This window comes from Streptomyces sp. NPDC015130 (genome assembly GCF_043080005.1).
In the GTDB taxonomy this organism is placed as follows: Bacteria; Actinomycetota; Actinomycetes; order Streptomycetales; family Streptomycetaceae; genus Streptomyces.
Genome location: NZ_JBIBVC010000012.1, coordinates 1 through 113,798 on the forward strand (window position 1 = coordinate 1; position 113,798 = coordinate 113,798).

Annotated in this window: 94 protein-coding genes and 2 pseudogenes (1 of these 96 running past the window's edge); 58 read left to right on the top strand and 38 right to left on the bottom strand. The window is 73.1% G+C overall.

Annotated elements, in window-relative coordinates:
• Positions 1-254 precede the first annotated feature (254 nt).
• Positions 255-821: a hypothetical protein gene (locus ACF08F_RS24195; protein WP_392300630.1), complete on the bottom strand. Its 567-nt coding sequence runs from the start codon at positions 819-821 to the stop codon at positions 255-257.
• A 126-nt stretch (positions 822-947) separates the two neighbouring features.
• On the opposite strand from ACF08F_RS24195, the gene tsaB reads away from it, so the two are divergent.
• The 7 genes from tsaB to ACF08F_RS24230 all read left to right on the top strand — a co-directional run bounded on the left by tsaB (position 948) and on the right by ACF08F_RS24230 (position 6,136).
• A complete protein-coding gene (gene tsaB / locus ACF08F_RS24200; RefSeq protein WP_392300631.1) occupies positions 948-1,604 on the top strand; it encodes a tRNA (adenosine(37)-N6)-threonylcarbamoyltransferase complex dimerization subunit type 1 TsaB in 657 nt (218 codons plus the stop codon).
• A gap of 23 nt (positions 1,605-1,627) precedes the next feature.
• Complete coding sequence (gene rimI / locus ACF08F_RS24205) at positions 1,628-2,098, top strand: ribosomal protein S18-alanine N-acetyltransferase (RefSeq protein WP_392300817.1); 471 nt, start codon at positions 1,628-1,630, stop codon at positions 2,096-2,098.
• Positions 2,088-3,215, top strand: coding sequence for a tRNA (adenosine(37)-N6)-threonylcarbamoyltransferase complex transferase subunit TsaD (gene tsaD, locus ACF08F_RS24210; protein WP_392300632.1), 1,128 nt, complete (start codon positions 2,088-2,090; stop codon positions 3,213-3,215). Before rimI ends, tsaD begins: the two co-directional genes overlap by 11 nt.
• Entirely contained in the window at positions 3,212-3,466 is a 255-nt protein-coding gene (locus ACF08F_RS24215; RefSeq protein ID WP_392300633.1) for a hypothetical protein, read from the top strand. The genes tsaD and ACF08F_RS24215 overlap by 4 nt, the downstream gene beginning before the upstream one ends.
• Positions 3,467-3,535: 69 nt before the next feature.
• On the top strand, positions 3,536-4,375 hold the full coding sequence (locus ACF08F_RS24220; protein WP_392300634.1) for a polysaccharide deacetylase family protein: 840 nt from the start codon (positions 3,536-3,538) through the stop codon (positions 4,373-4,375).
• Between the two features lie 116 nt (positions 4,376-4,491).
• Positions 4,492-4,857 carry a YciI family protein gene (locus ACF08F_RS24225; RefSeq protein ID WP_392300635.1) on the top strand — a complete coding sequence of 122 codons (366 nt, stop codon included), beginning with the start codon at positions 4,492-4,494 and terminating at the stop codon, positions 4,855-4,857.
• Positions 4,858-4,930: 73 nt separating this feature from the next.
• On the top strand, positions 4,931-6,136 hold the full coding sequence (locus tag ACF08F_RS24230) for an RNA polymerase sigma factor (RefSeq protein ID WP_392300818.1): 1,206 nt from the start codon (positions 4,931-4,933) through the stop codon (positions 6,134-6,136).
• On the opposite strand, the gene ACF08F_RS24235 is transcribed toward ACF08F_RS24230, so the two are convergent.
• Genes ACF08F_RS24235 through ACF08F_RS24245 form a run of 3 tightly spaced genes read right to left on the bottom strand, consistent with a single transcriptional unit; the run spans position 6,130 to position 9,516 of the window.
• Positions 6,130-7,638: a hypothetical protein gene (locus ACF08F_RS24235; protein WP_392300636.1), complete on the bottom strand. Its 1,509-nt coding sequence runs from the start codon at positions 7,636-7,638 to the stop codon at positions 6,130-6,132. The two genes, ACF08F_RS24230 and ACF08F_RS24235, sit on opposite strands and share 7 nt — an antisense overlap.
• Positions 7,631-8,290, bottom strand: a complete 660-nt coding sequence (locus ACF08F_RS24240; RefSeq protein WP_392300637.1) for a hypothetical protein — start codon at positions 8,288-8,290, stop codon at positions 7,631-7,633. Before ACF08F_RS24240 ends, ACF08F_RS24235 begins: the two co-directional genes overlap by 8 nt.
• Positions 8,291-8,328: 38 nt before the next feature.
• Positions 8,329-9,516 (bottom strand): methyltransferase domain-containing protein, encoded by a 1,188-nt coding sequence (locus tag ACF08F_RS24245; RefSeq protein WP_392300638.1) that lies wholly within the window; start codon positions 9,514-9,516, stop codon positions 8,329-8,331.
• Positions 9,517-9,646: 130 nt separating this feature from the next.
• Between ACF08F_RS24245 and ACF08F_RS24250 the strand changes: the two genes are divergently transcribed.
• From ACF08F_RS24250 to groL, 4 genes are all read left to right on the top strand, one after another.
• Positions 9,647-10,591 (top strand): polysaccharide deacetylase family protein, encoded by a 945-nt coding sequence (locus tag ACF08F_RS24250; protein ID WP_392300639.1) that lies wholly within the window; start codon positions 9,647-9,649, stop codon positions 10,589-10,591.
• Positions 10,588-10,824: a hypothetical protein gene (locus tag ACF08F_RS24255; RefSeq protein WP_392300640.1), complete on the top strand. Its 237-nt coding sequence runs from the start codon at positions 10,588-10,590 to the stop codon at positions 10,822-10,824. Before ACF08F_RS24250 ends, ACF08F_RS24255 begins: the two co-directional genes overlap by 4 nt.
• Positions 10,825-11,023: 199 nt before the next feature.
• A complete protein-coding gene (gene groES, locus ACF08F_RS24260; protein WP_024756677.1) occupies positions 11,024-11,332 on the top strand; it encodes a co-chaperone GroES in 309 nt (102 codons plus the stop codon).
• Positions 11,333-11,443: 111 nt separating this feature from the next.
• A complete protein-coding gene (gene groL / locus ACF08F_RS24265) occupies positions 11,444-13,072 on the top strand; it encodes a chaperonin GroEL (RefSeq protein ID WP_392300641.1) in 1,629 nt (542 codons plus the stop codon).
• Positions 13,073-13,156: 84 nt separating this feature from the next.
• Here the strand turns inward: groL and ACF08F_RS24270 are convergent, their stop codons facing one another.
• Positions 13,157-13,855, bottom strand: a complete 699-nt coding sequence (locus ACF08F_RS24270; protein WP_392300642.1) for an ester cyclase — start codon at positions 13,853-13,855, stop codon at positions 13,157-13,159.
• Between the two features lie 46 nt (positions 13,856-13,901).
• Between ACF08F_RS24270 and ACF08F_RS24275 the strand changes: the two genes are divergently transcribed.
• Positions 13,902-17,375, top strand: a complete 3,474-nt coding sequence (locus tag ACF08F_RS24275) for a hypothetical protein (RefSeq protein WP_392300643.1) — start codon at positions 13,902-13,904, stop codon at positions 17,373-17,375.
• On the opposite strand, the gene ACF08F_RS24280 is transcribed toward ACF08F_RS24275, so the two are convergent.
• The 5 genes from ACF08F_RS24280 to ACF08F_RS24300 all read right to left on the bottom strand — a co-directional run bounded on the left by ACF08F_RS24280 (position 17,352) and on the right by ACF08F_RS24300 (position 22,725).
• A complete protein-coding gene (locus ACF08F_RS24280; RefSeq protein WP_392300644.1) occupies positions 17,352-18,371 on the bottom strand; it encodes a hydroxyacid dehydrogenase in 1,020 nt (339 codons plus the stop codon). The two genes, ACF08F_RS24275 and ACF08F_RS24280, sit on opposite strands and share 24 nt — an antisense overlap.
• A 17-nt stretch (positions 18,372-18,388) precedes the next feature.
• Positions 18,389-19,243, bottom strand: a complete 855-nt coding sequence (locus ACF08F_RS24285; RefSeq protein ID WP_392300645.1) for a carbohydrate ABC transporter permease — start codon at positions 19,241-19,243, stop codon at positions 18,389-18,391.
• Positions 19,240-20,127 carry a carbohydrate ABC transporter permease gene (locus ACF08F_RS24290; protein ID WP_392300646.1) on the bottom strand — a complete coding sequence of 296 codons (888 nt, stop codon included), beginning with the start codon at positions 20,125-20,127 and terminating at the stop codon, positions 19,240-19,242. Before ACF08F_RS24290 ends, ACF08F_RS24285 begins: the two co-directional genes overlap by 4 nt.
• Positions 20,128-20,131: 4 nt before the next feature.
• Positions 20,132-21,448, bottom strand: a complete 1,317-nt coding sequence (locus ACF08F_RS24295) for an ABC transporter substrate-binding protein (RefSeq protein ID WP_392300647.1) — start codon at positions 21,446-21,448, stop codon at positions 20,132-20,134.
• 134 nt (positions 21,449-21,582) lie between these two features.
• Positions 21,583-22,725: a substrate-binding domain-containing protein gene (locus ACF08F_RS24300; RefSeq protein WP_392300648.1), complete on the bottom strand. Its 1,143-nt coding sequence runs from the start codon at positions 22,723-22,725 to the stop codon at positions 21,583-21,585.
• A gap of 178 nt (positions 22,726-22,903) precedes the next feature.
• Here ACF08F_RS24300 and ACF08F_RS24305 point away from each other — a divergent pair, with 178 nt between their 5' ends.
• Positions 22,904-24,781 carry a DUF2264 domain-containing protein gene (locus tag ACF08F_RS24305; RefSeq protein WP_392300649.1) on the top strand — a complete coding sequence of 626 codons (1,878 nt, stop codon included), beginning with the start codon at positions 22,904-22,906 and terminating at the stop codon, positions 24,779-24,781.
• Positions 24,782-24,833: 52 nt separating this feature from the next.
• On the opposite strand, the gene ACF08F_RS24310 is transcribed toward ACF08F_RS24305, so the two are convergent.
• Both ACF08F_RS24310 and ACF08F_RS24315 read right to left on the bottom strand, forming a co-directional pair.
• Positions 24,834-25,607, bottom strand: a complete 774-nt coding sequence (locus ACF08F_RS24310; protein WP_392300650.1) for an SDR family NAD(P)-dependent oxidoreductase — start codon at positions 25,605-25,607, stop codon at positions 24,834-24,836.
• A 9-nt stretch (positions 25,608-25,616) separates the two neighbouring features.
• Positions 25,617-26,297 (bottom strand): MOSC domain-containing protein, encoded by a 681-nt coding sequence (locus ACF08F_RS24315; RefSeq protein ID WP_392300651.1) that lies wholly within the window; start codon positions 26,295-26,297, stop codon positions 25,617-25,619.
• Between the two features lie 81 nt (positions 26,298-26,378).
• Here ACF08F_RS24315 and ACF08F_RS24320 point away from each other — a divergent pair, with 81 nt between their 5' ends.
• Positions 26,379-27,272: a LysR family transcriptional regulator gene (locus ACF08F_RS24320; RefSeq protein ID WP_392300652.1), complete on the top strand. Its 894-nt coding sequence runs from the start codon at positions 26,379-26,381 to the stop codon at positions 27,270-27,272.
• Between the two features lie 64 nt (positions 27,273-27,336).
• Here the strand turns inward: ACF08F_RS24320 and ACF08F_RS24325 are convergent, their stop codons facing one another.
• Positions 27,337-27,720: a WhiB family transcriptional regulator gene (locus ACF08F_RS24325; protein WP_392300653.1), complete on the bottom strand. Its 384-nt coding sequence runs from the start codon at positions 27,718-27,720 to the stop codon at positions 27,337-27,339.
• A 434-nt stretch (positions 27,721-28,154) separates the two neighbouring features.
• Here ACF08F_RS24325 and ACF08F_RS24330 point away from each other — a divergent pair, with 434 nt between their 5' ends.
• The 4 genes from ACF08F_RS24330 to ACF08F_RS24345 all read left to right on the top strand — a co-directional run bounded on the left by ACF08F_RS24330 (position 28,155) and on the right by ACF08F_RS24345 (position 32,486).
• Complete coding sequence (locus ACF08F_RS24330; protein ID WP_003948568.1) at positions 28,155-28,766, top strand: response regulator transcription factor; 612 nt, start codon at positions 28,155-28,157, stop codon at positions 28,764-28,766.
• Positions 28,767-29,009: 243 nt separating this feature from the next.
• A complete protein-coding gene (locus tag ACF08F_RS24335; protein ID WP_024756693.1) occupies positions 29,010-29,612 on the top strand; it encodes a sigma-70 family RNA polymerase sigma factor in 603 nt (200 codons plus the stop codon).
• 140 nt (positions 29,613-29,752) lie between these two features.
• Complete coding sequence (gene guaB, locus ACF08F_RS24340) at positions 29,753-31,255, top strand: IMP dehydrogenase (protein ID WP_392300654.1); 1,503 nt, start codon at positions 29,753-29,755, stop codon at positions 31,253-31,255.
• A gap of 106 nt (positions 31,256-31,361) precedes the next feature.
• Positions 31,362-32,486 (top strand): GuaB3 family IMP dehydrogenase-related protein, encoded by a 1,125-nt coding sequence (locus ACF08F_RS24345; RefSeq protein WP_150266931.1) that lies wholly within the window; start codon positions 31,362-31,364, stop codon positions 32,484-32,486.
• Between the two features lie 80 nt (positions 32,487-32,566).
• Here the strand turns inward: ACF08F_RS24345 and ACF08F_RS24350 are convergent, their stop codons facing one another.
• From ACF08F_RS24350 to ACF08F_RS24360, 3 genes are all read right to left on the bottom strand, one after another.
• Positions 32,567-32,884, bottom strand: coding sequence for a type II toxin-antitoxin system PemK/MazF family toxin (locus ACF08F_RS24350; RefSeq protein ID WP_392300655.1), 318 nt, complete (start codon positions 32,882-32,884; stop codon positions 32,567-32,569).
• Positions 32,881-33,081, bottom strand: coding sequence for a hypothetical protein (locus ACF08F_RS24355; protein ID WP_392300656.1), 201 nt, complete (start codon positions 33,079-33,081; stop codon positions 32,881-32,883). Before ACF08F_RS24355 ends, ACF08F_RS24350 begins: the two co-directional genes overlap by 4 nt.
• Before the next feature lie 67 nt (positions 33,082-33,148).
• On the bottom strand, positions 33,149-34,390 hold the full coding sequence (locus ACF08F_RS24360) for a nucleotide sugar dehydrogenase (protein ID WP_392300657.1): 1,242 nt from the start codon (positions 34,388-34,390) through the stop codon (positions 33,149-33,151).
• Positions 34,391-34,623: 233 nt separating this feature from the next.
• On the opposite strand from ACF08F_RS24360, the gene ACF08F_RS24365 reads away from it, so the two are divergent.
• From ACF08F_RS24365 to ACF08F_RS24390, 6 genes are all read left to right on the top strand, one after another.
• Positions 34,624-36,330, top strand: coding sequence for a glycerol-3-phosphate dehydrogenase/oxidase (locus tag ACF08F_RS24365; RefSeq protein ID WP_392300658.1), 1,707 nt, complete (start codon positions 34,624-34,626; stop codon positions 36,328-36,330).
• Positions 36,331-36,535: 205 nt separating this feature from the next.
• Positions 36,536-39,103, top strand: coding sequence for a serine/threonine-protein kinase (locus tag ACF08F_RS24370; RefSeq protein WP_392300659.1), 2,568 nt, complete (start codon positions 36,536-36,538; stop codon positions 39,101-39,103).
• 148 nt (positions 39,104-39,251) lie between these two features.
• Positions 39,252-42,509, top strand: a complete 3,258-nt coding sequence (locus tag ACF08F_RS24375; RefSeq protein WP_392300660.1) for a protein kinase — start codon at positions 39,252-39,254, stop codon at positions 42,507-42,509.
• Positions 42,510-42,680: 171 nt separating this feature from the next.
• Positions 42,681-44,429, top strand: a complete 1,749-nt coding sequence (locus ACF08F_RS24380) for a protein kinase (RefSeq protein WP_392300661.1) — start codon at positions 42,681-42,683, stop codon at positions 44,427-44,429.
• A 150-nt stretch (positions 44,430-44,579) separates the two neighbouring features.
• Positions 44,580-46,244 carry a succinic semialdehyde dehydrogenase gene (locus ACF08F_RS24385; RefSeq protein WP_392300662.1) on the top strand — a complete coding sequence of 555 codons (1,665 nt, stop codon included), beginning with the start codon at positions 44,580-44,582 and terminating at the stop codon, positions 46,242-46,244.
• A gap of 64 nt (positions 46,245-46,308) precedes the next feature.
• Positions 46,309-48,135 carry a GMC oxidoreductase gene (locus ACF08F_RS24390; protein WP_392300663.1) on the top strand — a complete coding sequence of 609 codons (1,827 nt, stop codon included), beginning with the start codon at positions 46,309-46,311 and terminating at the stop codon, positions 48,133-48,135.
• Between the two features lie 695 nt (positions 48,136-48,830).
• Here the strand turns inward: ACF08F_RS24390 and ACF08F_RS24395 are convergent.
• Positions 48,831-49,121: a chorismate mutase gene (locus tag ACF08F_RS24395; protein ID WP_366304678.1), complete on the bottom strand. Its 291-nt coding sequence runs from the start codon at positions 49,119-49,121 to the stop codon at positions 48,831-48,833.
• A gap of 326 nt (positions 49,122-49,447) precedes the next feature.
• Here ACF08F_RS24395 and guaA point away from each other — a divergent pair, with 326 nt between their 5' ends.
• From guaA to ACF08F_RS24415, 4 genes are all read left to right on the top strand, one after another.
• Positions 49,448-51,040 carry a glutamine-hydrolyzing GMP synthase gene (gene guaA, locus ACF08F_RS24400; protein WP_392300664.1) on the top strand — a complete coding sequence of 531 codons (1,593 nt, stop codon included), beginning with the start codon at positions 49,448-49,450 and terminating at the stop codon, positions 51,038-51,040.
• 112 nt (positions 51,041-51,152) lie between these two features.
• Positions 51,153-51,941 carry a class II aldolase/adducin family protein gene (locus ACF08F_RS24405; RefSeq protein WP_392300665.1) on the top strand — a complete coding sequence of 263 codons (789 nt, stop codon included), beginning with the start codon at positions 51,153-51,155 and terminating at the stop codon, positions 51,939-51,941.
• Between the two features lie 197 nt (positions 51,942-52,138).
• The gene (locus ACF08F_RS24410; protein ID WP_392300666.1) at positions 52,139-53,371 is read left to right on the top strand and encodes a hypothetical protein; all 1,233 of its coding nucleotides are present in this window, start codon (positions 52,139-52,141) and stop codon (positions 53,369-53,371) included.
• A 297-nt stretch (positions 53,372-53,668) separates the two neighbouring features.
• Positions 53,669-54,211, top strand: a complete 543-nt coding sequence (locus tag ACF08F_RS24415; protein WP_392300667.1) for a DoxX family protein — start codon at positions 53,669-53,671, stop codon at positions 54,209-54,211.
• 156 nt (positions 54,212-54,367) lie between these two features.
• Here ACF08F_RS24415 and ACF08F_RS24420 read toward each other — a convergent pair whose 3' ends face one another.
• Positions 54,368-55,699, bottom strand: a complete 1,332-nt coding sequence (locus ACF08F_RS24420) for a PspC domain-containing protein (RefSeq protein WP_392300668.1) — start codon at positions 55,697-55,699, stop codon at positions 54,368-54,370.
• A gap of 156 nt (positions 55,700-55,855) precedes the next feature.
• On the opposite strand from ACF08F_RS24420, the gene ACF08F_RS24425 reads away from it, so the two are divergent.
• Together ACF08F_RS24425 and ACF08F_RS24430 are read left to right on the top strand one after the other, a co-directional pair.
• On the top strand, positions 55,856-57,121 hold the full coding sequence (locus ACF08F_RS24425) for a PspC domain-containing protein (protein ID WP_392300669.1): 1,266 nt from the start codon (positions 55,856-55,858) through the stop codon (positions 57,119-57,121).
• Positions 57,118-57,834, top strand: coding sequence for a LuxR C-terminal-related transcriptional regulator (locus tag ACF08F_RS24430; protein ID WP_392300670.1), 717 nt, complete (start codon positions 57,118-57,120; stop codon positions 57,832-57,834). The genes ACF08F_RS24425 and ACF08F_RS24430 overlap by 4 nt, the downstream gene beginning before the upstream one ends.
• Positions 57,835-57,881: 47 nt before the next feature.
• Here ACF08F_RS24430 and ACF08F_RS24435 read toward each other — a convergent pair whose 3' ends face one another.
• Positions 57,882-59,027: an NlpC/P60 family protein gene (locus ACF08F_RS24435; RefSeq protein WP_392300671.1), complete on the bottom strand. Its 1,146-nt coding sequence runs from the start codon at positions 59,025-59,027 to the stop codon at positions 57,882-57,884.
• Positions 59,028-59,372: 345 nt separating this feature from the next.
• Between ACF08F_RS24435 and ACF08F_RS24440 the strand changes: the two genes are divergently transcribed.
• Together ACF08F_RS24440 and pcrA are read left to right on the top strand one after the other, a co-directional pair.
• A complete protein-coding gene (locus tag ACF08F_RS24440; RefSeq protein WP_358474865.1) occupies positions 59,373-59,726 on the top strand; it encodes a hypothetical protein in 354 nt (117 codons plus the stop codon).
• Between the two features lie 189 nt (positions 59,727-59,915).
• On the top strand, positions 59,916-62,363 hold the full coding sequence (gene pcrA / locus ACF08F_RS24445) for a DNA helicase PcrA (protein WP_392300672.1): 2,448 nt from the start codon (positions 59,916-59,918) through the stop codon (positions 62,361-62,363).
• Between the two features lie 82 nt (positions 62,364-62,445).
• On the opposite strand, the gene ACF08F_RS24450 is transcribed toward pcrA, so the two are convergent.
• On the bottom strand, positions 62,446-64,086 hold the full coding sequence (locus ACF08F_RS24450; RefSeq protein ID WP_392300673.1) for a M23 family metallopeptidase: 1,641 nt from the start codon (positions 64,084-64,086) through the stop codon (positions 62,446-62,448).
• Between the two features lie 227 nt (positions 64,087-64,313).
• Entirely contained in the window at positions 64,314-65,120 is an 807-nt protein-coding gene (locus tag ACF08F_RS24455; RefSeq protein WP_392300674.1) for an esterase/lipase family protein, read from the bottom strand.
• Between the two features lie 301 nt (positions 65,121-65,421).
• On the opposite strand from ACF08F_RS24455, the gene ACF08F_RS24460 reads away from it, so the two are divergent.
• On the top strand, positions 65,422-65,829 hold the full coding sequence (locus ACF08F_RS24460) for a cobalamin B12-binding domain-containing protein (RefSeq protein ID WP_141295510.1): 408 nt from the start codon (positions 65,422-65,424) through the stop codon (positions 65,827-65,829).
• A 150-nt stretch (positions 65,830-65,979) separates the two neighbouring features.
• Here ACF08F_RS24460 and ACF08F_RS24465 read toward each other — a convergent pair whose 3' ends face one another.
• Together ACF08F_RS24465 and ACF08F_RS24470 are read right to left on the bottom strand one after the other, a co-directional pair.
• A complete protein-coding gene (locus tag ACF08F_RS24465; RefSeq protein WP_392300675.1) occupies positions 65,980-67,749 on the bottom strand; it encodes a DUF5691 domain-containing protein in 1,770 nt (589 codons plus the stop codon).
• A gap of 37 nt (positions 67,750-67,786) precedes the next feature.
• Positions 67,787-69,265 (bottom strand): SWIM zinc finger family protein, encoded by a 1,479-nt coding sequence (locus ACF08F_RS24470; protein ID WP_392300676.1) that lies wholly within the window; start codon positions 69,263-69,265, stop codon positions 67,787-67,789.
• Positions 69,266-69,401: 136 nt separating this feature from the next.
• Here ACF08F_RS24470 and ACF08F_RS24475 point away from each other — a divergent pair, with 136 nt between their 5' ends.
• The 6 genes from ACF08F_RS24475 (at position 69,402) to sucD (ending at position 77,756) form a co-directional block, all read left to right on the top strand.
• Positions 69,402-69,815: an MmpS family transport accessory protein gene (locus ACF08F_RS24475; protein WP_392300677.1), complete on the top strand. Its 414-nt coding sequence runs from the start codon at positions 69,402-69,404 to the stop codon at positions 69,813-69,815.
• 114 nt (positions 69,816-69,929) lie between these two features.
• The gene (locus ACF08F_RS24480) at positions 69,930-71,132 is read left to right on the top strand and encodes an AAA family ATPase (protein ID WP_392300678.1); all 1,203 of its coding nucleotides are present in this window, start codon (positions 69,930-69,932) and stop codon (positions 71,130-71,132) included.
• Positions 71,129-73,612: a DUF5682 family protein gene (locus tag ACF08F_RS24485; protein ID WP_392300679.1), complete on the top strand. Its 2,484-nt coding sequence runs from the start codon at positions 71,129-71,131 to the stop codon at positions 73,610-73,612. The genes ACF08F_RS24480 and ACF08F_RS24485 overlap by 4 nt, the downstream gene beginning before the upstream one ends.
• Positions 73,609-75,030, top strand: a complete 1,422-nt coding sequence (locus ACF08F_RS24490; protein ID WP_392300680.1) for a VWA domain-containing protein — start codon at positions 73,609-73,611, stop codon at positions 75,028-75,030. The genes ACF08F_RS24485 and ACF08F_RS24490 overlap by 4 nt, the downstream gene beginning before the upstream one ends.
• A 642-nt stretch (positions 75,031-75,672) precedes the next feature.
• A complete protein-coding gene (gene sucC / locus ACF08F_RS24495) occupies positions 75,673-76,851 on the top strand; it encodes an ADP-forming succinate--CoA ligase subunit beta (protein WP_392300681.1) in 1,179 nt (392 codons plus the stop codon).
• 20 nt (positions 76,852-76,871) lie between these two features.
• Entirely contained in the window at positions 76,872-77,756 is an 885-nt protein-coding gene (sucD, locus tag ACF08F_RS24500; RefSeq protein WP_392300682.1) for a succinate--CoA ligase subunit alpha, read from the top strand.
• Positions 77,757-77,867: 111 nt separating this feature from the next.
• Here the strand turns inward: sucD and ACF08F_RS24505 are convergent, their stop codons facing one another.
• Positions 77,868-79,337, bottom strand: coding sequence for a helix-turn-helix domain-containing protein (locus tag ACF08F_RS24505; RefSeq protein ID WP_392300683.1), 1,470 nt, complete (start codon positions 79,335-79,337; stop codon positions 77,868-77,870).
• A gap of 119 nt (positions 79,338-79,456) precedes the next feature.
• On the opposite strand from ACF08F_RS24505, the gene ACF08F_RS24510 reads away from it, so the two are divergent.
• On the top strand, positions 79,457-81,034 hold the full coding sequence (locus ACF08F_RS24510) for a DUF6350 family protein (RefSeq protein WP_392300684.1): 1,578 nt from the start codon (positions 79,457-79,459) through the stop codon (positions 81,032-81,034).
• 1 nt (position 81,035) lies between these two features.
• Here ACF08F_RS24510 and ACF08F_RS24515 read toward each other — a convergent pair whose 3' ends face one another.
• Complete coding sequence (locus ACF08F_RS24515) at positions 81,036-81,815, bottom strand: hypothetical protein (RefSeq protein WP_392300685.1); 780 nt, start codon at positions 81,813-81,815, stop codon at positions 81,036-81,038.
• 280 nt (positions 81,816-82,095) lie between these two features.
• Between ACF08F_RS24515 and purN the strand changes: the two genes are divergently transcribed.
• Both purN and purH read left to right on the top strand, forming a co-directional pair.
• Positions 82,096-82,710: a phosphoribosylglycinamide formyltransferase gene (purN, locus tag ACF08F_RS24520; RefSeq protein ID WP_392300686.1), complete on the top strand. Its 615-nt coding sequence runs from the start codon at positions 82,096-82,098 to the stop codon at positions 82,708-82,710.
• Positions 82,707-84,269, top strand: coding sequence for a bifunctional phosphoribosylaminoimidazolecarboxamide formyltransferase/IMP cyclohydrolase (gene purH / locus ACF08F_RS24525; RefSeq protein ID WP_392300687.1), 1,563 nt, complete (start codon positions 82,707-82,709; stop codon positions 84,267-84,269). The genes purN and purH overlap by 4 nt, the downstream gene beginning before the upstream one ends.
• 129 nt (positions 84,270-84,398) lie before the next feature.
• Here purH and ACF08F_RS24530 read toward each other — a convergent pair whose 3' ends face one another.
• The 3 genes from ACF08F_RS24530 to ACF08F_RS24540 all read right to left on the bottom strand — a co-directional run bounded on the left by ACF08F_RS24530 (position 84,399) and on the right by ACF08F_RS24540 (position 87,379).
• The gene (locus ACF08F_RS24530; RefSeq protein ID WP_392300688.1) at positions 84,399-85,001 is read right to left on the bottom strand and encodes a M23 family metallopeptidase; all 603 of its coding nucleotides are present in this window, start codon (positions 84,999-85,001) and stop codon (positions 84,399-84,401) included.
• Positions 85,002-85,115: 114 nt separating this feature from the next.
• The gene (locus ACF08F_RS24535) at positions 85,116-86,612 is read right to left on the bottom strand and encodes a protein kinase (protein ID WP_392300689.1); all 1,497 of its coding nucleotides are present in this window, start codon (positions 86,610-86,612) and stop codon (positions 85,116-85,118) included.
• Positions 86,609-87,379: an FHA domain-containing protein gene (locus tag ACF08F_RS24540; protein ID WP_392300690.1), complete on the bottom strand. Its 771-nt coding sequence runs from the start codon at positions 87,377-87,379 to the stop codon at positions 86,609-86,611. Before ACF08F_RS24540 ends, ACF08F_RS24535 begins: the two co-directional genes overlap by 4 nt.
• 196 nt (positions 87,380-87,575) lie before the next feature.
• Here ACF08F_RS24540 and ACF08F_RS24545 point away from each other — a divergent pair, with 196 nt between their 5' ends.
• The gene (locus tag ACF08F_RS24545) at positions 87,576-89,009 is read left to right on the top strand and encodes a DUF2079 domain-containing protein (RefSeq protein WP_392300691.1); all 1,434 of its coding nucleotides are present in this window, start codon (positions 87,576-87,578) and stop codon (positions 89,007-89,009) included.
• 59 nt (positions 89,010-89,068) lie between these two features.
• Here the strand turns inward: ACF08F_RS24545 and ACF08F_RS24550 are convergent, their stop codons facing one another.
• Complete coding sequence (locus tag ACF08F_RS24550) at positions 89,069-89,665, bottom strand: hypothetical protein (protein ID WP_392300692.1); 597 nt, start codon at positions 89,663-89,665, stop codon at positions 89,069-89,071.
• A gap of 249 nt (positions 89,666-89,914) precedes the next feature.
• Here ACF08F_RS24550 and ACF08F_RS24555 point away from each other — a divergent pair, with 249 nt between their 5' ends.
• The 7 genes from ACF08F_RS24555 to ACF08F_RS24585 all read left to right on the top strand — a co-directional run bounded on the left by ACF08F_RS24555 (position 89,915) and on the right by ACF08F_RS24585 (position 97,298).
• On the top strand, positions 89,915-90,775 hold the full coding sequence (locus ACF08F_RS24555) for a bifunctional methylenetetrahydrofolate dehydrogenase/methenyltetrahydrofolate cyclohydrolase (RefSeq protein WP_392300693.1): 861 nt from the start codon (positions 89,915-89,917) through the stop codon (positions 90,773-90,775).
• A 2-nt stretch (positions 90,776-90,777) separates the two neighbouring features.
• Positions 90,778-91,314, top strand: coding sequence for a DUF3017 domain-containing protein (locus tag ACF08F_RS24560; RefSeq protein WP_392300694.1), 537 nt, complete (start codon positions 90,778-90,780; stop codon positions 91,312-91,314).
• A 230-nt stretch (positions 91,315-91,544) separates the two neighbouring features.
• Positions 91,545-92,711, top strand: a complete 1,167-nt coding sequence (locus ACF08F_RS24565; RefSeq protein WP_392300695.1) for a DUF2690 domain-containing protein — start codon at positions 91,545-91,547, stop codon at positions 92,709-92,711.
• 226 nt (positions 92,712-92,937) lie between these two features.
• Positions 92,938-93,927, top strand: a complete 990-nt coding sequence (locus ACF08F_RS24570) for a malate dehydrogenase (RefSeq protein ID WP_392300696.1) — start codon at positions 92,938-92,940, stop codon at positions 93,925-93,927.
• A 198-nt stretch (positions 93,928-94,125) separates the two neighbouring features.
• Positions 94,126-95,907 (top strand): hypothetical protein, encoded by a 1,782-nt coding sequence (locus tag ACF08F_RS24575; RefSeq protein ID WP_392300697.1) that lies wholly within the window; start codon positions 94,126-94,128, stop codon positions 95,905-95,907.
• Positions 95,900-96,280, top strand: a complete 381-nt coding sequence (locus ACF08F_RS24580) for a hypothetical protein (protein ID WP_392300698.1) — start codon at positions 95,900-95,902, stop codon at positions 96,278-96,280. The genes ACF08F_RS24575 and ACF08F_RS24580 overlap by 8 nt, the downstream gene beginning before the upstream one ends.
• Before the next feature lie 208 nt (positions 96,281-96,488).
• Positions 96,489-97,298, top strand: a complete 810-nt coding sequence (locus ACF08F_RS24585) for a hypothetical protein (protein ID WP_392300699.1) — start codon at positions 96,489-96,491, stop codon at positions 97,296-97,298.
• Between the two features lie 19 nt (positions 97,299-97,317).
• On the opposite strand, the gene ACF08F_RS24590 is transcribed toward ACF08F_RS24585, so the two are convergent.
• Entirely contained in the window at positions 97,318-97,842 is a 525-nt protein-coding gene (locus ACF08F_RS24590; protein ID WP_392300700.1) for a carboxymuconolactone decarboxylase family protein, read from the bottom strand.
• Between the two features lie 47 nt (positions 97,843-97,889).
• Between ACF08F_RS24590 and ACF08F_RS24595 the strand changes: the two genes are divergently transcribed.
• A complete protein-coding gene (locus ACF08F_RS24595) occupies positions 97,890-99,302 on the top strand; it encodes a PLP-dependent aminotransferase family protein (protein ID WP_392300701.1) in 1,413 nt (470 codons plus the stop codon).
• A gap of 131 nt (positions 99,303-99,433) precedes the next feature.
• Here the strand turns inward: ACF08F_RS24595 and ACF08F_RS24600 are convergent, their stop codons facing one another.
• Positions 99,434-100,294 (bottom strand): hypothetical protein, encoded by an 861-nt coding sequence (locus ACF08F_RS24600; protein ID WP_392300702.1) that lies wholly within the window; start codon positions 100,292-100,294, stop codon positions 99,434-99,436.
• A gap of 114 nt (positions 100,295-100,408) precedes the next feature.
• On the opposite strand from ACF08F_RS24600, the gene ACF08F_RS24605 reads away from it, so the two are divergent.
• Both ACF08F_RS24605 and ACF08F_RS24610 read left to right on the top strand, forming a co-directional pair.
• On the top strand, positions 100,409-100,711 hold the full coding sequence (locus ACF08F_RS24605; protein ID WP_392300703.1) for a hypothetical protein: 303 nt from the start codon (positions 100,409-100,411) through the stop codon (positions 100,709-100,711).
• A 14-nt stretch (positions 100,712-100,725) separates the two neighbouring features.
• Positions 100,726-101,910: a glutathionylspermidine synthase family protein gene (locus ACF08F_RS24610; protein WP_392300704.1), complete on the top strand. Its 1,185-nt coding sequence runs from the start codon at positions 100,726-100,728 to the stop codon at positions 101,908-101,910.
• A 21-nt stretch (positions 101,911-101,931) separates the two neighbouring features.
• Here ACF08F_RS24610 and ACF08F_RS24615 read toward each other — a convergent pair whose 3' ends face one another.
• The 4 genes from ACF08F_RS24615 to ACF08F_RS24630 form a co-directional block, all read right to left on the bottom strand.
• A complete protein-coding gene (locus ACF08F_RS24615; RefSeq protein ID WP_392300705.1) occupies positions 101,932-102,627 on the bottom strand; it encodes a polysaccharide deacetylase family protein in 696 nt (231 codons plus the stop codon).
• Between the two features lie 252 nt (positions 102,628-102,879).
• Positions 102,880-104,085 (bottom strand): ornithine--oxo-acid transaminase, encoded by a 1,206-nt coding sequence (gene rocD / locus ACF08F_RS24620; RefSeq protein ID WP_392300706.1) that lies wholly within the window; start codon positions 104,083-104,085, stop codon positions 102,880-102,882.
• A 135-nt stretch (positions 104,086-104,220) separates the two neighbouring features.
• Positions 104,221-105,270: a hypothetical protein gene (locus ACF08F_RS24625; protein ID WP_392300707.1), complete on the bottom strand. Its 1,050-nt coding sequence runs from the start codon at positions 105,268-105,270 to the stop codon at positions 104,221-104,223.
• The gene (locus ACF08F_RS24630) at positions 105,263-105,847 is read right to left on the bottom strand and encodes an RNA polymerase sigma factor (RefSeq protein WP_392300708.1); all 585 of its coding nucleotides are present in this window, start codon (positions 105,845-105,847) and stop codon (positions 105,263-105,265) included. Before ACF08F_RS24630 ends, ACF08F_RS24625 begins: the two co-directional genes overlap by 8 nt.
• A gap of 56 nt (positions 105,848-105,903) precedes the next feature.
• On the opposite strand from ACF08F_RS24630, the gene trpS reads away from it, so the two are divergent.
• Together trpS and ACF08F_RS24640 are read left to right on the top strand one after the other, a co-directional pair.
• Positions 105,904-106,917 carry a tryptophan--tRNA ligase gene (gene trpS, locus ACF08F_RS24635; RefSeq protein WP_392300709.1) on the top strand — a complete coding sequence of 338 codons (1,014 nt, stop codon included), beginning with the start codon at positions 105,904-105,906 and terminating at the stop codon, positions 106,915-106,917.
• 116 nt (positions 106,918-107,033) lie between these two features.
• Positions 107,034-107,630: a 2'-5' RNA ligase family protein gene (locus tag ACF08F_RS24640; protein ID WP_392300710.1), complete on the top strand. Its 597-nt coding sequence runs from the start codon at positions 107,034-107,036 to the stop codon at positions 107,628-107,630.
• Positions 107,631-107,739: 109 nt separating this feature from the next.
• Here ACF08F_RS24640 and ACF08F_RS24645 read toward each other — a convergent pair.
• Positions 107,740-107,886: pseudogene (locus ACF08F_RS24645) on the bottom strand (decaprenylphospho-beta-D-erythro-pentofuranosid-2-ulose 2-reductase); the annotation flags it as partial.
• 75 nt (positions 107,887-107,961) lie between these two features.
• A pseudogene (locus ACF08F_RS24650) lies at positions 107,962-108,534 on the bottom strand (SDR family NAD(P)-dependent oxidoreductase); the annotation flags it as partial.
• Positions 108,535-108,777: 243 nt separating this feature from the next.
• On the opposite strand from ACF08F_RS24650, the gene ACF08F_RS24655 reads away from it, so the two are divergent.
• Positions 108,778-109,704, top strand: coding sequence for a YihY/virulence factor BrkB family protein (locus tag ACF08F_RS24655; RefSeq protein ID WP_392300711.1), 927 nt, complete (start codon positions 108,778-108,780; stop codon positions 109,702-109,704).
• Here the strand turns inward: ACF08F_RS24655 and ACF08F_RS24660 are convergent.
• Positions 109,613-110,914 (bottom strand): D-alanyl-D-alanine carboxypeptidase family protein, encoded by a 1,302-nt coding sequence (locus tag ACF08F_RS24660; RefSeq protein ID WP_392300712.1) that lies wholly within the window; start codon positions 110,912-110,914, stop codon positions 109,613-109,615. The two genes, ACF08F_RS24655 and ACF08F_RS24660, sit on opposite strands and share 92 nt — an antisense overlap.
• Before the next feature lie 282 nt (positions 110,915-111,196).
• Between ACF08F_RS24660 and ACF08F_RS24665 the strand changes: the two genes are divergently transcribed.
• Complete coding sequence (locus ACF08F_RS24665) at positions 111,197-112,891, top strand: recombinase family protein (RefSeq protein ID WP_392300713.1); 1,695 nt, start codon at positions 111,197-111,199, stop codon at positions 112,889-112,891.
• 841 nt (positions 112,892-113,732) lie between these two features.
• A protein-coding gene (locus ACF08F_RS24670) for a hypothetical protein (RefSeq protein ID WP_392300714.1) crosses the window boundary here: on the top strand, positions 113,733-113,798 show its beginning. The gene runs 105 nt beyond the window's last position; only the first 66 of its 171 coding nucleotides appear in the window; the start codon lies at positions 113,733-113,735; its stop codon lies off the right edge, out of view.

Sequence of the window (113,798 nt, forward strand, 5' to 3'; positions counted from 1 at the left end):
GCGGTGAGTTCCTAGACAGCTCCCACCACACCGGAGGTCTTCGCCATGTTCAAGACCAGACCAGTGTCAACAACGCTCGTGATCAATACACCTAGGGCGTGTTGCGAAAGTAGCGCCGGCCGCCCGAAGGGCGGGCCCGACGGGGCTTTCGCAACACGCCCTAGGGGGTGTCCGTAAAGTCCCGCCTGGCCCGCGGGCAGACGACGCTGCTTTCCGGACACCCCCGAGGAACCGGTGGATTCCGAGCCGGCGGCTCAGGCGACGACGACGACCTTCGCGCCGATCGACGCGAACGTCCACAGCGCGTCCCCGTCCGCCCTCTTCATGCGGATGCCGCCGGTCTTCTTCGTCGGGTCCGGCTTCGGCGTCGAGCCGTCCACGGCCGCGCTGAAGCCGATCACCACGTCCTCGTTGGTCGCGAACCGCACCACGTGCTCGATCCGCACCCCGTCCGAGCCGGTCACCGCGCCCGAGCGCGACGTCACCGTGTAGGCGCCCGGCACCGGGTGCACCGTGCTCGGCATCACCGAGAACGCGCGGGTCGCCTTGCCCTTGGCGTTCACCAGCCACACCGTGCGGTCGGCCAGCGCGTACACGACCCGCTCGCCCGTGCCGGAGCCCGCCGGGACCGTCAGCGGGTCCTTCGCCGGCTGCTTCGGGCCGCCGCTCGGCGAGACGGACGGGACGGCCGTGCCCGGCGTCGTCGGCTTCGCCGACAGATCGGCGGGGGCGTTGGCCGAGGCCTGGTACGCGAGGACGCCGACCGCGACGACGGCCGCCGCGGTGAGCCCGGCCACGAATCCCGAGCTGCTCCTTGCCACCGTGCCCACCTCTCGTACGAACGTATCGAAGGGTGACGGTAGCAGCCGGTGCCCCCACGGGCGGGGCGCCGTGCCCGCGTACGGCCGCCGGGGCGCCGCCCCTCCCCGGAGCCGTAGGCTGTTCGCGTGCTGCTGCTCGCCTTGGATACCGCCACCCCCGCCGTCACCGTCGCCCTCCACGACGGCGAGACGGTCCTCGCCTCGTCGAGCCAGGTCGACGCCCGCCGCCACGGGGAGCTGCTGCTGCCCGCGGTCGACCGGATCCTCAAGGAGGCCGGGCTGGCCCTCGACGCGCTCACCGGCGTCGTCGTCGGCGTCGGCCCCGGCCCGTACACCGGTCTGCGCGTCGGCCTCGTCACGGCCGCGGCCTTCTCGTCCGCGCTCGGCGTGCCCGTGCACGGCCTGTGCACCCTCGACGGCCTCGCGTACGCCTCCGGGATCGACGAGCCCTTCGCCGTCGCGACGGACGCGCGCCGCAAGGAGGTCTACTGGGCGCGGTACGAGGACTCACGCACCCGGGTGACCGACGCGGCCGTCGACCGACCCGCCGAGATCGCCGAGCGCCTCGCGGGCCTGCCCGTCGTCGGCGCGGGCGCCCGGCTCTACCCCGAGGCCTTCCCCGACGCCCGCGACCCCGAGCACCAGTCGGCGGCGGCGCTCGCCGCGCTCGCGGCGGAGCGGCTCGCGGCCGGCGGCGAGGGCTTCCTCGACCCGCTGCCGATGTACCTGCGCCGGCCCGACGCTCAGGTGCCCAAGAACTACAAGGTGGTCACGCCCAAGTGACCGGCGGCGTGGAACTGCGCGAGATGCGCTGGTGGGACATCGCGCCGGTGCTGGCACTCGAGGACGAGCTGTTCCCCGAGGACGCCTGGTCGGCGGGGATGTTCTGGTCCGAGCTCGCGCACGCGCGCGGCCCCCGGGCCACCCGCCGCTACATCGTGGCGGAGGACGGCGACGGCGGGCTCGTCGGGTACGCGGGGCTCGCCGCGGCCGGCGGGCTCGGGGACGTCCAGACGATCGCCGTCGCCCGCGACCAGTGGGGTACGGGCCTCGGCGCCCGGCTCCTCACCGACCTGCTCCACCACGCCACCGCCTTCGAGTGCGACGAGGTCCTCCTCGAAGTGCGCGTGGACAACACCCGGGCCCAGAAGCTGTACGAGCGCTTCGGCTTCGAGCCCATCGGTTTCCGGCGCGGCTACTACCAGCCCGGAAACGTGGACGCGCTCGTGATGCGACTGACCGTTCAAGGAACTGAGACTGATTCTGATGGCTGCTGACGAACCCCTCGTACTCGGTATCGAGACCTCCTGCGACGAGACCGGCGTCGGCATCGTCCACGGCACCACGCTCCTCGCCGACGCCGTCGCCTCCAGCGTCGACACCCACGCCCGCTTCGGCGGCGTCGTGCCCGAGATCGCCTCCCGCGCGCACCTGGAGGCGATGGTCCCGACGATCGAGCGCGCCCTGAAGACGGCCGGGATCTCCGCGAAGGACCTCGACGGCATCGCCGTCACGGCCGGGCCCGGCCTCGCGGGCGCCCTGCTCGTCGGCGTCTCGGCCGCCAAGGCGTACGCGTACGCGCTCGGCAAGCCGCTGTACGGCGTCAACCACCTCGCCTCGCACATCTGCGTCGACCAGCTGGAGCACGGCAAGCTGCCCGAGCCGACGATGGCCCTGCTGGTCTCCGGCGGGCACTCCTCGCTGCTGCTCTCCTCCGACATCACCTCCGACGTGCGGCCGATGGGCGCCACCATCGACGACGCGGCCGGCGAGGCCTTCGACAAGATCGCCCGCGTCCTGGACCTCGGCTTCCCCGGTGGACCGGTCATCGACCGGCTCGCCAGGGAGGGCGACCCGAAGGCGATCGCGTTCCCGCGCGGGCTCAGCGGCTCCCGGGACCCCGCGTACGACTTCTCCTTCTCCGGCCTCAAGACCGCCGTGGCCCGCTGGATCGAGGCGAAGCGGGCGGCCGGCGAGGACGTGCCCGTGCGGGACGTCGCCGCTTCCTTCCAGGAGGCGGTCGTCGACGTCCTCACCCGCAAGGCCGTCCGGGCCTGCAAGGACGAGGGCGTCGACCACCTGATGATCGGCGGCGGCGTCGCCGCCAACTCGCGGCTGCGGGCGCTCGCCCAGGAGCGCTGCGAGCGGGCCGGCATCCGGCTGCGCGTGCCGCGCCCGGGACTGTGCACGGACAACGGCGCGATGGTCGCGGCGCTCGGCGCCGAGATGGTGGCCCGCAACCGGCCGGCCTCGGACCTGGAGCTGTCGGCGGACTCGTCCCTGCCGGTGACGGACCCGCACGTGCCCGGGGCGCACGGCCACGACCACGGCCACGGGCACTCGCACGACCACGATCACGTGCACGAGGTCAGCAAGGAGAACCTGTACTCGTGAGGCTCACCCTCATGTGGGAGGCGCGGGCCGCCCAGGACCGGGGCGCCGAGCTCCTGGAGTGGGCCAGGGCCCAGGTCCTGGCCCACGAGCCGCTGCGCCGGGAGCTCTTCCGCGCCCCGCAGGACCGGGTCCTGGTCCTCACCTGGTGGGAGGCGGAGAGCTTTGACGCCGAACTGCCCGAGCTCCCCGAGCCGGACGCGGAGCTGATCACCCGTCCGGTCCACCGCTGGCGCTTCGAATCGGTCGAATAGTCGGTCGAAAGAGGGACGCCAGGTCGAAAGTAGAGCAACCTTTCGACCGGATCGGGCATCCCACAGCGCGTGAAGAAGACCATCGCGCTGTGGGCGGCCCTGACCGCCGTCGCCCTCCTCGTGACCGGCTGCTCGGCGGAGGAACCCGCCGCCGCGCCCGCCCCGGCCGGACCGGCAGCGCCCGCCGCCGAGCCGCCCGCCGAGGACAAGGCGCCCGGGGCAGCCGCGGCCGCCGCGTACCGGAAGTGGGGCCTCAAGCCCTTCGCGGCCCCGCCCGCCCCGCCCGCCGTCAAGCCGGTGGTCCGCGCGGCCGGCGGCCCCGTCCCCGTCATCAGCGACATCCCCACCACCGAGAAGATCGTCTTCGTCACGATCGACGACGGGGCCGAGAAGGACCCCGAGTTCGTGCGGATGATGGCGGACCTCAAGGTCCCGGTGACGATGTTCCTCACCGACTCGGCGATCCGCGGGAACTACCGCTACTTCGCCCCGCTCGCCGCCCAGGGCCACGGCGTCGCCAACCACACCCTCACGCACCCGAACCTCCGCACGCTCTCCCGGGAGGCCCAACGGCGCGAGATCTGCGGACAGCAGACGAGGCTGGCGAAGGAGTACGGCACGGCGCCCCGGCTCTTCCGCCCGCCGTACGGCAACTGGAACGAGGACACCCGAGCCGCCGCCGGGACCTGCGGGGTCGACGCGATCGTGCTGTGGCGCGAGTCCATGCAGATCAAGAACATGCAGTACCAGCGCGGGGACCGGAGGCTGCACCCCGGCGACATCATCCTGGCCCACTTCCGCGGCCCGTCCGAGCTCAAGGGCCGGACGATGACCGAGATGACGGCGACCATGCTGCGCAGGATCCAGGAGCAGGGCTTCACCGTGGCCCGCCTGGAGGACTACGTGTAGGACGCGTACACCCCCCGGAAGATTTCTCCGGCGCGGTGTCGATGCGGGGCCGGGCCGTTCGACGTATGTGTGGAAGGCGGGGAACGGCCCCGCCACCGCACCACCGAGGAGTCGTCATGCCCCGCTTCCTGTCCCTCGTCCGCATCGAGGAGAACACGATCGACATGGAGAGCGCCGACCCCGGCTTCGAGCAGCGGATGGGCGCGCTCTTCGAGGAGATCACCAAGGCCGGCGCCATGGTGGACACCGCCGGGCTCCGGCCGACCGCCGAGGCCACCCGGATCACCTGGTCGGACGGGAAGCTGTCGTACACCGACGGACCGTTCACCGAGACCAAGGAGGTCGTCGGCGGCTACGCGATGCTCCAGTGCAAGGACATGGCCGAGGCCGTCGAGTGGGGGCGGCGCTTCCTGGCCGTCCACCCGCCGCAGTGGAAGGTCGGCCTGGAGGTCCGCGAGGTCGAGGAGATGCCGGAGGGCTGACCCGCGCGGGGCCGTCGGCTGTGCTGTCATGTGAACCGTGACGGTGGAGAGCACCCTTGAGACGGTCTTCCGGATGGAGTCGGCGCGGATCATCGCCACGGTGGCGCGGATCGTCAGGGACGTCGGCATCGCCGAGGAGATCGCCCAGGACGCGCTCGTCTCCGCCCTCGAACAGTGGCCGCGGTCAGGCGTCCCGGACCGCCCGGGCGCCTGGCTGACGGCCGCCGCGAAGCACCGCGCCGTCGACCTCGTGCGGCGGCGCGAGACGTACGCGCGCAAGCTCGCCGAGGTCGGCCGGACGCTCGACGAGAAGTCGTACGACCCCGAGCCCTCGGGTCCCGGCGACATCGACGACGACGTCCTCCGGCTCGTCTTCACCGCCTGCCACCCGGTGCTCTCCGCCGACGCCCGCGCGGCGCTCACGCTGCGGCTCGTCGGCGGGCTGCGGACCGACGAGATCGCACGGGCCTTCCTCGTGCCGGAGGCCACGGTCGCGGCCCGGATCACCCGCGCCAAGCGGTCGCTGGCGAAGGCGGGAGTGGAGTTCGAGGTGCCCTACGGGGCGGCGCGGGCCGCCCGGCTCGGCTCCGTCCTGGAGGTCGTCTACCTGATCTTCAACGAGGGGTACGCGGCCACCGCCGGCGACGACCTGCTGCGGCCCGCGCTGTGCGAGGACGCGCTGCGGCTCGCCCGGGTGCTCGAAGGGCTGATGCCCGAGGAGGGCGAGGTGCACGGCCTGGCGGCCCTGCTGGAGCTCCAGGCGTCGCGTTTCGCGACCCGGACCGGGCCCGACGGACGGCCGGTGCTCCTCGCCGAGCAGAACAGGAGCCGCTGGAACCGGCTGCTGATCCGGCGCGGCTTCGCCGCCCTGGAGCGCGCCGGCGACGGGCGCTCCTACGGCCCGTACGCCCTCCAGGCCGCCGTCGCCGCCTGTCACGCGCGGGCGGTTGCGTACGAGGAGACGGACTGGCGGACCATCGCCGCGCTGTACGCGCGGCTCGCGGCCGTCGCGCCCTCCCCGGTGGTCGAGCTGAACCGCGCGGTCGCCGTCTCGATGGCGGAGGGCCCGGAGGCCGGTCTCGTGCTCGTCGACGCCCTCGCCGACGGGCCCGCCCTGGCGGGCTACCACCTGCTGCCGAGCGTGCGCGGCGACCTGCTGGCCCGGCTGGGGCGGACGGCGGAGGCCCGGGCCGAGTTCGAGCGGGCCGCCTCGCTCACCCGGAACGCGCGGGAGCGGGAGCTGCTCCTCGGGCGGGCGCGGGCGGCCGGCTCTCAGTAGCGGAGGATCCGGCCGGCCGTCGTGCCGACGAGGACCGTGCCGTCGGGGGCCGCGTGCACCGAGACCGGGCCGTACGGGGGCAAGAGGCGCCGGTCGAGGAGGGTGCCGTCGGCGGCGTCGACCGAGAGGAGCGTGCCGTCGGTGCAGAGGGCGTGCAGGACGCCGGCGTGCGCGTCGAGGTCGACGACCGTGGTGCTCCCGGCCGGGTCCTCGGCCCCGGAGTCCAGGGGCAGCGTCCAGACGACGTCCCCGGCGGGGAAGGTCCGGCGGACCAGCTGCGTCCAGCCGTGCAGGAGCGCGGGACCGGCGGCGTCGGAGACGTACACCACCCGGCCGAGCGGACGGTCGACCCGGAAGGGCTCCAGCGGGAAGAGCGGGGTCTCGGCTCCGGAGCGGGGGTCGAGCGCGATCACGTCCCGGCGGCGCCGGCCGTACAGCAGCTCGGGGCAGCGGCGGGCGTCGACCGGGACGAGGGCGTACCGGTCGGGCTCGTGGAGCGTGGTGAGCGGGGTGCCGTCGGCGGTGAAGAATCGGGTGTCGGGCTCGGGCCCCTCCTTCTCGCTGCCGCGGTCGTACGTGTCCCGGATCGCCCACACGCCGTCCGTCCGGGCCGTGAGCGCGGCGGAGAAGGGTACCGAGGGGTTGTCGAGGACGGTGCCGTCGGAGGTGTCGACGAGCGGGAAGTCGGTCCGGGTGCGGCCGTCGGGGCCGGGGACGGTGACGCGTGCCGTCCGCTCGTCGGCCGAGACCTCGATCCGGGTGCCGGGGGTCGCGGAGGGTGCGGGGACGCTCCACAGCGGGGTCCCGTCGGGGGCCCAGCACTCAAGGGTGGTGTGCTTCCGGGTGGCGAGCACTCGGCCGTCGCCGAGCCCGGCCACGGCCCGGACCGCGCCCCTGCCGTCGTAGCTCAGGCCGGCCCGCTCGGCGAACGCCCGGAGGACCTGCGGGGCGCGGTCCCGCTCGGGGTACGGGAGCGGTGCGTACGGGTCGAGCGGCTGCCTGTGGAGGGCGGACAGGTCGAGGGCGTCCGGAGTGAGGCCGCGCCACTCCTCGCGGGCCACGACGGCCACGGACCGCTCGAACTCCTCCCCGTCGTGCATGGCGCAGAAGGTGAGTTCGAGGGTGCTCGGGTCCGTCCAGCGGAGCAGCTCGACGCCCCAGCGGGGGTCGGTGAGGTCGACGCGGTGGCCGGTGCCGGGTTCGAGGAGGACGAGGCGGCCCTCGCGCATGTACGCGTCGCCGTTGTCGAAGCCGATGGCGAGGAGCGGGAGCGTGGGGTGGAAGGCCATCGTCTCGGTCTCCATGGCGACCGTCAGGAGGTGCGCGCAGGAGAGGTCGGCGGTGCGGTAGACCGCCACCCTGCTCAGCTCCGACAGCACCGAACTGACCGCGAGCCACTGCCCGTCGCCGCTGACGACCGCCTCGGTGGCGAGCCCGAACAGCTCGGGGAAGGGCTCCTCGTGGAAGACCGCGCGCGGGGTCGCCGTCGGCCGGTCAGACATGCTGCTCCGTCATGTGGGTGAGCGTGGTGCGGGCGAGGACCTCCAGGGTCTCCGGGGTCGCCTGCGGCGCGAGGACCCGGAAGGAGGCGGCGAAGGCCGCCGACTCCGCGCAGAGCATGCGCGCGGCCAGGGCCTGGTGGAGGCGGGGCATCACCTCGTAGGAGCAGTACGGGTGCTCGCCCTCGACGAACGCCCGCAGGCTCTCCTCGTACGAGGCGTACTCGCCGTCGTACGCCCAGTCGTCCAGGGACAGCAGCAGCGGGAACCGGGCCCGTACCTCCCACGCGGCGAGCGGCACGTCCTCGTACGCGGCGTCGCCCTGGCGGTCCGCGAGCCGCAGCAGCGTCGCGAGCCCGGTCATGAACGCGGGTATGCCCTGCGTCCCGGCGGCCGTCCGCCAGGTCCTGCGGTCCGCCTCCGGGCAGGTGTCGAGGAACCCCTCGCCGAACTCGCCGAACACGGTGGACAGGTAGTCCAGCTGGGAGGCGAGGTGCTGCGGGGTGACCCGCCAGGCGGGGTCCCAGTACTCGGTCCGCGTGACGCGGCCGAAGCGCAGGACCTCCCACTCCAGCGGGTCGGTGCCGCCGGCGGCCAGCCCGACGAGGTGGGCGATCGGGCCGGTGGTGAACATGCCCTCCGGATGCAGCGCCATGACTTCCCCCCGGTTCGGATCCTGCCGCCTACGGCACCCTACGGCCTGCCCGCCGGCCGGCCGATGAGCATCGTGGGGGCTCCCGCGACCCGGGTGAGGAGCACCGTCGCGGAGTGAGGGCCCTTGGGCTTCACCTTCCGCCGGATCTCCTCGGGTTCGACCGCCGAGCCGCGCTTCTTCACCGTCAGGGTGCCGACCTCGCGCTCCCGCAGCAGGGCCTTCAACTTCTTGAGGTTGAAGGGGAGTTCGTCGGTGATCTCGTAGGCGGCGGCGTACGGGGTGGGGGTGAGGTCGTCCGCCGTGACGTACGCGATCGTCTCGTCGATGAGGCCGCCGCCCAGCTCCTCCGCGACCTCGGCGACGAGGTGCGCGCGGATGACGGCGCCGTCCGGCTCGTACAGGTAGCGGCCGACCGGGCGGACCGCCGGGTCGGGCAGCCCCCGGCCGGTGAGGCCCGCGCCGGAGGGCAGGAGCGTCGCGCGGCGGGCGCCCGGCTCCGTGCCGAACCAGAGCACGGCCTCCTTCACGTCCCCGCCGTCCGAGATCCACTCGGCCTCGGCCTCCGCCGGGACGGCCTCGTGCGGGATGCCGGGGGCGACCTTCAGGGCGGCGCGGGGGGCCTTGCGGGCCGCCTCGACGGCCCAGGAGAGCGGCGGGGAGTAGGCCTCGGGGTCGAAGATCCTGCCCCGGCCGCCGCGCCGCGCCGGGTCGACGAAGACCGCGTCGTACGGGCTGGTGTCGATCTCGGTGACGTCGGCGCAGCGGACCTCGATCAGCTCCGCGAGGCCGAGCGCCTCGGCGTTGGCGCGGGCCACCTCGGCGGTGAGCGGGTCGCGGTCGACGGCGAGGACGGAGATGCCGGCGCGGGCGAGGGCGATCGCGTCGCCGCCGATCCCGGAGCAGAGGTCCGCGACACTGCCGACGCCGAGGGCCTTGAGGCGGGCGGCCCGGTAGGTTCCGACGGAGGCGCGGGTCGACTGCTCGACGCCGTTGGGCGTGAAGTACATCCGGTACGCGTCCTCGGCGCCGAACTTCGCCACCGCGCGCTGGCGCAGCCTGGCCTGGCCGACCGCCGAGGTGACGAGCTCGGCGGGGTGGTCGCGGCGCAGCCGGGAGACGACCGCCAGCTCATGGGCGGGGTCGTGGTCGCGCAGGGCGGCGAGGAGGGCCTGCCCCTCGGGCGTGCGCAGGGCGGTGAACTGGGCGAGGTCGGTCACCCGTCCCATTGTGGGCCCTGCGGCGCTGTGGGCCGGTCGGGGGACGGCGGGGGCCGTGCGGCGGTGTCGTGGTCCGGAGGGCGCGCGAGCACTGACAGTATGCGGCGCCATACAGCTTGTACGACAAGAGGAAGAATTTATGGTGATCAGCGCGCACCCTTTCCGGCGGACCCTCGGGGCCGCTCTCGTCGTCTCGGCCCTCGCCTCCGCCGCCACGGCCTGCTCGGACTCCGGATCCGGACCCGCCGCCCCCGCGCGCGGCGCCCCCGCGCCCGCCGCCGGCCAGCAGGGCCGGGCCCAGGCCCCGGCCCCGGGCTCGGCCGGCGCGCTCGACGCGTACGTCGAGAGGGTCCGCCAGCAGAAGGCCGCCCGCGCGCTCGCCGCCAGGAAGTGGGGCCTCGCCAAGACCCCGCTCGACGCGCCGGCCCCGCCGAAGGCCAAGCCGAAGATCACCACCCGCAAGGGGTTCGAGACGGACGGCGAGGGCCTGCCGCCCGTCTTCACGACCGTGCCGACCAAGCAGAAGGTCGTCTTCCTGACGATCGACGACGGCGCGGAGAAGGACCCCGAGCTGCTGCGGATGATGAAGGACCTCCGCATCCCCTACAGCGCCTTCCTCAGCGACTACGTCGTCAAGGACGACTACGGCTACTTCGCGCGGATGCAGAAGTCCCTGGACTCCGGCGTCGCCCTGCACAACCACACCCTCAACCACCGCTACCTGCCCGGACTCTCGTACAAGCAGCAGAAGCGCGAGATCTGCGGGATGCAGGACGTCATCGAGAAGCGCTTCGGCAAGCGGCCCCCGCTCTTCCGCCCGCCGTACGGCAACTACAACGAGGACACCCTGCGCGCCGCGAAGTCCTGCGGGGTCAAGGCGGTCCCGCTGTGGTCCGCCGAGGCCTTCCCCGACCGCATGGAGTGGCGCGAGTGGGACCGCGACCTGCACCCCGGCGACATCGTCCTCACCCACTTCCGGGGCAAGGGCGACTGGAAGGGCACGATGCCCGACATGATCCGGCGGGTCATGAACGTGATCACGGCCAAGGGGTACGCCGTCGCGAAGCTCGAGGACTACGTGTGAGGCGAGGACCGGGCGGGAACCGGATGTACCGGGCCGCGGCCGCCGGCGCGCTCGCCGCCACCCTCCTCACCGCCTCCGGCTGCGCCTCCTCGGTCGACCCGATCGAGCGCCTGGGCCGGAAGGCGGCGGAGCGGATGGGGCCGGAGGAAAGGGACCCGGCCGCCGAACGGGATGTGGCCGCGACGACCGTGGCGGAGGGGGCGGCGCGCACCGGAACGGCGGCGTCCCGCTGAGCGCGCCGCGACGCGCGACGGTGGTGAATTGGCACTCCGCTTGACCGAGTGCTAATCGCGGTCATAGTCTCGGCTCTGGCACTCCCCACTGGAGAGTGCCAACACAGCGACGGGCAGGTCCGGCACCCGCGACGACGGATCCACCTGGTCGCCACCTCAGACAGTTGACCCCGTAATCTCCGAAGGGGGAGGTCGGATCGTGACGACCACCAGCTCCAAGGTTGCCATCAAGCCGCTCGAGGACCGCATCGTGGTCCAGCCGCTCGACGCCGAGCAGACCACCGCCTCTGGCCTGGTCATCCCGGACACCGCGAAGGAGAAGCCCCAGGAGGGTGCTGTCCTCGCCGTGGGCCCGGGCCGCTTCGAGAACGGCGAGCGTCTTCCGCTCGACGTTCAGGTCGGCGACGTCGTGCTCTACAGCAAGTACGGCGGCACCGAGGTGAAGTACAACGGCGAGGAGTTCCTCGTCCTCTCGGCTCGCGACGTGCTCGCGATCATCGAGAAGTAATTCACCGAAGTATCTGAAGCAGATGCTTTGAGCTGCGCCCCTTGACCCCGCACAGGGCGTCCGGGGGCGCAGTTCTTTTCCACCCCATTCCGAGAGGGCTGAACCGCTCCCATGGCGAAGATCCTGAAGTTCGACGAGGACGCCCGTCGCGCCCTTGAGCGCGGCGTCAACAAGCTTGCCGACACGGTGAAGGTGACGATCGGCCCCAAGGGCCGCAACGTCGTCATCGACAAGAAGTTCGGCGCCCCCACCATCACCAACGACGGTGTCACGATCGCCCGCGAGGTCGAGATCGACGACCCGTACGAGAACCTCGGCGCCCAGCTGGTGAAGGAGGTGGCGACCAAGACCAACGACATCGCGGGTGACGGCACCACCACCGCCACCGTGCTCGCCCAGGCCCTGGTTCGCGAGGGGCTGCGCAACGTCGCCGCCGGCGCCTCCCCGGCCGCCCTGAAGAAGGGCATCGACGCCGCCGTCAAGGCCGTCTCCGAGGAGCTCCTCGCCACCGCGCGCCCGATCGAGGACAAGTCCGACATCGCCGCCGTCGCCGCGCTCTCCGCGCAGGACCAGCAGGTCGGCGAGCTCATCGCCGAGGCGATGGACAAGGTCGGCAAGGACGGTGTCATCACCGTCGAGGAGTCCAACACCTTCGGCCTGGAGCTCGACTTCACCGAGGGCATGGCCTTCGACAAGGGCTACCTGTCCCCGTACATGGTCACCGACCAGGAGCGTATGGAGGCCGTCCTCGACGACCCGTACATCCTGATCAACCAGGGCAAGATCTCCTCGATCCAGGACCTGCTGCCCATCCTGGAGAAGGTCATCCAGGCCGGCGCCAGCAAGCCGCTGCTGATCATCGCCGAGGACGTCGAGGGCGAGGCGCTCTCCACCCTCGTCGTCAACAAGATCCGTGGCACCTTCAACGCCGTGGCCGTCAAGGCCCCCGGCTTCGGCGACCGCCGCAAGGCGATGCTCGGCGACATGGCCACCCTCACCGGTGCCACCGTCATCGCCGAGGAGGTCGGCCTCAAGCTCGACCAGGCCGGTCTGGACGTGCTGGGCACCGCCCGCCGCGTGACCATCGCCAAGGACTCCACCACCATCGTCGACGGTGGCGGCAACGCCGAGGACATCGCCGGCCGCGTCGGCCAGATCAAGGCCGAGATCGAGTCCACGGACTCCGACTGGGACCGCGAGAAGCTCCAGGAGCGCCTCGCGAAGCTCGCCGGCGGCGTCTGCGTGATCAAGGTCGGCGCCGCGACCGAGGTCGAGCTCAAGGAGAAGAAGCACCGTCTGGAGGACGCCATCTCCGCGACCCGCGCCGCGGTCGAGGAGGGCATCGTCTCCGGTGGTGGCTCCGCGCTCGTCCACGCCGTGAAGGTCCTCGAGGGCAACCTCGACAAGACCGGCGACGAGGCCACGGGTGTCGCGGTCGTCCGCCGCGCCGCCGTCGAGCCGCTGCGCTGGATCGCCGAGAACGCCGGCCTCGAGGGCTACGTCATCACCTCGAAGGTGGCGGAGCTCGACAAGGGCCAGGGCTTCAACGCCGCGACCGGCGAGTACGGCGACCTGGTCAAGGCCGGCGTCATCGACCCGGTGAAGGTGACGCGCTCCGCCCTGGAGAACGCCGCCTCGATCGCCTCCCTCCTCCTCACCACCGAGACCCTCGTGGTGGAGAAGAAGGAAGAGGAGCCGGCGGACGCGGGCCACGGCCACGGCCACGGCCACTCCCACTGAGGCGTGTCCTAGCGCGTAGCTGAACCACCGAGGCCCGGTGCCCCCGTCGCGGGGGCACCGGGCCTCGCTGCCTTCCCGTCCGTCTCACCCCTCCACGGCGCCGAGCTGCCCCATGAGCCCGAGCAGGTCGTACTGCCACCAGCCCTCGACGATCTTCCCGTCGTCCCGGAAGCGGTGGATGACCGTGCCGGTCATGCTCACGTCCATGCCGGTCGGCTGCAGCCCCATGAAGTCGCCGGTGTGGCTGCCCCGCCACGTCCAGCGGGTGCAGACCCGGTCGCCCTCGGCGATCTGGTCGTCGACGGTGAAGGCGAAGTCGAAGCCGCCCCGCCACATCTCCACCTCGCGCCGGACGGCGTCCATGCCGATGACGTCCTGCTCGTTGGTCGGATCGTGGTCGTGGTACCCCTCGGCCAGCACCTCGTCGAGCAGCGCCAGCTCCGGCTGGTCGGCGAACATCTCCATGAGCTTCCGGGCGTTGTTCTTGTACAGCGCCTCGTCCCGGACCACGTCCAGGTCGGTGAAGGTCGGCATCTCGTCACAGAGCGCGACCATCTCCCGGAAGATCCGGTCGGTCTCGGGGAGCTGCGAGTTGCGCATGGCCACGTCGTACGAGGGGAACTCGACGATCTCCACGATGTGCGAGCCGTCGGAGCGGTCCTTGCCGACGATGCTGTGGGTCGCCGTCCGTTTGCCCTCGGTCTGTTCGACCCACTGGTCCATGAGCCGGTTCAAATCGTCCACCCGACTCGTCTTGCAGTCGATTATCTGTACGAAGGTCATGGCGCCTCCCGACCCCGGTAGGACCCTTCCAGTCTAGGTTGGGTGCATGGAGCGGGCAGGGGGAGAGCGGGGGCCGATCACGGTCGACAACCGCTCGGGCATCGTGGTGATCGGCGACGGCAACCGGATCGGGTCACCGGAACCGGCGGTGGTCCGCTCCGGATACCACCAACAGGTCCGCCGGATCGCCCCCGCGGAACTCGTCGGCCGCACTGCCGAGTTGGCGGAACTGGCCGCCTTCTGCCGCGCCGACTCCGGCCCCGCGTACACCTGGTGGCGGGCGGAGGCCTGGGCGGGCAAGACGGCCCTGCTGTCCTGGTTCGCGCTCAACCCGCCGCCCGGGGTGCGGATCGTCCCCTTCTTCGTCACGGCCCGTCTCGGCGCGCAGGACGACGTCGCCGCGTACGTCGACGTCGTCCTGGAGCAGCTGGCGGAACTGGCGGGCGAGGGCCTCCCCACGCTCCTCACCGCCGCCACCCGCGAGGCCCACGTGCTGCGCCTGTACGCCGCGGCCGCCGAGTCCTGCGCCGCCCGCGGCGAGCGGCTGGTCCTCCTCGTCGACGGCCTGGACGAGGACCGGGGCGTGACCACGGGCCCCGAAGCCCGCTCGATCGCGGCGCTCCTCCCGCACGACCTGCCCGTCATCGTCTCGGGCCGCCTCAACCCGCCGCTCCCGGCCGACGTCCCGGAGGACCATCCGCTCAGGGACCCGGCGGCCGTACGGATCCTCGCCCCGTCCCCGAGGGCCCGCGCGATCCGGGCGGAGGCGGAGCGCGAGCTGAAACACCTTCTGGTGTCGGGCGGCCTCCCGTACGAACTCCTCGGCCTGCTCACCGTCGCGGGCGGCGGACTGACGGCGGACGACCTCGCGGAGCTCACCGGCGAGGTCCCGTACCGGGTGCGGGACGTCCTGCGGACGGGCCCGGGGCGGACGTTCGCCGTACGTGGAGAGGCGTACCTCCTCGCGCACGAGGAACTGTCCGGGGGAGCGCGGGAGATGCTGGGGGAGCGGGAAATCGCCCGGTGGCGGCAGGTGCTGTACGCGTGGGCGGACACCTGGCGCGAGCGGGGCTGGCCGGAGGAGACCCCGGACCACCTGCTGCACGGCTACGTGCCGCTGCTGCGAGCGGCGGGGGACGTCGAGCGGCTGGTGGCCTGCGGGGTGGACGAACGGCGGCACGAACGGCTGCTCGCCGTGACGGGGGGTGATGCGGCAGCGCTGGGGGAGATCCGGGCGGCGGAGGACGCGGTCCTGGGCGCGCCCGACCGCGAGGACTCGGTGGCGGCGGCGCTGCGGCTGGCGCTGGGCCGCGCGCTGCTGCTGCGGGACAGCGGAAGCGTGCCGCTCTCGCTGCTGGCGGGCTGGGTGGCCGTCGGGCAGGCGGACCGCGCGGTGGCGCTCGCCCGGAGCATGGAAGCCCCCCGCGTCGTCGAAGGACTGTGCGTGGTGGCGGGAAAGCTGCTGGACGCGGGAGCGCGCGGGCGTGCCGAGGAGCTCGCCGACGAGGCCGAGCCGCTGACGGCGAGCTTTTCGGACATCGTCCCCAGCACCACGGGAGACGCCCTGCCCCTGCTGCTCGTCCGGCTCGGCGCGCACGAGCGGGCGGAACGGCTGGTGGGGGCGCACCACGCCCGCGTGGTGCGCCGCTCCCGCCGGGTGCTCGTGGACCTCCTGCTCGCGGCGGGGAGGTACCGACGGGCCCTGGCCCTCGTGGACGACGAGAGCGATCCGAGCAGGCGGCCCGTCCTGCGGACCGCCGTCGTGGAGGCCCTGGCCAGGGACGGCCGCGTCGACGAGGCGGTACAGGAGGCGTACGGCGGGAAGGAGGAACCGGGCGGACGGGTGGTGGTGCTGCTCCGTGCCTCGGTCGCGCTGCGTGCGTCCGGGCACCGGGACACGGCGGAAAGGCTGCTGCAGGGTGCGGCGGTGCTCCGGGAGCGCATGGACCGCAGACAGGTCGCGAGGTTCGGTGACAAGGTGCTCGACGCCCTCCTCGCCGCCGGGGAGACCGAGGCGGCGCGGGCGGCCGGCGTCGGCAAGGAGGCCTTCTCGTACGCCGCCGCGCTGGTGAAGCACGGCCGGTGGGACGAAGCCCTGGAGGTCGCCGAGACCCTGGCCGACAGGGAAAGGGAATCCCTGCACGGGCGCGTCGCCCGAGAGCTGGCCCGAGCCGGTGCCGTCGAGCGGGCCATGGCCCTGGCCCCGGCGTCGGACGCGCTCTGGTACAAGGACGATCCCTGGCCGGCCGTCGCCGAGGCCCTGCTGGCGCGTGGAGACCTGGACGCCGTCGCCCCGTTGTGCGGGCGGCTCGTGGAGCGCCCGGACGCGTCCTGGAGATCGACCGGGCGGAGCGCCGGTGGCCTCCGGGTGCTCCGGGACTTCCTGACCCGCTTGACGGCCGAGGGAGCGGTGGACAGGGCCCGCGCGACGGTCAGGGGCATCGGGGAGAACGCAGAGGTTCTCGCCGTGTTCGCGGAAGTGCTGTACGGGGCGGGCCACGTCACCGAGGCCCGGCGCCTGCTCGCGGTGGAGGAGCGGAGGGTACGCGTACCCGCGCGCGAGGCCCTCGTCTGGGACCTGGTGGCGTTCGCCCGGGCTCTGGGGGAGGCCGGGCGGCGCGATGACGCGATGGACCTGCTCCGGGCCGTGGAGCACGAGCGGGGTCTGCCGAGGCGCGAGGCCGCCTTCGCGGCGCTCGCGGCGGGGTGTCCGGAGTGGGCGGAGACGTTCGTTCGGGAGGCCGCGTGGATCGAGCACGACCTGGGCTCCCGCCTCGTCAGGGTCCACGCGGCCGAGGGGGAGTTCGACCGCGCCCAGCGGCTGGTCGAGCATCCCGGCACGTGGGGGAGCCTCGTCCAGGAGGCGGCCGTGGCCTTCGTGGGCGTCGGCGCCCTGGAGCGGGCGCGGAACCTGGTGCCGCGCCTGTTCGAGGCGCCGAACGCCGCGGAGGTGTACGCGCGCATGGCGCTGGCATGTGTACAGCTGGGGCTTCGCGAGGACGCCGGGCGCTTCCTGGCCGCCGCCCGCGCGAAGAACCCCGACGGCCCCATGAAGCTGGACCTCCTGCGGGCCGCATGCGCCCTGGAACCGGAGAACGCGGCAGCCTTCGGGGCCGAGTTCCTCGCGCGGGCCCCGTGGCAGAGGCCCGCACCCTCGCCCGTCGTGCTGGCCGTCATCGGTTCCTACGACGAGGCAGTCGGCCGCTTCCGGGACCATCCGCACAGTTTTCCGGGGCGGTGGTCGGCCAACGTGGTGACCGAGCTCGTGCGGGCCGCCCGATACGAACACGCCGCCGCCCTCCTCGACGGCATGCATCACCTCGGCCCGCCCTGCGGCGACGGTTACGCGATCCTCGCCCGCGCCGAACCCGATCCCGTTCTGGCCCGGCGCTGGGCCGTTCTCGCGTTGCGGCTCGGGAAGTGGCGGACCGTGCTGCCGGCCGTGCTGGCCGTGGACCCGGGCTCGCTCCCCATCGTGCTCGCCGAGGCCGACCGCCTACGCCGAGCGCTGGAGGTCTGACGCCCGGACCTCCTCCGCGAACGGTTCGCCGTGGACGTACCGCCGGACCTCCTCCAGCGCCTGGTCCGTCATGCGGTGGAGTTCGTTGCCGAGGGAGCCGGCGACGTGGGGGGTGAGGAGGACGTTGGGGAGCGTCCACAGAGGCGATTCGGTGGGCGGGAGCTCCGGGTCCGTGACGTCCAGGATCGCGTGGAGGCGGCCGGTGAGGAGGTGGGGGAGGAGGGCCGTCTCGTCGATCAGGGAGCCGCGGGACGTGTTGATCAGGGTCGTGCCGTCGGGCATCGCGGCGAGCTGGGCGGGGCCGATCATGCGGTACGTGGAGGGGAGCTGGGGCGCGTGGACCGAGACGACCGTGCTGCGGGCGCAGAGTTCGTCGAGGCCGGTCAGTTCCACGCCGGGCGGCGGGGCGTCGACGTACGGGTCGTAGAGGAGGACCTCGAAGTCGAAGGGGCGGAGGAGCTCGACGACCCGGCGGCCGATGCGGGAGGCGCCGACGATGCCGATCGTGCGGCGGTGGTTGCCCCAGGCGGCGGACTCGGTGAGCCAGGCGTGGCCGGTGCGGAGTTCGGCGTAGCGCTGGGCGGAGCGGAGGACCTGCTTCCCGGCGAAGAGGATCGCGGCGAGGGTGTACTCGGCGACGGGCAGCGCGTTGGCGGCGGCGGCCGTGGTGACGCGGAGGCCGCGGTCCCAGCAGGCCTCGGTGATGTGGTGCTTGACGGAGCCGGCGGCGTGGACGACGGCCCGCAGGCGGGGGGCGCGGTCGAGGATCCCGGCAGTGAGGGGGGTGGCGCCCCAGCCGGTGAGGAGGAGTTCGGCCTCGGCGAGGGCGGCGGCGGTCCGCGCGTCGGGGGCGGCGAGGTCGTGGGCGACGAGGTGCGGGTCGGTGCGGGTGAGCGTCGCGAGACGCTGCCGGTGGGCGTCGGTGAGGAGGCGGTCGGCGGTGTCGGGGCCCATCGCGAGGAGGAGGGCGGGGCGGTTGTCAGTGGCGGGGTGCATCGTGGGACGTGTGCTCCTCACTTGACGCTGCCGGCGGTCAGACCCGCCTTCCAGTGGCGCTGGAGGGAGACGAAGGCGACGACGAGGGGGACGACGGCGAGCAGGGATCCGGTGACGACGAGGGGGTAGAAGTCGGGTTCCGCGTGGGCGTTGCTGTTCCACGCGTACAGGCCGAGGCTCAGGGGGTAGAGCTTCTGGTCGGAGAGCATCACCAGGGGGAGGAAGAAGTTGTTCCAGATGGCGGTGAACTGGAAGAGGAAGACGGTGACGAAGCCGGGCAGGACCATGCGCAGACCGATGGACCAGAAGACGCGCAGCTCGCCGGCGCCGTCGATCCGGGCGGCCTCCAGGGCCTCGTCGGGGATGTAGCCCGCGCAGAAGACCCGGGAGAGGTAGACGCCGAAGGGGTTGACGAGGACGGGGATCAGGACGGCCCAGTAGGTGTTGACGACGCCGACCTCGCTGGCGAGGAGGTACATCGGCAGGGCGAGCGCGGTGGTGGGGACGAGGACGCCCAGGAGGACGATGCCGAAGAGCTGTTCCTTGCCGCGGAAGTCGTAGACGTGGAAGGCGTATCCGGCGGCGACGCTGACGAAGGAGCAGGCGAGGGCGCCGAATCCGGCGTAGAGCAGGCTGTTCGCGTACCAGTGGAAGTAGATGCCGTCGTTGTACTCGGCGAGCCGGGAGAGGTTGCCGCCGAGGTCGAAGCCGTCGAAGGAGAAGGCGTTTCCGGCGAGGAGGCCGCCGGCGTCCTTGGTGGCGGCGGTCAGCAGCCAGACGAGGGGGAAGAGCATGTAGACGACGGCGAGGACGAGGGCGCCGTTGACGGCGGCCTTGGACAGCCAGACGTTGGTGCTGCGGGGCTTGCTCATGCCGTCCTTCCCTTCCGGCCCGTCAGGCGGGTGACCGCGAAGGAGAGCAGTGCGGCCGTCAGGGCGAGGAGGACGGAGGCCGCGGCGGCGAGCCCGTAGTCGTTGCGGTCGAAGGCCGCGGTGTACGCGTACATGTTCGGCGTCCAGGTGGAGGTGACGGCGGAGCCGGTGCCCTTGTTGAGGATCAGCGGTTCGGTGAAGAGCTGGAGGGAGCCGATGACCGTGAAGAGGCCGACCATCGCGAGGGAGGCCTTGACCAGCGGGATCTTGACGGAGAAGGCGATGCGCCAGGCGCCCGCCCCGTCGACGGTGGCGGCTTCGAGGACGGAGCGGTCGATGGCCTGGAGGGCCGCGTAGAAGATGACCATGTTGTAGCCGAGCCACTCCCACAGGGCGATGTTGACGACGGAGGGCAGGGCGCCGCCGGGGGAGAAGAAGTCGAAGCCGACGCCTCCGGCCTCCATCGCCTTGACGACCGGGCTGAGCTGGGGCGTGTAGAGGTAGACCCAGATCAGGGCGGCGATGATGCCGGGGACGGCGTGCGGCAGGAAGAGCGCGAGCTGGAAGAAGCGGCGGGCTCGGGCGAGGGCCGAGTCGAGGAGGAGGGCGAGGCCGAGGGCTCCGGCGAGCAGCAGCGGGATGTAGAGCAGGCAGTAGCCGAGCAGGACGCCGAAGCCCTCGCGGAAGGCCCGGTCACCCAGTGCCGCCGTGTAGTTGTCGAGGCCGGTGAAGACGGTCTCGGTGCCGCCGAAGCCCAGTCCGGACTGCTTCTCGGTGAAGAGGCTGAGCCAGACCGCGTAGCCGATCGGCACCACCATCACCGCGGTGAAGAGGAGGAAGAAGGGCGTCAGCAGGATCGTGGCGGCGCGGGTGCGGGCCTTCATCCGGTCAGCCCTCGACCTTCAGGCCGCGCTTGGTGAGTTCGGCGACGGTGGCCTCGTGTCCGGCCTTGACGGCCTCCGCGATGCCCGGGCCGCCCTCGGTGATCTTGCCGAAGTGGTCCTTGATCGTGGTGTTGGTGGTGCCGGTGGTCGGGCCCCAGGCCCAGTTCGGGCTGATGGAGGCACCCGAGGCCTCGAAGAGGGCGTAGATGTCCTGGCCGCCGTAGTAGCTCGCGTCGAAGGCCTTCTTGGCGACGGGGCGCAGGGCCGCGGCGGCGGGGAAGGCGGAGGAGGTGCCGGAGGCGATGCGGGCCTTCACGCCCTCCTCGGTGGTGGACATCCACTCGGCGAAGGTGACGGCCGCCGCCTTCTGCCTGCTGTCCTTGGTGACGGCGAAGGAGGTGCCGCCGAGCATGCCGCTGGCGGGCTTGCCGTCCCAGCTGGGCATGGGCGCCACGGCCCATTTGCCGCTCTGCTCGGGCAGGGTGCCCTTGAGGACGCCGGCGCCCCAGGAGGCACCGAGGTAGCCGATGGTGGTGCCGTTCTTGAGGGAGCCGGTCCACTCGGGGCTGAAGGAGGCGTTCTTGTGGACGAGGCCGTCGTCGAGGAGGCCCTGCCAGTAGGCGGCGACCTTGGTGGTGGCGGCGTCGGTCGTGTCGATCTTCCAGGTGTCGTTCTCGGCCTTGAACCACTGGGCGCCGGCCTGCCAGGCCATCGCCTCGAAGGTGGTCGGGTCGTCGGGGAAGAAGGTGGCGATACGGGCCTTGGCGTCGGCCTTCCTGACCTGTTCGGCGGCCTTCCTGAACTCGTCCCAGGTGGTGGGGGTCTTGACCCGGTACTTCGCGAAGAGGTCCTTGCGGTAGAAGAAGGCCTGCGGGGCGGCGTCGAAGGGGACGGCCCAGGACTTCTCCCCGAGGGTGGTGAGTTCGACGGTCTGCGGGAGCAGCTTGGCGCGGTCGGCCTCGGTGAACTGGTCGCCGATGTCCTGGAGGGCGCCGGAGCTCACGAACTCGGGGAGCGAGGAGTACTCGATGGACACGAGGTCGGGGGCGTTGCCCGCCTTCACGGCGTTGGAGATCTTGGCGTAGCCGCCGGCGGTGCCGGAGGGGATCTCCTCGAACTTCACCTGGATGTCGGTGTGGGAGGCGTTGAAGGCGTCCACGACGTCCTTGGAGCCCTTGGCCCAGCCCCAGAAGGTGATGGTCACGGGCCCGGCGGGCTTGTTCGCGGAGTCCGTACCGCTGCCGCCGCAGGCCGTGAGGACGGCGAGGGCGGTGGCGGTGGCGGCTATGACACAGGACGTTCTGCTCCGGCTGAGGCTCACGGCACGACTCCTGAGGGCGGCGGGGAGGTTGTGGCCGTGATCCTGTGACCGTTCATGACCGAAGTCAAGAGCGAAAGATTGATTGATCGAAAAATGATCAGACGGGGGGAGTGGGGGATGGCGCCCCGGGGAGATCAGTCGGAGGGCGTGAGTCGCACCCCGCACGAGTCCCGCACCCGCAGCCGCGGCAGCAGGCTCAGGTGCCGCCGCGGCGCCTCCTCGCCGGAGCCCGCGTCCCCCGCCCCGCCCGTCGCGCCCGCCGCGCCCGCGGCGTCCTCGGTGAGTCGCTCCACCAGCAGCTCCGCGGCGTACCGCCCCACCTCGCGCTTGGGCGGGGCCACCGCCGTCAGCGGGGTGTCGGCCAGGGCCGCGACCTCGTCGTCGTACGCGATCAGGGCCAGGTCCTGCGGCACCCGTACACCCAGCTCGGCCAGGCGCTGAACGATCTCGATCGCGTCCACGTCGTTGTGGACGAGCGCCGCGCCCGCGAGACCCGAGCGGACCGCCTCGTACAGCGCCCGCACGGCCCGCTCGAAGCCCTCCGGGTCCGCCTCGGCCGGTACGGACTCGATGACCGGCCGGGGCTCCTTCAGGCCCAGCGTGCCCAGCGCCTCGGCGTACCCGGCGCGCACCGCGAGCGCGGTCGGGGAGTCCCCGCGGGCCACCAGCAGCGGCGTCGCGTGACCGAGTCCGAGCAGGTGGCGCAGGGCGAGCAGGACCCCGTGGCCGTGGTCGGAGGCGACCCGGTCCAGGCCGTCGAGCGGGCTGCCGGGCTCGGCCCTGCGCTCCAGGAGCACGGCCGGTACGGGGAGTTCGGCCAGCCAGTCCCCGTACGCGAGCCGGTCCTCGGGCCCGCGCCAGCCGGGTGCGACCAGGACGCCCTCGGCGCCCGCCGCGAGCAGCCCCTCGGTGCGGGCGCGGTCCTCCTCCGGCCGGTAGTCCGAGACGCGCAGCACCAGCCGGGCGCCGGCCCGGGCCGCGGCCTCGTGCGCACCCCGGATGACCTCGGCGAAGTAGTACGTGGCGGAGGGCGCGAGCAGGCCGAGGACCAGGCCCTCGCCGGGCCGTGCCGCGCCCGGCGCGCCTTGCCCGCCGGGCCACGACACCTGGCCGTGCACCCGGTCGAGCAGGCCCTGCGCGGCCAGCGCCTCGACGTCCCGGCGGGCGGTGACGGGGGAGACCCCGAGCCGCTCGGCCAGTTCGGCGACACGGGCGGTGCCGCGCTCGCGGACCAGGGCCAGCAGTCGGTCGTGTCGTTCGGCGGCACTCTCGCGCACGGTGCGGTTCCCCCTCGCGGTGGTGATGGTCCCTGGACCGGGTATCCGGACTCTAGTCCACGAATGATCGAACGACGGAAGTTTCGATCATTCGCTCCGAATCCCTTGACGTCCGATCGAAGCCTCTTCAGGATTCCCGGCGACGCAGCCGTCACCCAGGGAGCCCTCAGGGAGCATCATGCCCACGCCGCCCGAGAACCGTGAGCTCAGCCCGTACACCGGCTGGACCCGCGCCCACTGGGAGACCACGGCCGACCGGCTCCTGACGGCCGTCCGCCCGTACGCCTCCCCCCGCGGCGCCCTGATCGACCTCCCCGGACCCCGCCCCAGCTGGTCCGGCGCCCGCTCCGACGGCCTGGAGGGCTGGGCCCGCACCTTCCTCCTCGCGGCCCTCCGCGTCGCGGGAAACCGGGGGGAGGACCCGCACGGCCACCTCGCCCGGTACGCCGAAGGCCTCGCCGCGGGCACGGCCCGGCCCGGCACCGACGGCCCCGACTCCTGGCCCCTCACGACCGGCACCCGCCAGGCGGTCGTCGAGTCCGCCTCGGTCGCCCTCGGCCTCCGCCTCACCCGCCCCTGGCTCTGGGACCGTCTCGACGACCGCACCCGCCACCGCGTCGTCGACTGGCTCCGCCCCGCCCTCCGGCCGTCCCCCGTCGACAACAACTGGTGGCTCTTCGGCCTCACCGTCGCCGGCTTCCTCCAGGACGCCGGAGCCGAGACCGACCGGGCCGCCGCCACCGTCGACCGCTCCCTCGCCCGCATCGAGGACTGGTACCTCGGCGACGGCTGGTACAGCGACGGCGACAACCGCGCCTTCGACCACTACAACGCCTGGGCCCTGCACTTCTACCCGGTCCTCCACGCCCACCTCGCCGGCGACCGGGAGCTCCTCGACCGGTACGGGCCCCGCCTGCGTCGCCACCTCGACGACCACGTCCACCTCTTCGACGCGAACGGCGCCCCGCTCCCGTACGGGCGCTCCCTGATCTACCGGTTCGCCGCGGCCGCCGCCCCCTGGCTCGGCACCCTCACCGGCCACACCCCGCTCACCCCCGGCGCGACCCGCCGCCTCGCCTCCGGCTCCCTGCGCCACTTCCTCGACCGCGGCGCCACCGACCCGCGCGGGCTCCTCACCCTCGGCTGGCACGGCCCCTACCCGCCACTGCTCCAGGAGTACTCGGGCCCCGGCTCCCCCTACTGGGCGTCCAAGGGCTTCCTCGGGCTCCTCCTGCCCCCGGACCACCCCGCCTGGACCGACCCCGAGGAAGCGCTCCCGGCCGAACGGACCGATACCGTCCGCCCCTTCGCCCCCGCCGGGCTGCTCGTCCAGACGACCGCCGCCGACGGACTCGTACGCCTCCACAACCACGGCAGCAACCACGTCCACAGCGCCCCCGGCGCCGAGGACGACCCCGGCTACGCCCGCCACGCCTACTCCACCCGCACCGGCCCCAGCACCGGCCGGGCCCCCGCCGACAACCACTTCGCCCTGCTCACGGCCGACGGCCGGGCCACCACGCGCGGTCCCGCCGTCCCGGCCGGCACGGGGCCGGACTGGGCGGCCTCGCTGCACACCCCCCGCCCCGGCGTCCGGGTCCTCTCGGCGACCCTCGCCCACGGCCGCGCCGAGGTCCGCGCCCACCTCGTGCTCGGCGCCCCGGAGGGGACACCCGTACGGCAGACGGGCTGGGCCACCACCCCCGACGGGCCGCGCGCCGAGCTCCACCCGGTCCACGGCTACCCCGCCGACGCCGAGGCCGCCGAACTGCTCACCGGGGAGACCCTTCAGGGCCCGGACACGCGCACCCTGGCGCTCCACGGGACGACCACCGGCCCGGCCACGCTCTTCGTCGCCCTCGCCTCGCTGACCGCCGACCCGGCCGACAGGCCCGTGACCGCCCTGACGGACGTCCGGGTCACCGGCCACACCCTCCACGTGACCTGGCGGGACGGGAACGACGAGGGGAACGACAAGGGGAACGACGACGAGACGGGCGGCACCGGCACCACCGCGACCACCCGACTGGACCTCGACGCCCTCGTCCCGGCGTGAACCGGCACCGGACGCCGCCGGTGCGCCCCTCCCGCGGCCCCTCGCCCGTCGCCTACTTCGGGCCGTACTTGCGGCCGGCCCTGGAGGAGACCCCGCCGAGCAGACCGCGCGGCGCCAGCTTCACCACGCCCATCAGGGCCTTGTAGCGGGGGTCGGGGATCGACAGGGTCTTCCCCCGCCCCAGGTCGCCGAGCGCCGCCGTCACCAGCTTGTCCGCGTCGAGCCACATCCAGCCCGGGATGTTGTCCGTCCCCATCCCGGCCCGCTCGTGGAACTCCGTCCGCACGAAGCCGGGGCAGAGCGCCATCAGCCGCACCCCGCTGCCCGCGAGGTCACGCGCCGCGCCCTGGGTGAACTGCACGACCCAGGCCTTCGACGCCCCGTACGTCCCACGGGGCACGAACGCCGCCACCGAGGCGACGTTCACGACCGCGCCGCGGCCGCGCTCCTTCATCGAGCCGGCCGCGGCCGAGGTCAGCCGCAGCACCGCCTCGCAGTGCACCGTCAGCATCTTCAGCTCGTCGGCCATGGACACTTCGAGGAAGCGGCCCTTGTTGCCGAAGCCGGCGTTGTTCACCAGCACGTCGACCGGCTGCTTCGGGTCCGAGAGCCGCGCCTCGACGGCCGCGATGCCCTGCTCCTCGGCCAGGTCCGCCGCGAGCACCTCGGCCTCCACGCCGTGCCGGTCGTGCAGTTCGGTGGCCTGCTCCCGGAGCCGCTTCACGTCCCGGGCCACCAGCACGACGTCGTGACCGTCCGCCGCCAGCCTCCGTGCGAAGGCGGCGCCGATGCCCGCGGTGGCGCCCGTAATCAGTGCAGTCGTCATACCGGCACGTTAGTGCCCCGCCCGGCCGTACTTCTCCGCGTACTGGCGCGCGACCGCCAGCAGCCCCGACTCCATCCACTCCGCGGCGACCAAGGTCTCCGGCAGCAGCGTGCGTTCGGTGGTCGCCGCGCGGTGCAGCAGCGCGACGGTGACCTCGTGGTCCGGCCGGTGCACGACCGTGATCGGGTCGCCCGCCCGCACCTCGCCCGGCACGATCACCCGCAGCAGCGCGCCGGGTCCGGCCGTGGACTGCGTGAACCGCTTGACCCAGCCCTTCTCCTCCACGAAGCCCGCGAACGTCCGGCACGGGATGCGCCCGCCGGTCACCTCCAGGACGACCTCGTCGCCGATCCGCCAACGCTCCCCGATCAGGGCGCCGTTCACGTCGAGCCCGAGCGTCGTGAGGTTCTCGCCGAAGGAGCCGTTGGCCAGCTCCCGCCCGAGCTCCCGCTCCCACCGGTCCAGGTCCTCACGGGCGAAGGCGTACGCCGCCCGGTCGTGGCCGCCGTGGAACCGCAGGTCGCAGACCTCGTCCCCGGCCACCCCGCTGCCCCCGACGCCCGGCGGCCCCGGCGCCTCGATCCGTACGGGCCCCTCGACGGGGCGCTTGTCGATGGCCGTCCTCTTCGACGGGGACTCCGTGTACTCCGCCGGCCGGGCCCGGCCCGCGTTCACGCTCAACAAGGTCATGGAGAAACCCTACGGCGACCGTCCCCAAAGGAACATCTATGTATTCGCCTCTGGATCCAAGAGTCCCTTATGCTTGACCGTATGATCGAGGCACGCCATCTCCGCGTCCTGCGCGCCGTCGCGGCCACCGGCTCCTTCTCGGCCGCCGCGCGCGAACTCGGCTGCACCCAGCCCGCCGTCAGCCAGCAGATGAAGGCGCTCGAAAGCTCCGCCGGCACCCCGCTGCTGATCCGCACGGGCCGCGAGATGCGCCTCACCCAGGCCGGCGAGGTCCTGGTCCGCCACGCCTCCGGCATCCTCGCGGGGCTCACCGCCGCCGAGGAGGAGGTCGCCGCCATCGCCGGACTCCGCGCGGGCCGCGTCCGCCTGGTCTCGTTCCCCAGCGGCAGCTCCACCCTCGTCCCCACCGCGCTCGCCGCCCTGCGCGCCGCGCACCCCGGCACCCGGGTCTCCCTCGTCGAGGCGGAGCCGCCGCGCTCGATCGAGATGCTCCGGGAGGGCGACTGCGACGTGGCCCTCGCCTTCCGGTACGGGGCGGGGCAGGCCGAGTGGGACGACCTCGTCGTCCGCCCGCTGCTCGCGGACCGGCTCGTGGGGCTCGTGCCCGAGGGGCACCGGCTCGCCGAGGCGGGGTCGGTCGGGATCGCGGAGCTCGCGGAGGAGTCCTGGATCGCGGGCTGCCCGCGCTGCCGCCGCCAGCTCGTGGACGTGTGCGAGGAGGCCGGCTTCACCCCGCGCATCGACTTCGCCACCGACGACTACCCGGCCGTGGTGGGCCTCGTCGGCGCGGGCCTGGGCGTCGCCGTCCTGCCCGCGCTCGCCATCGAGTCCGTACGCCCCAAGGGGGCGCGGACCGTGACCGTGGAGCCCGCCGTGGAGCGGGAGATCGTGGCCCTGACCCTGCCGGACCTGGCCCAGGTCCCGGCCGTCGCCGCCACGCTCACCGAGCTGACCCGCGCCGCCACGCGCGCGTAGGCACTGCGCCACGCGCGCGTGGGCGCGGTCGTGTACCAGTAGTTCCGCCTGTTCGGTCGCAGGCTCAACGCTCGCTGAAGAAACGTTCCTTCACATCGGATGTCGTCATGGACGTCATGGGTGTCACGGTGGTGACGGGCGCGGGTGCCGGTGCCGCCGAGATCAGGCGGTTCCGGGCGCGTCCCATGAGCTCTTCGCGTTCGTCCTCGGTGAGGCCGCCCCATACGCCGTAGGGCTCCCGCACGGCGAGTGCGTGTGCCGCGCACTCCGCGCGTACCGGGCACCGCATGCAGACCTCTTTCGCCGAGTTCTCGCGCGCACTCCGTGCCGCGCCGCGCTCTCCCTCGGGGTGGAAGAACAGGGAGCTGTCCACCCCGCGGCAGGCCGCGAGGAGTTGCCAGTCCCACAGATCGGCGTTGGGTCCGGGAAGGCGGGAGAAATCTGCCATTGCGCTAGTCCCCTTGAAACCGTGTCGAACGGATAGGTGGGCGGGTGGATGGCTGATCGTCAGGGGCTCTCCTGGGCCCCGCGTGTCGGGCTAGTACAACTACTGTCGAAGTAGATGTAAATATGACTCATTGCGAATCTAGCCACAGACACTGCGAAAAGGGAAGAAAACCCGCTAAATGGGGCATAGCTTTCGATGATGGGCAGATAGGCCGCGTCGCTCTCCTCCGCTTACGGCTCCTCACGTAGAGTGCCGAAGGCTGCCGTCCGACCCGTAACTCTTTCGAGTGACCGTCGTTGAGTGTGCGGAGGCGGTTGAAGGAACAAGCGATCGGGCAGGTGTCCGAGAGCGTCAATCGCACAGGTGACGATTACGTACCAGCCCTGGAGGCTCAAGGTGACGCGCAACAGCTGCGAGAGCCACGGAGGTCAGTCATGACATCCGTCCTCGTCTGCGATGACTCCCCGCTTGCCCGAGAGGCGCTCCGCCGCGCGGTCGCGACCGTGCCCGGCGTCGAGCGAGTGACGACCGCGGCCAACGGCGAGGAAGTCCTCCGCCGCTGGGGCGCGGACCGCTCGGACCTGATTCTGATGGACGTACGCATGCCCGGTCTGGGTGGCGTGGAGACCGTCCGCAGGCTCCTCTCCGCGGACCCCGGTGCCCGGATCATCATGCTCACGGTCGCCGAGGACCTCGACGGCGTCGCGCTCGCGGTCGCCGCGGGTGCCCGTGGCTATCTGCACAAGGACGCCTCGCGCGCCGAGCTGCGGGCCACCGTCACCCAGGCGCTCGCCGACCCGACCTGGCGGCTGGCCCCGCGCCGGCTCCGTTCGGCCGAGATGGGTGCCGCGCCGACGCTCACCGCGCGCGAGATCCAGGTGCTCGAAGGCATGAGCCACGGCCGGTCCAACGCGGAGATCGGGCGCGAGCTCTTCCTCTCCGAGGACACGGTCAAGACGCACGCCCGGCGCCTCTTCAAGAAGCTGGGCGCCTCGGACCGGGCGCATGCGGTCGCGCTGGGTTTCCGCTGGGGCCTGGTGCGCTGAGTCGCAGGTCACCGGCCGTATCCCCGTCCTCGTCCGCGTCCGTCGCGGGGTGGACGGGGTGGGCTTGTGTCACTTCCCCGCGGAATGACGCATCCTTGAGATGTGGAGTTCCTCGGGGACGAGTCGGTCGAGCGTGAGGGGAGGGCGCGGGAGATGAGCGCCGGCGCACCTGCTCATAACGCTTCGGTGCACAACTACGGACGCGGTGCCGCGGACGCAGAGGCGTCGGGGCACCATGGAGCGATGCGCGACGACGAGACCGTGGGGTCCCCCATGCCTGCCGGGCAGGGGGAGATCGGCGCGCTCGTGCGCCGCGCGGTCGAGGGCGACGCCCAGGCCACGCACGACCTGCTGGCGCGTGTGCACCCGCTCGCCCTGCGGTACTGCCGCGCCCGCCTGAACAGGCTTCCCGGGGACGCCCGCCACTTCGTGGAGGACCTCGCGCAGGAGGTCTGCGTCGCCGTCCTGATGGCCCTGCCGCGCTACAAGGACACCGGCAGGCCCTTCGAGGCCTTCGTCTTCGCCATCGCCGGACACAAGGTCGCCGACCTCCAGCGGGCCGCCATGCGGCACCCCGGGTCCACGGCCGTGCCCTCCGACGAGATGCCGGAGCGGCCCGACGACTCCCTCGGCCCCGAGGAGCGTGCGCTGCTCAGCGACGACGCCGAGTGGGCCAAGAAGCTCCTCGCCAACCTCCCGGAGAACCAGCGCGAGCTGCTCGTCCTGCGGGTCGCCGTGGGGCTGACCGCCGAGGAGACCGGGCAGATGCTCGGCATGTCCCCGGGGGCCGTCCGGGTCGCGCAGCACCGCGCGCTCAGCCGGCTCCGGGCGCTGGCCGAGCAGTAAGCCTCAATGGGGCCAGTTGGCCCTTTCGTACACGTGCGAACGTCCAAACCTTGCGCCTGATCTTGATCGTGGAATGAGACACGGCTCCAGCCCGTTAGCATGGACGTCCGCACCGATCAAGGCCATTTGGGGAAGGTGTCATGACTGCAAACGTCGACGGAGTGCCCGAGAAATTCGCGACACTCGGGCTGACCTACGACGACGTGCTGCTGCTGCCGGGCGCGTCCGAGGTCCTCCCGAACGCGGTCGACACCTCGTCCCGCATCTCCCGGAACGTCCGCGTGAACATCCCGCTGCTCTCGGCGGCGATGGACAAGGTCACCGAGTCCCGCATGGCCATCGCCATGGCGCGGCAGGGTGGCGTGGGCGTCCTGCACCGCAACCTGTCGATCGAGGACCAGGTCAACCAGGTCGACCTGGTGAAGCGCTCCGAGTCCGGCATGGTGACCGACCCGATCACCGTGCACCCGGACGCCACGCTGGCCGAGGCCGACGCGCTGTGCGCCAAGTTCCGCATCAGCGGCGTCCCGGTCACCGACCCGGCGGGCAAGCTGCTCGGCATCGTCACCAACCGCGACATGGCCTTCGAGTCGGACCGCAGCCGCCAGGTGCGCGAGGTCATGACCCCGATGCCGCTGGTCACGGGCAAGGTCGGCATCTCCGGCCTGGACGCCATGGAGCTGCTGCGCCGTCACAAGATCGAGAAGCTGCCGCTCGTCGACGAGTCCGGCATCCTCAAGGGCCTCATCACGGTCAAGGACTTCGTCAAGGCCGAGAAGTACCCGCACGCGGCCAAGGACTCCGAGGGCCGGCTGCTCGTCGGCGCGGCCGTCGGTGCCAGCCCCGAGGCGCTGGAGCGCGCGCAGGGCCTGGCCGCCGCGGGCGTCGACTTCCTCATCGTCGACACGTCCCACGGCCACAACAGCAACGCCCTGAACTGGATGGCGAAGATCAAGTCCAGCGTCGACGTCGACGTCATCGGCGGCAACGTCGCGACGCGTGACGGCGCGCAGGCCCTGATCGACGCTGGTGTCGACGGCGTCAAGGTCGGTGTGGGCCCCGGCTCCATCTGCACCACCCGCGTCGTCGCCGGCATCGGCGTCCCGCAGGTCACCGCGATCTACGAGGCGGCCCTCGCCGCCCGCGCGGCCGGCGTCCCGGTCATCGGCGACGGCGGCCTGCAGTACTCCGGCGACATCGGCAAGGCGCTCGCCGCCGGCGCCGACACGGTCATGCTGGGCAGCCTGCTCGCCGGGTGCGAGGAGTCCCCGGGCGAGCTGCAGTTCATCAACGGCAAGCAGTTCAAGTCGTACCGCGGCATGGGCTCGCTCGGCGCGATGCAGTCCCGCGGCCAGGGCCGGTCCTACTCCAAGGACCGCTACTTCCAGGCCGAGGTCGCCTCGGACGACAAGCTCGTCCCCGAGGGCATCGAGGGCCAGGTGCCCTACCGCGGCCCCCTGGCCAACGTCCTGCACCAGCTCGTCGGCGGTCTCCGCCAGACCATGGGCTACGTGGGCGCCGCCACCATCGAGGAGATGGAGACGAAGGGCCGCTTCGTCCGGATCACGTCCGCGGGCCTCAAGGAGAGCCACCCGCACGACATCCAGATGACGGTCGAGGCGCCGAACTACAGCAGGAAGTAACACAGCGCGACGCGTGGGGGCGGTTCCGGCATGTGGCCGGAGCCGCCCCCCACGCTTGTGTCGGGGATACTGGTAGGCGCAGACGTAGAGGGAAAGGCCACACATCGTGACTGAGATCGAGATCGGGCGCGGCAAGCGCGGCCGCAGGGCGTACGCGTTCGACGACATCGCCGTCGTCCCCAGCCGGCGCACCCGGGACCCGAAGGAGGTCTCGATCGCCTGGCAGATCGACGCCTACCGTTTCGAGCTGCCGTTCCTGGCCGCTCCCATGGACTCGGTCGTGTCGCCGCAGACCGCCATCCGCATCGGCGAGCTGGGCGGCCTCGGCGTCCTGAACCTCGAAGGTCTCTGGACCCGGTACGAGGACCCGCAGCCGCTGCTCGACGAGATCGCGGAGCTGGACGAGGCCACCGCGACCCGCCGTCTGCAGGAGATCTACTCCGCCCCCATCAAGGAGGAGCTGATCGGGCAGCGCATCAAGGAGGTGCGCGACTCCGGTGTCGTCACCGCCGCCGCGCTCTCCCCGCAGCGCACCGCACAGTTCTCCAAGGCCGTCGTCGACGCCGGCGTGGACATCTTCGTCATCCGCGGCACGACGGTCTCCGCCGAGCACGTCTCGGGCGCGTCCGAGCCGCTGAACCTGAAGCAGTTCATCTACGAGCTGGACGTCCCGGTCATCGTCGGCGGCTGCGCCACGTACACCGCGGCCCTCCACCTGATGCGCACCGGCGCGGCGGGCGTCCTCGTCGGCTTCGGCGGCGGCGCGGCACACACCACGCGCAACGTGCTGGGCATCCAGGTCCCGATGGCGACCGCGGTCGCCGACGTGGCCGCGGCCCGCCGCGACTACATGGACGAGTCCGGCGGCCGGTACGTGCACGTCATCGCCGACGGCGGCGTCGGCTGGTCCGGCGACCTGCCGAAGGCGATCGCCTGCGGCGCCGACGCCGTCATGATGGGCTCCCCGCTGGCCCGCGCCACGGACGCGCCCGGCAAGGGCCACCACTGGGGCATGGAGGCCGTCCACGAGGACGTGCCGCGCGGCAAGCTGGTCGACCTGGGCATCGTCGGCACCACCGAGGAGATCCTCGCGGGCCCGTCGCACATCCCGGACGGTTCGATGAACTTCTTCGGCGCCCTGCGCCGGGCGATGGCCACGACGGGCTACACGGAGCTCAAGGAGTTCCAGCGCGTCGAGGTCACCGTCGCGGACGCGCAGCACAAGCGCTGACCCGCCGTACGCACAGGGAGGGGCCCCGCACCGGGTGGTGCGGGGCCCCTCCGCGTACGGGTACGGGTGCCGCTGTGGCCTCACAGGCCGAGGTACTGGCTCACGGCCTGTTCCACGAGGGCGAGTTCGTGGTGGTCGAGGAAGTGCACCGGATCGCCGTGGACGAACCGGACGTCGATCGTGCGGATCTGGTCCACGAGCAGCCGGGTGGGCGTCCCCGCGATCTCCAGCTCGGGGCGGAAGACGGACGGCTGGGCGCTCGTGGACGCGGGGATGATCGTGGCCACGCTCCACGGCATGGCGCTGGGGCTCAGGACGAGGCCGTACCGCTTGCCGCGCTGCTCGTGCCCGCGCTTCGCGTCCCCGAGGTCGACCCGGTAGACGGCGCCGCGGATCACCAGGCGTCCTCTTCGGAGGCCAGGTCCTCGTCCGCGAGGCGCTCCGCGTCCGCACGGGCCTGCGTGAGCCACTGCTCGCGCTCCAGCAGGCGCAGGGCGCGGCGGATCACGTCACTGGTGCCTTCGCCCTCGCGCATCGCGGTCCTGATGATGCGGTCGTCTTCCTGGGTGGGTCGGAACCCTATGGTCGTCGCCATGTGACGAGGCTACCGCCGTGTTGCACAAGCGTGCAACATGTGTTGCACGGGGCTGCGGGTGGCCTCGTCAGAGGCGGTGGGCCGCGCCGCCGGGGGTGGCGCCGCGGGTGTCGAGGAGGAGCTGGGCCTTCACCGAGAGGCCCTGGAGGTCGTACGTGCGGTGGTGCTGGAGCAGCACCGTCAGGTCCGCGTGGGCGGCGGCCTCGTAGAGGGAGTCCGCGCGCGGGACGGGGAGTTCGCGGACGCTCCAGTCAGGGACGTGCGGGTCGTGGTAGCTGACGGCCGCGCCCAGGTCCATGAGGCGGCGGGCGATCTCGTCGGCGGGGGAGCCCTGACGGTCCGGGAGATCGGGCTTGTAGGTGACGCCGAGGAGCAGGATTCGGGCGCCGCGGGCCGACTTGCCGTGCTCGTTGAGGAGGGTGGCGGCGCGCTGGACGACGTACTGGGGCATGCGTTCGTTGACCTGGCCGGCGAGTTCGACGAGGCGGAGCGGGCGGTGGGCGCCGATCGTGTCGACGGGGGCGCCGTGGCCGCCGACGCCGGGGCCCGGGCGGAAGGCCTGGAAGCCGAAGGGCTTGGTCTCGGCGCAGCGGATGACGTCCCAGAGGTCGACGCCGAGTTCGTGGCAGAGGACCGCCATCTCGTTGACGAGGGCGATGTTGACGTGCCGGAAGTTGGTCTCCAGGAGCTTGACCGTCTCGGCCTCGCGCGGGCCACGCGCGCGGACGACCTTGTCGGTGAGCCGGCCGTAGAAGGCGGCGGCGGACTCCGTGCAGGCGGGGGTGAGGCCGCCGATGACCTTGGGGGTGCCGGCGAAGCCGTGGGTGCGGTTGCCGGGGTCGAGGCGGCCGGGGGAGTAGGCGAGGTGGAAGTCGCGGCCGGCGCGGAGCCCCGAGCCCGCTTCGAGGACCTCGCGGAGGAGGCCCTCGGTGGTGCCGGGCGGGACGGGGGACTCCAGGAGGACGGTGGTGTGCGGGCGCAGCCGGGCGGCGAGGGCGCGCGCGGCGTCGGTGACGGCGGTGAGGTCGAGGGTGCGGTCGGGGCCGAGGGGCGTCGGCGCGCAGAGGACGGCGGTGCGGACGCGGCCGAGTTCGGCGGTGTTCGTGGTGGGGCGGAAGCCGCCCGCGAGCATCCGGCGGATCTCCGGTGTGGTGAGCGAGCCGTCGACCGGGGGGCGGCCGGCGGCGAGTTCGGCGACGGGGCGGGGGTCGGTGTCGTAGCCGACGGTGGCGATGCCTGCGGCGGTGGCGGCCTGGGCGAGGGGGAGTCCGTGGTGGCCGAGGCCGATGACGGCGAGATCAGCGGGCATGGGGGGTGGGCCGTCCTTCCCAGTAGCCGGAGGGGACGCGAGGCGCAACCCCGGTGGACAGAACGGGGAGAGCGCAATGTCAGACTAGGCGTAAATATGACCGATATGTGGCATTGCGGAGCCGAAGGTCGCCGAGTGTTATCCACAGGGTGGCGGCGAGGCGGTGGCTGAAGTCGCCGGAGCGGGCCAGAATCGAAACCGGGACGGCTCGGGGACGACGGGAGGCGGCAGTGGTGAGGACAGCGACACTGGGACCGGCCGAGCGCACCGAGGCGCTCACGGCCATGGCGGAGCGCGAGTTGGACGTACTGGTCGTCGGCGCCGGAGTGGTCGGCGCGGGCATCGCGCTCGACGCGGTCACGAGAGGGCTCTCCACCGGCATCGTCGAGGCCCGCGACTGGGCCTCCGGCACGTCGAGCCGGTCCAGCAAGCTCATCCACGGCGGCCTGCGTTACCTGGAGATGCTGGACTTCGCGCTGGTGCGGGAGGCGCTCAAGGAGCGCGGACTGCTCCTGGAGCGGCTCGCCCCCCACCTGGTGAAGCCCGTCCCCTTCCTCTACCCGCTCCAGCACAAGGGCTGGGAGCGGTTCTACGCGGGCTCGGGCGTCGCGCTGTACGACGCGATGTCCCTCTCCTCCGGCCACGGCCGGGGCCTGCCCGTGCACCGCCACCTCTCCCGGCGGAACGCCCTGCGGGTCGCGCCCTGCCTCAAGAAGGACGCCCTGGTCGGCGCCCTCCAGTACTACGACGCCCAGATGGACGACGCCCGCTTCGTCACCACCCTCGTGCGCACGGCCGCCGCCTACGGCGCCAGGGCCGCCAGCCGGGCCCGGGTCGTCGGCTTCCTCCGCGAGGGCGAGCGTGTCGTCGGCGCGCGCGTCCAGGACGTCGAGTCCGGCGGCTCGTACGAGATCCGGGCCAAGCAGATCGTCAACGCCACCGGGGTGTGGACGGACGACACCCAGGCACTCATCGGCGAGCGCGGCCAGTTCCACGTCCGCGCCTCGAAGGGCATCCATCTGGTCGTGCCCAAGGACCGCATCCACTCGACCACCGGGCTCATCCTGCGCACCGAGAAGTCCGTCCTCTTCGTCATCCCCTGGGGACGGCACTGGATCGTCGGCACCACCGACACCGACTGGGACCTCGACAAGGCCCACCCGGCCGCGTCGAGCGCCGACATCGACTACCTCCTGGAGCATGTGAACACCGTGCTCGCCACCCCGCTCACCCGGGACGACGTCCAGGGCGTCTACGCGGGCCTGCGCCCCCTGCTCGCGGGCGAGTCGGACGCCACGAGCAAGCTCTCGCGCGAGCACACCGTCGCCCACCCGGTCCCCGGCCTCGTCGTGGTGGCCGGCGGCAAGTACACGACGTACCGGGTCATGGCCAAGGACGCCGTGGACGAGGCGGTCCACGGCCTCGACCAGCGGGTGGCCGCCTGCGTCACCGAGGACGTCCCGCTCCTCGGCGCCGAGGGCTACCGGGCCCTGTGGAACGCCCGCGCGAGAACGGCCGCGAGGACCGGGCTGCACGTCGTCCGGGTCGAGCATCTGCTCAACCGGTACGGCTCCCTGACGGAGCAGATCCTCGACCTGATCGCCGCGGACCCCGGCCTCGGGGAACCGCTCGCCGCCGCCGACGACTACCTGCGCGCCGAGATCGTCTACGCCGCCTCGCACGAGGGCGCGCGCCATCTCGACGACGTCCTCACCCGGCGGACCAGGATCTCCATCGAGACCTTCGATCGGGGGACGCGCAGCGCGCGCGAGTGCGCGGAGCTGATGGCACCCGTCCTGGGCTGGGACGCCCTCCAGATCGACAAGGAGGTCGAGCACTACGAGAAGCGGGTCGAGGCCGAACGGGAGTCGCAGCGCCAGCCCGACGACCTGACGGCGGACGCCGCACGGCTCGGGGCGCCGGACATCGTGCCGATCTGACGGGACGTTTCCGGCGGGACGTCCGTGTCGTCCGGAATCCGATGGGAACCTGGGGGGTGCCTACGGGCGTCGTCATCCCGGAGTACGGACCCGGGGGCGGCACCCGTCCTGAGGTGAGGGACAATGGCCTCTCTTCCAGGGCGGGTTACCGCATCGCGCGGGAAGCGGCATTCGCGGCGGAGATCAGGGATCGCAGAGGGGACGCATGTCGGAGGCGGAGCAGTCGCGGAACACGGCGAGGGACCCCCGGCGGGACGCCGCCGCGGGGGCCGCGACCGACGGCGACCGAGGGGCGGTCCCGGCCGCACGCGAGGCGGAGCGGGACCCGCGAGTCGTGAAGGACGCGCAGGTCACGGACGTTTCGGCGGGCCCGGACGGCGTGGAGCGCGCAGACGGCGAGCCGCGCGCGGACAGCACGGAGGGCACGGCTGACGCAGCCTCGGCCGAGGGCTCCGGCGATGCCGCGAGCGCTGGCGGCACCGACGGCGCGAAGGCTGACGCGGCGTCCGAGGCCGTGGCCGACGCGGTGTCCGACGCGCCTCGGGGTGTCCCGGGCGGGGCGTCCGGCGGCTCCGGCGATGGTTCTTCCGGTGGTTCCTCCGGTTCCTCTTCCGGTGGTTCCTCTTCCGGTGGTTCCTCTTCCGGTGGTTCCTCCGACAGCTCCGTCGGCGAGCCCTCCGGAGTGACGGGCCGCCTGCGCGGCACCGAGCCCTCGACCGGCCGGGCCGGCTTCGGCGCCGGGGACGGCGACGGCGAGAGCGGCCGCGCCGCGCGCGGGAGCAGCAGGGCCACCGGCGGCTTCGGAGGCGACCGGCTGCGCAAGGACCCGGTGACCGAGGGCAGGCTGCTCGCCGGCCGCTACCGGCTCGGCGTGGTGCTCGGCCGCGGCGGCATGGGCACCGTGTGGCGCGCGGTCGACGAGACCCTGGGCCGCACCGTCGCCGTCAAGGAGCTCCGCTTCCCCACGAGCATCGACGACGACGAGAAGCGACGCCTCATCACCCGGACGCTGCGCGAGGCGAAGGCCATCGCCCGGATCCGCAACAACGGCGCCGTGACCGTCTACGACGTCGTCGACGAGGACGACCGTCCCTGGATCGTCATGGAGCTCATCGAGGGCAAGTCGCTCGCCGACGCCGTGCGCGAGGACGGCACCCTCACGCCCCGCCGCGCCGCCGAGGTGGGCCTCGCCATCCTCGACGTCCTGCGCTCCGCGCACCGCGAGGGCATCCTCCACCGCGACGTGAAGCCGTCGAACGTCCTGATCGCCGACGACGGCCGGGTCGTCCTCACCGACTTCGGCATCGCCCAGGTCGAGGGCGACCCCTCGATCACCTCCACCGGCATGCTCGTCGGCGCGCCCTCCTACATCTCGCCGGAGCGCGCCCGCGGCCACAAGCCCGGACCGGCCGCCGACCTGTGGTCGCTGGGCGGACTGATCTACGCGGCCGTCGAGGGCAGCCCGCCCTACGACAAGGGCTCCGCCATCGCCACCCTCACGGCGGTGATGACCGAGCCGGTCGACCCCCCGAAGAACGCGGGCCCCGAGCTGGAGCAGGTCATCTACGGCCTGCTCGCCAAGGACCCGGCCCAGCGCCTCGACGACGCCCGCGCGCGCGTCCTGCTCCGGGCCGTGCTCGACGCGCCCGAGGCGCCGCCCGCGGTCTCGCCCGAGGTCACCACGGTCATACCGCTGCCGCCGCGCCCCGACCGGGCCCCGGCGGAGCCGGCCGCCGCCCGGACCGCGGCGCCCGAGGCGGCGGTCGCCGCCGACCGGGTGCGGGGCGCGCTGAAGTCCGTGCGCAACGCGGCGGCGTCGGCGAAGGCCGAGCCGAAGGCGAGGCCGGGGAGGCCGAAGCCGGCGGAGCCCCTGCAGGGGGGCGGCCGACAGGCTCCGGCCCGCGCGGCGCTGACCGATGTCGTCCCGCGCCGGACGCTGGTGATCATCGCCGCGGTCGCCGTGCTCGCCCTGCTCGGCACGATCCTGACCGTCTCCCTCGGCGGCGGCGACGAGAAGGAGAAGCAGAGCCAGGGCACCGGCGGCACGACGGCCTCGGCCGGCGCGTCCGGCGGCGCCGACGGGTCCGGCGGGTCCGAGGGCTCCGGCGGCGACGGCCAGACGCCGGGCGGCCCGGGCCAGCAGGGCGGAGCGCAGCCCGGAGGCGCCGGATCCAACGGGTCGACGGGCGACACGGGCACGACGGGCACGACGGGGACGACCACCGGCACGACGGTCGGGACCACGGTCGGCACGACGACCGGGCAGGGCGGCACCAAGCCGTCCGGCAAGCCCAGCGGTGGCGCGGGCGCGCAGCTCCCGGCCGGCTACACCCTCGTCACCAACGCGAAGCTCCACTTCTCCATGGCGATGCCCGTCGCCTTCAAGCCCCGCTCGATACCGGGATACGCCCTCGGCGTCATCTTCAACGAGAGCGGCGGTTTCCCGCGCGTCCAGGTCGACTTCAACGACAGCCCGAAGGACAACGCGCAGAGCGCCTGGGAACTGGCCAAGGCCGGAGTCGCCGTCACCAGCCAGGACTACGACCACATCGGCATAAGGTCGGTCTCCTACAAGGGCTACCCGACCGTCGCCGACTGGGAGTTCACGCGCACCCAGAAGGGCATGACCGTCCGCGTGCTCAACCGCGGCTTCAAGGTCGACGACACGCACGGCTACTCCATCATGATCACCTGCAAGGCGGACGAGTGGGACGGCGCCGAGTGCCGGACCCTGCGGGAGACGGCGTTCGCCACGTTCAGCCCCAAGGACTGACCGGCGCCACGTATCGTGAGAGTTCGTGGACCGTACGCAGTCGACAACTGCCGCTAACTGCACGGTGCCGGACCGGAAATGACGGACTCGCGCGATCCGACGGAACCGCGGGTCCGCGGGGGACAGCGTGCGCGCGTGGGGAGGCGTCGTGGACGACTACGCGGGAAGGGTGCTGGCGGACCGCTACCGCCTGCCGCTGCCGCCGACCGGCACGGACGCGGGCCTGGGCCCGGACGCGTACGACTTCGCCGAGACGCGCGCCTTCGACACGTACAGCGGGCAGGAGGTCCTGGTCCGGCAGGTGCCCCTGCCGGAGTTCGTGGACGCCGAGGTGCTCGACGGCGCGGGCGGTTCCCCGCAGCCCTACGGGAGCGCCGGGCGGGCGACCCGACGGCCGGCCGAGCCCGTCGTCCGCCGCGCGATCGAAGCGGCCCAGGCCGCCGCGCAGATTCCCGACCATCCCCTGCTCGACCAGGTCTTCGACGTCTTCGCGGAGGCCGGCTCCCTCTGGATAGTGAGCGAGGTCGTGGCGGCCAGGCCGCTCTCCGCGCTCCTCGCCGAGCAGCCCCTCAACCCGTACCGGGCGGCCGAGATCGGCGCCGACGTCCTCACCGCCCTGCGCGCGCTCCACGCCCACGGCTGGGTCCACCGGAACATCACCGCCCGGACCGTGCTCGTCTGCGACGACGGGCGGGTGGTCCTCACGGGCCTCGCCGTGGGCGCCGCGGAAGAGGCCCTGTGCGGGTACGCGCCGGTGCCGGAGCCGGGCGACGACGAGCGGGAGTTCGGGGCGAGGTACGGGGCCGGGACGGGCTCGGGGACGGGCTCCGGGTTCGCGTCCCGGGAGTTCGAGCCCGACTTCCCGCTCGCACCGGAGCCCGAGTTCACCGAGGTGTACAGCGCCGACCTGTACGAGGCCGAGGTCTACGAGGAGACCGAGGACGAGGACGGGGACGCGGAGGAGCCCGGGGAGGGCTTCGAGGGCGGCTACGCGGCCGTCTACGAGGAGGAGTTCGAGGAGGCGGAGGAGGGCTCCGAGGAGCTCGCGTACGGGACGGACCCGGACGAGGGCCCGCTCGGGGAGTTCACCGCCGACGCCCCCGCCTCCGGGGGGTACGGCTCCGCCGAGCACGGCTCCGAGGGGTACGGCTCCGGCGCCTACGCATCGGGCGTGTACGCCTCCGAGGAGTACGGCTCCGGCGCCCACCGGTCCGAGGGGTACGGCTCCGGCGCCCACGCCGCCGACTCCGCGCCGGGTTTCGACGACGGCGCCGACGGGGCAGGGACCGACGCGTACGGACAGGAGCCCTACGGGGCCGACCCGTACGGCGCCGGGGCGAGGTCCGCGCCCGGACCCCGGACCGGGGCCGTGCCCCCGGCCGGCGCCCCGCCGCCCACCGCCGACGTGCGGGCCGCCAGGGCCGGGGCCATCGCCGCGTACCGCGCGGGGGCGCGTGCGGCGGCGCGGCTCGGCGAGTCCGGGGCGCTCCCCGGCCAACGCCCCGCCCCGACCGAACCGCCCACGGCCCGGAACGAGGCGCCGGGCCAGGACGGGACACCGCCCCGGGCGCCGGTCCCGGCACCCGCGCCGCCGCCCGCCCCGGTGCCCGCGTCCGGCGCGCCCGAGCCGCAGTGGTGGTCGCAGACGGCGGACGACGAGGACGACGAGGACGACGAGGACGACGACGACGCGACCGGCGGCTCGGCGTACGGCGGCCCGCGGTCCGGCCCCCCGCCGCGCGTGCACCTCGCCGGCAACTGGAGCGACGGCCCCCATGCGGCGCGCGACGGCTCCGGACCGATCCCCGCCGGCGGTTCGGGCCCCGGCCGCGGCCCCGTGCTGCCCGGCTCGGGCCGTCCGGCGCTGCCCGCCGGGTACACGGCCGCGACCCCCGAACCGGCCCGCCTCCCGGTCCCCGCCGGCGCCGCGGGACCGCCCGAGCGGGCCGCCGTACCGGCCCAGGTCCACCGCGGACCCACCACGCGCCTCGACGCCGAGCGGGCCCGCCAGACCCGGATCGCCGTCGTCGGCGCGGTCACCGAGCGCTGGGCGCCCGAGCAGGCCGGCCCCGTGCACGAGAACTGGCGGCTCGCCCCGCCCATCGGCCCCGCGACCGATCTGTGGGCGCTCGGCGCGCTGCTCTACCGGGCCGTCCAGGGCCACGCCCCCTACCCCGAGGAGAGCGCCGCCGAGCTCGTCCAACTGGTCTGCGCCGAACCGCCCGCCTTCGCCGAGGAGTGCGGGCCGCTGCGCCCGGTCGTGGAGTCCCTGCTGCGCCAGGACCCCACCGAGCGCCCCGACTTCGAGGAGCTGCGCGGCTGGCTGCGCTCCCTCGTGCGGTCGGCCCCGGAGCCCGAGGCCGGCCTCGGAGCCGTACCGCTGCCGTCCTTCGACGAGACGCGGCTGCCGATCGTGCGCCGCCGCGGCGAGCTGGTGCGCCGGCGCCGCAAGGGCGCGGGCGCCGGGGCGGGCCGCCACCGCCACAAGCGCGGCAAGGACCCCCGCCCCGAGCCTTCGGCGCCGTCCGCGCCGCTCGCGACGGCCTTCCACGAACCCGGCCCCGAGGTCGCCCACCAGGGCGGATACGCCGACACACGGGCGGAGTTCCAGGAGGAGATCCCGCAGCGCGCGCCCCGTGCCCCCCGCACGCCCCGCGGCCCCGCCCGGGGTGCGGGCTCGCCGCGCGCCCTCGGCCGTACGCTGCTGCTGGCCGTGCTGCTCCTGCTCGGCGGGGCCGTGGCGTACGCGGTCCTCTTCCTGCCCGGCGAGGGCGAGGAGCCGGGTGCGTCCCCGCGTACCTCCGCACCCGCCAACGGCCCGTCCGCGACCACGGACCGGCCCGCCGAGCCGACGGACGGGGCGACCGCGAAGCCGTCCGCCAAGCCGTCCGCCACACCGTCGGGGAAGCCGTCCACCACCCCGCCCGCGGCCGATCCGTCGGCGCCCGCCCTGGCAGCCGGGTACACCCTGCGCCAGGACCCGGAGGGCTTCCGGATCGGGGTCCCGGACGGCTGGCGGCGCAGCTCCGTCAACGACGCCGGGCAAGTGCGCTACACCGACGGCGACTTCACGATGATCGTCGTCCCCGGCCGGGACACGGTCGCGGCGCACGGCTCCGACCCGCTGGAGTACCAGAACTCCAAGGAGCGCGAGCTGGAGCCCTCGCGGGTGTCCAGCTGGTCGGGCACGGAGTGGACCCGCAAGGTCGTCGTCGGCACCACCGTGACGGCCACGGGCAGCTACTGGTGGCTGGACGGTTCGGGCCGTCAGGTCGCCGTCCGGAACCTCGCCCTGATCGACGACGGCCGGTACTGGGTCGTGCTGGTCATCGGCCCGAAGGACGAGCACGACAAGGTCGCGGAGATCCACGACGAGGCGACGAAGGCGTTCCGTCCGGGGCGCTGAACCCGAGGGGGACACGGGGCCGCCCGGGGCGCCGGGGCCGAGGGGGGCGCCGGGTGGTCCGGTGGGGCGTCACCGTCCCCCGGTCACAGTGCTGTTCCTATGACGGCCCCGAGGTTCCGCACCCCGTGCCCCCCTCCGTAACCTGGCATCCGAAGGAACGGGCGGGGGCAAGTGGAACATTCTCAGAGCACAGGCACGGGGCTGCTGCTCGCGGGTCGTTACCGGCTCGGCGAGTGCATCGGGCGCGGCGGCATGGGCAAGGTCTGGCGCGCCCACGACGAGGTCCTGCACCGCGTGGTGGCGGTGAAGGAGCTGACGGCCGGCCGGTTCGTGGCGGAGGCCGACCGGCTCGTGCTGCACGCGCGGACGCAGAAGGAGGCGCGGGCCGCCGCGCGGATCAGCCACCCCGGCGTGGTCACCGTCCACGACGTCCTGGAGCACGACAGCCGTCCGTGGATCGTCATGCAGTACGTCGACGGGCCCTCGCTCGCCGACGCCGCCAAGGAGGCGGGGGCCATCGAGCCGCGCGAGGCGGCCAGGGTCGGGCTGCACGTCCTCGGCGCGCTGCGGGCCGCGCACGCGGCCGGGGTGCTGCACCGGGACGTCAAGCCGGGCAACGTCCTGCTGGCGCGGGACGGGCGCGTGCTCATCACCGACTTCGGGATCGCGGCGATCGAGGGCGACTCGACGATCACGCGGACCGGGGAGATCGTCGGCTCCATCGACTACCTGGCGCCCGAGCGGGTACGGGGCGGCGACCCCGGTCCCGCCTCCGACCTCTGGTCCCTCGGGGCCACGCTGTACACGGCGGTGGAGGGCACCTCGCCGTTCCGCCGGACCTCCCCGATCAGCACGATGCAGGCCGTGGTGACGGAGGAGCCGCCGTACCCGGAGAAGGCGGGGCCGCTCGCGCCCGTCATCGTGGCGCTGCTGCGCAAGGAGCCGGAGCACCGGCCGCGCGCGGACGAGGCCGAGCGGATGCTGCTCGACGCCATGGAGGGGCGGACCCCGCAGACGGCGCAGGCGTACGTGCCGACGCAGCGCGTGGCGCGGGAGGACCTGGACCCGGCGGCCGGCGTGCTCGGTTTTGGACTCGACCTCGTGGAGCTGAGCGAGGAGGAGGACGGCGGCGCGGGTACGAAGGAGACCGCGGGTCCCGCGGACGGCGCACGCGCGTCCGGACCGGCCCGTACCGCCCGGTTCCCCCACCCGTCCCAGGGATCGGGCTCCGGCTCGTCCGACCCGGCGGCCTCCCCGCCGACCGTGGTGCCGTCCACGGCCACCCTCGCCCCTTCGTCCCCGTCGTCGGGGCGGGGCCGCTGGCGCACGGTCGTCCTCGCGGCCCTGGTCGCCGGTCTCGTCGCGGGCGGCGCGGTCTTCGCGGCCATGAACTACTCGGACGGCGATCCGCACGCCGGCGGACGGACCACGCCCACCGCCCCCTCCACCCAGGCCAAGGAGGCCGTCGTGCCGGAGGGCTGGCACCGCGTCGACGACCCGGCGGGCTTCAGCCTTCTCGTCCCGGACGGCTGGAAGCGCCAGAAGGAGGGCGACCAGATCGACTACACGCCCGACAACGGCAACCACCGCATCCGGATCAGCATCGACGAGAAGCCCGACTTCGAGAATCCGTACATGCACGCCCTCGACCTGGAGCGCGTGCTGGAGAAGCGGATGGACTACAAGCGGATCAAGCTCGGCCAGGTCACCTACCGTGACCAGGTCCACTCCGCCCAGTGGGAGTTCAGCTGGACCGAGAGGAAGGACTTCCCCGGGCCGCGGCACGCGATCGACCTCATGTACTACGAGGACGACGGCACGGAGTACGCCATCTACATGTCCTCGCCGGAGTCGAGCTGGGAGACCACCCGCGAGCAGTTCGACACGGTGATCCAGCACTGGCGGCCGCCCGGCGGGTGAACCGGGAAAATCTCCTCGCCCGGCCTTCGGCAGCCGTAAGCCGCTGATCAGGGCTTATATGCCAGTGATCACTGGCATGATGTGCGTACCCGGTGAAAACGTATTACCGACGGGTACCCAAAGGGCGGAACGCCGCCTACGCTCGCCCTCATGACGGACTCGCAGGCCACCACCGCCCTCTCGGTTCCCGAAGCCCCCGCCGCGCAGGGCGGCACGGCCGCGCCCGCCGGCGCGACCAACCCGGTCGCGCCCGCGCCCGCCGGCGCGCGGACCGCCGCCGACGTCGTGACGCCCGAGGTGGTCGCCCGCCTCACCCGCGGTGTCGTCGGCTCCGGCCGGACCGCCAACCACACCCCGTTCACCGGGGAGAGGCTGGCGGAGCTGCCCGAGTCCACCCCCGAGGACGTCGCCGAGGCCTTCACGCGCGCGCGTGCCGCCCAGACCGCCTGGGCCGCCACCCCGGTCAGGACCCGCGCCGCCGTCCTCCTCCGCTTCCACGACCTCGTCCTCCAGCGGCAGACCGAGGTCCTCGACCTCATCCAGCTGGAGACGGGCAAGGCGCGCCTGCACGCCCACGAGGAGGTCCAGGCGGTGTGCGTCGCCGCCCGCCACTACGGCCGCAGGGCCGCCTCGTACCTGCGGGCCAAGCGCCACACCGGAGTCGTACCGACCCTCACCAAGGTCACCGAGCTGCGCCAGCCGCGCGGGGTCGTCGGCCAGATCGCGCCGTGGAACTACCCGCTGGAGCTCTCCGTCGGCGACGCGCTCCCCGCCTTCGTCTCGGGCAACGCCGTCGTCATGAAGCCCGACACCGAGACCGCGCTCACCGCGCTCTGGGCCCGCGACCTCCTCATCGAGGCCGGACTGCCCGCCGAGGTCTTCCAGGTCGTCCTGGGCGAGGGCCCGGTCGTCGGCCCCGAGGTCGTCAAGCACGCCGACTACGTCTCGTTCACCGGCTCGACCCGGACCGGCCGCGAGGTCGCCCAGGGCGCCGCCGCCCGGCTCGTCGGCGTCTCCCTCGAACTCGGCGGCAAGAACGCGATGCTCGTCCTCGCGGACGCCGACATCGAGAAGGCCGCCGCCGGAGCCGTCCGCGCCTGCTTCTCCTCCGCCGGACAGCTCTGCATCTCCATCGAGCGGCTGTACGTCCACGAGTCGATCGCCGACGCCTTCCTCGACCGCTTCGCCGCCCGCACCAAGGCCATGCGGCTCGGCAGCTCCCTCGCGTACGGCGCGGACATGGGCTCCCTCGTCGGCGACCGGCAGCTGGAGACGGTCACGAAGCACGTCGACGAGGCCGTCGCCAAGGGCGCCAGGCTCGTCGCCGGCGGCGTCGCCCGCCCCGACATCGGCCCCCTCTTCTACGAGCCGACGATCCTCGACGGCGTCGAGGCCCCGATGGCCGTCTGCTCCGAGGAGACCTTCGGCCCGGTCGTCTCCGTCTACCGCTTCACGGACGAGGACGAGGTGATCGAGCAGGCCAACGGCACGCCGTACGGCCTCAACTCCTCCGTGTGGACCAAGGACTCGCGCCGCGGCCACGCCGTCGCGGCCCGGCTGCGCACCGGCACCGTCAACATCAACGAGGGGTACGCGCCGGCCTACGGCAGCGTGCAGTCCCCGATGGGCGGCATGAAGGACTCCGGACTCGGCCGCCGCCACGGCTCGGAGGGCATCCTCAAGTACACCGAGGCCCAGACCGTCGCCCAGCAGCGGCTGATGCCGCTCGCGCCGTCCTTCGGCATGGACGACGAGAAGTACGCCGCGGTGATGAGCCTGTCCCTGAAGGCGATGAAGGCCCTGCGCCTGCGCTGACGCCGGGGCGCACCGGCCCCTGACCGTCCCGACAGATTTCGCCCCTTTCCGTACGAGGAGAGCCATGACCGCGGTACCCCCTACCCAAAATCAGGAGCAGGCGGAGGACGCCGCGTACGACTACGACGTCCTCGTCGTCGGCTCCGGCTTCGGCGGTTCGGTCACCGCCCTCCGGCTCACGGAGAAGGGCTACCGGGTCGGCGTCCTGGAGGCCGGGCGGCGCTTCACCCCCGCGTCCCTGCCGAAGAACTCCTGGGACCTGAAGAACTTCCTGTGGGCCCCGGCCCTCGGCCTCTACGGCCTCCAGCGCATCCACCTGCTGGGCAACGTGATGGTCCTCGCGGGCGCCGGGGTGGGCGGCGGCTCCCTCAACTACGCCAACACCCTCTACGTACCGCCGAAGCCCTTCTTCGACGACCCGCAGTGGAAGGACATCACGGACTGGCAGGAGGAGCTGAAGCCGTACTACGACCAGGCGCAGCGGATGCTCGGCGTCCGGATCAACCCGACGACGACCCCCTCGGACGTGCACCTCAAGGCGGCCGCGCAGGCGATGGGCATCGGCGACACCTTCCACATGGCGCCCGTCGGCGTCTTCTTCGGCGACGGGGCCGACGCCGACGGCACCGCGAAGGCGAAGCCGGGCGGCCAGGTCGCCGACCCGTACTTCGGCGGCGCGGGCCCCGCCCGGCGCGCCTGCACCGAGTGCGGCGAGTGCATGACGGGCTGCCGCCACGGCGCCAAGAACACGCTCAACGAGAACTACCTCCACCTCGCCGAGAAGGCGGGCGCCACCGTCCACCCCATGACCACGGTCGTCACCGTCACCGAGGACTCGCGGGGCGGCTACGCGGTGCAGACGCTGCCCACCGACAACCGCAGGAAGGGCAAGGGGCGGACCTTCCGCGCCCGCCGTGTGGTGATCGCGGCCGGCACGTACGGCACGCAGACCCTGCTGCACCGGATGAAGGACGGCGGCCTGCTGCCCCGGATCTCGCAGCGGCTCGGCGAGCTCACCCGTACCAACTCCGAGGGCCTGGTCGGCGCGCAGACCACCGACCGGCGCTACCGGAAGAAGCACGGCAAGGAGAAGGCCGACTTCACCCGCGGCGTCGCCATCACCTCCTCGGTCCACCCCGACGAGAACACCCACATCGAGCCGGTCCGGTACGGCAAGGGCTCCAACTCCATGGGCGGCATGACCGTCCTCCAGGTGCCCTACGGGGCCCACCGGGTGCGCAACTGGTTCCTCAACGTGCTGAAGCACCCGACGCTTGCCGCCCGCTCGCTCTCGAACTACCGCTGGTCGGAGCGGACCATCATCGGGCTGGTCATGCAGTCCCTGGACAACTCCCTGACGACCTACCGCAAGCCCGGCGGTATCGGGAAGGGCCTGCTCACGGCCCGGCAGGGGCACGGGGCGCCGAACCCGGTCCAGATCCCAGAGGCCACCAGGGCCGCCACCCTCCTCGCCGAGGAGATCAACGGCTTCGCCGGCTCCAACATCGGCGAGCTCATGGGCACCCCGCTCACCGCCCACTTCCTGGGCGGCTGCCCGATCGGCGCCGACGCCGATTCCGGCGTCATCGACCCGTACCACCGGCTCTTCGGGCACCCCGGGATCTCCGTCGTCGACGGGGCGGCCGTCTCCGCCAACCTCGGCGTCAACCCGTCCCTGACGATCACGGCGCAGGCGGAGCGGGCGATGTCGTTCTGGCCGAACAAGGGCGAGGAGGACCCGCGGCCGCGGCAGGGGGAGGCGTACGTCCGGGTGGCGGCGGTCGAGCCGAAGTCCCCGGCGGTCCCGGCCGAGGCCTTCGGCGCCCTGCGGCTCCCGTTCCTGGGAATCCCGACGGTCCCGCCGAAGAAGGCACCGGACGGCGAGGCATGAGACGCCGGGCACGCACGGCGTGAGTCGCCGGGCTGGAGTCGCCGGGCAGGACGCTCCAGGCGCGAGCCGCCGGGCATGACGCTCCAGGCATGAGACGCCGGGCATGACGCTCCAGGCATGAGACGCCGGGCATGAGTCGCCGGGCATGACGCTCCAGGCATGAGACGCCGGGCATGAGTCGCCGGGCATGAGAAAAGGCGCTGCACCCCCCTCCGAGTGCAGCGCCTTTCCTGCTTTTGGTGATGCTGCATAGATGACCCGCGACCGATGACATTGGTTGTAGCGGTTGCACAGGATCTTCGTGTGACGCGCGTCACGCCGGAGGATCGCGCGTGAGAAAGGGCCCCGCGCCGCGATTCCGGTCGCGGTACGGGGCCCTGGGCGTCGGCGCCGGGGGATCGCGCCGCGCGGGGGAGGAGATCGGGGGGACGGGTGTACGGGGGAGGTCGACCGGTTGCGACCGGCCCCGGGCGTCCCCGGGGCCGACCGCTCTTTCTGGTGACCGGGCTGCTGTCCCCTGCTGCCCGGTCACACGCGCTGGTGCGAGGTCCCACGGCGCACCGGAGGTACGCCACACGCCCCAGCGAAGCCACGCGTGGTTTCTACGGGCCCGCCCCTGGCTGGCACGGACACCCGGACCAACGAAGCCCGGCCGCGGCCGGTCACGCGCCGTACGGGTGAGACCGGGCTCGAACTCAGATGCGGCCCCGGCACAGCTCCAGCATCGTCATCGCGAGGGCCGTGCCGGGCTTGCCCAGCGCGTCACGGTAGTGACCGAGGACCTCCATCTCGCGGGCCAGGTTCACCCGGCGGCCGCCGGAGGAGATCCGGGCCTCCTGGATGACGGCCGAGACGGCCATCCGCTCCTGGATGAGACCGATGATCCGGTCGTCGAGGGCGTCGATGCGCTCGCGGGCGTCGCCGATCAGCGTCGCCGCCTCGTCGGTGCGGGCGCCGGTCTTCTCGGTCTGGGTCATGGCGGTCATACGGGGCTCCTCGGGATGTCGGGGGCGGAGCCCCGGGGCGGCAGGGCCCGGAAACGACAGAACGCCCCGGGCCTTGTCGGCCCGGGGCGCCTGGGAAGTCGCTTGTCAGTTGCTCAAGCAGCACGACCATGGCAGCCGGACGGGCCGGTGCCATAGGTAAAGACGAAGGTCGAGAGCTTGCGCATGGCGACAGTATGGACCCCGCCGCGGACCGGGGGCCAACCCGGGTTCGGATGGTGAGACGAAAAGTGCGAGCGGCGCGCCGGTAGAATCGACAAATAGCACCCCCTTCGGGGGACCCTCCCTACCGCCGGAAGGCCGCCGTAGTGTCATCAGCGACCCCCGCTGCCGCGCCCGACGTCTCCAACCCGGACGTAGTCCTCGTTGTCGACTTCGGCGCCCAGTACGCCCAGCTCATCGCCCGCCGCGTCCGTGAGGCCCGGGTCTACAGCGAGATCGTCCCGTCCACCATGCCGGTGGCCGAGATGCTGGCCAAGAACCCGAAGGCGATCATCCTCTCCGGCGGACCGTCCTCCGTGTACGCGGAAGGCGCCCCCCGCCTGGACCGCGCGATCTTCGAGGCGGGTGTCCCCGTCTTCGGCATGTGCTACGGCTTCCAGCTGATGGCGACGACCCTCGGTGGCACCGTCGACAACACCGGCGCCCGTGAGTACGGCCGCACCCCGCTGCACGTCTCCAGGGCCGGCTCGACCCTCTTCGAGGGCACCCCGGCCGAGCAGTCCGTGTGGATGTCGCACGGCGACGCCTGCTCCGCCGCCCCCGAGGGCTTCACCGTCACCGCGTCCACCGACGTCGTGCCGGTCGCCGCCTTCGAGAACGACGAGAAGAAGCTGTACGGCGTCCAGTACCACCCCGAGGTGCTGCACTCCACGCACGGCCAGCAGATCCTGGAGCACTTCCTCTACCGCGGTGCCGGCATCGAGCCGAGCTGGACCACGGGCAACGTGATCGAGGAGCAGGTCGCGGCCATCCGCGCCCAGGTCGGCGACAAGCGCGCCATCTGCGGCCTCTCCGGCGGCGTCGACTCCGCCGTGGCCGCCGCGCTCGTGCAGAAGGCCATCGGCTCGCAGCTCACCTGCGTGTACGTCGACCACGGTCTGATGCGCAAGGGCGAGACCGAGCAGGTCGAGAAGGACTTCGTGGCCGCCACCGGCGCCAACCTGGTGGTCGTCGACGCGCAGGAGCGCTTCCTCGACGCGCTCGCCGGCGTCTCCGACCCGGAGACCAAGCGGAAGATCATCGGCCGCGAGTTCATCCGCGTCTTCGAGCAGGCGCAGCTGGAGATCCTCCAGGAGGAGGGTCCCGAGGTCGCGTTCCTCGTCCAGGGCACCCTCTACCCGGACATCGTCGAGTCCGGCGGCGGCACCGGCACCGCCAACATCAAGTCCCACCACAACGTCGGCGGGCTTCCCGACGACATCGAGTTCGAGCTCGTCGAGCCGCTGCGCCAGCTGTTCAAGGACGAGGTCCGCATGGTCGGCCAGGAGCTCGGCCTGCCCGACGAGATCGTCCAGCGCCAGCCCTTCCCCGGCCCCGGCCTCGGCATCCGCATCGTCGGCGAGGTCACCAAGGAGCGCCTGGACCTGCTGCGCGAGGCCGACGCCATCGCCCGCGAGGAGCTCACCGCGGCCGGTCTCGACCGCGAGATCTGGCAGTGCCCGGTCGTCCTGCTCGCCGACGTCCGCTCCGTGGGCGTCCAGGGCGACGGCCGCACCTACGGCCACCCGATCGTGCTGCGCCCCGTCTCCTCCGAGGACGCGATGACGGCCGACTGGTCGCGCCTGCCCTACGAGGTGCTCGCCAAGATCTCGACCCGCATCACGAACGAGGTCGCCGACGTGAACCGCGTCGTCCTCGACGTCACGAGCAAGCCCCCGGGCACCATCGAGTGGGAGTAGTCGCTCCCGTGCGTGCCTGAAGCCGTCGTCCCGGTCCTTCCGGGGCGGCGGCTTCGTCGTGTTCGCGTCCGGGCTCTGGTGACTTGCCCGGCCGGGCGTTACCTTCCGGCGCATGAGCGTGATACCCGAGCCCGTCCCCGTCGACCGGCTCCACTTCGCCATGCCGCCCGTCCACGCGACGGCCGAGGAGGAACGCACCCACCGCAGACAGCGGCTCGCGGGCGCGCTGCGGCTCTTCGGACGGCTCGGATACGAGGACGGCGTCTCGGGTCACATCAGCGCCCGCGACCCGGAACTCCCCGACTGCTACTGGGTGAACCCCTTCGGCGCGCCCTTCGAGGACCTCACCGCGAGCGACCTCGTCCTCGTCAACGGCGACGGACAGGTCCTCCACGGCGGGCAGCACGTGAACCAGGCGGCGTTCACCGTCCACGCCCAGGTCCACCGGGCCCGGCCCGACGTCGTCGCCGTCGCCCACACCCACTCCCTGTACGGGCGGGCGCTCGCCGCGCTCGGCGAACTCCTCGACCCGCTCACCCAGGAGGCCTGCGCCTTCTACCAGGACCACGCCCTCTACGACGCCTACACCGGCGTCACCGTCGACGCCGAGGAAGGCCGCCGGATCGCGCTCGCCCTCGGCTCGTTCAAGGCGATCGTGCTGCGCAACCACGGCCTGCTCACCGTCGGCACCTCCGTCGACGCGGCGGCCTGGTGGTTCATCGCCATGGAACGCAGCGCCCAGGTCCAGCTGACCGCGCGGGCGGCCGGGAAGACCGTGCCGATCGACCACCGGGAGGCGGTCACCACCCGCGAACAGCTCGGCAGCGACCTCGTCGGCTGGATCAACTACCAGCCGCTCTGGCGCAGGATCAGCCGAGCGGAGCCCGAACTCCTGTCGTAATACCATCCCTTCACCCTTCTGTACGTCAATGCGATGGCGCGGCAATCACTCTTTCGGGGGGTGCGCACGGCGGCTCCGGGAGCCGCCGATACGACACAATTCCGTGGAATCAACGGCTGGTTGACTGTTCGGCACGCATCGGAGCGCACCGGGACACAGCGGAACAGGTCGTGAAGTGAGCTCGGGAAGTGAGCACCGTGGCGGTTCAAGAGGCGAGACAGTACGGCGGACACACGACGGCCTGCGCCGGCTGCGCCCACTGCGGGAAGGTCGGCCACCGGCGCGCGGTAGCCGCCTTCCTCGCCCGGCGGGACGAGCTGGCCGCCGGGCACGGCGTCCCCGCGGCCGTCGCCCACTCGCCGGTCGCCGCCCGCCAGTGGGTCTCCGACGAACTGGCGCAGTCCGCCCGCGCCGTCGCCGTACGCGACCGCGAGGCCGGGACGGCCTGGCTCGACCGGGTCCGCAGCGGGGGCATCGGCGCCGTCTGGGGCGCCGTGGTCGCCCTCCTCCTCGGCCAGGCCCTCACCGCGATCGGAAGCGGCTGGACCGCTCCCCGCACGGCCGGCCTGTGCACCGCCCTCCTCCTCGCCGTCCTGCTCAGCGCCGCCGCGCACACGCACCGGACGCGCGGCGGCCTCCTCGCCCCCCTGATCGGCGAGGACAACCGGCTCTCCACCACCCGTGCCGTCGCCGCGGCCTGGCTCCTCCTCCTCGGCTACACCCTCCTCTTCCTGGCGTTCCTCGCGCCGGGCCCGGCGGCCTTCGTCCTGTCCCGGGGCGCCGGCCTCCTCACCGCCTTCACCCTCGTGTCGGCGGTCACCGTCACCGCCCGCGTCGTCGTCTCCGCCCGGATCGCGTCCCGCCGCCTCCAGAAGGTCCGCGCCGACCGTCCGCGCGCCGCCGACCTGCTCTGCGACGACAGCGGCCGGGCCAGCCTCACCGACGTCCAGTACCTCCTCGTCTCCTGCGCCGTCCTGGCCCTGACGGCCGTCGGCCTCGCCCGCGACCCCGGCCGGCTCCCCGAGGTGCCCTGGTCGCTCGTGCTGCTCCTCGCCGTCTCGGCGGCCTGGCACCTCGCCGCGAAGTGCACCGAGGGCGTCCGGCCCACGATCCACTCCGTCGTCCGCTCCCGGGAGGCGGGCGACCTCGACGCCCCCATCCGCACGGGCGACGACATCGAGATCCGGGGCTGCGGCTTCGTCCCGCCGGGCGCCGCCGCCCCCGACCCGCTGACCCGGCTGGTCGTGCGCATCGGCCCCGTACACGCCCACGTCCCCCTGGTCCCGGTCCCGGGCGGCTTCGCCAACCCGACGGACGCGAGCCTGACCGTCCCCCTCCCCGCGGACGTGGAACCGGGCCGGGTGGAGGTCTCGGTCGTGACGGCCGCCGGTGTCGAGACCAATCGGGTCACGATCGACGTCGTCGACTAGGGCGTGTTGCGAAAGTAGCGCCGGCCGCCCGAAGGGCGGGCCCGACGGCGTCTGGTGCGTGCGATCGCAAGGCGGAGGAGGGAGTCGACGCGGTGGGGGAACCCCCGCGCCCGAAGGGCTGCGGGGGATGTCGGCGACCGACGACAACGCGGCGAGCGTGCGTGCCGGGCCCCGCGAGCCCGGCATGATCCCAAAGACAGGCCCTGGCGTCCGGCCCCCTCCACGTATCCCCGCGGCGCGAGTCCGGGGAGAATCGTTCCGCGAACAGTCGTACGGGGCGTGGAGAGGTGACCGGCGATGACGGGACGAGCGGACCGGACGAACGACACGACGGGTCGACGGGCCGGCTACGCCCGATGGCAGGCCACCTTCGACCGGTGGAAGGCCGTCGCCTCCCGGTACGCCCTCCTCCCGCTGCGGCTCTTCCTCGGGATCACGTTCGTCTACGCGGCCTTCGACAAGCTCACCGACTCCGCCTTCTTCGCCGCCGACGGCAGCGGCTCCATCGGCGAGACGATGCGCGCCGTGCGGGACAGCTCGGCGATCCCCGCCCTCGTCGACCTCGCCCTCAAGAACCCCGCGGGCTTCGGGTACGCCATCGCGTTCGGAGAGCTCGCCGTCGGGATCGGGACCCTGCTCGGCCTCTACGCGCGCGTGGCGGCGCTCGGCGGCGCGCTGATCTCCCTGAGCCTCTGGCTGACCGTGAGCTGGCAGGTGAACCCGTACTACCTGGGCAACGACCTCGCCTATCTGATGTCCTGGCTCCCGCTGCTGCTGGCCGGGGCGTCCGTGCTCTCGGTGGACCGGTTCCTGGCCGACCGGCGGCGACGTATCTCGTAGCTCGTCCAGCCCGCGAGGCCGGCTGTGCCCAGACCGGCGCAGAGCACCGGGACCACCGCGTACCACGGGGTCGTCCAGGCCCCGGCGAGGTCGCCGGCGTAGACCGCGGCCAGGGTGAGGGCGGCGAGGCCGACGATCAGCCGGCCGGGGCGGAACTCATGAAGCAGCACGGGTGACCTCCACCTGTCCGATGCCGACCTCCAGCGAGAGGTCCAGCGTGCCCGCCGGGGCGGTCCCGGCCGGCGGGGCGATCGTGTGGGTCTCCTCCTGGTCCGGGGAGATGTCGATGTCCTCCGCGGCCTGTCCGGGCAGCTGAAGATCGCCGAGCCCGACCTCGGCGTGGACCTTCACCACGGCGTCCTTGGGGACGACCACCTTGAGCTGTCCGGCACCCACCTCCGCGCGGGTGGTGACGGTCGCGCCCGCCGGGAGCGGGAGCGCCGACAGGTCGAGCAGACCCACGCCGGTGCCCAGCTCGTACGAGGGCTGCACCGCGGCGACGGAGGCCGGCTTCCACGTCTCGCGGACCCAGTCCGTGGTGATTCGGTCGGGCAGGGCGACCGCCCCGGCGAGCAGACAGGCCGTGATCACGGTGTTGAAGATCGTTCCGAATCCGGTGCGGCCGAGGAAGGAACTGACGACGAGGCCCAGGCCGAACACGGCGAGGGCGGCGACCAGACCCGTCTGCAGGCTCGTGCCCAGCGACTCGGTCTCCCAGGTGAGGGCGGTGCCGAGGACGGCCGCGAGAATCGCGAGCAGATGGATGAGGCCGGCGATGGAGAGCGGGCTCCGCCGGACCGAGGGCGCCGGCCGGGAGGGGTCGGGCCCCCACTGGCTCCCGGGCTTCGGTATGACGCCGTCGACCTTGCCGTCCGCGTCGACGATCCCGTGCGGTCCCCAGAGGTAGTGGAAGGTCACCCTGCCCGTCGAGCCGTCCTTCACGATCGGGTCCTTCCACCAGGAGTGGTACTCGATCCTGGGCGGGGCCTTGGTCTCGGGCGGCGCCTCCGGGACCACGTGCGCGGTCCCGGTCTCCGGCCGGCCTTCCGTCTTCCTCTCGCCGCCGACCGTCCGGCGCCGCGACCAGACCGCCGCGCCGCACACCGCGAGCGACAGCAGCACCGTGAAGCCCAGCATCGAACCGCTGCGCAGCGTCGTCAGCAAGATCCCGCAGCCGGTCAGCGCCATGAATATGGCGGCCAGGGTGGCCCCGCTGACCCGGCCGGTCAGGAGCCTGCGTCCCTCGTGCTCGTCCTCGCCCGCGAGCGGGACGAGCAGCCATGCGAAGCCGTAGAAGATCAGACCGACGCCACCCGTCACCGACAGCACGCCGATCGTGATCCGGAAGATCACCGGGTCGAGGTCGAAGTGCCGGCCGAGGCCGGCGCAGACCCCGCCGACGACCTTGCCGCTCCGCGAGCGCTGCAGAGGCAGGGAGGCATCGGCCTCCGCCGGCGGCGGGGCCTCGTGGGACTTCGAACTCGTCATGCGTCCATGGTGACGGCCCGTGACCCCTCGCGGCACCGGGACCGACCCTGGCCCGACCCTGATATTCGGAGGGGTGCCGCCCCTGAGGCGGTACCAGGGGCGATCTCAGGGCCGACCCTGATGTCCCGGGCGGGCCGGACGTGTGACGATCGGTGCATGTCCGCAGCCGCTCGTGTCATCGAGACCGACGAACCACCCGTGCGCAGGCTCTACCGGAGCGCCGACGGGCGGTGGCTCGGCGGTGTCGCGCGCGGCCTCGCCGGCCACCTCGGCCTGCCGGTCGTCTGGGTGCGCGCGCTGTTCGTGGCGCTGTTCTTCACGGAGGGCCTCGGCGTCCTCCTCTACGCGGTCTTCTGGATAGTCGTCCCGCTCGGCGTGGGCGGCCGGGCCGCCCCCCGTCCCGTCTTCGAGGTCACCCCGGACGGCCGTCGCCGGCTGCGCAAGCCCGACAGGGGCCAGGTCTTCGCCCTGATCGCGCTCGTGATCGGCGGCACGGCCCTCATCGGGAAGGTCAACGTCGACAACGAGTCCGGGCGGTACATATGGCCGCTCCTGCTCATAGCGGTCGGCGTCGTCCTCGTCTGGCGGCAGGCGGACAACGCCCGCCGGGCCAGCTGGACCGAGTCCGGTCGGCGCAGGCGCACCCTCCAGCTCGTCCGCGGGCTCGTCGGTGTCGCCCTCGTCGGTGCGGGACTCGCGGTCTTCCTGGTGGTCCGCGGCTCGATAGCCCAGTTGGGGACGGCCCTCACCGCCGCGGTCGCGGTGCTCACCGGCATAGCGCTCCTGGCGGGCCCCTGGCTGGTCCGGATGTCGCAGGACCTCACGGAGGAGCGGACCATGCGCATCCGCGCCCAGGAGCGCGCCGAGGTCGCGGCCCACGTCCACGACTCGGTGCTCCACACCCTCACGCTGATCCAGCGCAACGCCGACGAGCCGGGGGAGGTGCGCCGCCTCGCCCGCGCCCAGGAGCGGGAGTTGCGGAACTGGCTCTACAAGCCCGAGGGCACCGGCCGGGACGAGGAGGAGCCCGCGACCCTCGCGGAGGCGGTGAAGAAGGCCGCGGCCGAGGTCGAGGACAAGCACGGGGTGCCGCTGGAGGTGGTCGTCGTCGGCGACTGCCCGCTCGACGAGAAACTGACCGCGCAGATGCAGGCCGCGCGCGAGGCGATGGTGAACGCCGCCAAGTACGGTGGCGAGGGTGGGGCGGTGCAGGTTTTCGCCGAGGTGGAGGGCCGCATGGTCTTCGTCTCGGTGCGGGACCGCGGTCCGGGCTTCGACCTGGACGCGGTGCCCGAGGACCGGATGGGCGTACGAGAATCGATCATCGGTCGTATGCAGCGCAACGGCGGCTCGGCCCGGCTGAGGTCCGTGCCGGGCGGGGGCACCGAAGTGGAGCTTGAGATGGAGAGGGCGGACGGATGAGCGACGAGACCGGGGCAGCGGCCGGAACCGAGGCGGGGGCACCGGGCACGGAGCGCCGGGTGCGGGTCGTGCTCGTCGACGACCACCGGATGTTCCGTACGGGCGTGCAGGCGGAGATCGGCCGGACCGAGGTCACCGGGGTCGAGGTGGTCGGCGAGGCCGCCGACGTCGACCAGGCGGTCACGGTCATCACCGCGACCCGGCCCGAGGTCGTCCTCCTCGACGTGCACCTGCCGGGCGGCGGCGGTGTCGAGGTGCTGCGCCGCTGCGCGAGCCTGATGGCGGCCGCCGAGGACCCGGTGCGCTTCCTGGCGCTGTCCGTGTCGGACGCGGCCGAGGACGTCATCGGGGTCATCCGGGGCGGTGCCCGGGGCTACGTCACGAAGACGATCACCGGTACCGACCTGGTCGACTCGATCTTCCGGGTCCAGGAGGGCGACGCCGTCTTCTCCCCCCGGCTCGCCGGGTTCGTCCTGGACGCCTTCGCCTCGACGGACGCGCCGCCGGTGGACGAGGACATGGACCGGCTGACCCAGCGGGAGCGGGAGGTGCTGCGGCTGATCGCCCGCGGATACGCGTACAAGGAGATCGCCAAGCAGCTCTACATCTCGGTGAAGACGGTCGAGTCGCACGTCTCGGCGGTGCTGCGGAAGCTCCAGCTCTCCAACCGCCACGAGCTGACCCGCTGGGCCACCGCCCGCCGCCTGGTCTGAGCCCCCAGGGGCTCACTCGGGTCGGGTCCGGTCGGGTCGGCGTTCGGTCAGCCGACCCGGCTCGCTCCGGCGAAGGGCATCTCGTCGATCGGGGCGACCCGCACCGGGGCGCCGGGGCGGGGGGCGTGGATCATCTGGCCACCGCCGATGTAGAGCCCGACGTGGCTGATCCCGGAGTAGAAGAAGACCAGGTCACCGGGGGCGAGCTGGGAGCGGGAGACGCGCTGTCCGGCGTTGATCTGCGTGTACGTCGTGCGGGGCAGGGAGACACCGGCGGCGCGCCAGGCGGCCTGGGTGAGGCCCGAGCAGTCGTACGCGGACGGGCCCGTCGCCCCCCAGACGTAGGGCTTGCCGAGCTGCGCGCGGGCGAAGGAGATGGCCTCGGCGGCCCGGGTGTTCGGGGCGGTCACGGGGCCGCGGACGCCGCCCGAGGAGCGGTCGGCGCGCGTCGCGGCCGAGCCGGCGTCTCCCCCGGAGGCCGTGGCCGTGCCGGCCGTCGTGCCCGCACCGCCGCTCGTGGCGCTGCCGCCCGGGGCGCGGGCGCCGTCCCGGGCCGCGACGGCGGCGTCGTACCGGGCGCGCTCCTCCGCGGTCAGCCGGGCCAGCAGGGTCCTGGCCGCCCCCAGCTTGTCGAGGACGACGGCCTTCTGCCGACGCAGCTCCTCCTCGTGCCCGCGCAGCTCGGTCAGCCGTCCCGCGGACTCGGCGCGCAGCTGCCGGAGCGCGCCGAGCTCGCGGCGCACGGCGCTGACGGCCACGGCCTGCCGGTCCGCGGCCTTCTCCGCGAGCGCGGCCCGCTCCAGGTACTCGTCGGGCTCGGAGGTGAGGGCGAGCTGGACGGCGGGGTCGAGACCGCCCGAGCGGTACTGCGCGGTGGCCATGGACCCGAGCCCGTCCCGGGCGGTGTTGAGCCGCTCGGCCCTGCGGGCGGCCTCGTCGCGCAGCCGGTCGAAGGCCGCGCGGGAGGCGTCGGCCCGCTCCTTCGCCCCGTTGTACTTCTCCGTCGCGACCTCGGCCTCCTGGTGGAGCCGGTCGACCTTCGCCTTGACCTGGGCGGTGGTGAGCCGGGGGTCCGCGTGCCCGGAACCCTCGAAGAGCGTGGCGGTCGCCGCGGAGGCGAGGGCGAGGGTGGCGGCGGTGCGGACCGCCGGCCCACCGAGCGGGGACGGCCTGGGTTTTCGGTGCGATGCCACGAGGGCGGGTCACATCCTCTTCCCTGCGGGGGGACGGTGCCCGCAGGGCCGACGGCGGACCGCACAGGGGAGACGGACCGCCGCCGGGTTTTCCTGGCGGGGATGACCGGCAGCCGCCGGGCGACCGGCGGTGGTGGGAGCCGGCCACCTGCTGGAAGACGCTAAACCTCGCGGTCACGCCCGGGCAGTGAGTTGACCGCTATTGGCGAGAGGTGACGGACACGGACCGAAGTCGTTCGTCCGGGGTGACGGGTCGGGGGACATTGCGGCAGACGACCGACCGAAGCGCCGGAGGGAGTGGACCCGGCCGGAGGACGGTGCTAGGGCCCCGGTTAGGCTCCGCCCATGGACGTACTCATCAATGTCTTCGTCGCCCTGCACATCATCGGTATCGCCTCCCTGCTGGGCGGATTCCTCACCCAGATGAAGGCGATGGGCGCCGGTACGGCCCGCTTCACCCCCGCGATGCTGCACGGCGCGCTGGTCATGCTGATCACGGGCGTCGCGCTCGTCGGCCTCAACCAGGCCGACGACCAGACCGTGAACAACATCAAGATCGGAATCAAGCTGGCCGTGCTGGTCGTCATCCTCGGCCTGGTCTACGTCAAGCGCGACGAGGAGAAGGTCGACAAGGGCCTCTTCGCCGCCGTCGGCGCCCTGACCACCGCGAACATCTTCATCGCCACCCTCTGGACCTGAGCCCCGGACCAGGAGGACCAAGGCCCCGGACCCGTAGGACCAAGGCCCCGGACCCGTAGGACCAAGGCCCCGGACCCGTAGGACCAGGGCCCCGGACCCCGTGGTGTGACCGGTTCCGCAGCCGGGTGACGAAGGCGGCTCCCGAAGGCGGGCCCGGATGTCGGTGGGGCGTCCTAGACTCGTGAGGCGATGAGCAGCCTCTTTGACGACAGCTTCCTGGCCGGCCTCCAGAACCACTCCTCGGGGGAGGCCCCGCCCCCGCCCGAGGACCACGAGCACGGCGCCCCGGCCCCGGAGGAGGTCCCGCACGACCTCTTCGGGGAGCACTTCGACGCGCCCCCGCCCAGGGACGCGTACTACCGCGACGGCGCCGCGCGCCCCGTCGTCGACCCCGCCGCGCTCCTGGAAGGGCTGAACGAACAGCAGCGCGCGGCCGTCGTCCACACCGACACCCCGCTGCTCATCGTCGCCGGAGCCGGCTCCGGCAAGACCCGGGTGCTGACCCACCGCATCGCCCACCTCCTGGGCACGCGGCACGTCCACCCCGGCCAGATACTGGCGATCACCTTCACCAACAAGGCCGCCGGCGAGATGAAGGAGCGCGTCGAGCAGCTCGTCGGCCCGCGCGCCAACGCCATGTGGGTCATGACCTTCCACAGCGCGTGCGTGCGCATCCTGCGCCGCGAGTCGAAGAGGCTCGGCTTCACCTCCTCCTTCTCGATCTACGACGCCGCCGACTCCAAGCGCCTGATGTCCCTGGTCTGCCGCGACCTGGACCTCGACCCCAAGAAGTTCCCGCCGAAGTCCTTCAGCGCCAAGATCTCGAACCTCAAGAACGAGCTGATCGACGAGGAGTCCTTCGCCGACCAGGCGGCCGACGGCTTCGAGAAGACGCTCGCCGAGGCCTACCGGATGTACCAGGCGCGGCTGCGCGAGGCCAACGCCCTGGACTTCGACGACATCATCATGACGACGGTCCACCTGCTCCAGGCGTTCCCCGACGTCGCCGAGCACTACCGTCGCCGCTTCCGGCACGTCCTCGTCGACGAGTACCAGGACACCAACCACGCCCAGTACACCCTCGTACGGGAGCTCGTCGGCACCGGCTACGAGGACCTCGGCCCCGCCGAGCTCTGCGTCGTCGGCGACGCCGACCAGTCGATCTACGCCTTCCGCGGCGCGACCATCCGCAACATCCTCCAGTTCGAGGAGGACTACCCGGACGCGACGACGATCCTCCTGGAGCAGAACTACCGCTCCACGCAGACGATCCTCTCCGCCGCCAACGCCGTCATCGAGCGCAACGAGTCCCGCCGCCCCAAGAACCTCTGGACCAACGCGGGCGCGGGCGCGCAGATCACCGGGTACGTCGCGGACACCGAGCACGACGAGGCCCAGTTCGTCGCCGACGAGATCGACCGGCTCAACGACACCGGCGAGGTCAAGGCGGGCGACGTCGCCGTCTTCTACCGGACCAACGCCCAGTCCCGTGTCTTCGAAGAGATCTTCATCCGCGTCGGACTGCCCTACAAGGTCGTCGGCGGCGTCCGCTTCTACGAGCGCAAGGAGGTCCGGGACGTCCTCGCGTACCTCCGGGTCCTCGCCAACCCCGAGGACAACGTCCCGCTGCGCCGCATCCTCAACGTCCCGAAGCGGGGCATCGGCGAGCGCGCCGAGGCGATGATCGACGCCCTCTCCCTGCGCGAGCGGATCACCTTCCCGCAGGCCCTCAAGCGGGTCGACGAGGCGTACGGCATGGCCGCGCGCTCCGCGAACGCGGTGAAGCGGTTCAACGCGCTGATGGACGAGCTGCGCACCGTCGTCGAGTCCGGCGCCGGCCCCGCCGTCGTCCTGGAGGCCGTCCTGGAGCGCACGGGCTACCTGGCCGAGCTCCAGGCCTCGACCGACCCGCAGGACGAGACCCGCATCGAGAATCTCCAGGAACTCGCGGCCGTCGCCCTCGAGTTCGAGCAGGAGCGCGGCGAGGAGCCCGCGACCCTCGCCGAGTTCCTGGAGAAGGTCGCCCTCGTCGCCGACTCCGACCAGATCCCGGACGAGGACGAGGAGGGCCGGGGCGTGATCACGCTGATGACGCTGCACACCGCCAAGGGCCTCGAATTCCCCGTCGTGTTCCTCACCGGCATGGAGGACGGCGTGTTCCCGCACATGCGCGCCCTCGGCCAGGCGAAGGAGCTGGAGGAGGAGCGGCGCCTCGCGTACGTCGGCATCACGCGCGCCCGCGAGCGGCTCTACCTCACGCGCTCGTCGATGCGCAGCGCCTGGGGCCAGCCCTCGTACAACCCGGCCTCGCGGTTCCTGGAGGAGATCCCGCCCACGTACCTGGAGTGGAAGCGGACCGGTCCGATGGCGAAGCCCGCCGGGCCGACCTCGGGCATCACCTCCTCGCTCTCCTCCTCCCGCTCGCGGTCCGGCCCCTCGGGCTTCGCCACCCGGCGCGCCGGCGAGAAGCCGGTGATCACGCTCCGGATCGGCGACCGCGTCACGCACGACCAGTTCGGTCTGGGCACGGTCACCGCGGTGACCGGGGTCGGCGCGGACGCCCAGGCGACGATCGACTTCGGCGACGAGAAGCCGAAGCGGCTGCTCCTGCGGTACGCGCCGGTCGAGAAGCTGTAGGGGCGCCCGGCGCCCGCGCACGCGAGAGGGCCCCGGCTTCGGCCGGGGCCCTCTCGCACAGGTGCGTGGGGTGTGGTGTGCGTCAGCTGGTCGGGTCGAGCCCGTGGCTGCGCAGCCAGGCCAGCGGGTCGATGGCGTAGCCGCCGCCGGGCCGGACCTCGAAGTGGAGGTGGGGGCCGGTGGAGTTGCCGGTGTCGCCGGAGTACGCGATGACGTCGCCGGCCTTGACCGAGCCGTAGCGGATCTTGGCGCTGCTGAGGTGGCAGTACCAGGTCTCGGTGCCGTCCGGGGCGGTCACGATCACCATGTTGCCGTAGGCGCTGTTGATCTGGGTGCGGACGGTGCCGTCCGTCGCGGCCATCACGGGGGTGCCGGTCTGCACGGGGAAGTCGATGCCGGTGTGCACGGACATCCAGTTGACGCCGGACTGGCCGAAGCGTGCGCTGAGCCGGTGGAGCTCCACCGGCAGCATGTACTTGGGGCGCAGGGCCTCCTTGCGGGCCGCTTCCTCCTCGCGCTTCTTCTTCTCGGCTTCCTGACGGATGCGGAGGTCGATGCGCTCCTGGGTGCGGCTCGCGCGGTCGCCGAAGTCGCGGGCGTCCTCGCTGAGCGCGGCGAGCTGGGTGTCCAGCGCGCTGTTGGCGGCGACCTGCTTGACGGAGGCGGGGTCGGCCGCGGCGAGGGCGGTGGTGTCCTTCTTGGCGCCCTCGTCGGTGGGGTTGGTGAGCCCGCTGACGGAGGCGGCGGCGATGCCGGCGACACCCATGACGCAGGCGGAGGGGACGGCGACGGTCAGCAGGGCGGACCGTTTCGCGGGCGTACGGCGGCGGCCTCGGCTGCTGCCGGAGCCGCGGCGCACGGGGCGGCCCGCGGGCGTGGTCTCCGTGCGGAGCTCGACGTAGGGCTCGGGGGCCGGCCCGTCGTCGGCGGGCTCGTCGGTGAACTCGTCCGCGGGGGCGGTGAATTCGTCCGAGAGTACGGTGGCGAACTCGTCCAGGGGCTCGGCCGCGGCGTCGGTCGTGTCGGCGGTGTCGTCGAGGACGTCCACGAGGCCGTCGGTGTAGGCGTACTCGGTGGCCGCCTCCGCCCCGTGCTCGGCGGCGTAGTCGAAGGCGAACTCGGCGGTGTGCTCCGGCTGCGGGGTGTACTGCTGGGGGACGACCGGCTCGGCCTCGGCGGCCACCTGGTTCCAGGCGGTCGCGTCGTAGGCGCCGGTCTCGGTCGCGAAGGCGGGGGCGGCCCACTGGCCGGTGGCGTCGTACGCCTCGTAGCCGCCGTAGCCCGCGCCGTGGGAGGTGCCCCCGGCGCCCTGGGCGGCGTACGCGGCGTGGACGGTCTCGTACTGGCCGGTCTGCTGGGCGTCGGTCCAGGCGGAGGCGTCCCACTGGCCGGTGGCGTCGTACTGCTGCCCGGCCGTGTCGTAGGAGGTGTGCGTGGCGGCGCTGCCGTACTGGTCGGTGGCCTGCCACTGGCCCGTCGTGTCCCACTGACCCGTGGTGTCCCACTGGCCGGTGGTGTCGTACTGGCCCGTCGTGTCGTACTGCTGCTGCTGTCCGGTGGTGTCGTACTGACCGGTCATCCCGTACTGGCCGAAATCCCACTGTCCGCTGTGGTCGGTCTGACCCGCGGGATAGGCGCCGAACAGCGGGTCGACGGCGAAGCTGCCTGTGGTGAGGGCGTCGTCTCCGACGTACCCGGCGTGGGGGTGCTGGTCGTTCACCAACGTCTCTCTCGCCTCGGCAGCAGGACCATCCCGGGGCCGGTCCCGATGAGGGGTGTCCCGGGGGAAGCAGTGGCGCGACTGTACCCGGCGGTATGCGCAACCGACAATCTTCGGAGGGGTTCGGCCCCGCAGGAAACGGGCAATCGGCCGTGTTTCGCCAGCTCGCGGGGAGAGCTTTGGCCTTGTGTTCGAGGAACGTTCGAAGAACACGGCGTGGCGAGTGGACGTCAGGCGACGGAGGCGGCCCCCGGCTCCCCTTCGTGAGCGCCCCGGGCCACCGGTCCGCCGGCGTCCAGGGCGCCGAGCACCCCGGCGGCCACCGTCGGGTGGACGGGCAGCGCGAGATGGCCGATGCCGCTGACCCGTACGTTGTGCACGAGCAGGTCGGGGTGGTCGAGGCGCGCGGTCTCGACCGGCACCATCACCTGGTCCAGGTCGCTCCAGAAGCTCACGAACCGCGTACGGCAGCCGGGGGCCGGGCCCGCCAGCTCCCGCAGGACCTCCGAACCGGGCCGCATCTGCCGGACCAGCGGATGCGCGTCAGCGAGCCTGGCCGCCACGGTGGTGCCGGAGTGCGGGGTGCCGAGCATGACCAGCGTGCGCACCCGCGTGTCGCCGCCCAGGCGCTGTACGTAGTAACGGGCGACGAGTCCGCCCAAGCTGTGCCCGACGATGTCGACCTCGGCGTGTCCCGTGCGGGCGCGGATCTCCTCCACCCGCCGCCCGAGCAGCTCGGCGGCCCCGCGCAGATCGCAGGTGAGCGGGGAGTAGTTGAGCGACTCGACACAGTCACGGCCGTGCCGGGCGAGGGCGCGGCGCAGCAGGACGAAGACCGAGCGGTTGTCGACGAAGCCGTGCAGCAGGACGACCGGGCGCGCGCCCGGGGCGATCGTGGCGTCGGGGCCGGTGGCGGTGGGAGCGGGGGAGAGGCGCTCGGCGGCGATCCCGGAGGGGTACAGGACGAGATGTCCGGTGAGGATCGCGAGCTCCAGGGCGGTGGCCTTCATGAGGGCGGTGACCTTGGAGAGCTCCATCGCCGACCTCCCGTGCGGCATGCGGGGCCGGACGGTACGGAGCGACGCCGTACCCCCGCGCCGCACGGACGGCGGCACGGAGGTACGGCGACCTCCTCGCGGCTCCCTTGCGACCGGGCCCCGCTTGCGGCTGGTGGGCCCGTGAGGAGGGCCCTAAGCGGGGAACGGCGCAGAGCGAACATGTCCCACGTGTGATTTCCCCCTCCCTCGCCACCGCGAAACGGCCGCTTGCGGGATGCTGGAGATAACGTTCGTTCACCGCCCCGGCAATGAAGCGCGGGGGTCGCATGTGGAGGCAGTGATGGGTGTGACCGGTCCGATCCGCGTGGTGGTCGCCAAGCCGGGCCTCGACGGCCATGACCGAGGGGCCAAGGTGATCGCGCGGGCCCTGCGCGACGCCGGTATGGAGGTCATCTACACCGGTCTGCACCAGACGCCCGAGCAGATCGTCGACACCGCGATCCAGGAGGACGCCGACGCGATCGGCCTCTCGATCCTCTCGGGCGCGCACAACACGCTGTTCGTGAAGGTCCTGGAGCTCCTGAAGGACCGCGACGCGGAGGACATCAAGGTCTTCGGCGGCGGCATCATCCCGGACGCGGACATCGCGCCGCTCAAGGAGAAGGGCGTGGCGGCGATCTTCACGCCGGGCGCGACGACCGCGTCCATCGTCGAATGGGTGAACGCGAACGTCCGCGTGGCGGCCTGACCCCTCGTACGTACGTGCACCTTCGGGTGCCTCGCTCGCCGGGGCCCTTCCTTTCGGGAGGGCCCTTCGCCGTGTCGGGAGGGCCCTTCGCCGTGCGTGCCCTTCGCGGGAAACCGTGCGTGGGAGGGCCCTTCGCCGTGCGCCGCTCCGTCAGGCGGAGGCCTCGGCGGGCGGGGGAGCGTCGTCGAGTTCGGCGCGTATCGCCGCGCGCAGCCGGAGGGTGGCGACCAGGCGCTGGAAGGCCTCGGACCAGTAGCCGCCCGCGCCGGGCGTGATGTCGTCGTCCTCCTCCTCGGGCAGGGCGGTCAGGGAGTCCAGGTGCCGGGCCGCCTCCGGGGCGAGGCAGCGCTCGGCGAGGCCCATCACCCCGCTGAAGCTCCACGGGTAGCTGCCCGCGTCCCGGGCGATGTCGAGCGCGTCGATCACGGCGGCGCCCAGCGGCGCGGCCCAGGGCACGGCGCAGACGCCGAGCAGCTGGAAGGCCTCCGACAGGCCGTGGGCGGCGACGAAGGCGGCGACCCAGTGCGCGCGCTCGTCCGCCGGGAGCGTCGCCAGGAGCTGCGCCCGCTCGGCCAGCGAGGAGGTCCCGGGGCCCGTCGCGGGCGGTACGGCGGGGGCGCCGAGCAGTGCGCGCGACCAGGACGCGTCCCGCTGCCGCACGGCCGCCCGGCACCAGGCGGCGTGCAGTTCGGCCTGCCAGTCGTCGGCGACCGGCAACGCCACGATCTCCTCCGGGGTCCGTCCGCCGAACCGGGTGACCCAGCAGGCGAGGGGAGCGGCCTCGACGAGCTGGCCCAGCCACCAGGAACGCGCGCCCCGCCCCGCCGGCGGGGTCGCCACGACGCCGTCCCGTTCCATCGCCGCGTCGCACTCGTGCGGGGCCTCGACGACGATCACGGGTGACTCCGCCGTCCGGTCGAGGCCGACGCAGGTGGCGGCCCGGCCGGCCATGCGTCCCGCGAACGCCGAGGCGGGCAGGGCGGCGAGGAGTTCGGCGGCGGTCGCGCGGACGTTGCGGCTGCGGTCGGCGAGGGCGGCCTCCAGGAACTCCTCGTCCGCGTCGGAGAGCCCGGTCCGCAGCGAGTCCAGGAACATCAGCCGGTCCTCGGCCCGCTCGGTGGCCCACGTGGCCGCCAGGAGGGCCAGACCGGCCGCCGCGTCCTCGGCCCGTACGGCGGCGAGCAGCGCGACCCGCTCGGCGAACAGGCCCTCGTCCCACAGGGCCCTGACGCCCTCGGTGTCCCCCGGCGACGGGAGCCGGCCGGCCGCGCCCCTGCCCCGCAGGGCGAACCGCCACTCGGGGTTCAGGCCGGCCAGCCACAGGCCGCGCGGCCCGGCGAGCCGGAGGGCCTGGGGCCGCAGGTCGGTGCGGGCCCTTGCCGCGTCGAGCAGGGCGGGCAGGGCGGCGGGCGGCGCCTTGTACCCGCGCTCGTTGGCGAGGGTCAGCCACTGGGGCAGCAGCTCGGCGAGGTCGGGGGCGGATCCCCGCCTCCCGGCGGCGGGCGACGGCGCGGCCCGCCCTGCGAGGAGCTGGTCGAGCCGGCTCCGGGCCGCCTCGGGCAGCGGCCGGCGCGGGTCCTCCGGCGAGGGTGCGAGGGGCGGGGCGGCGGGCCCGGGGCGCAGCCCCGCCCTGCGCCGCACGGTGTGCAGCGCGGCGGCGTCGAGCAGCGCCCCCGCCGCCCCCGCAGTCCCCCCGCCGCTCGCGCCTGTGCCCGCGCCTGTCGTGCTCGCGCCGCCCGTGCTCGGGCGGCTCGTGCCCGCGGCCGTCGTGCTCGTGAGGACGGTCGGCGGCCGTCGGTCCGTGCCGAGGAGTGCGGAGGTGACGAGCTCCTCCCAGACCCGCGCGCTGTCGTCGGTGCCGCTGTCGGACGCGGGGGAGTACGGGGAGTGCGGGGCAGGGGGGATCTCGCGCGTGTTCATCGGGGTCCTCCGTGCGGTCGGGCGAGGTGGCGGGCCGTCATATGAGGGGGACCGTCTCGGCCGGGGCCTCCGCCGACCAGGCCGCGAGCGGGGTGAAGCCCCGGTGGCCGCACTCGCCGAAGACCGTCAGGGGAGCGCCCCCCGAGAGGGCGACGAGGCGCCAGAGACCGGGCCGGTTCTGCGCGGCGGGTGTCAGCGGCAGGGCCTCGCGGCCGTCCGCGTCGGCGAGCTGCCAGCCGTACTCCGCACGCGTCGGGACGACCTGGCGCAGCGTCACGGGCCAGGACTCCAGCCACGGGTCCTCGCTCAGCGCCCGCCCGTACGCGTCGAGGGCCGCGCCCACCGGCCCGCCCGGCGGCGGGGAGACGGGGGCGTCGACCGGGACGAAGTGCTCGCCCGGCTCCGCGCGCAGCCGGGCGGCGCCCGTGTGCGGCGTCAGCTCACCGTCGAGCAGCGCGCCCACGGGGAGGGCGAGGCCGGGGGCCCGGCCGGCCGCGCCGAAGGAGAGGAGGAACGCCGTCCGTCCGGTCGTGGCCCCGTGCAGCCAGACGCGCCGGGTCGTCAGCCGGGCGTCGGCCGTGTCGTACTGCGCGAGGACGAGCCAGTGGTCGCGCACCGGGACGCCGTCGGCGGGGATCGTGAGGCCGACCCGGGCGCGCACGGTCGTGGCGAACTCGGCGGGCAGCCGGTCCGCGGCGAGCCAGGCGCGGTCGAGGAGATGGGTCAGCGCGCACTCCTCCAGGAGGCGCACGGGCCAGCCGGGACCCGAGCCCGGTATGGCGCCCAGCTCCCGGACCCGGCCCGCGAGCCCCGGCGCCTGGGCGTCGACCATGCGGGCCGCGGTCTCCTCCCAGAGGCCGTACCCGCTCCGCTCCGCCGAGGCCAGGCCGCCGCGGAGCAGGTCGGCGAGCCGCTGCTCCAACTCCTGCGCTCCCGCGGTGATCCGGGCCGCCCTGCGCTCGGCCCTGCGGCGCGCGGCCTCGGGATCGGTCACGGTCTTCGAGGTACCGGCCGCTGAGCTGTGGGCCTCGGAAGGGCCGGTCCCGGAGCCTTCGGTGCCGGAGCCACCGGCCCCGGAGGCGTCGGTGTCGGCCGGCCGGGCCGTGCTTCCGGAGTCTCCCGCGCGCCGCTCGTCGAGCCAACGCGTCACCCACTCGGGCGGGGTGCCGTCCGCGAGCGCCGAGGCGTCGGACGCCTGGAGCAGCAGCAGTCCCAGCGCGTGCTTGCAGGGGAGCTTCCGGCTGGGGCAACCGCACCGGTACGCGGGCCCCGTGAGGTCGACGGCCGTCTCGTACACCCGGCCGCCGCTGCCGCCGCTGCCGCCGCTGCCGCCGCTGCCGCCGCTGCCGCCGCTGCCGCCGCTGCCGCCGCACAGCCCCCAGGCGATCCCCTCGCCGCTGCCCGTGCCCGACCACGATCCGGCCGTGCCCAGCGCGCTCCCCGCTCTGCGTGAGGCCTCGTCAGGAGCCAGTGCCAGCACCTGTCCAGCCGTCCTGCGCACCCCCATGGCATTCATGTCGTCGACCGTAACCGCCGCCACTGACAACGCCTCCGACCTCGGGAAACGCGATTTGACTTTACCCTCCCTTTAAGGTTCTCTGCGCGGGACCGAAAGACCAGCACAGCACCACCCGTCCAGGGGGACCCCCGTCATGAAGCGCACCACCCGTACCGCCGTCTCGGCCCTCGTCGTCGCAGGGCTCGCCCTCGGCCTCGGCGCCTGCTCGGAGGCGGCCGAGAAGGCCGTCGACCAGGTCGACAAGAACGTCACCGAGCCCTACGAGGTCACCTACGAGGTCAGCGGCAAGGGTGTCGAGTCGATCGAGTACCACGCCGGCGACGGCACCGCGATGGCGCCGAAGGTCGAGTCGGTGAAGAAGCCGACCCTGCCGTGGAAGAAGACCGTGAAGCTGCACGGCATCATGCCGCCGGCCGTCATGCCGGTGGCGCTCGACCCGGCCGGCCTCACCTGCAAGGTCATCTACCAGGGCAAGGTCATCAAGGAGGCCGAGGCCGAGCAGGCGATGGCCGGCGGCTGCGTCGCCGTCTCCCCCGCCGTGGGCTGACCCACCCTCACCTCCCGCCCCTCACAACGCCCCTGACCAGCGGTGGAAGCCGATTGTCAGTGGGATGGTGCACGGTGGATCGCACAACAGGTCGAGCGATCTGGAGGGGGATCCATGACCGTGCCCGAAACTGTCGCGCAGCCCGGTTCCGGTGTCGAGACGGACACCGGACCGGGCCTGCCCGAGGCCGCCGAGGTCACCACCGCGGCCACCGCGGAGACCGCCGCTCCAGCCACCGCCGAGGCCCTGAGGCCGCACGCCGAGCACGCCTTCGCCGACGAACTCACCGCACTCGCCGCCGCCGACGACCGGCCGCGCCCCGCCCGCTGGCGTCTCTCGCCCTGGGCCGTCGCCACCTATCTCCTCGGCGGCACGCTCCCCGACGGGACGGTGATCACACCCAAGTACGTCGGACCGCGCCGCATCGTCGAGGTCGCCGTCACCACGCTCGCCACCGACCGGGCGCTCCTGCTGCTCGGCGTGCCCGGCACCGCGAAGACCTGGGTCTCCGAGCACCTGGCCGCCGCCGTCAGCGGCGACTCCACCCTGCTCGTCCAGGGCACCGCGGGCACGCCCGAGGAGGCCGTGCGGTACGGCTGGAACTACGCCCGTCTCCTCGCCGACGGCCCCAGCCGCGACGCGCTCGTGCCGAGCCCGGTGATGCGGGCGATGTCGCGGGGCGCGACCGCCCGGGTCGAGGAGCTCACCCGCATCCCCGCCGACGTGCAGGACAGCCTCATCACGATCCTGTCCGAGAAGACCCTGCCCGTCCCGGAGCTCGGCGAGGAGGTGCAGGCCGTCCCCGGCTTCAACCTCATCGCCACGGCCAACGACCGCGACCGGGGCGTCAACGAACTCTCCAGCGCGCTGCGCCGCCGCTTCAACACCGTCGTCCTGCCGCTTCCCGCGACGCCCGACGCCGAGGTCGAGATCGTCGCCCGGCGCGTCGACCAGATCGGACGCTCCCTCGACCTGCCCGCCGTGCCGGCCGGGGCCGCCGAGATCCGCCGTGTCGTCACCGTCTTCCGTGAGCTGCGGGACGGCGTCACCACCGACGGGCGGACGAAGGTCAAGTCCCCCTCGGGGACGCTCTCCACGGCCGAGGCCATCTCCGTCGTCACCGGCGGCCTCGCGCTCGCCGCCCACTTCGGCGACGGAGTCCTGCGCCCCGGGGACATCGCCGCCGGCATCCTCGGCGCCGTCGTCCGGGACCCGGCGGCCGACCGGGTCGTCTGGCAGGAGTACCTGGAGACCGTGGTCCGGGAGAGAGACGGCTGGAAGGACTTCTACCGCGCCTGCCGCGAGGTGAGCGCATGACCTCCGCCGCCACGGCCCCGGCGCCCGGCCTCTCCGGAACGGGCCTCCCCGGGACCGGCCGGAGCGCGGTCCCGGCCGGCGGCGGACGGCGCGGACGGCCCCTGCTCCTCGGGGTCCGGCACCACGGACCCGGCTCCGCCCGCGCCGTGCGGGCCGCGCTGGAGGCGGAGAAGCCGGCCGTCGTCCTGGTGGAGGGACCCGCCGAGGCCGACGCCCTCGTCGCCCTCGCCGCCGACGAGTCCATGCGGCCCCCCGTCGCCCTGCTGGCCCACGCCGTGGACGACCCCGGGCGGGCCGCGTTCTGGCCGATGGCCGAGTTCTCGCCCGAGTGGGTCGCGATCCGCTGGGCCCTCGACCGGGGCGCCGCCGTCCGCTTCGTCGACCTGCCCGCCGCCCACACCCTCGCCGCCGCCGACCCCACCTGGGACGACAGCGAGGAGTTCGACCGCGGCGGGGACGTGGAGGGCGGCCGGGAGGCCCAGGGCAGCGGGGACGTCGAGAGCAGCGGGGACGGCGAGGGCGGCCGGGGCGGCGACAGAGGGAGGGGCAGGGAAGGCGGGGGCGGCGGGTGGGGCGCCGACGGGCTGAGCCTCCGGATCGATCCCCTCGCCGAACTCGCCAGGGCCGCCGGGTACGAGGACGCCGAGCAGTGGTGGGAGGACGTCGTCGAACTGCGCGGCGACGACGACCCGACCGCCCCGTTCGAGGCCCTCGCCGAGGCCATGGGAGCCCTGCGCGAGGCATACGGACACGGCGGCCACCCCCGCGACCTCGTCCGCGAGGCGTACATGCGGCTCCAGCTGCGCGCCGCCCGCAAGGAGTTCGGCGACGAGGTCGCCGTCGTCTGCGGCGCCTGGCACGTTCCCGCCCTCGCCCGGAAGACCACCGTCGCCGCCGACCGCGCCCTCCTCAGGGGCCTGCCCAAGGTGAAGACCGAGCTCACCTGGGTCCCCTGGACCCACCGCAGGCTCGCCCGCCGCTCCGGCTACGGCGCGGGCATCGAGGCGCCCGGCTGGTACGGACACCTCTTCACCGCCCCCGACCGGCCCGTCGAGCGCTGGATGGCCAAGGTCGCCGGACTCCTCAGGGCCGAGGACCACCACGTCTCCACCGCCCACGTCATCGAGGCCGTCCGGCTCGCCGAGACCCTCGCCGCGCTGCGCGGCCGCCCGCTGCCCGGACTCGACGAGACGACGGACGCCGTCCGCGCCGTCCTGTGCGAGGGCTCCGACGTGCCGCTCGGCCTCGTCCGCGACCGCCTCGTCGTCGGCGACGTCCTCGGCGAGGTCCCGGCCGGCGCCCCCGCCGTCCCCCTCCAGCGCGACCTGAGCCGGCTCCAGCGCTCCCTGCGGCTCAAGCCCGAGGCGCAGCAGCGCGAGCTCGACCTCGACCTCCGCAAGGACATGGACGGCGCCCGCAGCCGGCTGCTGCACCGGCTGCGGCTGCTCGGCGTCGACTGGGGCACCCCGGCCCAGGGGCGGTCCGGCACCGGCACCTTCCGGGAGACCTGGCGGCTGGGCTGGGAGCCCGAGCTGCACGTCCAGGTGGCCGAGGCCGGGGTCTGGGGCACCACCGTCGAGGCCGCCGCCACCGCCAAGGCCGGCTCCAAGGCCGCGACCACGACCGCGCTCGCCGACATCACCGCCCTCGCCGAGCAGTGCCTCCTCGCCGGGCTCACCGACGCCCTGCCCGTCGTCATGCGGGCCCTCGCCGACCGGGCCGCCCTCGACACCGACGTCACCCACCTCGCCCAGGCCCTCCCGGCGCTGGCCCGCTCCCTGCGCTACGGAGACGTCCGCGGCACCGGCACGGCCGCCCTCGCCGAGGTCGCCGCCGGGCTCGCCGAGCGGATCTGCGTCGGCCTCCCGCCCGCCTGCGCCGGACTAGACGCCGACGCTGCCACCGCCATGCGCGACCGGATCGACGAGGTCCACCGGGCCCTCGCCCTGCTGCCGGACCCCGCGCGCCCCGCCGACCGCTGGACGGGCGTCCTGCACCGCCTCGCCGGTCACGACCGGGTGCCCGGCGTCCTGCGCGGCCGGGCCATCCGGCTCCTCCTCGACGAGGGCCGGATCGACGAGGCCGAGGCCGCGCCGCTCATGAGCCGCGCCCTCTCGGCCGGCGCCCCGCCACAGGACGCCGCCGGCTGGATCGAGGGCTTCGCCGGCGCCGCCTCCGGCGGCGGACTGCTCCTCGTCCACGACGAGCGGCTCCTCGGGCTCGTCGACGCCTGGCTCACCTCCGTACCGGCGGCGGCGTTCACCGACGTCCTGCCGCTGCTGCGGCGCACGTTCTCCGGGTACGAGCCGGGCGTCCGCCGCACCCTCGGCGAGCTCGTCGCGCGCGGCCCGAGAGCCGAGGGGGCGGGCCGCGCGGCGCCCGGCGGCGTACCCGGCTTCGCCTCCGCCCTCGACCGGGAGCGCGCGGACGGCGTCCTCCCCGTCCTCCACCTCATCCTCGGAACGGAGCCCGCCGCATGAGCACGAGTACCGGCACGAGTACCGCCGCGCAGGCAGGCACGAGCACAGGCGTACGCACAGGCTCGGGCGGAGCCGACGCGCCTCCAGGCTCAGGCGCGGCCGGCGCGGCCGGCACCGGCGGCGCGGTCGGCGGGGGTGGCACCGGCGGAACGGGCGACACCGCCGGCATCACTGGCGCGGCCGACACCGCCGGCACCCCCGGCGGGGGTGGCACAGGCAGCACGGTCGCCGCGGGTGGCACCGCCGGCAAGGCCGGCACCGCCGGGTGCCCCGGCGACGAGCGGCTGCGCCGCTGGCGGCTGGTCCTCGGCGGCGGGGACGCCGACGGCACCGGCCGTTCGCTCAGCGGGACCGACGCCGCCATGGACCGCGCCCTCGCCGAGCTCTACGGCCGCGAGCCCCGGCGGGCCGACGGACAGGGCCGGGACCGCTCGGGCGGGCTCGGCGCCTCCGCGCCCTCCGTCGCCCGCTGGCTCGGCGACATCCGCACGTACTTCCCCGGCTCCGTCGTCCAGGTCATGCAGCGCGACGCGATCGACCGCCTCGGCCTCGCCGCCCTTCTCCTGGAGCCGGAGATGCTGGAGGCCGTCGAGCCCGACGTCCACCTCGTCGCCACGCTGCTCTCCCTCGACAAGGTCATGCCGGAGACCACCAGGGAGACCGCGCGGGCCGTCGTGCGGAAGGTCGTCGACGACCTGGAGAAGCGTCTCGCCACCCGCACCCGGGCCACGCTCACCGGCGCCCTCGACCGCTCGGCCCGGATCAGCCGCCCCCGGCACCGGGACATCGACTGGGACCGCACGATCCGCGCGAACCTCAAGAACTACCTGCCCGAGCACGGCACGGTCGTCCCGGAGCGGCTCGTCGGCCACGGGCGCTCGTCCCGGGCGGTGCGCAAGGAGGTCGTGCTCTGCGTCGACCAGTCCGGCTCCATGGCTGCCTCCGTCGTCTACGCCTCCGTCTTCGGCGCGGTGCTGGCCTCCCTGCGGTCGATCGCCACCCGGCTCGTCGTCTTCGACACGGCCGTCGTCGACCTCACCGACCGGCTCGACGACCCGGTCGACGTCCTCTTCGGCACGCGGCTGGGCGGCGGCACCGACATCAACCGCGCCCTCGCTTACTGCCAGACGAGGATCACCCGGCCCGCCGACACCGTGGTCGTCCTCCTCAGCGACCTGTACGAGGGGGGCATCCGGGACGAGATGCTGAAGCGGGTTGCGGCGATGAAGGCCTCCGGCGTCCAGTTCGTCGCGCTGCTCGCGCTCTCCGACGAGGGCGCCCCCGCGTACGACCGCGACCACGCGGCGGCGCTCGCCCCGCTCGGCGTCCCCGCCTTCGCCTGCACGCCCGACCTGTTCCCGGAGATCATGGCCGCCGCGCTGGAGAAGCGCCCGCTGCCGATACCCGCCGCCGACTGATCCCGCCGACGGAGCCTCACGGACCCGAGCCGGCCGACGGAGCCCCACGGACCCGAGCCGGCCCACCGAGCCGGCCGACGGAGCCCACGGACCGAGCCCACCGTCGGTGGCCACCGACCGATCCCACCGACCGACCCCCGTGGACCCGAGCCCATCGGCCAAGCCCGGCGACCGGGCCCCACGGGCCCGAGCCCATCGGCCAAGCCCGCCGACCGGGCCCGCCGACCGGGCCCCGCCGACCGAAGCAGGGGTACGGAATCCGCAGCTCCGGGACCACCCGCACGGGTGCTCCGGGGGTCACTGAGGCTCATATCACACCACCTCCCGAATGCCCCTCACCTCGCTGCCGGGCGCGTCGTGAGGGGCCCGGAGCCCAGTCCCCGCCTGCTGTGACAGGCACGGACCCCCGCTCCGCAACCCCTACGGACCGCCCCGTGGCCCCTACATTCTGTGACCCGTATCACCGCTCTGGTGTGATCTGCGATTTAGGGACCCACGTCCCTCGGGGATAACCTGCGAGACGGACATGCCGCGTCCACGGTCACCGTGTACGCCTCCCTTGTGACAGCGCAGTCACGTTGCACTTCGCGGCACGCCCACGCAGACAACGAACCGCGATCATCAGAAAAGGGACGGACGCGCGTGGACCTGTTCGAGTACCAGGCGAGGGACCTCTTCGCCAAGCACGGAGTACCGGTGCTGGCCGGTGAAGTCATCGACACGCCTGAGGCCGCGCGCGCCGCGACCGAGCGCCTCGGCGGCAAGTCCGTCGTCAAGGCCCAGGTGAAGGTCGGTGGCCGCGGCAAGGCCGGCGGCGTCAAGCTGGCCGGCGACGCGGACGAGGCCGTCGCCCGCGCGACGGACATCCTCGGGATGGACATCAAGGGCCACACGGTCCACAAGGTGATGATCGCCGAGCTGTCCCCGGAGATCGAGGCGGAGTACTACGTCTCGTACCTCCTCGACCGCACCAACCGCACCTTCCTGGCCATGGCCTCGGTGCAGGGCGGCATGGACATCGAGGAGGTCGCGGAGAAGACCCCCGAGGCCCTCGCGAAGGTCCCCGTCAACGCCAACGACGGCGTCACGCTGGAGAAGGCCCGCGAGATCGTCGCCCAGGCGAAGTTCCCGGCCGAGGTCGCCGAGGGCGTCGCCGAGGTCCTCGTGACCCTGTGGGACACCTTCGTCGCCGAGGACGCGCTCCTCGTCGAGGTCAACCCGCTGGTCAAGACCAAGGACGGCCGCATCCTGGCCCTCGACGGCAAGGTGTCCCTCGACGAGAACGCCGACTTCCGTCAGCCCGAGCACGAGGCGCTCGAGGACAAGGCCGCAGCCAACCCGCTCGAGGCTGCCGCCAAGGCCAAGGGCCTCAACTACGTCAAGCTCGACGGCGAGGTCGGCATCATCGGCAACGGCGCCGGCCTGGTCATGTCGACCCTGGACGTCGTCGCGTACGCCGGTGAGAACCACGGCGGCGTGAAGCCGGCCAACTTCCTCGACATCGGTGGCGGCGCCTCCGCCGAGGTCATGGCGAACGGCCTGGAGATCATCCTGGGCGACTCGGACGTCAAGTCCGTGTTCGTCAACGTCTTCGGTGGCATCACCGCCTGTGACGAGGTCGCCAACGGCATCGTCCAGGCCCTGGAGCTCCTCGCCTCCAAGGGCGAAGAGGTCACCAAGCCGCTGGTCGTGCGCCTCGACGGCAACAACGCGGAGCTGGGTCGCAAGATCCTGTCGGACGCCAACCACCCGCTGGTGCAGCGCGTGGACACCATGGACGGAGCGGCCGACAAGGCCGCCGAGCTCGCGGCTGCGAAGTAAGGGACGAGGGAACCAGAGCCATGGCTATCTTCCTCAACAAGGACAGCAAGGTCATCGTCCAGGGCATGACCGGTGCCACGGGCATGAAGCACACCAAGCTCATGCTGGGTGACGGCACCAACATCGTCGGCGGCGTGAACCCGCGCAAGGCCGGCACGTCCGTCGACTTCGACGGCACCGAGGTCCCGGTCTTCGGCTCCGTCGCCGAGGCGATGAAGGAGACCGGCGCCAACGTCTCGGTCCTCTTCGTGCCGCCGGCCTTCGCGAAGGCCGCCGTCGTCGAGGCGATCGACGCCGAGATCCCCCTCGCCGTCGTCATCACCGAGGGCATCGCCGTCCACGACTCCGCCGCCTTCTGGGCGTACGCGCAGGCGAAGGGCAACAAGACCCGCATCATCGGCCCGAACTGCCCCGGTCTCATCACCCCGGGCCAGTCCAACGCCGGCATCATCCCGGGCGACATCACGAAGCCGGGCCGCATCGGCCTGGTCTCGAAGTCCGGCACGCTGACGTACCAGATGATGTACGAGCTCCGTGACATCGGCTTCTCGTCCGCCGTCGGCATCGGTGGCGACCCGGTCATCGGCACCACGCACATCGACGCCCTGGCGGCCTTCGAGGCCGACCCGGACACCGACCTGATCGTCATGATCGGTGAGATCGGCGGCGACGCCGAGGAGCGTGCGGCCGACTTCATCAAGGCCAACGTCACCAAGCCGGTCGTCGGCTACGTCGCGGGCTTCACCGCGCCCGAGGGCAAGACCATGGGCCACGCCGGCGCCATCGTCTCCGGCTCCTCCGGCACCGCCCAGGCGAAGAAGGAGGCCCTTGAGGCCGCGGGCGTCAAGGTCGGCAAGACGCCGACCGAGACGGCCAAGCTGGCGCGCGCCATTCTGGCCGGCTAGCACAGCCTCGCGGGCCGACACCAGCGGTAGCTGTACGAGAGGGCCCCGCCCCCTGCCCGGTCACCCGGGCGAGGGCGGGGCCCTCTCGCGTCCGCACCTGTACGGCGGCGGCTACTCCGCCGTCGGGATCAGGCGCTCGGGGCCCGGGTTGGGCTCGGAGCGCAGCTTGTCGCGGAGATCCAGGTCCTCCGGGCGGAGCTTCTGCGGGCCGCCGCGCACCGGCACCCCGTTGACGGTCTCGCCGGGGGCGTTGACCGGGACGTAGCGGGTCGGTGCGGTCGCCGCCGTGAAGCCGGTGAGGCCGATGAGGACCGCCGTCACCCCGAGCACCGCCCGGGTCCAGGTGCGGCTCCGCCTCTCGCTCCCCGACCGGATCGCGCGGGCCGCCGGGAGGGTGGCCGCCGGCGCCTCCGCGACCAGCCCGCTCAGCCGCCGGTGCAGGTCCTCCGGCTCGGCGAGCTCGGGGATCCGCCTCCCGAGGACCGTGCGGGCGTGCAGCAGCCGGTTGGCGGCGGCGGGGGTGCTCGCCTCCGTCTCGGCGGCCGTCTCCGGCAGGTCCAGGCCGAGTCCGTCGTAGAGCAGGACGGTACGGCGGTGGGCCGGCGGCAGGTCGAGGAGCGCGCCGAGCAGCGCCCGCCGGCCCGCCTCGGCCGGCGGGGAGTCGGGGTGCTTGTGGGCGCGCCGGAACCGGTGCCAGGGGGAGAGGGCGTACTCGTGCGCCGCCGCCCGCACCCAGCCCGCCGGGTCGGGGTCCACGGCGACCTCGGGCCAGTGGTCCCAGGCATGGTGGAACGCGTACTCGACGGCCTCACGGGAGAGCCGGCGGCGCCCCGTGAGCAGATAGGTCTGGTGGACGAGGCCGGGCGCGGCGTACGCGTACAGCGCGTCGAAGGCCTCCTCGGGGGTGAGGCCCGGCGCGGCCCGCGCCCGGGCGGGCTCCGGCGCCGCCTGCTCCCACGGCTCCTGCTCCCATGTCTCCTGCTCCCACGTTCCCCGCTTCCATGACGGTTCCGTGGCCTCCGCCGCCTCGGCGGCAGCCGGTTTCAGGCGCTCCGGAGGCTTCGGGGCGCCCTTGCGGGCGGGCCCGGAGGCGATGGCCGGGGCGGGCGCGGGGGCCTTCGGCGGCTTGGCGGCCCGCTTGACGGCGGCCTTGGGCCGCACGTTGGCCGCGGCGGACACGGGGGCGGACGTGCCGGCAGGAGTGGACGCGGGGGTGGGGGTGGGGGTGGGGGCGGACGCGGGGGATGCGGCCGTCCGGGTGACGGAAGAGGGCTCCACCGGTTCTCCGGCCGCGGGCTGGGTCGGTCCACCGGCCTCGGGCTGGGCCGGTCCGCCGGCCGCCGGCTCCGCCTCCCGTACGTCGGCGTCCTCGGCCGCGGCGAGGAGCTTCGCGTACAGCTCGCGCTTGCGGCCCCGTGGCGCCGAGCGCCCGGTCTCCCAGGCCTTGACGGTGGCCTTCGTGACACCCATGGCATCGGCGACCTGCTCCTCGCTCAGGGCGAGGGCCTCACGCAACCTGCGCCGCTCCTTCGGTGTCGGCAGGGTGACGGAGGATGCGGAATCGGTGGTGCTCCGGCTCATCGGCGTCGACCTCCCGCAGAGCTGCTATGGGCGGAAAAGTACATAAACGTATCTTGAGCGACACAGCGGAGGTTTGCCTGTTACGCGGCTTGAGCGCGTGTCGTTGGCAGCATGGCCCCGTGACCCATTCGACCGAGCTCTCCCTGGTCCAGGGCGGCCGTTCCGCCGCCCTGGCCACCGCCTGCGTCCGTGGCGGCGTCGCCGCCGGGCTCGGTCTCGGAGCGCTCTCCGTCCTGGTGACCGCCGCCTGGATCAGCTCCCCGTTCCCCGACAGCGGGCCCGGCGGCGCGCTGCACGTGGCCGCGGGCCTCTGGCTCCTCGCCCACGGCGTGGACCTGGTCCGCACGGACACGCTGTCCGGGGTGCCCGCACCCCTCGGCGTCGTGCCGATGCTCGTCGCCGTCCTGCCCGTCTGGCTCGTCCACCGGGCGGCCCGCGACACCCTCGACCCGGGCGAGGACAACGACCGGCCGCGCCCCTCCCCGAGCGGCGCGGTGGCGGCGGTGGCCGGGGGATACCTGCTGGTCGCGGCGGTCGTGGTGGTCTACAGCGAGAGCGGACCGCTGCCCGCCGAGCTGATCGGCGCCGGCCTCTGGCTGCCCGCCGTCGTCTTCGGCGCGGCGGGGGCGGGCGTCTGGACGGCGCTCGGCCGCCCGCTGCCGGGGCAGCGGCAGGCGGCGGCCGGCCTGCGCGCCGCGGGGCTCGGGCTCGTGACGCTGGGCGGCGGCGGTGCGGTGCTCGCCGCGGTCTCGCTGGCCTGGCACGCGGGCGAGGCGCAGACCGCCCTCACGGACCTCGCGGGGGAGTGGTCGGGGCGGGCGGCGATCCTGCTCCTCGTCCTGGCGCTGCTGCCGAACGCTGCCGTGTGGGGAGCTGCGTACGGGCTCGGCCCCGGTTTCACGCTCGGCACGGGCGCGCTCGCGACCCCGCTGGGGCTCGTCGGCGACCCGGCCGTGCCGCCGTTCCCGCTGCTGGCCGCGCTGCCCGACGAGGGGCGCGGCACATGGACGCACTGGTCGGCCGCGGCGGTCCCGCTGGTGGCGGCCCTGGTGCAGGGCCGGCTCGTGGGCCGCGCCGCCCGGGGGTGGCCCGCCCGGGACACGGCCCTGACGGCGCTCGCGGCGGCCTGGGGGTGCGGGGCGGTCGTGGCGGTCCTCGCGGCCGCCGCCGGCGGCCCGCTGGGCTCCGGACGGCTGTCCGCGTTCGGTCCGGTGTGGTGGCAGGCCGGCGCGGCGACGGTGCTGTGGGGCGCCTGCGTCGGGCTGCCGGTGGCCCTGGCCGTACGGGCCTGGGGCCGGCGGGCGCTGCGGCCCAGGCCGCTGCCGCTGCCCGTACCGGCACCGGTGCACGCGAACGCGCAGGCCTCCGGGGCGACGGCCCCGCCGGCGGTGGCCGAGTCCGCGGGGACGGGAGCCGGGGAGCCCTTCGACCGGGAGGCGCAGCCGGAGACCGCCCCGGACGCCACGGCCGGCGCTCCTCCCGGCACCACCCCCGGGCCCGCGCCCGACGGCGGCGGCCGGACGGCGAAGCCGGCCGGGAAGCCGGAATCCGGCGCCCCCGCCGTCCCCGCGAAGGCCGCCGGCCCGGCGCCGCCTCCGGCGCTGGGCCTCGGCCTGGACGACGACCCGGGCTACGAGCCGTACGACTACCTCCCGGCGGCGTGGGAGTCCTCCCCGCCGCCGGACCCCGAGGTCTGAGCTACTCCCGCACCCCGAAGCCCGCGCGCAGCGGCTTCGGCAGGAGGTCGTTGCAGGCGAGCTGGCCCGCGTGGGTCAGGGCGTCGTCACGGCACTCGTAGAAGTCCTGGTAGACGACCTGCATCGTGAAGCCGACCGCGACGATCATCAGGGCCACGGTCGACGCCACCAGACCGCTGATCGCCGCCGTCCGCATCGAGCGGACGGGGACGGCCGCGGGGACGGAACCCTCCGGAGCCGGGCCGGGCGCGCCGGACACGGCGGACGGGCCGGCCGGGGCCGGCGAGGCCCCCGAGGCGTCGTCCTGCTGCGCCGCCGGCTCCTTCGGCTTCGACCGCAGGGAGCTGATGCCCCAGTAGAGCCCGAGGGCGCCGAGCAGCAGCGCCAGCTCCGGGATCTCGAAGATGGCGAAGAAGAAGCCCCACATGCCCGCGAGGATCGCGTAGCGCGCCCGCCGCTGCGCGGGGTCCGTCGGGTCCCAGCGCATCCCCTTCTCGCGCCCGGGCCCGCCCTGCCCGGGGCCGCCCTCCGGGCCGCCCCGGCGCTCGGGACCGCGGCCGAACCCGTCCGTCGAACGGCCCGGCTGGCGCGGGCTCCAGCGCCCGTCGGACGCCCCGGACGACCCGCCCGGCTCCGTTCCCGAACCGTCCGGCGACCCCGAGGAGCCGGACGCGTCGTCGCCCGAACCCTCCGGCCGCCGGGGCTGCCACGGCTGATCCGGCCGGCCCTCGGGCGGCGGCGCGAACGGGTTGTTGTCGTTCGTGGACTGGCGCTCCGGCATGTGCTGGACGTCTTCCCTCTGTCGTCGCGACCGCGGCCGCACCCGCGGTCTCCGCTGCTTCTCTTCTGCGTGCCTTGTTCCGGCGTCTTTCCGGGATCTCTTCCGGGATCTCTTCCGGCGTCGGACCCTGACGCTACCGCCCTGCTCCGCCCCCGTCCCGTGGGGGCCGTCCGGTGTGCCGGTATCGTTGCTGACGGTCGAGCCATTCGTAGGGTTCCCCGTATCGAGCGACACGATTCGTTCGTATGACCGCACAAACACCACGGAAAGAGTGACTCCAGTGGCTGCCGCCCGCCTCGTCGTCCTGGTCTCCGGGTCCGGTACCAATCTGCAGGCCCTCCTCGACGCCATCGCCGCCGACCCCGAGGGCTTCGGGGCGGAGATCGTCGCCGTCGGCGCGGACCGCGACGGCATCGTCGGTCTGGAGCGCGCCGAGCGCGCCGGGCTGCCCACCTACGTCTGCCGCGTCAAGGACCACGCGACCCGCGAGGAGTGGGACCGCGCCCTGACCGAGGCGACCGCCGCGTACGAGCCGGACCTCGTCGTCTCGGCCGGGTTCATGAAGATCGTCGGCAAGGAGTTCCTCGCCCGCTTCGGCGGCCGGGTCGTCAACACCCACCCGGCGCTGCTGCCCAGTTTTCCCGGTGCCCACGGGGTGCGTGACGCCCTCGCCTACGGCGCGAAGGTCACCGGGTGCACCGTCCACTTCGTCGACGACGGCGTCGACACCGGCCCGATCATCGCGCAGGGCGTGGTCGAGGTCCGGGACGAGGACGATGAAAGCGCGCTCCATGAGCGCATCAAGGAAGTCGAGCGCTCGCTGCTCGTCGAGGTCGTGGGGCGTCTGGCCCGGCACGGCTACCGCATTGAGGGACGAAAGGTAACAATCCCGTGACCGCCGAAGGTACGACGCGCCCCATCCGCCGCGCACTCGTCAGCGTCTACGACAAGACCGGCCTGGAGAAGCTGGCCCGCGGCCTGCACGAGGCGGGTGTCGCCCTCGTCTCCACCGGCTCCACCGCCGCGAAGATCGCCGCCGCCGGCATCCCGGTCACCAAGGTCGAGGAGCTCACCGGCTTCCCCGAGTGCCTCGACGGCCGCGTCAAGACGCTGCACCCGCGCGTGCACGCCGGCATCCTCGCCGACCTGCGCCTGGAGGACCACCGCAACCAGCTCGCCGAGCTGGGTGTCGAGCCCTTCGACCTGGTCGTCGTGAACCTGTACCCGTTCAAGGAGACCGTCGCCTCCGGCGCGACGCCCGACGAGTGCGTCGAGCAGATCGACATCGGCGGCCCGTCGATGGTCCGCGCCGCCGCCAAGAACCACCCGTCCGTCCTGGTCGTCACCGACCCGGGCGCGTACGACGCGGTCCTCCTGGCGGTCAAGGAGGGCGGCAGCACGCTGGGCCTGCGCAAGCGGTTCGCCGCCCAGGCCTTCCAGCACACCGCCGCGTACGACGTGGCCGTCGCCTCGTGGTTCGCCGACGACTACGCCGCCTCCGACGACAGCGGCTTCCCCGACTTCCTGGGCCACACGTACGAGCGCGGCAACGTGCTGCGCTACGGCGAGAACCCGCACCAGGGCGCCGCGCTCTACGTCGACGGCACGGGCGGCCTCGCCGAGGCCGAGCAGCTGCACGGCAAGGAGATGTCGTACAACAACTACACGGACACCGACGCCGCGCGCCGGGCCGCGTACGACCACTCCGAGCCCTGCGTCGCGATCATCAAGCACGCCAACCCGTGCGGCATCGCGATCGGCGCCGACGTCGCCGAGGCCCACCGCAAGGCGCACGCCTGCGACCCGCTCTCCGCCTTCGGCGGCGTCATCGCCGTCAACCGCCCGGTCTCCGTCGCGATGGCCGAGCAGGTCGCCGAGATCTTCACCGAGGTCATCGTGGCCCCGGGTTACGAGGACGGCGCCGTCGAGGTCCTGGCCAAGAAGAAGAACATCCGCGTGCTCCGCGCCGAGGGCGCCCCGGCCAACCCGGTCGAGGTCAAGCCGATCGACGGCGGCGCGCTGCTCCAGGTCACCGACCGCCTCCAGGCCGAGGGCGACGACCCGGCGAACTGGACCCTGGCGACCGGCGAGGCCCTCTCCGCCGAGGAGCTCGCCGAGCTGTCCTTCGCCTGGAAGGCCTGCCGCGCGGTCAAGTCGAACGCGATCCTGCTCTCCAAGGACGGCGCCTCGGTCGGCGTCGGCATGGGCCAGGTCAACCGGGTCGACTCCGCGAAGCTGGCCGTCGAGCGGGCGGGCGAGGAGCGGGCGCGCGGCGCGTACGCCGCCTCCGACGCCTTCTTCCCCTTCCCCGACGGCCTGGAGATCCTCACCACCGCCGGCGTGAAGGCGGTCGTGCAGCCGGGCGGCTCGATGCGCGACGAGCTCGTCGTCGAGGCCGCGAAGAAGGCGGGCGTGACGATGTACTTCACCGGCACGCGCCACTTCTTCCACTGATACGGCGCGGTGGGGGCGTACGGACCGAGTCGTCCGTACGCCCCCACCGTCATGTCCGCCGTCCGCCGGCCCGTCCGCCGGCCCGTCCGCCGGCCCGTCCGCCGGCCCGTCCGCCGGCCCGTCCGCCGGTCAGCAGTTGCGGCTCGTCACCGACTTCCACTGCTTGTTCGCCCCGGTGTACGTCCGCCCGTCGAACTTCACCGGCTTGCGGTGGCTCTCGTAGGTGTGGTTCACGCCCTTCTTGTAGCGCTGCTCGTAGTGCAGGTGGGCCCAGCCGCCCGCCTTGCCCGACGTGCCGATCCGGCCGATCTGCTTGCCGCGCGGGATCTTCTGGCCCCGCTTGACGTACTTCGCGGGGTCGTCCTTCAGGTGGTAGTAGACGGTGAACCAGCCGTTGCCGTGGTTGATCTGGATCGTGTTGCCGGATCCGCGGTCCTTGTACGTGGCGGCGACCGTGCCCTTGGCGGAGGACAGCACCGGCTTGGCGTCCGACCCGGTGTTCCCCTTCACCACGATGTCGAGGGCCGGGCTGTGCGCCCAGGTGTTGAGCTGCCACCGGGTGCCGCACTTGAACGGCAGGTGGAAGTACGGAGTGGTCGCGACCTCCCCGGGCCCGGGCGGCGCCTCGCTCGCGACGCTGGCCGGGGCCGTCGCCCCCGCCACGGCGAGGAGGGCCGCGGCGGTGACGAGTGCCGGGACCGTACGGCGGCCGGCGGTGGAACTACGCAGCATCTTCTGCTCCTTCGGAGCCTCGTGACGCCAACCCCCGTGGTGGCGTGGCTCCACTCTCCCGAGGGGCCGGGCGGCCCGGTACCTCGGAACTCCGAGGGTCGCGGGGCGCGGACATCAGAGGACCTCCGACGGCTCGCATCCGGCCGCCCACGTGTGCGAGGCGACGGGCCGGGTCAGGAGGACGTCCCGGCGTGTTCCCTGCCGTACGCAGCCCAGGCCGCTCTTCAGGTCCTTCTCGGCGAACAGCGCGACATGGACGAAGCCCTCCGGGTCGGGGAGGCCGTTGTTGAACACCGAGCGCGGGACCTCCGTCCGCGCCCACTCGCAGACCGTGTCGCCGTCGAACCACTCCTTGTCGTCGTTCTCCCAGTCGCACATCCGGCCCTGACCGTCCTTCTCGGAGAAGAAGCAGACGTACCCCGGCGCGCACCGCTCGTACCCGGCGGCGACGTTCTGTCCGTCCTGCCGGCCGAGCAGGGCGTTCACCCCGAGGCCCACCGCCGTCAGCCCCGCCACGGCGGCGGCGACGAGCGGTACGAGCCGTCGGCCGTGGCGCCGGCGGCGCGGCATCCGACCGGCCGCCGCCTCCCGGACCCGGCGCAGGACGGACGTCGCGTCGTGGACGGCCCGCTCCTCGTGGGTGCGGCTCAGGCAGTCGGTGACGATCTCCCGCCACACCTCGGGGAGCCCGGGGGAGAGGCGGAGCTCCTCCTCGCCCCGCGCGTAGCGGAGGGCGCCGTCCCGGCGGGCCGTCGGCGTGCCGCCGGGGAACGGGGATCCGCCGGTCAGGACGGTGTGGGCCAGGACGCCGAAGGCCCAGACGTCGGCGCTGGGGCGGATGCGCGTGCCGCGGTCGCCGACCTCCGACCAGAGGAGTTCGGGGGGCGTGTAGTCGGGCGTGGCGAAGCCGGGCGCGTAGGCGTGGGTGCCGTTCAGTTCGCTCGCGGTGCTGAAGTCGCCGAGCCGGACGCTGCCGTCCCGCATCAGCAGGACGTTGCCGGGCTTGAGGTCGCCGTGCACCCAGCCCGCCGTGTGCAGCTGGTGCAGGCCCTCGCAGATCTGGACGAGCAGCGCGGGGCCGTCCTGCGGCGCGGTGGTGCCCGAGAGCAGGGACTGGAGCGGACGCGCCGCTTCCTCCAGTACGAGGACGGTGGCGCCGTCCAGCTCCGGGTGCGCGGGGTCGTCGACCGTGAGCGTCTCGTACAGCCGGATCAGCCGCGGTGACCGCAGTCGCCTCAGCAGGTCGACCTCGCGGTCGGCGAGGTCGCGCAGGTGGCGCAGCTGACGCGGGGTGTGGGTGCCGGTGGGCAGGAACTTGAGCGCGGCCCGGCGGGGGAGCTCTTCCCGACCGGTGCCGGTGCCGGTGCCGGGGTTGGTGTCTGCGCCCGCACCGGTGTCTGCGCCCGCACCGGTGTCTGTACCCGCGCCGGTGTCTGCGCCTGCGCCCGCGCCGGTGTCTGCGCCTGCGCCCGCACCGGTGCCTGCGCCCGCACCTGCGCATGTGCGGCGAGCCGCGTAGACGCTGCCGAAGGCGCCCGCGCCCAGCGGCCGCTCGACGGTCCAGCCGCCGACCTCGTACCCCGTCGGCACGGTCAGCGGGAAGGTGTTCACCGCGCCTCCGTCAGGGGCGGCCGGCCCGCGTCCGTCAGTGTCGTCAGGTCGTCCTCGCGGACCAGGTCGAAGCGGAGCGCGAGCGAGACCAGGGACTCCTTCTTTCCGTTGACGCGCGGGCCCGCGTCGGCCGTGTCCGGGCCGGGTTTGAGCCGTAACTTCACGGCGAGGTAGTCGATGTTCCACTGGACCGAGGCACGGTTCACCGCGGGCCACAGCGGGCGCAGCCGCTCCACGATCCGGTCGGCCGTCGGCAGTGGCGCGTGCGGTTCGCCGCGCAGCCGGGACTCGCAGAGCGCGACGAGGACGAGGAAGTACCGCTTGGAGCGGTCGAGGGGGAAGGCGAGCGCGGTCGGCTCGCCCTCCTCTCCCGAGGGGGAGTGGGCGCGCTCCACGTAGTCGTGGCGGGGCGCCCAGACACAGAAGTCGAGCAGGTCGCCGCCCGCGGGCAGGACGACCCGGGAGAACTCGAACGGCACGGGGGCGTCGACCCGGCCCGGTGCGATCTTGATGTGCTCCCCGGCGCCCTCCGGGTTCTCGACGACGTACGTCGACGCCGCGCTGAAGTTGCTGAGCGTCCAGTAGCCGCCCGTCGCGCGGATCTCGCCGGCCGTGCGGGACACCCCCGGGTGGGGGATGTCCAGATGGCGCGGTGCGTCGGCGGTCCGCGGGGCGGCGCGGCCGAAGTGGAGCCGCTCGCCGGGCGCCAGCCTGAGCTGGCTCCCGGGATCCGCGGTGTGCGGGGGCACCACGATGATGCTGAACATGACGCTTCCTTTCCCCGAGGTCTGCGTGCGGGTCAGGCTAGGAAGCGGCGATAAACGAACGCAGAACGTCACCCGCCGATTACGGGGAGGGTCGGACGCCCTGCGGGGGCCCGGCCCTCGGCGGCAGATCCGCCGAACGGGTGGTCTCTGGTCTAATGGGTTGCTCTTTTGTCGGCCGCCGGTAGTGGGGGACGTGGTGTTGGACGTACTGAACAGGCCCGCTGCGGAAACCACCGACGCGGACGCGTCGGACGGTCTCTCCCCGGCGCCGCTCAGGCCCTATGTGGTCATCGCGGTCGTCCTCTGCGGTCTGTACTTCCTCTACTCCTGGGTGCAGTACACGCACTTCCGCACCCCCTCCTGGGACCTCGGGATCTTCGGGCAGTCCGTCAGGGCGTACGCCGAGTTCCGGGCGCCGGTCGTCGACATCAAGGGCCCCGGCTTCCACATACTCGGGGACCACTTCAGCCCGGTCACGGCGCTGCTCGCGCCCCTGTACTGGATCTGGCCCTCGCCGGCCGCCCTGCTCTTCGGGCAGGCCGCGCTCTTCGCCGCGTCCGCCGTCGTCGTCGGCCGCACCACCCAGCAGGTCCTCGGCAGCCGGGCCGCCGGGATCGGGCTCACGATCGCGTACGGGCTGTCCTGGGGGCTCCAGGAGGCCGTCAAGTCTGACTTCCACGAGATCGCCTTCGCCGTCCCGATGCTCGCCCTCACCTGCCGGGCGCTGATCCTCAAGCGCTGGACGGCGGCCGTCGCCTGGTCCGCGCCGCTCGTCCTGGTCAAGGAGGACATGGGGCTGACCGTCTCCATGGTCGGCGTGGTCCTCTTCGTCCTGGGCCGGAAGCGGCTCGGCGCGGCCCTGGCCGGGTTCGGCGTGGCGGCCTTCGCCCTCACGGTCCTCGTCCTGATCCCGGCGGCGAGCCGGCTCGGCCAGTACGACTACTGGGCCAAGATCGAGAAGACGGGCGAGGGTGCCGAGACCTCCTTCGGGCAGGTCATCGGAGACGCCCTCGTCTCCGGCGAACGCTGGGAGATGGTCTTCTTCCTGCTCGCGATCGTCGGCTTCCTCGCCCTGCGATCCCCGCTGATCCTGCTCGTCCTGCCGACCCTGGGCTGGCGCTTCCTCTCCCAGGACGCCAACCACTGGGGCATGCACTGGCACTACAGCGCCATCCTCATGCCGGTGGTCTTCCTGGCCCTCGTGGACGCGGCCCGCTCCGTGCGCACCTCGCCGCGCGCCTGGCTCGCGGCGTACGCGAAGGTCGTCGTCCCCGTCGCGACGGCGGTCGCGCTCGTGCTCGCCATGAACCTGCCGCTGCGGGAGCTGCTGAAGTCGGAGACGTACCGCACGGACACCCGGGCCGAGCAGGCGCGGGCGGCGGTCGACGCGGTGCCGGAGGGCGCGAGCGTGGAGGCGGACGTCTCGCTCCTCGCCCACCTCACGGCGGACCACCGGGTCTACTGGGTCGGCACCTCGAAGGGCGCGACCCCGGACTACCTCGCCTTCGACCTGCGCGGATGGTCGCAGCAGATCTCGGACCCGGTGCAGCTGGCTTCGCAACTGCACCCGGAGGCGCGGTACGAGATCACGCACCGCTCGGACGGGTTCGCGGTGCTGAAGAAGGTGTGACGGAAGAGAAAACGCCGAGGGCCGGATTCCCTGCGGAATCCGGCCCTCGGCGTTCAGGCTCAGTACTGCTGCTTGTTGCGGTTGAACCAGGCGGCGCCGTCCGACTTCGCGTAGAAGACGATGATCAGGATGCCGAGGACGAGGCTGATCAGGGCGAAGACGTTCGTGCCCAGCAGGCTGATGAGGCTGACGACGGTCACGAGCGAGGCGTAGACGATCGAGGTGATGCGGACGCCGTTGCCGCCGGAGGCGGTCTTGACGGCCATGATGATCCCCCAGACGCCGAAGGCGAGAATGAGGATGCCGAGGAGAACGAAGACGCCGGTGACCGCGGCGGCGGCATCGTCCGTGTTGTTGAGCTCGGTCGAGCGGCTGGCGATCTGGTCGGCGACCCAGCTGCCGGCGACGGCCGTGACGATGCCGGCGAGGACCTGGCAGACGGCGAGGATCCAGAGCATCACGCGCGCGGCCTTCACGCCGCCCGGCATCGTCATCACCGCACCCGGGTAACCGCCGCCGTACGCCGGGGCCGCCGGGTAGCCGTAGCCCTGCTGCGGCGGCACGCCCTGGGGGGCCTGCTGCGGGTAGCCGTAGCCGGGCTGCTGCGGCTGGCCCTGGGGCTGGCCGTAGGGGTTGTTCGAGTCGCCGAAGCTCATCGGGGGGTTCCTCCGTGAAGATCTCTGTGCGGGGACGACGCGGCCCGCGCGGAGGACTTTCACGGCATTTGAGCGGATTTCCCCCCGGCACTTTCCGCGGTACTTCGCGGTCATCGTCGTCGCACGGCCGAGTTTTTGTCCAGTCGATACCGCACGGAGTTGTGCAAGTGCAATCTGTTGCTCCGCCTGACGAGCCGTCCGGCGAGAGCGAATTGGAACAAGGCGGGGGTCATCCGGGAGGATGTCTTCATGAGCGCCCAGATTCTCGATGGCAAGGCCACCGCAGCCGCGATCAAGACCGAACTGACCGCCCGTGTGGCGGCCCTCAAGGACCAGGGCGTCACGCCCGGCCTGGGCACCGTCCTCGTCGGCGACGACCCGGCCAGCCAGAAGTACGTGGCGGGCAAGCACCGCGACTGCGCCCAGGTCGGCATCGCCTCCATCCAGCGCCACCTCCCGGCCACCGCCACGCAGGAGGAGATCGAGGCGGTCGTACGGGAGCTCAACGAGGACCCGACCTGCACCGGTTACATCGTCCAGCTCCCGCTGCCGAAGGGCATCGACGAGAACCGCATCCTGGAACTGATGGACCCGACCAAGGACGCGGACGGCCTGCACCCGACCAACCTCGGCCGTCTCGTGCTCAACGAGCCCGCCCCGCTGCCCTGCACGCCGAACGGCGTCATCACGCTGCTCCGCGCGCACGGCGTGGAGATCAACGGCGCGGAGGTCGTGGTCGTCGGCCGCGGTGTCACCATCGGCCGCCCGATGCCGCTCATCCTCACCCGCCGCTCCGAGAACGCGACCGTGACCCAGTGCCACACCGGCACCCGCGACCTCTCGGCGCACCTGCGCAACGCCGACATCATCGTGGCGGCGGCCGGTGTGCCGCACCTGATCAAGCCGGAGGACGTGAAGCCGGGCGCGGCCGTCCTCGACGTCGGCGTCTCGCGCAACGGCGAGGGCAAGATCCTCGGCGACGTGGACCCCGGCGTCGCCGAGGTGGCCGGCTGGATCTCCCCGAACCCGGGCGGCGTCGGCCCGATGACCCGCGCGCAGCTCCTCGTGAACGTCGTCGAGGCCGCCGAGCGCGCGGCCGCGGCGCTCTGAGCATGACCGCCGAGGGCGGGGCCTCCGCGGGCGGGGGCGTCGAGGGCGCGGCCGCCCGCGGCGAGGCCGTCGCCGGTGAGGCCGTCCCGGGTGGCGAGGCCGTCGTGGGCGAGGCCACCGCCGGCGAGGCCGCCGCGGTGAAGGCCCGGAAGCGGCGTTTCGGCCTCACCACCGACACCGCGCCGCCCGAGGGCGGCGGCCGGGCGGCGCCCGGTGACGCCTCGGCGCCCGCGCGTCAGTGGCCCCTGCTCACGGTGCTCGTCCTGGCCGGCCTCGGTCTCCTCGTGGTGGGTGTGGAGCCCTTCCCGCATTCGTACCGGGTGGGCACGATGCTCGTCGGCGCCGCGCTGCTCGTCGGCGCCGTGATGCGCCGGGTGGTGCCGTCCGTGGGCATGCTCGCCGTCCGGTCCCGCTTCACGGACATGATCACGTACGGGGTCATGGGCACCCTGATCGTGCTGCTCGCCCTCATGGTGCAGCCGGGCCCCTGGATGCGGATCCCGTTCCTGGAGGACGTCCTCCATCTCACGGTGACGTAGGAGCCGCGAGGACGACATGGCTGTACGGCGCCCGCCCTCTCCCCCGTGGGAGGGCGGGCGCCGCTGTGATCAAGGGTCATGTACGCGCCAATGCCGTTCAAGTTCCGGCCGCTCGCTGTGTCACGGAAGTGACCATTCCGCCACCTCCCCTCCGCATCCGGGGCGCGGATCGCCCCCGGAGCTGCCATCCTTCGAGGGCGCAGGGGAGGCCGCGGACAAGGGGGGCGTACATGCCTGGCTGGAAGGCGCTGTCGGACGAACTCGACCCGGACGTCCGTGCGTTCGCCGAGCGGCTCCGGCGGCTGATCGACCGCAGCGGCCTCGGCGTCACCGCCGTCGCCGAGCGCACCGGACACGACCGGAGCCTGTGGGACGCCTGCCTCGACGGGCGTCGCCCCGTCCCCAGGACCGCCCTCGCGGGGCTCGCCGAGGTGACCGGGACCGACGCCGGGGACCTCGCGGCGGACTGGGAACGCGCCGAACGGGCGTGGGCGCGCAACCGCCACCCGGACGAGGCGCGGGACTCGGGCAGAGCAGGTGGGGCCGGTGGGTCCGGTGGGGCCAGTGCGGCCGGTGGGTCCGATGGGTCCGATGGGTCCGATGGGTCCAGCGCGTCCGGTGGGTCCGGTGGGGCCAGTGCGGCCAGTGCGGCCGGTGGGTCCGATGAGTCCGATGAGTCCGATGAGTCCGGTGGGTCGGATGGGGCCAGTGCGGCCGGTGGGGCCGCTGGGGTGGAAGGGGGTGATGCGGCCGACGGGCCCCGGGACGACCGGACCATGCAGATCCGGCGCCTCGAACCGGCGCCGACCCCGTCCCCCTCCCCCTCCCCCTCCCCCTCCCCCTCCCCCTCCCCCACCCCGACCTCCGACTCCGCACCCCCTTCCCGACCTCGCCGGACCCTGCTCCTCTACGTCACCGCCGGCCTCGGTGCCCTGCTCGTCGTCACCGCAGCCGTCCTCCTCGTCGACCTCGGCGGTACGGGCGACGGCACCGACGACCGGGCCACGGCCCCGCCCTCGCCGACCGCCCCGACCGCCGCCCCGAGCACCGACCTCCCCGCCGGGGTGAAGTGCTCGGGCGCCGGCTGCACCGGTCGCGACCCGGAGGCCATGGGCTGCGGCGGCCCCCTCGCGACCACCGTCGCCCGCGCCCGCTCCGGCACCGTCCTGGTCGAGGTCCGGCACAGCGAGACCTGCGCGGCGGCCTGGGCCCGGATCAGCGGAGCCGCACCGGGGGAGACCGTCACGGTGAAGGTCGCCGGGGCCACCCGGCGTGCCTCCGTCCCCGCGCCCGCCGACACCGACGCGTACACCCCGATGCTTGCCGTCACGGCCGCCGCGGACGCGACGGCCTGCGCCACGCTCGCCGACGGGACCGAGACCTGCACCGCGAACTGACGTACCACCAGGGGGCGCGAACGGGCGCGGACGGGTGGCAGTGAGCCGGACCACAAGGGGGTGGGGGTTCACGGGCCCCCGGGTCGGATAGCCTGACCGCTGGAATTCTCTTCATGTCGAGACACCGATCGATCACAGACCGATCGATCGTCGATCGTCGATCACGAAGGGACGTCCGGAACCCGGGGCAGGGACCCCCACCGCCAGCTGTCTTACGGAGATCGCCATGACCCGCACTCCCGTGAATGTCACCGTCACCGGCGCGGCCGGCCAGATCGGCTACGCGCTGCTCTTCCGCATCGCCTCGGGCCACCTGCTCGGCGCGGACGTGCCGGTCAAGCTGCGCCTCCTCGAGATCCCGCAGGGCGTGAAGGCCGCCGAGGGCACCGCCATGGAGCTCGACGACTGCGCGTTCCCGCTGCTCAAGGGCATCGACATCTTCGACGACCCGAACAAGGGCTTCGAGGGCTCCAACATCGGCCTGCTCGTGGGCGCCCGCCCGCGTGGCCCGGGCATGGAGCGCGGCGACCTGCTCGCCGCCAACGGCGGCATCTTCAAGCCGCAGGGTGAGGCCATCGCCGCGCACGCCGCGGACGACATCAAGGTCCTCGTCGTCGGCAACCCGGCCAACACCAACGCCCTGATCGCCCAGTCCGCCGCCAAGGGCGTCCCGGCCGAGCGCTTCACCGCGATGACCCGCCTGGACCACAACCGCGCGCTGACGCAGCTGGCCCAGAAGACCGGCTCCTCGGTGACGGACATCAAGCGCCTCACCATCTGGGGCAACCACTCCGCGACCCAGTACCCGGACATCTTCCACGCGGAGATCGCCGGCAAGAACGCCGCCGACGTCGTCAACGACGAGGCGTGGCTGGCCGACACCTTCATCCCGACCGTCGCCAAGCGCGGCGCCGCGATCATCGACGCCCGTGGCGCGTCCTCCGCCGCCTCCGCCGCGAACGCCGCCATCGACCACGTGTACACCTGGGTCAACGGCACCGCCGAGGGCGACTGGACCTCCATGGGCGTTCCGTCGGACGGCTCCTACGGCGTCCCGGAGGGCCTGATCTCCTCCTTCCCCGTCACCTGCAAGGACGGCGCGTACGAGATCGTCCAGGGCCTGGAGATCAACGACTTCTCCCGCGCCCGCATCGACGCCTCCGTCAAGGAGCTGTCCGAGGAGCGCGACACCGTCCGCGAGCTCGGCCTCATCTGAGCCACCGCTCGCCGCCACAGGGCCTGACCGCCTGACGGCACCTCGCATACCCGGCGCCCCCGGGCCGTACGACCGACCGTACGGCCCGGGGGCGCCGTCATCTCCCGCCGACAGCCGGCCCCGCCTCCCCTATGCTGTCCCACCGGTTCCACGCCAAGTGGGCCGAGAACACGGACAGTTCCGCATATCGGGGGAGTTTTGACGCAGTCGTTCGTACCGCAGCAGCCAGGACAGCCACCGAGTACACCGCCGGGCACACCGCCCGGTACGCCGCCCGCCGCGCCGTCCGCCGTCGATCCGCGCCGCTTACCTTCCGCGAGCGAGTCGACCCGCCTGCTCTGCGCCGGCACCTACCTCGACGACGGCTTCCGGGACGCCGTCATCGACCAGCTGTACATCCACGAGGAGCGCTTCGCCGCCCCCTCCCTCGGCTTCGACGCGGGCCGCGTCCTCGCGCACGCGCTGCGCGCCCGCCGTGTCGAACTCGCCTGGGCCGCCGGCATCCTCGCCCTCTGGATCATCGCGTTCCCGCTCACCAAGGGCCTGATCCTCCTCCTGCTCCTGCCCTTCCTCGTGCTCGGCCTCGCCCGCTGGGTCCGCGGCCGGTCCGCCGCCGCGCCCCTCTGGCGCACCGTCCCCGCCTTCCTCCTGCGCTGGTACGGGCGGATCTTCCTCGTCCAGTCGGCGCTGCTGCTGCTCCTGCTCGGCTTCGGCGACGACGAGTCCGGCTACGAGTTCCTCGGCGAGGTCTCCGAGGCGGGCGAGTTCGCCGGACCCGCGGTCGGCCTCGCCGCCGAGGGGGTCTTCGGCATCGGCCCGCTGGAGGTGTGGATCACCGTCGCCGTGCCGCTGCTCGTGGCCTGGGCGGTGGCGACCCAGCGCGGCCAGTTCGCCCGCGCGCTCACCCAGGAGCTCTCCAAGGACCGCTTCGCGGACCTCCGCTCCGACCCCGCCGAGCAGGCCGAGGGCGCCCGCTTCCGCCGGCTGCGCGACCGGATCCGCGTCGAGCAGCACGCCCGCCTCGTCATGTACGGCTCCGACGACCCGTTCTGCGGCGCCGGAGCCCCGTACGAGCCCTGGTCGCTCTCCATCGAGCTGCGCCCCCGCAAGAACCTCGACGCCAAGGCGCCCGAGCCGCTCGACAACAGCGCGATCATGCGGCACGTCGTCCCGCTCGTGGAGGCGCTCCGGGTGCCCTCCCCGCACGGTTCGCCGCAGCGGCAGGCCGCCGTACGGGACCGGCTGCGGGAGCTGGAGATCGACGAGGTCGTCTTCCTGCCCGTCGACGGGCTGCCGGCCCGCACCGCCGCCCCGTACACCCCGGAGGGTTTCGAGCTGCACCGCTCGGGCTCCGTCGAGGAGGGCGGCGAGACCCGTCGGCACTTCCTCCGCGTCCGGGTCGGCGGCTGGGGCGAGGAGATCGTCGCCACCGTCTTCGTCCGCGTCCACACGCAGGGCGGCATGCTGATGCTGGAGGTCGCCCCGCACGTCCTGCGCCCGGTGAAGCCGCTCTACCGGTACGCCGACCGGATCGCCCACCGCTACCGGCACAACCACCACTTCGGCAAGGCGGTCTGGGCGCTCGGCCAGACCCCGCGCTCCGCCGGCCAGGCCGCCGCCACGCTCTGGCGGGCGCTCGGCCACGGCTGGCGGCTGCTCACGGCCGGACACGCGCACGCGCTGCCCGAGGGGCCCGCGGTCTCGGTCCGCGAGCTCGGCTCCGACGACGACGCGTCGCTCTTCCAGGAGATGGACCTCAGCCGTTACCTGAAGAGCGTCCAGGACCGCGTGGCGAACGGGGTGACCGTCGCGCTCCGCGAAGCCGGTTACGAGACCGCCGAGTTCGAGCAGAAGATCGTCCACGTCGCCGAGGGCGGCACGTTCATCGAGAACACCAAGGGCAACGTCACCCTCGGCAACCACAACACCGTCACCAGCAAGACCTTCACCACTTCCACGACCGGAGGCGACCGTGGCTGACAACGACAACTCCCGTGAGCGCGGCGGCATTCACGTCACCAACACCGGCGGCAACGTCACCATCGGCGACAGCAACACCGTCACCAGCACCGTGAACGGCCCGCAGCCGGCCCGCGACCCGCAGCAGGAGGAGCTCCTCCAGGCCATCCGCAAGCTCCGCGCCGACCTCGGCGGCGTCGTCGCCTCCGAGCAGACGACCGCCCTCGACGCCGAACTCTCCGACGCCGAGGACGAGATCGAGGGCCTGGGGCGCGCCGGTACGCCCCGCCTCACCCGGCTCCGTCAGGCGCTCCTGGACGCGGGCGCGGTGACCGGGATCCTCGCCTCGGGCGTGGCGGTCGGGCAGGCCGTCGGCACCCTCCTCGGAGGGTGAGGTGAACGCCCGCTGGAACGACGAGACACAGAGCTGGGTGCCGGTCGGCGGAGCCCCGTCCCCGTCCCCGCCTCCGGTTCTGCCGCCGTCCCCGTCCCCGTCCCCGTCCCCGTCCCCGGCTCCGGTTTCGCCGCCGCCCCCGGATCTGGTTTCCCCGGCTCCGTCCCCGTCCCCGGTCCCGCCACCACCCGCGTACGCCCCGGAGTACGTGGCGGAGACGGGGGAGTGGCGGTACCCCACCGCGTCGGCCCCGAAGCCGGGGCGGGGCCGCGGCGCGGTCGCGGCCGGGGTGGCCGTCGCCGTCCTGGCGGCGGGTTCCGTGGGCACATGGCTGCTCTGGGGCAGGGGCGAGGACGGGAACGGCGCGGCCGGCGGCCCGGCGGTCTCCGTCTCGGTCCCGGGCACGCTGGACACGACGTCCTCGGAGTACCCGACGGACGGTCCGACCGACACCGAGCCCTCGTACGGGACGGACTCGCCGACGAGCCCGGCGACGGACTCGCCCACGGGCTCCCCGACGGGCGCGCCCACGCCCTCCGGCTCCGCCGGCGGCTCCACGGGCGGTGCCCCGCGGCCCGGCTACCGGGTGCAGAAGGACCTCAAGGGCTTCACGGTCGCCGTCCCCGAGGGCTGGGACCGCACCGAGTCCGACCAGGGCGTCTTCTACAACGCGCCGGACCGGAAGAGCCTCCTCCAGGTGTACGTCGTCACCGAGCCCGGCATGACGCCGTACGAGGCCCTGCGCGGCGCCTCCGAGGACGGCAGGGCCAACAAGCCGGGGTACGTCGAGATCAGCCTCGGCCGGGTCACCGGAGACCCGGCCGCCCCGGCCGACGCCGTCGAGCTGGTGTACGCGTACTCCCGGGAGGACGGCCGCCGCAAGGTCGTCGACCGGGCCTTCACCGCGGCGGACGGCAACCACTACGCCATCCTGGCCGCGGGCCCGGAGAGCGCCTGGCCCGAGCAACGCGAGGTGCTGCGCGAGGCCCTGCGGTTCTTCCGTCCGGGCGCGCACTGACGGCCGCCGCCCCCGCTCCTTACGAGGAGCGCGGGGTGTAGTGGCCGGGCGTCATCCGGGTCGTCACGCCGATCCGGTTCCAGGCGTTGATGGTGACGATCGCGGCGATGACCCGGGCGAGCTCGGTCTCGTCGAAGTGGGCCGCGGCCCGCGCGTACACCTCGTCGGGGACGAAGCCGTCGGTGAGGACGGTGACGGCCTCGGTCAGGGCGAGGGCCGCGAGCTCCCGCTCGGTGTAGAAGTGCCGGGACTCCTCCCAGGCGGTGAGCTGCACGATCCGCTCGACGGTCTCGCCCTCGGCCAGCGCGTCCTTGGTGTGCATGTCGAGGCAGAACGCGCACCGGTTGACCTGCGAGGCCCGGATCTTGATCAGGTGGTACAGGGTCGGGTCGACGTCCTTCGCGGCCGCGGTCTCCAGGCGGATCATCGCCCGGTAGAACTCGGGGACCCGCTCGGCGAGGGCGAGGCGGGGCGCGTGCTCGTGCGCGTGCTCCCGGGTGTTCCGGTCCGCCGTCGTGTCCGCTGTCGCTGTCGTGGTGGTCATGCTTCTCACCGTACGAGCGGGATGGCGCAGGAGTATGGTCCATTTCCATGGCTGACGAGTGGGCCACTTTCGGTGCCGACCTCCATCTGGAGCTACGCGGTCCGCGGCTGCGCGCCGGGCTCATGGACGCGCTCCGGGAGGCGGTCCGCAGCGGGCGCCTGGAGGCGGGCACGAGGCTGCCGTCCTCCCGGACGCTCGCCGCCGACCTGGGCATGGCCCGCAACACCGTCGCCGACGCCTACGCCGAGCTCGTCGCCGAGGGCTGGCTGACGGCCCGGCAGGGCTCGGGCACGCACGTCGCCCGCAGGGCCGCGCCGCGCCCGGCCGCACCCTCCTCCGGCCGCCCCCGGCCCTCCGTGCCCGCCCGGCCCGGTCCGCCCGCCGCCCCGGCGCACGACCTGAAGGCCGGCACCCCCGACCTCGCCTCCTTCCCCCGCGCCGACTGGCTCAAGGCCTACCGGCGGGCGCTCACCGCCGCCCCGAACGAGGCCTTCGGCTACGGCGATCCGCGCGGCCGGACCGAACTGCGCACCGCGCTCGCCGAGTACCTCGCCCGGGCGCGGGGCGTGCACGTCCGGCCCGAACGGATCGTGACCTGCGCGGGGTTCGTGCACGGCCTGACGCTCATCGGCCAGGTGCTGCGCGGCCGGGGAGTGCGGGACGTGGCGGTCGAGTCGTACGGGCTCGACATCCACGCCGGTCTCCTCACCGAGGCCGGCCTGGGGACCCCGGTGCTGCCCGTCGACGAACGCGGCACGCGCGTCGAGGAGCTGACGGACGCGGGGGCCGTCCTCCTGACGCCGGCCCACCAGTTCCCGCTGGGCGGCGCGCTCCCGCCGGACCGGCGGGCGGCCGTCGTCGACTGGGCCCGGGCCTCGGGAGGCCTCGTCCTGGAGGACGACTACGACGGCGAGTTCCGCTACGACAGGCAGCCGGTGGGCGCGCTCCAGGGCCTGGACCCCGAGCGGGTCGTCTACCTGGGGACCGCGAGCAAGTCCCTCGCGCCCGCGCTGCGGCTGGGGTGGATGGTGGTGCCGGAGGGGTTGGTGGGGGAGGTGGTCGCCGCGAAGGGGGTCGCCGACTGGGCGTCGAGCGCGCCGGAGCAGCTGGCGTTCGCCGAGTTCCTCGGCTCGGGGGCGTACGACCGGCACGTACGGGCCATGCGGCTGCGCTACCGGCGGCGCCGGGACCAGCTGGTGGAGGCGGTGGCCGCGCACTCGCCGGCGACCCGGGTGAGCGGTATCGCGGCCGGCCTCCACGCGGTCCTCGCGCTGCCGCCCGGCACCGAGCAGGAGGTCCTGCGGGCCGCCGCCTGGCACGGGATCTCGGTGCTGGGACTGAACCGGTTCCGCCGCCCCGGCGTCGCCCCGACGCTGGACGGCCTGGTGGTCGGGTACGCCACACCCCCGGACAGCGGCTGGCAGAACGCCCTCAGGGCGCTGTGCAGGATCCTGCCCTGACGGGACCGGGCAGGTGCCACTGGACGGGACCGGACGGGGCGGGCGGGCCGGGCGGGGGCGGACGGTGGGGCCGGGCGGGGGCGGACGGGGGCCGGACCCACTCGGCTGTCAGGGTGCGAGGGGCGCGGCCGTCAGGAGGCGCGGGAGGCCCGGCCCTCAAGGCGTGCGGGGCCCGACGGTTCGTCCGGTGCCGGGGGTTCGCCGAAGCGGGCCAGGGTCAGGGAGCCCGCCACCGCCACCACGAAGCCGAGGACCGCCAGCCACCCCAGCCCCTCCCTCGTACTGTCCCCGAGCCAGACCACCCCGACCACCGCCGGACCGATCGTCTCGCCGAGCACCGCGCCCGCCGTCGCCGTCGTCACCGCGCCCCGCTGGAGCGCCGAGGTCAGCAGCAGGAACGCCGCCCCGCCGCCGACGAGGAGCGCGTACCAGACCGGGTCGGCGAAGTCGATGCCGTCGATCAGCCGGACCGCCACCTCCACCACCCCGAAACCGAAGCCCGCCCCGAGGCCGAGCACGAGGGCGCGCGGCTTGTCCGGCAGCCGGCCCCCGACCACGCCGAGCAGCAGCACCCCGAAGGAGACACCGAGCAGCGCCCACCTCAGCGCCTCCGAGCCGTCCCCGTGCCCCTCCCGCCCCGCGGCGAGCGCCAGCATCGCGAGCCCCGCGCACACCACCGCCACGGCCGTCCACTCGACCCGGCTCAGCCGCACGTGCAGCAGCCGGGAGGCGATGACCGCCGTGACCGCCAGGCTCGCGGCGAGCGCCGCGCCCACCACGTAGATCGGCAGCGTCCGCAGCGCCACGATCTGGAGGCCGAAGCCCAGCGTGTCCATCCCCAGACCGGCGATGTAGCGCCACTGCCGCAGTGCCCGCCACATCAGGGCGACGTCGACGCCCCCGCCCGTCCCCGGCTCCGCGGCACGGGCCGCCATCGCCTGGAGGACAGAGGCCGCGCCGAAGCAGAAGGCCGAAGCAAGCGCACAAATCATCCCGAGAAGCACGAAACGACTCTAGGCGTTGAGGCCGGAAATCACCGGCCTACACTGTGCGGTCGCGACTGTCGTGCCCACGACGGTTACGACCGTGAAGGGGAGGCGGCGGACATGCGGAGGCTGAGGTCGAGCACGGTGGTGCTCGGCGGGATGGGTGTGCTCGCGGCGACGATCACCGCGTGCGGTTCGGAACCGGACCAGCGGTGCGTGGACCCGCTGACCCGCGAGGAGCTGCCCAGCTACCGGTGCGAGAGCGGCGGCTATGACGATGACGACGACAGCAACGGCACCACGACCCGGGGCTCGTACTACTACGGCGGCTCCGTCCGGGACGGCAGGGTGAGCGGCGGCAGCTTCAGCAAGGCGGCCGTCGACACCGGCGGTTTCGGCTGCTCGGGCTCCGGCGGCGGCTGAGGAGGCCCCGGCACATGAAGCGGCACACCATCGAGCCCCGCCCCGACTGGCAGCGGATCGTCGAGGAGCAGGGGGTCGTCTACCCCCTGACCCGCTACCCGGACGGTTCGCTGCGCCCGTACTGGGACGAGAGCGCCTACTACTCCTTCACCCTGCCCGAGGTCGAGGCGCTGGAGGAGGTCGTCGAGGAGCTGCACGCAATGTGCCTGGCGGCTGCCGAGCACATCGTCGAGCAGGACCGGTTCGCCGAGCTCGGGATCACCGATCCGAAGCTCGCGTCCATGGTCGCCGAGTCCTGGCGGCGACGTGCCGAACTGCCCTCCCTGTACGGGCGGTTCGACCTGCGCTACGACGGTACGGGCCCGGCCAAGATGCTGGAGTACAACGCCGACACCCCCACCTCGCTGGTGGAGGCCGCGAGCCCGCAGTGGTTCTGGATGGAGGAGCGGTTCCCCGGCGCCGACCAGTGGAACTCGCTCCACGAGCGCCTGGTCGACGCCTGGAAGCGCCAGGCGCCGCTGCTGCCGCCGGGCCCCGTCCACTTCGTCCACTCGGACGGCGACGAGCTCGGCGAGGACCTGATGACGGTCGCGTACCTGCGCGAGACCGCCCAGCAGGCCGGGCTCGACACGGAGGCGCTCTCGGTCGAGCGGATCGGCTGGGACCGGCTCTCGCGCCGCTTCGTCGACGACCGGCTCCGCTTCATCCGGTCCTGCTTCAAGCTCTACCCCTGGGAGTGGCTGACCACCGACCGCTTCGGGAAGCACGTCCTCGACACCCTCGACAACGGCGGCGGCACCGGCACCACGTGCTGGATCGAGCCCGCCTGGAAGATGCTCCTCTCCAACAAGGCGCTGCTCGCGATCCTGTGGGAGCTGAACCCCGGTCACCCGAACCTGCTCCCCGCCTACCTCGACGGTCCGCGCGAGCTCGCCTCGACCACGGGCTGGGTCGCCAAGCCGCTGCTCGGCCGCGAGGGCGCGGGCGTCACCCTGCACGAGGCCGGTACGGATCCGTTCGTGCGGGACGGGGAGGCCTGCTGCTACCAGGAGCTGGCCCCGCTGGCCGACTTCGACGGCAACCGGGTGGTGCTCGGCGCGTGGGTCGTCGAGAACGAGGCGGCCGGGCTCGGGATCCGGGAGTCGGCGGGCCTCGTCACCGACGAGTACGCCCGCTTCCTCCCGCACGTGATCCTCTGAGCCCGGCGGGTGCCCCGCGCCCTACTCGGGGACGTACTCCCTGAGCGGCGCGGGCGTCAGGCCGGCCTCCTCGGCCAGGTCCAGGGCCCGCTCCAGGTCCTGCGTCACCGTCTCGTTGAAGTGCAGCAGGATGATGTCGCCGGCCTTGAGCTCCGGGTCCGGCGGCGTCCACGAGCCCCAGGTCGTGAGGTCGTGCGTCCAGGTCACGACGGCCTTCGCCCCGCAGGCGCGCGCGGCGGTCCGGGTCGTCGCGTCGTACGTGCCGTACGGCGGGCGCAGCAGCCGCGGGCCGTCGCCGAACCGGGCGAGGTGCTGGTCGCGGGCCCCGCAGATCTCCGCCCGCTGCCCGGCGGCGTCGAGCGCGGTGAGGTCCGGGTGGTTGACGGAGTGGTTCTCGACGCGGGAGCGGCCCTGGTTCAGCAGGTTCTGGAAGTAGCCGGAGTCGTACGAGTAGGCGCCCGGCAGGAGGAAGAGCGAGGCGGGCACCCGGCGGTCGAGCAGCAGTTTCGCCGCCGCGGGGTCGTGGTACCAGCCGTCGTCGATGGTGATGAAGACGACCGGGTCGGTGGTCTCGACGTGCGACACCACCGGGACGGGCTCGGGCCAGGCCGCCCCGGGGGCGGAGTGCACGGGTCCCGCGGACGCGCCGAGGAGCGCGACCGGGACGAGGGCGGCGAGCGCGGCACGCACGGCGTGACGCAGACGGAGTCTCGGCATGGCGGCATCATTGGCCTAGACCAACTCTCGTGTCAATGGCCCGAGTTGCCCCGCTGTGTCGAGGTCGGCCCTCCGCTTCGACACGCGGAACCGGCATCGCCCGGGGCGGCGTCTACGGCTGAGCGCGGCACGCGGTGATCACTTCTCCTCGCCGGTGGGGTCACCGGTCCGCGCTCCCGTCCGCTGCGCGCCCGACCCGACCGGCCGCCCCGCGGAGGCGGCCCGGTCAGTCCGTCAGCCCGGCCGCCCCGGTCAGTCCGTCAGCACCTCCCGCAGCTGCTGGAGGCCCCAGTCCAGGTCCTCCTTCGAGATGACCAGGGGCGGTGCGATCCGGATCGTCGAGCCGTGGGTGTCCTTCACCAGGACGCCCCGCTCCATCAGCTTCTCCGAGATCTCCCGGCCCGTGCCCCGGGACGGTGCGATGTCCACGCCCGCCCACAGGCCGCGCCCGCGCACCGCCTCCACCGCGCCGCCGCCGGCGAGCAGCCCCAGCTCGGCGTGGAGGTGCTCGCCCAGCTCCGTCGCCCGCTCCTGGTACTCGCCCGTCCGCAGCATCGCGATCACCTCCAGGGCCACCGCGCAGGCCAGCGGGTTCCCGCCGAACGTCGACCCGTGCTCACCCGGCCGGAACACCCCCAGCACCGAACGGTCGGCGACCACCGCCGACACCGGCACGACACCGCCGCCCAGCGCCTTCCCGAGGATGTACACGTCCGGCACGACGCCCTCGTGCTCACACGCGAACGTCTTCCCCGTCCGGCCCAGACCCGACTGGATCTCGTCCGCCATGAACAGCACGTTCCGCCGGCGCGTCAGCTCCCGCACCCCCGGCAGATAGCCGGCCGGCGGGACGAGGACCCCCGCCTCGCCCTGGATCGGTTCGAGCAGCACCGCCACCGTGTTCTCGGTGACCGCCGCCTCCAGGGCGGTCAGGTCCCCGTACGGGACGATCTCGAACCCCGGCGTGTACGGACCGAAGTGGTCCCGCGCCTCGTGGTCCGTGGAGAAGCTGACGATCGTCGTGGTCCGGCCGTGGAAGTTGTTCGCCGCGACCACGATCTTCGCGTGCCCGTCCGGCACGCCCTTCACCTCGTACCCCCACTTCCGGGCGGTCTTCACGGCCGTCTCGACCGCCTCCGCCCCCGTGTTCATCGGCAGCACCGCCTCCTTGCCGCACAGGGCCGCGAGCTGCGCGCAGAACTCGGCGAAGCGGTCGTGGTGGAAGGCGCGCGAGGTCAGCGTCACCCGCTCCAGCTGCGCCTGCGCGGCCTCGATCAGCCGACGGTTGCCGTGCCCGAAGTTCAGCGCCGAGTACCCGGCGAGCATGTCGAGATAGCGGCGCCCCTCGACGTCGGTCATCCAGGCGCCGTCCGCCGAGGCGACGACGACCGGAAGGGGGTGGTAGTTGTGAGCGCTGTGCGCCTCCGCGGAAGCGATCGCGTCTTGCGTCCTCGACACGGGGTCTCCGTTCGTCCTGCGGCCCGGGAGCTCAGGGGTTGTGGCTCCCCTTCTTATCGTCGCTCGCGCACCGGACGCGGAAACCTCGGCGACGGCGCGCCCCCCACTCCGCGAGCCCCTCGCCCGCCGCCGCCCTCAGCCCGCCGACTCCGCCGTCACACGCGCCTCCTCCCGGTCCGGTATGCCCTCCAGCCGGAAGGTCAGCGCGCCCCCGCCCCGCGTCCAGAGCAGCGTGGGGCCCGCCGTCCGGACCTCATGGGTCCAGACCCCGCCCGTCCCGTCCGTCATCGGGACCGTCAGCAGATGCGGAGCCGCGAACCAGTAGCCCTGCGCTCCGTCCGGCAGATCCACCCACTCCGGCTGCGTCCTGACTTCCTTGGCGAAGCCGATGTCCAGCCGGGCCGGGAACTCGTCCAGCCGCACCGTCCGCTCCCCGTCCCGCCAGCACAGGCTGATCACCGCCCGCCCCCGCTCGGCCGAGCCCGTCACCGCGACGGCGTCCGGCGGACCGAGCGCGCCCGGCACCACCGGCTCGAAGCCCGCCCTGCGCCCGGCCTCCGCCAGGGGCACCGGGTCCGGGCAGCCCGGCACCGCCCCGCCCGGCGGCGCGGTGCGGCCCTCCGGGGCGTACCGCACGGTCACGCCACCAAAGCCGAACCACTCCGCCACCGCCGCCCGCACGGGCGGGGTGAGCACCAGCACGATCAGCACCCCGGTCAGGCCGGCCACCAGCGCCCGCCACCGCTCCCGAAGCCACGCCCGCACCCCCGCCCACCGCCGCCGCCACGGCCCGGCCGGCTCCGGCTCCGCCACCGGTGTCGGCGCCTGCTCGGCGAGGAGCTGTGCGAGCACCCGCTCGGCCATGGACCCGCCGTCCACCTCGGGCACCCGAAGCCGCCGCCCCAGCTCCCGCAACTCCTCGGGCAGCCGCTCCCGGGCCATGCCTTCCCCGGCCACCCCTTCCCCGGCCACCCCGTCCCGGGCCACCCCGTCCCGGGCCACCCCGTCCCGGGCCACCCCGTCCCGGGCCACCCCGTCCCGGGCCACCCCGTCCCGGGCCACGCCTTCCTCGGGCACCCCGTCCCCGGGCACGCCGTCCCCCGACACCCCGTCCCCGGGCACCCCGTCCCCGGGCACGCCTTCCCCGGGCCCCCCTTCCCTCCGCGGCCACCGCTCCTCAGCCACGCTCCTCACCTCCCTCCAGCGCCAGTCCCAGCTTCTTCAGCGCCCGGCTCAGCCGGGACTTCACCGTCCCCCTCGGCCAGCCCAGCGCCGCCGCCGTCTCCGCCTCGTCCAGCTCCAGCAGATAGCGGTGGATCACCACCTGCCGATGGTCCTCGGAGAGACCGTCCAGCGCGTCGAGGAGCCGCCGGCTCCGCTCTCGCTCCTCCGCGGTGACCGCCGGGTCCGCCGACTCCGGTATCCGCGGCTCGCCGCCGAGCAGGTCCGCCTCCCGGTCCGCGACGGCCCGCTGCCGACCCGCCGAGCGCACTGTGTTCCTGGTCTCATTGACGACGATCCGCAGCAGCCACGGCCGGAACGCCGCGCCCTCCTTGAACCGCCCCAGCGAGCGGTACGCCTTGAAGAACGCCTGCTGCACCACGTCCTCGGCCTCCGGCCCGGCGCCGCACGCCACGGCCGCCCTCAGCGCCACCGCCGTGTGCGCGCGGACCAGCTCCGCGTACGCCTCCGGCTCTCCGGCGCGCACCCGTGCGATCACCACGGCCTCGTCCTCGACCAGGCCCCCCTCCCGCGTCCCCACACTCTTGATACACCGGCAGTCGGGGATCGGTTCCCACACCTGAGAGAATGATGTGCATGGCCTCTGATCGTCCTCGCGCGCTCTCCGGAATCCAGCCCACGGCGGGCTCTTTCCACCTCGGCAACTACCTCGGTGCGGTCCGTCAGTACGTCGCACTGCAGGAGTCCCACGACGCCTTCTACATGGTCGTCGACCTGCACGCCATCACGGTTCCGCAGGACCCCGCCGAGCTGCGGGCGAACACCCGCCTCGCCGCCGCGCAGCTGCTCGCCGCCGGGCTCGACCCGGACCGCTGCACCCTCTTCGTCCAGAGCCACGTCCCCGAGCACGCGCAGCTCGGCTGGGTCATGAACTGCCTCACCGGCTTCGGCGAGGCCTCCCGTATGACGCAGTTCAAGGACAAGTCGGCGAAGCAGGGCGCCGACCGCGCCACCGTCGGCCTCTTCACGTACCCGATCCTCCAGGTCGCGGACATCCTGCTCTACCAGGCCAACGAGGTCCCGGTCGGCGAGGACCAGCGCCAGCACATCGAGCTGACCCGCGACCTCGCGGAGCGCTTCAACGGCCGCTTCGGCGACACCTTCACCGTCCCCAAGCCGTACATCGTCAAGGAGACCGGGAAGATCTACGACCTCCAGGACCCGACGATCAAGATGAGCAAGTCGGCGTCCACGCCGAAGGGCCTGATCAACCTCCTGGACGACCCGAAGGTCACCGCGAAGAAGGTCAAGAGCGCGGTCACCGACACGGACACCGTGATCCGCTTCGACCCGGAGAACAAGGCCGGCGTCTCCAACCTCCTCACCATCCTGTCCACCCTCTCCGGGACGAGCATCGCCGACCTGGAGAAAAGCTACGAGGGCAAGATGTACGGCGCGCTGAAGACGGACCTGGCCGAGGTCATGGTGGACTTCGTCACTCCGTTCCGGGCCCGCACCCAGGAATACCTGGACGACCCGGAGACGCTGGACTCGATCCTGGCCAAGGGAGCGGAGAAGGCCCGCGCGGTCGCGGCGGAGACGCTGGCGCAGACCTACGACCGCATGGGCTTCCTGCCCGCCAAGCACTGAGTCCTGGGACCCTGGCCACGAGGGTGGTGCAGGACGCACACTGGCGGCTGTACCACCCACAGCGCACGACCACAGCAGACGATCACACGACTCGACGGACGACGGAGGAGAACGACGTGGGGACCGTAACGCTCGGCGTTTCGATCGCGGTCCCGGAGCCCTACGGCAGCCTGCTCCAGGAGCGGCGCGCGGGCTTCGGGGATCCCGCCGCGCACGGCATCCCCACGCACGTCACCCTCGTCCCGCCGACCGAGGTCGCGGAGGAGCGGCTCCCGGAGATCGAGGCGCACCTCGCCGGGGTCGCCGCCGAGTACCAGCCGTTCCCGCTGCGCCTCAGCGGCACCGGGACCTTCCGCCCGCTCTCCCCGGTCGTCTTCGTGAAGCTGGCGGAGGGCGTCCCCCTCTGCAACCGGCTCCAGCACCAGATCCGCGACGAGGCGGGACCGCTCGCGCGCGAGCTCCAGTTCCCGTACCACCCGCACGTCACCGTGGCGCACGCCATCTCCGAGGAGGGGATGGACCGGGCGTTCGAGGAGCTCGCCGGGTACGAGGCGGCCTGGACGTGCCGCTCGTTCGCGCTGTACGAGCAGGGCGCGGACGGCGTGTGGCGGAAGCTGTACGACTACGAGTTCGGCAGCGGCCGTCCGATCTCCGCCGTCCCGGCGCAGGGCGGCAGCCCGGTGGACACGCCGACCGCCACCCCCGCCGCCTGACCCACCGGGGTCCAGGCCCCGATCGGGGCCTCGGCCCCGACCCGATCCCATCCGGTCCCGTACCCCGGTTCCGGCCCCCGGCCCGGGTCCCGCCCCCGCTCCCCGCTCCTCACACGGGCAGCAGACGGAACAGCGGCCTCGGCAGGTGTCGTACCGCCGTCATCACCATCCGCAGCGCCCCCGGCACCCACACCGTCTCCGAGCGGCGCCGCAGCCCCAGCTCGATCGCCGTCGCGACCGCCTCGGGAGTGGTCACGAAGCCGGACGCCCCGGACCGGCCAGGAACCGCCCCGGACCGGCCAGGGACGGCCCCGGCCCGCACGGCCCCGGGACGCACGGCCCCGGGACGGACGACCATGACGTGCACCCCCGTGCCGTACAGCGCGTCCCCGAGGCCCTGGGCGAAGACGTCGAGCCCCGCCTTCGACGACCCGTAGATGAAGTCGGCGCGCCGCGCCCGCTCGCCCGCCACCGAGGACAGCACCACCAGCGAACCGTGCCCCTGCCCCTGCAGCGCGCCCGCGCACACCAGCCCGGCCGAGACGGCGCCGGTGTAGTTGGTCTGCGCGACGCGCACCGCGGCGACGGGGTCGGCCTCGTCGTGCGCCTGGTCGCCGAGGACCCCGAAGGCGAGCAGCACCACGTCCACGGGCCCCTCGGTGAAGATCTTGCCGAGCCGCTCCTCGTGCGACGCGGTGTCGAGCGCGTCGAAGGGGACGGTGCGTACGTCCGTGCCGAGTGCGCGCAGCGAGTCCGCGGCGGCGGTGAGCGCGGGGGAGGGGCGGCCGGCCAGCCAGACCGTACGGACGCCGCGGGCGATCATCCGGCGCGCGGTGGCGAGCCCGATCGCGGAGGTGCCGCCGAGGACGAGCAGGGACTGCGGGGTGCCGAAGGCGTCCTTCATCGTGGGGTACTCCTCAGAGGGCGGTGGGTCTCGACAGCCATCAGGGTGACCGTATCGCCGGACCTGTCGCTTATGCCGCTATTGCCGCCCCGCCTCCGGGATGTCGGTCACCGGCGCGCACGCTCCGCCGGGGGATTCTCGTAACCGGAGCACAGGACTCTCCCGGACCGGCACCACCGGCACTCCCCGGAAGAGACCCCTCCCGTACCAATTGACCGACGGATCAAGGGGCACACGTACGACATGGACTGGCTGACCAAGCTCCCCGTCATCGGCCCCCTGGCCACCCGCCTCATGCGGACCCACGCCTGGCGCTCGTACGAGACCCTCGACGCGGTCCACTGGAGCCGGCTCGCCGCCGCGATCACCTTCCTCTCCTTCCTCGCCCTCTTCCCGCTGATCACCGTCGCCGCCGCGATCGGCGCCGCGCTCCTCTCGCAGAAGCAGCTCGACACGATCGAGGAGAAGATCGCCGACCAGGTGCCCGGCATCTCCGAGCAGCTGAACATCGAGGGACTCGTCGCCAACGCCGGCACCGTCGGGCTCATCGCCGGCGCCCTGCTGCTCCTCACCGGCATCAGCTGGATCGGCTCCATGCGGGAGTGCCTGCGCGCCGTCTGGGGGCTCGACGACGTCGACGAGGGCAACCCGGTCGCCCGCAAGGGCAAGGACGCGCTCGTGCTCCTCGGCCTCGGCGCCGTCGCGGTCTGCTCGCTCGCCGCGTCCTGGCTCGGCTCCACCGCCGTCGGCTGGACCGCCGACCGGGTCGGCATCTCCGGCGAGGGCGCGGGCGGCTACCTGCTCCAGGCCGCCGCCGTCCTCGTCGCGGTCGTCGCCGACTTCCTGATGCTGCTCTACCTGCTGACGCTGCTGCCCGGCGTCACGCCGCCGCGACGCCGCCTCGTGGTGGCGGCGCTCATCGGCGCGGTCGGCTTCGAGCTGCTCAAACTGCTGCTCGGCGGCTATATGAGGGAGGTCGCGGGGAAGTCGATGTACGGGGCGTTCGGCACGCCGATCGCCCTGATGCTGTGGATCAACTTCACCGCGAAGCTCCTGCTGTTCTGCGCGGCCTGGACGGCTACGGGTTCACGTCCGGATCCGGCGTGGCAGCCGAGTCCCGCGAGCGCTGCCGACGGGAGCCCGAACCGGCCAGCGGCCAGCGACGGTTGACGAGGAAGACGGCGCCGGCGAGCAGGACGAGCACCCCGCCCGCGACGCTCAGCGCGATCCCGACCCCGCCGGACTTCTCCTGCGCGGCGGCGGTGCCGGTGGCCGAGGCGCCGGGCGCCTCCTTGCCGGGCGCGGGCCCGGTACCGCCCGCCGACCCGGCCCCCGTCTCCGTCCCCGTACGGGCCGACGCGGGCGGCACCAGCTCACCCACCGGGGTCACCTTCCCGGCCGCGGCGAAGCCCCAGTCGAGCAGCCGGGCGGTCTCCTTGTAGACCGCGTGCTGTTCCTTCGAGGACGGGTTCATGACGGTGACGAGCAGCACCTTCCCGTTGCGCTCCGCGACACCGGTGAAGGTGGATCCCGCGTGGGTGGTGTTGCCGTTCTTCACGCCGGCGATCCCCTGGTAGGGGGCGACGCCGAAGTCGCCGGTGAGGAGCCGGTTGGTGTTCTGGATCTCGAAGGTCTCGCGCTTCTTGCCCGGCTTCAGCTCGCCGGGGAAGGCGGCGCGGGACGTGGCGGCGTACTCCCGGAAGTCCGGCTTCTGCATGCCGTTGCGGGCGATGAGCGTGAGGTCGTACGCGGACGAGACCTGGCCCGGGGCGTCGTAGCCGTCCGGGGAGACCACGTGGGTGTCGAGTGCCTGGAGCTCGGCCGCGTGCTCGTTCATGTCCTTGACGGTCTGCGGGATGCCGCCGTTCATGGCCGACAGGACGTGGACGGCGTCGTTGCCGGAGCGGAGGAAGACACCGAGCCACAGGTCGTGGACGCTGTAGGTCTGCTTCTCCTTGATACCGACCAGGCTGGAGCCGGCGCCCATCCCGGCCAGGTCCTGGGTGGTCACCAGGTGGTTCTTCGTCTTCTCGAACTTCGGCAGCACGGTGTCCGCGAAGAGCATCTTGAGCGTGGACGCCGGGGCGAGCCGCCAGTGCGAGTTGTGCGCGGCGAGGACCTGACCGCTCTCCGCGTCCGCGACGATCCAGGACCGCGCGGACAGCTCCTTGGGCAGCACGGGCGCCCCGGCCCCCAGCTGGACCTGCGTACCGGGCTTCCCGAGCAGCGCGCCGCCGACCGCGGACATGGTGGCGGGCGGTTTGGGCTGCTTGTCCTTCGCGTCCTTCCCCTCGTCCGCGTGGGCCGCGGGCGCGGCGATGGCGAGCGGCAGGAGCACGGCAGCAGCGACCGCCCAAGCGGTCCTCTTCGAAGCAGACACGGTCGAGAACGTACAGGCCCGGAACAGAGATCCGAACCCCACCCGGCGGTTCGCCCCAGCTCGTCCACCCGGACGCGGTCCGCGGGAGGCGGACGGTGATACTGGGGCCATGAAGCTCAGCCGTCGCGTCTCCTGGTTCCTGCTCGCGTTCGGGGTGTGGAGCTGGTTCATCTGGATCACTTTCCGTATGTAGCTAACCTGTAGAGACTCAATGACAGAGAAGATCAGGTGAGAGCCTTGACCCCTTTCGTTTCGCCCGTGGGAGCCGAGCGGCTGGACATCGTGCGGGTGGCCGTCTATGCCCGACAGTCCAAGGCGCGCCCCGACTCGTCCGAGGCGTCTCCGGAGGCGCAGGTCGCTGCCGGTGAGGCGCTGGCGGCGAGCCGGGGTTGGGAGGTCGTTCACACGTTCAAAGACGTCGGTAGGTCCGGTTGGGATCCCAACGCCGTGCGTCCGGATTTCGAAGACCTCCTGTCCGCCGTGCGCGCGGGTGAGGTCGACGTGGTGGTGGTCAACGAGCTGTCCCGGCTGACCCGTGAGGGCGCACACGACGCCCTGGAGATCGACAGCGAGTTCAAGAAGTACGGGGTCCGCTTCGTCTCGGTCCTTGAACCGTTCCTCGACACGTCGAACGCGATCGGAGTCGCGATCTTCGCGCTCATCGCAGCCCTCGCGAAGCAGGACAGCGACATCAAGGCTGAGCGGCTGCGCGGGGCCAAGGACGAGATCAGGGCGGTCGGCGGCCGGCACTCCAGCTCCGCGCCGTACGGCATGAGGGCGGTGCGCGAGAAGATCGGCAACCTGGTCGTCTCCGTCCTTGAGCCGGACGAGGACAATCCGGACCACATCGCGATCGTCGAGCGCATGGTGGAGATGTCGTTCGCCGGAGTCTCCGACAACAAGATCGCGACGACGCTGGACTCGGAGGACGTGCCCGCGCCGGGCGAGGCCGCACGACGCGCCACCGAGAAGCGGATGGAGTCCATCAAGAAGCGACGCGTGGCGACGGACGACAGCCCCATCCGGTGGCGTGCGCAGACAGTCCGCTGGATCCTCTCCCATCCCGCCATCGGCGGCTTCGCAAGCGAACGCGTGAAGCGGGGCAAGGCGTACGTGAACGTGGTCGCCCGGAACGAGGCGGGGACACCGCTGACACCTCACCGGGGAGTGGTCCCAGGAGCCCGGTGGCTGGAGCTCCAGGAGAAGCGGAGCAAGTGTGCCAGGACCGACAGGCAGCTCGGCGGAGAGGCCACACCCACGCTCCTGAGCGGGTGGCGCTTCACCACCTGCGGAATCTGCACGGGATCCATGGGGCAGAGCAAGAACAACGGCGGACAGGACTACTACATGTGCTCCAACCCCAAGGGACACGGCGGGCTGAGCATCAAGCGCAAGGACGCCGACGACTACGTCGCCGGACGGGTGTGGGCACGTCTCGCCGGCGCGGACATGGACGACGACAAGGACAGGGAATGGGTGGCCGAGGCGGCTCTCCGCTTCGCGATGCAGCGGGATCTGTCCGGAGTCCAGGAAGAAAGGCGCGAGACGGGAGCGCACCTTGAGCACGTCCGGAACTCCATTGCCGAACTTCAGGCCGACCGCAAGGCGGGCCTCTATCGGGGCCGCGACGAACTGGCCATGTGGCGGGCGACGATGACGCAGTACCGGGCGTTCGAAGACCAGTGCACCGCCAGGCTGGAGGAGCTGAACGAGCAGACCACGGCAGCGATCCAGGTGCCGACCGACTGGTTCGAACCGGGCGAGGACCCCTTGGGCCCCGGTTCACCCTGGGCGGCCTGGGACGTTTTCAAGCGCCGAGAGTTCCTCGACCTCTTCCTCTCCGGAATCTCGGTCGGCCCTGGCCGGGACCCGGAGACCCGGAAGTACATCGCGATCGAGGACCGCTTGACGCTCCACTGGCGGCAGCTTGAGACGGAGCCCCAGGAGGAGGACGAAGAGACGCTAGCCGCCCTCTGACAGCCAGACAGCCCCGGTAGTCCCTCACGGACCGCCGGGGCTTTGCTGTGTCCGCAGCGGGGCCGACCAGCGGGCGGAGCCATGACGGTATGACGGTTCAGAGTGCTTCTTCATATGCACAAGAAAAAATAAGGAGAAGACCAAACCGTCCGTCGAAACACCATCCCGTCATGCTCGGCCCTCGGGAATTCGGTGGCCCCCACAACACAGTGAGGGACCGCACGGAATCACCGAGCACGCCGCACGGCGGGTGCCGGGAATCTGCTGATCCTCACGGCTCGGTGAGGAGGTGCGGATACCGCCCCCGGGATGCGTGGCCGCCCTGGCCGACTCCTCGGGCGAGGCTGCCCCACAGCGGGGCGAGGAGGTGTTGAGAGTGACGACTTTCGACACTTTTTAGAACGCATAGAAAAAATACAGAGAAAGAGGAACCGGGGTCTCTGTCGTCACCACCGACACCGCTCGGCACCCTCGGGACACCTTTGGTCCCTACTACTGGGGCCAGAGAGAGCGGGACTACCGCGCACCCACCCCGAGGGGGACTCCGGCGGACCGAGTGCCCGCTCTCTCGCAGCTCTGCCATGGCGAAGATGCCCAGCGACACGGATGCCCGGACGGACGAGTACGCGACCTATGCCCCTGCCCGTGAAACGTGCCCCGAGTGCGAGGAGCCGTTCGGGTCTCTGGAGGTGTGCCGGCGGGGCACTGTGGAACGGCAGTCCGGGCCGCCCGTCGTCGTGTACCGGCACCCCCTGTGCGCCGAGCCGTACAGGCGTGACCGGTGAGTCGCGCTGTCTACAGGTACGTCGAGCACTCCATTCGCCATGAGCCGTCGGGCGGGGTGACGTACGAACTGTTCTGCATCGCCCCCGACTGCGAGGAGGAATCCGCCCCGCAGTCGGGGCAG

What these genes read in the sequence shown, in the direction of transcription:
- ACF08F_RS24335 (WP_024756693.1), top strand. Translation starts at nt 29,010, where the DNA reads ATGCGCGACGACGAGACCGTGGGGTCCCCCATGCCTGCCGGGCAGGGG.
- ACF08F_RS24420 (WP_392300668.1), bottom strand. Translation starts at nt 55,699, where the DNA reads ATGACGAGTTCGAAGTCCCACGAGGCCCCGCCGCCGGCGGAGGCCGAT.
- ACF08F_RS24385 (WP_392300662.1), top strand. Translation starts at nt 44,580, where the DNA reads ATGACGGACTCGCAGGCCACCACCGCCCTCTCGGTTCCCGAAGCCCCC.
- ACF08F_RS24320 (WP_392300652.1), top strand. Translation starts at nt 26,379, where the DNA reads ATGATCGAGGCACGCCATCTCCGCGTCCTGCGCGCCGTCGCGGCCACC.
- ACF08F_RS24315 (WP_392300651.1), bottom strand. Translation starts at nt 26,297, where the DNA reads ATGACCTTGTTGAGCGTGAACGCGGGCCGGGCCCGGCCGGCGGAGTAC.
- ACF08F_RS24460 (WP_141295510.1), top strand. Translation starts at nt 65,422, where the DNA reads ATGGGTGTGACCGGTCCGATCCGCGTGGTGGTCGCCAAGCCGGGCCTC.
- ACF08F_RS24245 (WP_392300638.1), bottom strand. Translation starts at nt 9,516, where the DNA reads ATGGGACGGGTGACCGACCTCGCCCAGTTCACCGCCCTGCGCACGCCC.
- ACF08F_RS24655 (WP_392300711.1), top strand. Translation starts at nt 108,778, where the DNA reads ATGGACTGGCTGACCAAGCTCCCCGTCATCGGCCCCCTGGCCACCCGC.
- ACF08F_RS24515 (WP_392300685.1), bottom strand. Translation starts at nt 81,815, where the DNA reads ATGCCGGAGCGCCAGTCCACGAACGACAACAACCCGTTCGCGCCGCCG.
- ACF08F_RS24595 (WP_392300701.1), top strand. Translation starts at nt 97,890, where the DNA reads ATGGCTGACGAGTGGGCCACTTTCGGTGCCGACCTCCATCTGGAGCTA.
- ACF08F_RS24485 (WP_392300679.1), top strand. Translation starts at nt 71,129, where the DNA reads ATGACCTCCGCCGCCACGGCCCCGGCGCCCGGCCTCTCCGGAACGGGC.
- ACF08F_RS24425 (WP_392300669.1), top strand. Translation starts at nt 55,856, where the DNA reads ATGTCCGCAGCCGCTCGTGTCATCGAGACCGACGAACCACCCGTGCGC.
- ACF08F_RS24230 (WP_392300818.1), top strand. Translation starts at nt 4,931, where the DNA reads ATGGAGTCGGCGCGGATCATCGCCACGGTGGCGCGGATCGTCAGGGAC.
- ACF08F_RS24565 (WP_392300695.1), top strand. Translation starts at nt 91,545, where the DNA reads ATGCCTGGCTGGAAGGCGCTGTCGGACGAACTCGACCCGGACGTCCGT.
- ACF08F_RS24505 (WP_392300683.1), bottom strand. Translation starts at nt 79,337, where the DNA reads ATGAGCCGGAGCACCACCGATTCCGCATCCTCCGTCACCCTGCCGACA.
- ACF08F_RS24235 (WP_392300636.1), bottom strand. Translation starts at nt 7,638, where the DNA reads ATGTCTGACCGGCCGACGGCGACCCCGCGCGCGGTCTTCCACGAGGAG.
- ACF08F_RS24530 (WP_392300688.1), bottom strand. Translation starts at nt 85,001, where the DNA reads ATGCTGCGTAGTTCCACCGCCGGCCGCCGTACGGTCCCGGCACTCGTC.
- ACF08F_RS24605 (WP_392300703.1), top strand. Translation starts at nt 100,409, where the DNA reads ATGCGGAGGCTGAGGTCGAGCACGGTGGTGCTCGGCGGGATGGGTGTG.
- ACF08F_RS24355 (WP_392300656.1), bottom strand. Translation starts at nt 33,081, where the DNA reads ATGGCGACGACCATAGGGTTCCGACCCACCCAGGAAGACGACCGCATC.
- ACF08F_RS24610 (WP_392300704.1), top strand. Translation starts at nt 100,726, where the DNA reads ATGAAGCGGCACACCATCGAGCCCCGCCCCGACTGGCAGCGGATCGTC.
- sucD (WP_392300682.1), top strand. Translation starts at nt 76,872, where the DNA reads ATGGCTATCTTCCTCAACAAGGACAGCAAGGTCATCGTCCAGGGCATG.
- ACF08F_RS24390 (WP_392300663.1), top strand. Translation starts at nt 46,309, where the DNA reads ATGACCGCGGTACCCCCTACCCAAAATCAGGAGCAGGCGGAGGACGCC.
- ACF08F_RS24615 (WP_392300705.1), bottom strand. Translation starts at nt 102,627, where the DNA reads ATGCCGAGACTCCGTCTGCGTCACGCCGTGCGTGCCGCGCTCGCCGCC.
- ACF08F_RS24455 (WP_392300674.1), bottom strand. Translation starts at nt 65,120, where the DNA reads ATGGAGCTCTCCAAGGTCACCGCCCTCATGAAGGCCACCGCCCTGGAG.
- ACF08F_RS24240 (WP_392300637.1), bottom strand. Translation starts at nt 8,290, where the DNA reads ATGGCGCTGCATCCGGAGGGCATGTTCACCACCGGCCCGATCGCCCAC.
- tsaD (WP_392300632.1), top strand. Translation starts at nt 2,088, where the DNA reads ATGGCTGCTGACGAACCCCTCGTACTCGGTATCGAGACCTCCTGCGAC.
- ACF08F_RS24405 (WP_392300665.1), top strand. Translation starts at nt 51,153, where the DNA reads ATGAGCGTGATACCCGAGCCCGTCCCCGTCGACCGGCTCCACTTCGCC.
- ACF08F_RS24465 (WP_392300675.1), bottom strand. Translation starts at nt 67,749, where the DNA reads ATGAACACGCGCGAGATCCCCCCTGCCCCGCACTCCCCGTACTCCCCC.
- ACF08F_RS24570 (WP_392300696.1), top strand. Translation starts at nt 92,938, where the DNA reads ATGACCCGCACTCCCGTGAATGTCACCGTCACCGGCGCGGCCGGCCAG.
- rimI (WP_392300817.1), top strand. Translation starts at nt 1,628, where the DNA reads ATGCGCTGGTGGGACATCGCGCCGGTGCTGGCACTCGAGGACGAGCTG.
- ACF08F_RS24470 (WP_392300676.1), bottom strand. Translation starts at nt 69,265, where the DNA reads ATGAATGCCATGGGGGTGCGCAGGACGGCTGGACAGGTGCTGGCACTG.
- ACF08F_RS24440 (WP_358474865.1), top strand. Translation starts at nt 59,373, where the DNA reads ATGGACGTACTCATCAATGTCTTCGTCGCCCTGCACATCATCGGTATC.
- ACF08F_RS24325 (WP_392300653.1), bottom strand. Translation starts at nt 27,720, where the DNA reads ATGGCAGATTTCTCCCGCCTTCCCGGACCCAACGCCGATCTGTGGGAC.
- ACF08F_RS24285 (WP_392300645.1), bottom strand. Translation starts at nt 19,243, where the DNA reads ATGAGCAAGCCCCGCAGCACCAACGTCTGGCTGTCCAAGGCCGCCGTC.
- guaB (WP_392300654.1), top strand. Translation starts at nt 29,753, where the DNA reads ATGACTGCAAACGTCGACGGAGTGCCCGAGAAATTCGCGACACTCGGG.
- ACF08F_RS24225 (WP_392300635.1), top strand. Translation starts at nt 4,492, where the DNA reads ATGCCCCGCTTCCTGTCCCTCGTCCGCATCGAGGAGAACACGATCGAC.
- ACF08F_RS24250 (WP_392300639.1), top strand. Translation starts at nt 9,647, where the DNA reads ATGGTGATCAGCGCGCACCCTTTCCGGCGGACCCTCGGGGCCGCTCTC.
- ACF08F_RS24590 (WP_392300700.1), bottom strand. Translation starts at nt 97,842, where the DNA reads ATGACCACCACGACAGCGACAGCGGACACGACGGCGGACCGGAACACC.
- ACF08F_RS24270 (WP_392300642.1), bottom strand. Translation starts at nt 13,855, where the DNA reads ATGACCTTCGTACAGATAATCGACTGCAAGACGAGTCGGGTGGACGAT.
- ACF08F_RS24600 (WP_392300702.1), bottom strand. Translation starts at nt 100,294, where the DNA reads ATGATTTGTGCGCTTGCTTCGGCCTTCTGCTTCGGCGCGGCCTCTGTC.
- ACF08F_RS24415 (WP_392300667.1), top strand. Translation starts at nt 53,669, where the DNA reads ATGACGGGACGAGCGGACCGGACGAACGACACGACGGGTCGACGGGCC.
- ACF08F_RS24550 (WP_392300692.1), bottom strand. Translation starts at nt 89,665, where the DNA reads ATGAGCTTCGGCGACTCGAACAACCCCTACGGCCAGCCCCAGGGCCAG.
- ACF08F_RS24330 (WP_003948568.1), top strand. Translation starts at nt 28,155, where the DNA reads ATGACATCCGTCCTCGTCTGCGATGACTCCCCGCTTGCCCGAGAGGCG.
- ACF08F_RS24540 (WP_392300690.1), bottom strand. Translation starts at nt 87,379, where the DNA reads ATGTTCAGCATCATCGTGGTGCCCCCGCACACCGCGGATCCCGGGAGC.
- pcrA (WP_392300672.1), top strand. Translation starts at nt 59,916, where the DNA reads ATGAGCAGCCTCTTTGACGACAGCTTCCTGGCCGGCCTCCAGAACCAC.
- ACF08F_RS24360 (WP_392300657.1), bottom strand. Translation starts at nt 34,390, where the DNA reads ATGCCCGCTGATCTCGCCGTCATCGGCCTCGGCCACCACGGACTCCCC.
- ACF08F_RS24275 (WP_392300643.1), top strand. Translation starts at nt 13,902, where the DNA reads ATGGAGCGGGCAGGGGGAGAGCGGGGGCCGATCACGGTCGACAACCGC.
- groL (WP_392300641.1), top strand. Translation starts at nt 11,444, where the DNA reads ATGGCGAAGATCCTGAAGTTCGACGAGGACGCCCGTCGCGCCCTTGAG.
- ACF08F_RS24290 (WP_392300646.1), bottom strand. Translation starts at nt 20,127, where the DNA reads ATGAAGGCCCGCACCCGCGCCGCCACGATCCTGCTGACGCCCTTCTTC.
- ACF08F_RS24430 (WP_392300670.1), top strand. Translation starts at nt 57,118, where the DNA reads ATGAGCGACGAGACCGGGGCAGCGGCCGGAACCGAGGCGGGGGCACCG.
- ACF08F_RS24490 (WP_392300680.1), top strand. Translation starts at nt 73,609, where the DNA reads ATGAGCACGAGTACCGGCACGAGTACCGCCGCGCAGGCAGGCACGAGC.
- ACF08F_RS24560 (WP_392300694.1), top strand. Translation starts at nt 90,778, where the DNA reads ATGACCGCCGAGGGCGGGGCCTCCGCGGGCGGGGGCGTCGAGGGCGCG.
- ACF08F_RS24395 (WP_366304678.1), bottom strand. Translation starts at nt 49,121, where the DNA reads ATGACCGCCATGACCCAGACCGAGAAGACCGGCGCCCGCACCGACGAG.
- ACF08F_RS24370 (WP_392300659.1), top strand. Translation starts at nt 36,536, where the DNA reads ATGTCGGAGGCGGAGCAGTCGCGGAACACGGCGAGGGACCCCCGGCGG.
- ACF08F_RS24480 (WP_392300678.1), top strand. Translation starts at nt 69,930, where the DNA reads ATGACCGTGCCCGAAACTGTCGCGCAGCCCGGTTCCGGTGTCGAGACG.
- ACF08F_RS24280 (WP_392300644.1), bottom strand. Translation starts at nt 18,371, where the DNA reads ATGCACCCCGCCACTGACAACCGCCCCGCCCTCCTCCTCGCGATGGGC.
- ACF08F_RS24305 (WP_392300649.1), top strand. Translation starts at nt 22,904, where the DNA reads ATGCCCACGCCGCCCGAGAACCGTGAGCTCAGCCCGTACACCGGCTGG.
- ACF08F_RS24555 (WP_392300693.1), top strand. Translation starts at nt 89,915, where the DNA reads ATGAGCGCCCAGATTCTCGATGGCAAGGCCACCGCAGCCGCGATCAAG.
- ACF08F_RS24310 (WP_392300650.1), bottom strand. Translation starts at nt 25,607, where the DNA reads ATGACGACTGCACTGATTACGGGCGCCACCGCGGGCATCGGCGCCGCC.
- ACF08F_RS24475 (WP_392300677.1), top strand. Translation starts at nt 69,402, where the DNA reads ATGAAGCGCACCACCCGTACCGCCGTCTCGGCCCTCGTCGTCGCAGGG.
- trpS (WP_392300709.1), top strand. Translation starts at nt 105,904, where the DNA reads ATGGCCTCTGATCGTCCTCGCGCGCTCTCCGGAATCCAGCCCACGGCG.